Origin of the sequence: Lactobacillus sp. UBA5813, assembly GCF_002417895.1 — a bacterium.
Lineage (GTDB): Bacteria > Bacillota > Bacilli > Lactobacillales > Lactobacillaceae > Lactobacillus > Lactobacillus amylolyticus.
In genome coordinates this window covers 1-115,343 of sequence record NZ_DICZ01000017.1, presented here as the reverse complement: position 1 = coordinate 115,343, position 115,343 = coordinate 1, and the positions used below count along the sequence as shown (strand labels likewise).

Sequence of the window (115,343 nt, the reverse complement as noted above, 5' to 3'; positions counted from 1 at the left end):
CAGCTCGCTTTGGCAATGACCATCCAATTGAGATTGAAGTGGGGTCTGGCAAAGGTCACTTTATTACGACCCTTGCTGAAAAACATCCTGAGAAAAACTATGTTGCGTTAGAATTGCAAACAACAGCTGCGGGCATTATTTTGCGGACCAAGCTTGAAAAGGGTTTGGATAATCTGCAGATTTTGCGCGGGGATGCAGCAAATATTGATCTGTTTTTTGCAGAGAACACAACAGACGTGATTTACTTGAATTTCAGTGATCCATGGCCAAAGACGCGTCATGAAAAGCGGAGATTGACTTATAAGAGCTTTTTAGCAAAATATAAACAAGTGCTGAAAACCGATGGGCAAATTCAATTCAAGACAGATAATGCTGGGTTATTTGCATATTCTGTTCAAAGCATGAATAATTTTGGAATGCATTTTGATTTTGTTTCCGTTGATTTGCACCACGAGAAGCCCGAAATTTTAGAAAAGAACATTGAAACTGAATATGAGCATAAGTTTGCTGCCAAAGGCAATCCAATTTATTCATTATGGGCAAATTTCTTGTCAGAATAGATCTCTTTAAGTAAAATACTTATAAATAGTAAGTTGACTGATGAGGTATGAAAATGGAAGAAATTAAAGAATTAAATCAAACAAAATTAGATGAGATTACTAAATCTGGTAGAGTAGTTTTAGAATTTTCAGCAACTTGGTGCCCAGATTGTCGCTTCTTGGATCCATTTTTACCAGAAATTGAAGAAGATTTTTCAGATAGCAAATTTTACAAGATTGACCGCGATGGCTCAATTGATGTCGCAAAAAATTTAAATATTATGGGAATTCCTTCATTTGTTGTCTACCAAGATGGACAAGAAATTGGTAGACTAGTAAATAAGGACCGTAAAACAAAACAGCAAGTTGAAGATTTCTTGCGGTCACTTGACTAAATAGAGGAGATTTAATAAATGATCACTAGTATTAACAAAGAAGCTTATCCAAATACTTTGATCGTTATCTTGGGTCAAGACAACGGCAGAAGTGAATTTGAAGAAAAAGATGACGTAACCCGTGTTAAGGATAAAGACGGCAATGTTATCGGCTTTAACTTCTTCAATGTTGATAAGTTAATTGATTATGATAAGTTGCCAAACGGCAAGGTTGAATTAAATGACGATGAACTTGCAGCCTTGAACAAGAAGCTTGCTGAAGCTGGCTTTGATGAAAAATTAGCATATGGCAAACCAACTTTGGTTTATGGTTATGTTAAGACTTGTGAAAAGCACCCAGATTCAGACCACCTTCACGTAACAACAGTTGATGTCGGTGGTGAAGAATATCAAATCGTTTGTGGTGCGCCTAACATTGCACAAGGTCAAAAAGTTGTTGTTGCCCTTCCAGGTACTTTAATGCCAAATGGTGCACAAATTTGGCCAGGTGAACTTCGTGGCGTTGATTCATACGGTATGATTTGCTCAGCTAGAGAGCTTGGCTTGCCACATGCTCCACAAAAGCGTGGCATCATGGTTGTTCCAGACGATTTCCAAGTTGGTGCAGCATTTGAACCAACTAAATGCGATGAATTGATCGCTAGCGGTCAGATCACTTTATAGTTTTATAGCAAATAAGCATCAGATTTTTATCTGGTGCATTTTTTGTATCAATATTAGGAGAAAAACAAATGCCATGTACAACAATTTTAGCCGGTAAAAAGGCTACGGCAGATGGTTCAACCTTAGTCGCAAGAAATGAAGACTTTGGTCACGCTTTTAACCCGAAGCGTTTTATCGTTGTAACGCCAGATAAGCAGCCAAAAAACTATCAATCAGTAACAACTAAATGCAAGGTTGACTTGCCAGAAAATCCATTGCGTTATACTGCCATGCCAGAACTTGAAGAAACAATTAAGAAGACTGGCTGGTGGGGTGAAGCAGGAATCAACGCAGCTAACGTAGCGATGTCGGCAACTGAGACCAGTACCACCAATTCTCGCATTTTGGGAATTGACCCCATGAATAAAAAGGGCATTGGCGAGGAAGACTTTGTCACCATCGTCTTGCCTTATATTCATTCTGCTCGTGAAGGCGTGCAATTATTGGGTAAATATTTAGAAAAGTATGGTACTTATGAATCAAACGGTGTCGCCTTTTCTGATAGTGACGAGGTTTGGTATATGGAAACAATTGGCGGTCATCACTGGGCTGCCAAAAGAGTACCAGATGATTGTTATGTAGCTGCTCCGAACTGGTTTAATATTACTAGTTTTGATTTTAACAGCGACGATACAATGGCCTCAGCTGACTTGGAAGAAATGATCCAAAACTATCATCTTGACCTTGATCAAACTGGCAATCCTTATAACTTGCGGCATATTTTTGGCAGTCATGCCGATTCAGACTACGAATACAACATCCCTCGTCAGTGGTATATTCAAAAACTTTTCAATCCAAGTGAGGAAAAGAAGCCAAATGATCCTGAATTGCCATTTGCTAAAAAGCCAGAACACTTGCTGACGATTGAAGACTTTAAATATGCTTTGTCGTCACGGTATCAAAACACGGTTTATGATCCTTATGGCAAAGAAGGAACTGAGCAGGATCACCAAGCATTTCGGCCAATTGGTTTCCAACGCAATCAAGAATTATCAATTTTGCAAATCAGAAATGATGTTCCTAAAGATATTGCCGGAGTTCAATGGTTGGCTTTAGGGCCAAACGCTTTTAATGGCATCGCACCATACTACGTAAATATTCTCGATACTCCAGCCGTATACCGTGATACCAAAGAGCATTTCGATATTCATAATATGTACTGGCTAACTCATGCCATTGCCACCGTAGTTGATGAACATCCTTTCCGCTATCAGGCAGATATTGAAGCAATGAAGCAGGAGACGTTGGCTAATGGCCGTCATCTTTTGCTTGAAACTGACAACAAAGTTAAGAATTTGTCAGGAAAAGAATTGCAAAATGCTTTGCAAAAAGCAAATGAACAAATTGCTAAGCAAAGCTATGATACGGCAATGAAATGTTTTGGCTCTTGCATTGAAAATGGGGCACTTCAAATTAAATTGAATTATTAATTAATAAGATAGTCGTCAGATGACGACTATTTTTTTCTAAAAATGGTAAAATTAATAGCGAATATTTGAACAATTAATTTTGGAGAAGACAAAATATGTTAGATAAAGCAAAACAAATTTGGTTCATTGGTATTAAGGGTACAGGGATGGCATCCCTTGCCTTGGTTTTACATGATTTGGGCTATCAAGTTGCCGGCAGCGACATTGAAAAATATACTTTTACCCAAGTGCCACTTGAAAAGGCTGGCATTGAAGTAAAGAACTTTGACCCAAGCAATATCAAGAGCAATGATGAGCAAGTAATTGTTAAAGGCAATGCGTTTAAAGAAAACAACCCAGAAGTTAAAGCTTGTCTTGATAAAAATGTTAAGTGGCAATCTTACCCAGATACAGTTGAAGAAATTGTCCAAATGCATACGAGTATCGGTGTATCAGGTACTCACGGCAAGACTTCGACTACTAGTTTGTTGTCACATGTTTTAGGCGAAGTTGCTCCAACCTCATACTTAATTGGGGATGGTCGCGGCAAAGGCGTTGCTGATTCACGTTTCTTCGTTTATGAAGCTGACGAATACCGTCGTCACTTCTTGGCATATCATCCAGATTATCAAATTATGACCAATATCGACTTTGATCACCCTGATTACTTCAAGGATCAAGCCGATTACACCAGCGCTTTCCAATCAGCCGCTGATCAAACTAAAAAGGCTCTCTTTGTATGGGGCGATGATAAGCGTCTGCAAAGCTTAAAGACCTCGATTCCAAAATATACATATGGCTTCAGTGATAGTGATGATTTCCAAGCAGTTAATGTTGAAAAATCAACTACTGGTTCTAAATTTAACGTGCTTGCACATGGTGAAGATCTTGGAAAATTTGAAATTCACTTGTTTGGTGACCACAGCATTTTGAACTCAACTGCTGTAATTGCCGTTGCTTATACTGAAAAGGTACCAATGGAAGATATTAAGAAGGGCTTGTTGACCTTCAAGGGTGCCAAGAGAAGATTCAGTGAAAAGGACTTTAATGATATTGCCGTCATTGATGACTATGCTCACCACCCAACAGAAATGCGGGCAACTATCCAAGCTGCTCGTCAAAAGTTCCCAGACAAGAAGTTAGTTGTTGTCTTCCAACCACATACTTTCTCAAGAACTAAGAAATACCAAAAGGACTTTGAAGAAATCTTACGTGGTGTAGATAAGGCTTATGTAACCCCAATTTATGCTTCAGCTCGTGAAGCTAATGGTGATATTTCAAGTGAAGACTTGGTTAAGAATATCCCAGGTTCAGAAGTTATTGACTTAGACAATATTGCTGACTTAACTAAGAATAGAAATTCAGTGATTGTCTTCATGGGTGCTGGTGATATTCCTAAATATGAAGATGCATTTGAAAAATTGCTTTAATTGAAAGATAATATCAAACGGACTGCTCTTTTAAATAAAGAGCAGTTTTTTGATAATGGAATCATAAGCAAGATATGAAAAATATAGGTGAATTTGGCAAGAATTGTCCTTACATTGCTAGTCTTTTTAAAAGTGTAATTATAAAATAAAGAAAATTATTTTTTAAGATATGGTCCTACTTAGATGAGCAGTATATTATAATATTGTTTATAAAAGTAGGGCTTTTTGTATATTTTAGTAATCAATAGCAAATTAGATTTGAGGAAAATATAAATGTTGTTTAATCAATTACAAAATGAAACTAATTTGACTAATTCAGAGAAAGAAATTGCGGAAAATGGTAACACCACGCTTGAAACAAGAGCAAAACTAGCAGCTAAGGTGTTTAGAGCAACTGCCGCTTATGACGCCATTATTGCAAATTACCTAACCAAGCAAGTTGGCCTTGAAGATCCTGAAAAGTTGACTTTGACTTATGATCTGAAAGAAAAGATGCGCTACGGTGAAAACTCCCACCAAAAAGCATGGCTTTACGAAGATGCAATTCCAAAGAGCTTTTCAATTTTGCAAGCACATCAATTGCATGGCAAGAAGCTTTCTTACAACAACATCAAGGATGATGATGAAGCACTCCGCTGCATTCGTGAATTCCAAGATGAACCAACTGTTGTTGCAATGAAGCACATGAACCCATGTGGCATCGGCCGCGGTGACTGTCTTGAAGAAGCTTGGGACCGTGCATATGAAGCCGATTCAGTTTCAATTTTTGGTGGGGTGATCGCTTTAAAAAGAAAAGTTGATTTGGCTACTGCCGAAAAGATGCACAAGATTTTCTTAGAAATCATTATTGCACCAGGCTTTGACGACGATGCACTTGCAGTTTTGGAAAAGAAAAAGAATGTCAGATTGCTTGAATTAGACTTCGATAAGGAAAATGAGCCGACTCGCCCAGAAGTAGTATCCGTTATGGGTGGTATTTTGCAGCAAGAACAAGATACTTTAGTTGAAAATACTGACGACTGGAAGGTTGTAACTAAGGCTCAACCTACTGAAGCACAACTTAAGACCATGATGTTTGCCTTGAAAGCAGTAAAACATACTAAATCTAATGCGATTGTGGTTGCTAACGATGAAAGAACTCTTGGCGTAGGTGCTGGTCAACCTAACAGAATCGATTCCGCTAAGATTGCGATTAAACATGCTGGGGATGCCATTGATGACCGCGCAGTCCTTGCATCAGATGCCTTCTTCCCATTCAATGATTGTGTGGAATATGCGGCAAAGCATGGCATCAAGGCGATCGTTCAACCAGGTGGTTCTATCCGTGATAAAGACTCAATTGAAATGGCCGATAAATACGGCGTCGCAATGGTATTTACAGGTTACCGTCACTTTAGACACTAATTGGTGAGAACTATGAAAGATGATTTAGTTTTATTGGTTGTTGGTTCGGGTGGACGCGAGTTTGCCGTGGCGAAAAAGCTGAAGGAGAGCCCACATATTAAGACTGTGTATTGTGCACCGGGCAATGTGGGGATGCAGACGATCGGTGTTAAAACCGTGCCAATTGAAGAAACTGATCTTGATGGTCTGCTGGATTTTGCCAAAAGTAAGCATGTTGATTGGACTTTTGTTGGACCAGAAAATGTCCTTTGTGCTGGCATTACCGATAAATTTGAAAAGGTAGGACAAAAGATTTTTGGTCCTAACCAAAGAGCAGCCCAACTAGAAGGCTCAAAGGATTACGCTCTGCGCTTTATGAACAAATATGATGTTCCAACTGCTCGCCATGAAACTTTCACCAGCGCTGAAACCTGTATTGCCGGGTTAAAGGATTTTGCATATGCGGTGGTGATCAAGGAAGATGGTTTGGCTGGTGGTAAAGGCGTAACCGTTGCTCAAAATGAGGCTGTTGCTCAAGAAACGATTAAGGAAATGTTTGCTGGTGGTCAAACTGCTGTGGTCCTTGAAGAATGTCTAGTTGGTCCCGAATATTCAATGTTTGTGGTTGTTTCTGAAGATCAGTTCACCATTTTGCCAATGGCGCAAGATCATAAGCGAGTTGGCGATGGCGACAAGGGTCCAAACACTGGTGGCATGGGATCATATTCTCCTTTGCCACAGCTGAAAAAAGAGGATCGTCAAAGAATGATCGACGAGATCGTGAAGCCAACGATGAATGGATTGGTTCAAGGAAACTATCATTATTGCGGTGTTTTATACATCGGTTTGATGATGACAGAAAATGGTCCAAGGGTCATTGAATATAACGTCCGCTTGGGCGATCCGGAAACTCAAGTTGTTTTGCCTCGGATTAAAAACGACTTTGCGGAAGTGATTGACGCAGCGGTAAATCATGAAAAGCTGCCTGAAATTGAAGAAAATGATCGTTCAGTGTTAGGCGTAGTTGTCTGCAGCAAAGGCTATCCAACGCATCCGGCACCTAATGTGAAGATCGGCAAGTTGCCTCACGGCACTAATACTTATATCGATTATGCCAACGTGAAAGGTAATTTGGATAATCTGATAGGTGATGGTGGCCGCCTGTTCATGGTAATTTCGGAAGCCGACAATTTGGTTCAGGCGCAGGATAATGTGTATTCTTATTTGAGTAAGCTTGATCTGCCAGATTGCTTCTACCGCCATGATATTGGCAATCGTGCTTTGAGAGATTAGATGTGTGAAGAAAGTCCCGTTTGGGGCTTTTTTGTTGTGAGTGAGATTTAGAATTGATTGATAAAAAATACGCTGGTATAATTAATAATATATAAAATATAAAGTGAATAAATTTTAGCTTTTAATTAATTCAAAATGGCTTTATGACGGGATTTTTTAAGTGTTTTCTCCACGTATGTGGAGGTGATCCCAAGTAAAATTCATCATCTCGGGGGTCCTTTGAGGTTTTCTCCACGTATGTGGAGGTGATCCTGATGCTTTCTCGACGGTTTAATCGATCGATACGTTTTCTCCACGTATGTGGAGGTGATCCTAGTCATTACCAACAGCTACAAAGGGCTGCACGGTTTTCTCCACGTATGTGGAGGTGATCCTAAAGGGCTTGCCTTAATTGGTGAGCCTTTTTGGTTTTCTCCACGTATGTGGAGGTGATCCCCATTAGGATAATCGCTATTTTTGCCATTTTTAGTTTTCTCCACGTATGTGGAGGTGATCCTAACTAAGGGGGCATCCCTTTTTTATTTAATATGTTTTCTCCACGTATGTGGAGGTGATCCCAAGTTGGTGGGAATCCGTTGCAACAATATTTCGTTTTCTCCACGTATGTGGAGGTGATCCTGGCTCAGTAAAATCAGCTACTAAATTAATTTTGTTTTCTCCACGTATGTGGAGGTGATCCTACTTACATTATTAATACAGATGACTATACCGCGTTTTCTCCACGTATGTGGAGGTGATCCTACATTATTAAACCTAACAAGTTGGTGGGAGTCTGTTTTCTCCACGTATGTGGAGGTGATCCTGAGGATATGGTTGAAAAGGCTGACCTCAGTTAGTTTTCTCCACGTATGTGGAGGTGATCCTATGCTAAACACTGAAAGTATGACAAAATTAGAGTTTTCTCCACGTATGTGGAGGTGATCCCAGCGTGTCGATGCCTGCCACCGGCGTTGATACGTTTTCTCCACGTATGTGGAGGTGATCCTGAAGGAGAGTATTACGATGGATCAAAAATTTTGTTTTCTCCACGTATGTGGAGGTGATCCTATTATTAGATTGATTATTTTGCTATTTATTGCGTTTTCTCCACGTATGTGGAGGTGATCCTCGCAGGTATTAACTACAAGATCGGTCACGGAGGTTTTCTCCACGTATGTGGAGGTGATCCTAGGCAGTTAACATTTTCTACATAAATATCACAGTTTTCTCCACGTATGTGGAGGTGATCCCATTAAAAAAGCTACCTTTTATGGCTTCAATCGGTTTTCTCCACGTATGTGGAGGTGATCCTAGCATAGCCGGCAATTTGAAGCCAATCATTAGGTTTTCTCCACGTATGTGGAGGTGATCCTGACTATTATTCATTCAACATTGTAGATATAAGGTTTTCTCCACGTATGTGGAGGTGATCCTATCGTTGTCAGTTACCGTGCATCTGAAATCTAGTTTTCTCCACGTATGTGGAGGTGATCCTCAGCTACTTTGCAATAATCAAAGATTTTTCCGGTTTTCTCCACGTATGTGGAGGTGATTTTTTATAACCTTCCTTGTTAAATAATTACTTAGTGTTTTCTCCACGTATGTGGAGGTGATCCTGGACTATTTAATTAACCTATTAAGTAAATATAGTTTTCTCCACGTATGTGGAGGTGATCCTAGTCAATAACGTCGTCCAAATCTAGCTTTCTAGTTTTCTCCACGTATGTGGAGGTGATCCTAATTACATTGTTAAAGGTGACGTTATCCAACTGTTTTCTCCACGTATGTGGAGGTGATCCTACTTTGTAAATTAATATCTCTATTAAGTCCAGGTTTTCTCCACGTATGTGGAGGTGATCCTGTCGATGATGCTACAGTGCAATACATCAAGCAGTTTTCTCCACGTATGTGGAGGTGATCCCAAGATACTCTCCGTCTGTTTGAATCTTGATATGTTTTCTCCACGTATGTGGAGGTGATCCTGCTTGAAACTACCGTCAAAATCCTCGGGAAGAGTTTTCTCCACGTATGTGGAGGTGATCCCGATGCAATTAATGCAGTCCTAGACAGCTACAGGTTTTCTCCACGTATGTGGAGGTGATCCCAGTATCGTCTACACAATTTTGAAAATCAATTAGTTTTCTCCACGTATGTGGAGGTGATCCTGAGTGTTACACCCAAAAGAGCATGTTGTGGGTGGTTTTCTCCACGTAAGTGGAGGTTAATTTATATTTCATCGAATAAATATTATATGTTGATATTTTTATATTAGACATAAAAGCGCTTTCTTTATAAAATGTATAAAGATCGATCTAATAAAAGGATAAGTTGAAAGAGGTGGTATAAATAGTAGAGAAAGTTACTAAATTATCAAATGATGTTCTGTCACTTTGGGGTAAGAAAAGTAATGATGATGGTCAAGAATTATGGCTGCCATTAGTTACACACTTGATTGACACCAGACATGTAATAAACTTTCTTTTTAATAATTGGCTAAGCAATGGTCAAAGACAAATTCTGTATGAAACTCTGTCGGAAGAAGAGACGTTACGTTTAGTAAGATTTTTGGGTCAATTCCATGATATTGCTAAAGCTATACCAGCCTTTCAAAGAGAAAAATCCTTTAATAGAAATGAGGATTTGGATAATGAAATCTTAGAAAAGCTCTTAAGAAATGGTTTTGAACAAATCGATGAAGCCAATTTACCATCCCCACATGCTAGCCACCATACCATTGCTGGAGAAGCACTTTTAGAAAGTAAAGGTCTCAATGAATCTGTAGGTGCAATTATCGGTGGTCACCATGGTAAGCCACAGTCTAAATTCTTTACACCAGATGATCAATTAGACGTTTACCCGGAAAACTTTTATCAGGATATTAATAATCTTGAAATAGAAGATCACTGGAAGAAAGTTCAAGATGAACTAATTCAGTTTGGATTGGAAGAAGTAGGTTATAAAAGTCTGTCAGAAGTTCCTAAAGTTACACAGCCACAAGCTATTCTTCTTGAAGGACTCTTGATAATGGCAGATTGGCTTGCGTCATGCCAGAGCCTGAATGGTCAACCTATGTTTTCTTTGATTCCTTTGGATAAAGGATTTTATGATATTGACGAACAATCAAGATTTCAAAATGCAATTTTGACTTGGAAAGCTACTGATAAATGGGTTGCAGAGAATGTTAATGACATAACTGCCTACTATAAAAAGTATTGGGGCTTTACACCTAGACCTGTGCAACTGAAAATGTCTACAGAAATAGGAAAGATTATTGATCCAGGAATAATAATTGTTGAAGCGCAAACTGGAATTGGTAAATCTGAAATCAGTATGTTGGCGGCACAACAAACTGCTAACACAGCGGGGGAAAATGGATTATTTTTCGGTTTGCCCACTCAGGCTACATCTAATGCGATGTTTGATCGAGTAGATTCATGGTTAGGTGTTGTAGCTAAAAAACAAAAATCAAAACTAGACCTAATGTTGATGCACGCTAAGGCTCAATTTAACCATACTTATCGTAATTTGCCTGAAGCTGAATCAATTTGTGATTCGGATGCTGGCGATGTAACAGTTAACTCATGGTTCTCTGGTAAAAAGTCAATTTTAGCTGATTTCACGGTAGGAACGATTGACCAATTACTCTTAATGTCACTAAAGCAAAAACACTTATTTCTAAAGCATTTAGGTTTTAGTGGGAAAGTCGTGATTATTGATGAAGTTCATGCATATGACACATATATGTCTTCCTACCTAAGTAAATCACTTGAATGGCTTGGAGCTTATCACGTGCCAGTAATTGCATTATCTGCCACTTTGCCAAAAGAAAAACGAAAAGAACTAATTGAAAGTTACGCAAGAGGTAAATATGGTAAAGATTTTTGCTTAAAATCAGAAAATGATTGGCAGAATAACGAAGCGTATCCACTGTTAACATATCTTGATGGACCAAGATTAGTTCAATTTGATAAATTTGAAAAAGCAAAAAAAGATAAAAAAGTCGATATTGTTCGCTTTAATGCGGACGATCAAACCACAGTTAATAAAATTGTGTCTGAGATTAAAGATGGTGGAATAGCTGGTGTTGTTGTCAATACTGTTAAACGAGCACAAGCTCTTAAAAAGCTAATTCCTGATGATATTCCGTCAATGATTTTGCATTCATCTTTTCTGGCAGAAGACAGAGCTAAATTGGAAACCGAATTAGAAAGGAAAGTCGGCAAAGGAGCTAAAAGACCAGAAAAAATGATTGTAATTGGTACGCAGGTTTTGGAACAATCATTAGATATAGATTTTGATGTTCTTTTTACTGATATTGCGCCAATAGATTTAATTTTCCAAAGAATAGGTCGTCTGCATCGTCATGATATTTCACGCCCCCGAGCTTTAACTCAATCCAAAGTTTATGTTATGGGAATTAATGGACCAGATGATTATGGTGAAGGCAATGAGTCTATTTATGAAAAATATATCTTAAAACTAACAGATCATTACTTACCAAATATAATTTCCATTCCTACTGATATCTCAAAATTAGTGCAAAGAGTTTACGACGAGGTTTCCAAAAATTTAATGAAATATTCTTTAACGGGAACTTCTCGTAGGAGACGTTCACGTGTCAGTTCAGCATCATTAGATTCAAAACCAGATCTTAAAAAAATTATTAAACATACTCAAAATGAAAAGATTAAGGCTTCTACTTTTCAAATTGATGAACCTGCTTTTAATAAAACTATTCATGGCTGGTTAGATAGTAGTGGAAAAGAATTGACGGAAAATGAAATTACAGCGTCTGTAAGAGATATAAAGGAAACTATTGAAGTTGTTTTGCTTAAAAAGGTAAAAAATGACTATTGTTTGATTAATGGTCAGAGGTTAAATAGTGAAACTGTAACTAGTGAGATTATTGCTCAACAATTAATCAGATTACCATCAGCAATCACCCCTAATATTAATGACACAATTAGTTTCCTAGAGCAGAATACAATACGTTCATTTCCTAATTGGCAAAAAGATAAGTGGTTAAAACAAAGTATTGCGCTAGTTTTAGATGAAAATAATGAAGCTGAATTAAATCAATATCATTTAAAGTATTCATCTAAAATGGGATTAAGTTATGAGAAGGTGATGGAAAATGGTTGAACAACATTTTAATTTGATTACTCAACCGTGGATTAAAGTAATAAATAAGAAGAATAAAGAACAAGAAGTATCTTTAGAAGAATTATTTAAAAACATAGCTAATTATCGTCAATTAGCCGGTGAAATGAAAACACAAGATTTAGCGATTATGCGTTTCTTACTAGCAATCTTGACATCGGTATATTCACGATGTGATTTTGATGGAAATTTTTATGATGGGTTAGAAGTAGACAGCAATACTTTTGAAGTGTTAGGTGTAATTCAAAATCCAAGAGAAGCTGAATTAAAAACTTGGAAGACTTTGTATCAAAAGGGACATTTTTCTCCAGTAGTAATTGATTATTTAAAGGCTTATTCAAATGAATTTGATTTATTTGACGAAGAAACACCATTTTATCAAGTTACTCGAGAAGAATATGACAAACTGGTTCCAGCAACTAAAGCAGTTAGCAAGGGAAAAGGTACTGTAGCTGTTAAACAAATGAGGCGCACAGTTTCAGAAAGTAATAATAGTAGAGCAATATTTTCTCCAATTTCTTCTGAAGAAATGGATCATGTCAGCTTAGGCGAATTAGTGAGATGGTTAATTACATACCAAAACTTCACAGGTGTAACGGATAAAACTAAAATCAATTCAAAAGAAAAGTTTTCGGCTTCCAAAGGCTGGCTGTACAGTATTAATCCAGTTTTCGCACAAGGCAAAGACTTGTTCGATACCTTAATGTTAAATTCGATTTTAGGTGATGAAAATCAATACGTAGATCAAATTCCGGTATGGGAATTTGACAGAGATACATATATTGAAGATCGGTTAAATGGTACTATTCCTAATAATCGTGCTGAAATATACACAAATTGGTCGAGAGTTCTTCATATTGAATGGAAAGATAATCAACCTGTGATCTTTACGGCAGCTTTACCAGGTTTTGAATTAAGTGGTAATAATATCGAGAATATTGAGCCAATGACCACTTGGAAATTTGATAAGAAGACTAATACTTATCGTCCTGAATCACAATATTTAGGTTCACTAAATAAAGCAATGTGGAGAAATTTTGGACATTACATTAAGATGGAATCTCAAATAAAAAGTGATCAAAAGATTCCTGGTATTGTAACGTGGCTACAATTTTTGAAGAAAGAAAAAATCCTATCTAAGGATCGCTACATCAGTTTGATTAGTGTAGCGATGGTAAGCGATGGAAATCCAACTTCACAATCTCCGGCAGCAGAGTTTATTGATGGAATAAGAATAAATGCCGCGGTTTTGTTTGATGATGATAAAACCAGAGCTTGGCCTGTTCGTATTGAAGATATGGTAGATTTAACTCAAAAAGTGGGTAGTTATTACTACAGATTCGCTCAAAATGTAGCAACTTTTAGAAATCTGTCAAGTAAAAATGAATTTACCAATGAGCAAAGCGCAATCTTTTATGAAAGACTGAATCGTCCATTTTTAGATTGGCTTGCAAGTTTGGATATAAAACAGTTGCAAACTGAAAAGCTAAATGAGTGGAAAAATGAAGTAAGTTCGATTGCTAGAGATGTAGCTAATGGATTATTACAAGATTCATCTCCTCACGATTTTCAACTCAAAAAAATACAAGTAGGTAAAAATAATGAAGATAAAGAGAATATTTTTACTTATTATCAACGTTTTATTTTGCAAACCAAACATATATTGGCAAGTTAGTTAAAAAGGAAGGTGATTTGAGAATGGTAAAAGGTGATTGGAAAATAGCCAGGATAACCAACAATATTATAGAAACCAAACTTTATGATAATGGAAATTTTAATAGAGGAGCTTTGGCTAGCCTGAGAGGTTCCAACTCTTTATTGAGCAAGAAAGCAACAGCTGTAATGCCAATAATGCTTTCAGAACTTCCAAAAAATGATTTGAGTATTGACGGAACTCCAACGTATGCTGAAAATGCAGTTTTTACGGCACTTCGCTGTTATGCAATTTACCAACAAGGAAATAATCATTATGTTAATGAATCCTCAGATTCAAGTAAAAGTATTTTTGAAGCACTAGCTCAACTAAGTCAAAGCGACGAACTGCGGGATGCATTAGATAGACGAATGAGTTTTTTACTTGGAAGTACAAACTTTAGCAGTGTTTCGAATTCAATTATCCATTTGCTTCAAATTTTAAAGAGCCATGATCGTAATCAGACTTTAAACTTTGCAGCGTTAGCTCGAGATCTGTATGATTTTCAGTTTAGTTTTGAAAATGCACGGAAAGTTTGCTTAAGATGGGGCAGACAATACTACTGGCATGACAATAGAAATGAACAAAATAAAAAAGGAGATAAATAATGAGCAATTTATATTTAGACGTCAATGTATTACAAAGCGTACCTTCTTCAAATATTAATCGTGATGATACTGGTGCACCTAAAACTGCAATTTATGGTGGTGTTACACGGTCAAGAGTTTCTTCACAAAGCTGGAAGCGTGCAGTAAGAATTGCATTTAAAGAGGAGACGGATAATGCTGATTGGCTTAAAGGCTATAGAACTCTTGATGCACCAAAAATGATAGCTAAAAAAATGATGGATTTAGATTCTGATTTAGGCTTAGAAGATGCAACAAAAAGGGCATTGGAAATTTTTAAGGATGCAAAGATTAAGACCGATAAGGATAATCAGACTAAAGCTTTACTATTAATTAGCAAAGGACAAATTGACAAGTTAGCAAAGTATGCCCTTGATAATGAGAAAATGGATGTTAAAGAAGTAAAAAAGGCTTTGTCTGGTGACAACTCATTGGATTTGGCATTATTTGGTCGAATGGTAGCAGATGATCCATCCTTAAATGTTGATGCTTCTTGCCAAGTAGCACATGCTGTTTCTACTCATGAAATTGTCCCTGAGTATGACTACTTTACTGCTGTTGATGATCAAAAACCTGAAGATACTGCAGGTTCAGCAATGCTCGGTACAATTGAATACAATTCTTCTACTTTATATAGATACGCTAATGTAAATGTAAAAGAGTTAATTAAAAACTTGGGCAATAAAAATTTGGCAGTTAAGGGAATCGAGTTGTTTATTAAAGACTTTTTGATGACAATGCCTACAGGAAAAGAAAGCACTTTTGCCAATAAGACGGTCCCACAATATGCAATGATTACTTTACGTAAAGATACACCTGTAAATCTAGTTTCCGCTTTTGAAGAACCGGTAAGATCTCGAGATGGTTATGTGCAGAAATCAATTGATAGATTAGAGAAAGAATATAGCGATACGCAAAAATTTGTTGAAAGACCACTTGCAACATTTATCTTAACTAATAAGGATTCTGGACTAGAAGATAAAGTGGATAATATTTCAGATTTAATTAATCAAGTTTCCGAAACTGTTAGTGCAAAGGTAGACGATGAATAATGAAAACTCTAGTTATCAGATTAACTGCACCTTTACAGTCATATGGTAATGAAGCAACTTTTAATAGAAGAACAAGTAATTATTATCCATCTAAGAGTGCAGTTATTGGTATGATTGCGGCAGCTTTGGGTTATCGTAGAGATGACAGCAGAATAAATGATCTGAATAATTTGAAATTAGCTGTCAGGATAGATCAGCCAGGTAAATTTATGACAGATTTTCAGGTTGTAGAGTATCAAAAAACCTCATCATCTAAGACTAAAAAAGTTACATATAGATCATATCTGCAAGATGCTGTATTCACTGTAGCAATAGGTTCAGATGATGAAAAAATTGCTCGTATAAAAACTGCATTAGAGCATCCTAAGTTTCAACTGTTTTTGGGTAGAAGATCTAATCCACCTGCAGGACCATTAATAATGAAAGCGTATGATGATGATCCAATGACAGTTTTAAAACAGCTTCCTTGGAAAGCTCAAAAATGGTATCAGAAGAGGTTGAAATCTAATCCATACTATTTTGCAGAAATTATTGCTGATGCAGATTTAGTTCCTGATCAACCTAATTTTTTAGTGAAAGACAAAGTAACCAGTTTTGATCAAAAAAATCGTAGCCATGGGTATCGTGCGATTGTTAGAGAACGTCAGAAGATATTAAATCCTTACGCTGATAGCACTGAACATGATGCATTTAAAGTGGTAAAGGAGGAAAGCTGATGTATTTATCAAGAGTTGAAATTGATGATAGTAATCGCCGTAAGCATAAGGATTTGACAAATCTAGCTGCATATCATGGCTGGGTTGAAGAAAGCTTTCCTGATGAGGAAAAATCACAATTTAGACACTTATGGCGGATAGATCAATTAAGAAATAGAAGATATTTGTTATTGGTAAGTCCTAAAAAGCCGTTAGTAAAGAATCTAGAAAAATATGGTGTACCTGGTTCTGCGCAAATTATTAATTATGATCACTATGTTAATTCTTTAAAAGAAGGTCAAATTATGCGCTTTCGTTTAACTGCTAATCCGGTGGTGAGACATGGCGGTAAAGTGATTAAAGCAGTAATGCCTGAAGATAAGAAAAATGGCGAGAATATGAGAGATCGTTTGAAAGATTGGCTATTTAATCGGATGACAACAAATGGTTTTGAAATTATAAAAAATAATCTTGGTATGTACAACATAGATATAGTTTCTCAAAAAGAAGCGGCTTTATATCACAAGGGCTGTAAACCCATAAATTTAAAGCAGGTTACCTATGAGGGTATTCTTAAGATCACTAATTTAGATAAATTTAAAGAAGCACTTAAGCAAGGAATTGGTAGAGAGAAAGCGTACGGCATGGGGCTAATAACCGTCATACCGATAAATTAAAATGAAAAAAGGCATGGGTGCAAAAAAGCCTGAATTAACTGAACTTGCTAGGGTAGAAGATAGGATAACCTTTCTGTATATTGAACATGCTGATTTAAATAAACAAGATAGCGCAGTAACTGTGACTGATAGTAAGGGTACGGTTTTTGTCCCGGCAGCTTTAATTAGTGTTTTAATGTTAGGTCCAGGAGTAAATGTTACTCATCGTGCTATGGAATTAATAGGTGATTCAGCAATGTCAGTTGTTTGGGTAGGGGAGTGTGGAGTCCGTCAGTATGCGCATGGACGTGCTCTTAATCACTCTTCCCGCTTTATTGAATCGCAAGCTAAATTAGTTTCTAATACCAGATCCCGGCTCTCCGTGGTGCGTAAGATGTATGAGATGCGTTTCCCTGATGAAAATTTTTCCAATTTAACCATGGAACAACTTCGTGGCAAAGAAGGGGCAAGAATTCGTAAAGTTTATCGAGATGAATCTAAACGAACGGGTGTAGCTTGGAAAAAGCGGCAATATAGAGTTGATGATTTTAATTCTGCTACACCTATTAATAAGGCTTTAACCGAAGCACATCAAGCGCTATATGGACTTTGTTATAGCGTAATCGTAGCCTTAGGAGCTTCTCCAGCACTTGGCTTTATCCATACAGGTCATGATTTATCTTTTGTATATGATTTTGCCGATTTGTATAAAGCCAAATATTCAATCCCTATAGCTTTTGATATGGTTGCTAAATATGGAGATGATGATATCGCAGATAGAACAAGAAGAGCTATGAGGGATGCATTTCATCAAGGAAAATTGATTAAGCAAATGGTAAAAGATTTGAAAGATCTGTTAAGAATTGCTGATGATTATGACAGCATTCATGTGGTTATGGGACTTTGGGATGATAGAGAAGGACTTCAAAAATATGGAGTTCAATATCGTGAATTTGATGGTAAATAATGATAGTAATTACTTTAAGTAAAGTTCCAGCGTCTTTAAGAGGAGATTTAACTAAGTGGTGTCAAAAGGTTCAAACTGGCGTTTACGTAGGAAATTTCAACTCTAAAATTCGTGATTTGTTATGGGATAAAATTGTAAAAAATTGTGGTTCCGGTGAGGCAACATTAATTTATAGTACAAATAATGAACTAGGTTATGATTTTAGGACAACAGGATCGGACATAGAAGTCATTGATTGTGATGGTATTCCTTTAGTTAAAGCTGTAACAGATAATCGGATATCAGAAAAATACGGTTTTAGTAAAGCTGCAAAAATTCATAAAGCTAAGATAATGAAAAAGAAACTTTCTGATGCGAAGACTCCTAAGATGATAGTTTCACTTGATTTAGAAACTACGGGTCTTGATGTTAATAAAGATAAAATTATTTCTATTGGAGCCGTGAAAGAAAGTATTGATGGAAAACGTGAAAATTTTGGTCGATTGATAAAATGTAAATCTAAGATACCTAAGAAAGTCGCAGCTTTAACTGGTATAAGTGATAATGTACTTGTTAGAAATGGTACTGAAGTTTCCGTAGCTTTGAGAGAATTGAAGGATTTTATCGGTAACTCATTGATAATTGGATATAATATTTCATTTGATATTGATTTTTTGAATCATGCGTTAGATGAGATTGGTGAAGATCATATTTCTAATTCGGTTAAAGATATAATGCCTGTTGCTAAGAAAGCAAATATGTTTTTGAATGATTACAGACTTGAGACAGTTTTAAATTATTTTAAGATCGAAAATGAACATCCGCATAACGCTTTAAGTGATGCTATTGCGACTTTAGATTTAGCTAAAAAATTGATATAGTTTAGTTTTGAGGAAATTATATTTATTGATTACTAAATAAAAGTGATAAAAAACGATGTGTTTATAATTAATAAATAGCGCTATATCAAGGATTTTTTAGTTTTCTCCACGTATGTGGAGGTAATCCTAAATCGGGCTGCCTTTGAAGAAAAGAAAAGACGTTTTCTCCACGTATGTGGAGGTAATCCCAATGCTTTCGATCACTTCCTCTAAATTCGAGCAGTTTTCTCCACGTATGTGGAGGTAATCCTGTTCTTTTTTTATTATTGTGGTGCTAGGGGAAGTTTTCTCCACGTATGTGGAGGTAATCCCAAATGTATCTCTTCTTAGAAATATTCAAATGCGTTTTCTCCACGTATGTGGAGGTGATTTCTTGTAGACAATTGAGTCTGTGCCGTAATCAGCGTTTTCTCCACGTATGTGGAGGTGATCCTAATGCTTTAAATCAAATATCCCGCGTTAATAGGTTTTCTCCACGTAAGTGGAGGTGATCCTGTATCTGCTATTTTCAATACTCTCAAACTGTGGTTTTCTCCACGTAAGTGGAGGTACATTGATACAGTGAAAGAAGGATTCACCAAAAGCTCCAATTGGAGCTTTTTTCTTTTCCCTCAAACAACATGCTGAAATACTACTGCCGAAACTGGTAAAATAGATAAGTAAGTATAGAGAACAATTTTTATAAAAGGAGAATAAAATGGCAGATAAAAAATTACTTCTAATCGATGGTAACTCTGTAGCTTTCAGAGCCTTTTACGCTCTTTATCGTCAACTAGAATCTTTCAAGAGTCCAGACGGCCTGCATACCAATGCCATTTACGCTTTTAAGAACATGCTCGATGTCCTTTTAAAAGACGTTGATCCGACCCACGTATTGGTAGCTTTTGATGCAGGAAAAGTCACTTTTAGAACAAAAATGTACGGCGAATACAAAGGCGGACGTGCGAAAACTCCAGAAGAGCTTCTCGAGCAAATGCCTTATATTCAAGAAATGCTTCATGACTTGGGTATTAAAACTTATGAATTGAAGAATTACGAAGCAGATGACATTATTGGTACTTTTGTCGATAAAGGTGAGAAGAACGGCTTTACTACTACTGTCGTGACTGGTGACCGTGACTTGACTCAACTAGCTTCTCCAAGCACTACTGTTGAAGTAACCAAATCAGGAGTTTCTCAACTTGAAGCCTACACACCTGAACATATGAAGGAAGTTAACGGCGTCACTCCAACTGAATTCATTGATATGAAGGCTTTGATGGGGGATAATTCCGATAACTATCCTGGTGTTACAAAAGTTGGCCCTAAAACTGCTTCACGTTTGATTCAAGAATATGGCTCCGTTGAAGGTATTTACGATCATATCGACGAAATGAAGAAGTCCAAGTTAAAGGAAAATTTGATCAACGATAAAGACAAGGCCTTTTTAGCTAAGAAACTTGCCACGATTGACCGTGATTCACCGGTAACTCTGGATATTGATGATATAAAACGTCAGCCAGTTGATTATGAAAAGCTGCGTCAATTCTACGAAAAGATTAACTTCCGCAAGTTCTTAGCTGACCTAAATGCTTCAGGTGCTGGTCAAGATAGTACTGAAGTTGAAAAAGTAGAATACATCGTTTTAAACGACGACAACGTTAAAGATGTTAAAGCTACTGAAGCTGATACCATTGAATTTTACTTAGAAATGCTTGGTGCCAACTATCACCTAGCTCCTTTTGTTGGCTTCAGTTTGAAGATCAATGACAAGATCTACGTTTCAAGAGACGTGGAATTGCTTGAAGAAGATAATATCAAGCACATCTTAGAAGACGAAAAGATTAAGAAGAATGTCTTTGACCTGAAGAGAACAATGGTTGCTGCACATCGTTTGGGCATTCACACTCACGGCCTTGATTACGACATGCTTTTGGCATCCTACTTGATCAATAATGAAAATAACTCTAACGACCTTGGTGAAATTGCCCATCTTTATGGTGATTACTCTGTTAAGACCGACCTCGAAGTTTATGGCAAAGGTAAGAGTGAGCACATCCCTGATGACGATGATGAATTATTCAACCACTTAGCTTCTAAGATCAATGCTATCGAATCACTTAAGAAGCCACTGCTTGAAAAGCTCAAGGATCATGAACAAGACGACCTATTTGAAACAATCGAAATTCCAACTGCGTGCGTTTTAGCCAGAATGGAAATGAACGGGATGAAGGTTGAAGCCAGCACCTTGATTCAACTGCAAAATGAATTTGCCGTTCAATTGAAGGAACTCGAAGACAAGATTTATAGCCAAGCTGGTGAAAAGTTCAACTTGAATTCACCTAAGCAACTAGGTCACATTTTGTTCGAAAAGCTTGGTTTGCCAGTCATCAAAAAGACCAAAACTGGTTACTCAACTTCAGTTGAAGTCTTGGATCAATTAAAGACGCAAAGTCCAATCGTTAGTGAAATTTTGGATTACCGTCAAATTGCCAAGATTCAATCTACCTATGTAAAGGGTCTGCTTGATGTTATCCAACCAGATGGCCGCGTGCACACACGTTACTTGCAGACTTTGACTGTAACTGGTCGACTTTCTAGTGTGGATCCTAACTTGCAAAATATCCCTACCCGCACCGAAGAAGGAAAGCAAATCAGAAAGGCCTTCGTGCCAAGTGAACCAGACGGCTACATCTTCTCTTGCGACTATTCACAAGTTGAGCTTCGTGTCTTGGCCCACGTTTCTGGCGATCAAAACATGCAAGAGGCCTTCAAGACCGGATACGATATTCACTCGCATACGGCCATGAAGATTTTCCACTTGGATTCACCTGATCAGGTAACGCCACTGATGCGTCGTCATGCCAAGGCAGTTAATTTCGGAATTGTTTATGGAATTTCCGATTACGGTTTGTCCAAGAACTTAGGCATTTCTAGAAAACGTGCTCAAGAATTTATCGACAACTACTTCGAACAATATCCTCAAATCAAGGATTACATGGATAAAGCAGTTCAAGAAGCACGTGACAAAGGCTATGCTGAAACCATCATGCACCGCCGTCGCTATTTGCCTGATATCCATGCTAAGAACTTCAATGTCAGAAATTTTGCGGAAAGAACAGCAATTAATTCACCAATTCAAGGTTCAGCTGCAGATATCATCAAGATTGCGATGATTAATATGCAAAAGAAGCTTGAAGAAATGCACTTGAAGGCCAAGATGGTGTTGCAGGTTCACGATGAATTGATTTTTGATGTTCCTAAAGATGAATTAGAGACAATGAAGAAAATCGTGCCAGAAGTTATGCAATCTGCCGTCAGACTTGATGTGCCACTAATTGCTGACTCTGGTTGGGGTCATAACTGGTACGATGCAAAGTAGGTGATTTAATTGCCAGAAATGCCGGAAGTTGAAACAGTTAGACGAACTTTGATTCCTTTAGTTAAAGGAAAAACAATCAAAAAAGTGACCCTTTGGTATCCCAAAATAGTCGCTACCGATCACCAACAGTTTATTGATGAGCTGCCAAGCAAAAAGATTTTAGATATTGATCGTTATGCCAAATATCTTTTGATCAGATTGAGTGATAATTTGACGATTGTATCGCATCTGCGTATGGAAGGAAAATATCATTTAACTACGCCTGATGCGCCTAAAGATAAGCATGACCACGTGCAATTTGAATTTACGGATGGCACGGCGCTTCGCTACAACGACGTCCGCAAATTTGGCCGCATGCAGCTGATTTTAACCGGGACAGAACGGCAAACGACAGGGATTGGCAAATTAGGGTATGAGCCTAATTCTAAAGAATTTACGGAAGCCTATTTTATTGCCAAGTTAAAGCGCAAGCATAAAAATATAAAAAATACTTTGCTTGATCAATCAATCGTTGCTGGTTTAGGCAATATTTATGTTGATGAAGTTTTATGGCAGAGCAAAATTCACCCGCTAAGCATTGCTTCAAAAATTCCAGAAGATAAAGTAAAAGAACTGCACACGAAGATCAATCATGAAATTTCCATTGCTATTAAAATGCGCGGGACTACAGTCCATACTTATCTGGATGCTAACGGTAATGCAGGCGGATTTCAAAAAATGCTGCAGGTTTATGGTCATGTCGGCGAGGCTTGCCCAAACTGCGGCAATAAATTTGAAAAAATCAAAGTTAATGGCCGTGGAACCACATTTTGTCCACATTGTCAGGTGAACTATCAATGACTTTAGTTTTAGGTTTAACCGGTGGAATTGCGACAGGTAAAAGCACCGCGGATAATTTCTTTAAAAAACATCATATTCCAATCGTTGATTCCGATAAAATTGCGCATCATATTTATGATCCAGGCAAACAGGGATATAACGAAGTTGTGACAGAGTTCTCGTCTGCAATTCTGGATTCAGACAAAAAGATTAATCGCAAAAGGCTCGGAGAAATTGTTTTTCATAATCCGCAAAAAATGCAGCGGTTGGATGAAATAACACATCCCCTGATTTATCAAGAAGTAGTAAATAAGCTAAACAAGTATCGCGAACAGGCAGAAAAGATTGTCGTTTTTGATGCGCCTTTACTATATGAAACAGGGGGCCAAAGGCTGTGTGACTTCGTATTAGTGATTAGTTTGCCTGAAAGTTTACAGCTAAAGCGATTGATGGAACGCAATAATTTAACTGAAAGTCAAGCGCAAGCCAGAATTGACAGTCAAATGCCATTAGCAAAAAAGATTGCCAAGGCGGACTTTGTAGTGGATAATACTGGTACAATAGATGAATTAGAAGAGAAATTAAAAGAAATCTTATTGAAAGTTGAAGCAGAGGGATAATTATGGAATGTCCAAATTGTCATCATAATTCTTCACGTGTGATTGACTCGCGTCCAAGTGATGAAAATCGTGCAATTAGACGTCGGCGCGAGTGTGAAAATTGCGGTTTTCGTTTTACTACCTTTGAGAGAGTTGAAACCGCACCATTATTAGTTATCAAGAATGATGGTACCCGTGAGCCATTTAACCGGGAAAAGATTTTGCATGGTGTAATGGCGGCAGGACAAAAACGTCCGATTTCCAGTGAACAATTCGAACACTTGGCGGACGATGTTGAAAATAAAATCAGAAAGCAAGGCGTAAGCGAAATTTCATCCAAGAAGATTGGCCAGTTCGTGATGGATGATTTGGCTAATATTGACGATGTTGCATACATTCGTTTTGCCTCGATTTACCGTGAATTTAAAGATATGTCTAGTTTCATGAAAACAATGGAAGACATGATGGCCAAACGAGAGAAGGATAATAATTAATGTTTGAGACAGCTGATCCCAAGCAGCCCTTTTATGTGCTGAATCAAATTGATCTTTTTCCAGATGATGAGCAAATTCTGATTAAACTTTATCAACCCTTGGTTGGTTCGACAGCAATTGCTTTATATCAAACCTTGATTCAAAATTTTAATCCATATTCCATTTTGTCAGATGCTCAGGGAATCTATTCTTTACAAGAGCAGCTGGACTGCAATTTAAAGTTGCTTTTCCGCTCTTTGCACAAGTTGGAAGCTGTCGGATTAGTTCAGACTTACTTAGTTGATAATGTTGTTAATCAGGTTTTGGCCTTTAAATTGTTAAAAGTTCCTAGCTCACAAGAATTTTTTTCTACGCAGCTATTGGCTAGTCTGCTGAAAGAAAAGGTTGGCAACACGGCTTTTCACAGTTTAAGTCATTATTTTGCCAAGAAAACCAGAAGTCGACAAAAAAAAGTCAAAAATGCTCGCGATATTTCGGCTTCATTTATTGAAGTCTTTCGTCTGCCGGGGGATGAAGCAATTAATCCGTCAACAGAAGTAATCCAAGCAGCTCAAGAAAATACGGCGCCAAAGGTAAAAACCGCAGAAGTTAATCAAAACGATCATGTTGACTGGGGCTTTATGAAGGATCAATTTGCCCGTTACAGCATTCCAAGTTCTGAAATTGATCATAAGAAGGCGCAGATCTTGGGCGTAATGCAGACCTATGGCTTAGACGAACAAGAATTTATTGATGAAAGCCTGCCTAGTTTGCACGGTCAACAGGAATTGGACTTGCGGAAAATAGAGAATTTGATCGCCGAAAATTACCGCAGCTCCCATACCCGTAAACAGGTTAATCATGAATTAACACAGGATAGCAATCAGGCAAGACCAGTCAAAGTATCAACTGATAAGCAAAAACTGCTGCAAGACGCAACTCAGATGTCACCGGCTGAATTTCTGTATCAAATTAAAGCTGATAAGGGCGGTTTTGCAAGTCCAGGCGAAAAACGGACTCTGAATGTTTTGCGCAGCCAATATGGCCTGCCAAGCGATTTGATCAACATTTTGGTCTATGCCTGCTTAACTTACGATTCAATGGTATCGCCCAATTTGGCATATCGGATTGCCAATGATTGGCTGCAGCATGGTATTGCATCGGCACCGCAGGCGTTGCAATATCTGGAGAAAAGACAGGAAAAGCGGAGCAAAAAGCCGCAACGCTATGGCTATAATCAACCTAAGCACGTTGAAAAGGGAACTGATTGGAGCAAGAAAAAAGCCAAGACAGATTCCAATGTCGATTCAGAAGATTTAAAGAATTTCTTCAAGAACTTAGAAGATCAGAATGGATCAAAGTAGGTGAGTAATAATGCAACCGATTGGTGATGTGATCAATAAAATCGTGAAAAAACGCAATTTGGGCGATCAAGGCGAGTTGCAAACAGAGATTCTGCATAATCCTGTAGTACGAGATTTTTTAATTAAAAATAAGAATAAAATTGATAAAAACATGGTCAAAACTTCCATGCCGAATTTATTCGAATTTTATTCACAGCTGCAGGATCCCAATAAGGTGATGGCGGGTTATGAGCCCGAACTCTTCTTAAATGGCAAGGTGATCGACGTTCGCTACCGGCCAACTGCTGAAAAAATTGAAGCAGATAAGGAAAAAAACACCAAAGCGCATTTACAGCTAATCGATTTGCCTGAACGGTTGCATGATGTCCGTCTGAGTGAGGTTGAGATTGATAAGGGACGAAAAGAAGTTCTAACCCAGATTGGTGAGTTCTTGAAAAAATATAGCAAGAATCCTCATCAGCAAGGCCTGTATCTCTCTGGCGATTTTGGCCGAGGAAAGACCTATATTTTGGCTGGACTGGCAAATCAAGTTGCCAAAAGCGGCAAAAACGTAATCTTTTTGCATGTACCGACTTTTATTGCAGGCTTATCAAGGCACTTTGAAGATAATAGTTTGCAAGCTGAGATTAAACGCGTTGCGGAATGCGATCTTTTGATTTTAGATGATATTGGAGCAGAAACATTAAGTCCATGGTCTAGAGATGATGTTTTAGGCGTAATTTTGCAGGCAAGAATGGACAATGTTTTGCCTACTTTCTTCTCTTCCAATCTTGATATGGAGACTTTAGAAGAGCATTTTGCCGAAACAAAAAATAGTTTAGATAAGGTTAAAGCTGCGAGAATTATGCAGCGGATTCGCTTTTTGGCTAGAGAAGTTATTGTTTCTGGTCCAAATCGCAGAAAAATTTAAAATTAGGACTTGATTAGAAAATGGGAGCGCGTATAATATCAGTTGATGAAAGAGATATGACGACTTTCGTCTCAGAGAGAAGAACCTAGTTCTGGAAGTTCTTCATTAGAAAGTCGTCCCGACTCTTTCGCTCCCAAAATACAATAAAATGGGTGAGCTCCTTTATCAGTTCATACGAGAGGCTAGACGTACGCTAGTCTGAATTTTGGGTGGAACCACGCTAATTAACGTCCCAGTGCTGTATGGCACTGGGACTTTTTTATTTTTCTGGAGGAAAATAATGAGTTTTTCAATTACTTTGCCAGATGGCTCAAAGAAAGATTTTGATGAAAACTTGTCAATCGCTGATTTAGCACATAAGATTGCTACTTCACTTGGAAAAGCTGCTGTAGCAGGTAAGGTTAATGGTCAAATTGAACCACTTGACTACGAACTTGATAGTGATGCTGAAGTTGCAATCATCACTGATAAGGATGAAGAAGGCTTAGATGTTTTGCGTGCTACTGCCGCATTCCTTTTTGAAGCAGTTGCTAAAGCTAAATATCCAAAGCTTCACTTAGGTGAACATGTTGCCGATGAAGATGGCTTCTATGTTGATACTGACAAGGATGACCAAATTAAGATTGGTGAATTGCCAGAACTTGAAAAAGCTATGGAAAAGGCTATTAAGAACGGTGAAAAGATTGAACATGTTCGCGTAAGCAAGTCAGATCTTGAAGATGAATATAAAGACGATCCATACAAGAGTGCACTTCTTGCTAAGATTGACGATGATGTTGTTGATGCATACAAGCTTGGCGACTTTGTTGACTTTGGCTTTGACGCACTTCTTCCAAACACTGGCAAGATCAAGCACTTCAAGCTTTTGTCAGTAGCTGGTGCTTACTGGTGGGGCAAATCGTCAAATCCAATGCTTCAAAGAATCTTTGGTACTGCCTTCTTCAAGGAAGCTGACTTAAAGGCTGATCTTAAGCGTCGTCAAGAAATCAAGGAACGTGACCACAGAACTATTGGTCGTGACCTTGACCTCTTCTTCGTTGATCCAAAGGTTGGTGCAGGTCTTCCTTACTGGATGCCAAAGGGTGCTACCATTCGTCGTGTCGTTGAACGTTACATCATCGACCGTGAAGTAGCTGACGGTTACCAACACGTATATACTCCAGTTTTGATGAACCTTGATGCTTATAAGACTTCAGGTCACTGGGCACACTACCGTGACGATATGTTCCCACCAATGGACATGGGTGATGGCGAAATGCTTGAACTTCGTCCAATGAACTGTCCTTCACATATTCAAATCTTTAAGCACCACATTCGTTCATACCGTGACTTGCCACTTCGTGTTGCTGAACTGGGTATGATGCACAGATATGAAAAGTCCGGTGCTTTGTCAGGTCTTCAACGTGTACGTGAAATGACTTTGAACGATGGTCACACCTTTGTTGCCTTGTATCAAGTTCAAGATGAATTTGCTAAGATTTTGAAGTTGATCATGGATGTTTACAAAGACTTTGACATTACTGACTACTACTTCAGACTTTCATACCGTGATCCAAAGAACACTCAAAAGTACTTTGCCAACGATGAAATGTGGGAAAGAAGTCAAAAGATGCTTAAAGGTGCTATGGATGACCTTGGCCTTGACTATGTTGAAGCTGAAGGTGAAGCTGCCTTCTACGGCCCAAAGCTTGATATTCAAACTAAGACTGCTTTAGGTAATGATGAAACCATGTCAACTATTCAACTTGACTTCATGCTTCCAGATCGTTTCGGTTTGACTTATGTTGGTAAAGATGGTGAAGAACACCGTCCAGTTATGATTCACCGTGGTATCGTAGGTACTATGGAAAGATTCATCGCTTACTTGACTGAAATTTACAAGGGTGCCTTCCCAACTTGGCTTGCACCAATTCAAGCTGAAATCATTCCGGTTAACAATGACGCTCACGGCGAATACGCTGAAAAGGTTCGTCAAGAACTTGCTAAGCGCGGCTTCAGAGCAGAAGTTGACAACCGTAATGAAAAGCTTGGCTACAAGATTCGTGAATCACAAACCCAAAAGGTACCATACACTTTGGTATTAGGTGATGAAGAAATGAAGTCAAATAGCGTAAACGTTCGTCGTTACGGTACTGATGAAGAAATCTCAAAGAGTCTTGACGAATTCATTAACGAAATTGATGCTGACGTCAAGTCATACTCACGTAAAAACTAAAATCTCTTGTTGACTGATAAGAGTTAAACGAGTATACTATTTCTAGTTGAGAACAAGAAGAAGCTCCCGCTTCTCGCCTAAGTTAATAAACCTCTGGGCTGATCGATAATTTCTGTTGATTAAAGGTGGGTGTTACTTATCCCACCTTTTTCTTGTCCTCAAATTAACACGGAGGTGAAGAGTCATACCAAGGAATTTAATCTTAAACGATCGAATTCGTGCACGCGAGGTTCGTTTAATCGATGCAGATGGTAAACAATTAGGCGTTGTTTCAAAGAGTGAAGCCATGCGTCAAGCTAGTGACGCTGGACTTGATTTAGCTTTGATTTCGCCTAATGCTAAGCCACCAGTTGCTCGAATCATGGACTATGGTAAGTACCGTTTCCAACAACAAAAGAAGTTGAAGGAATCTCGTAAGAAGTCCAAGATGGTTAGTGTCAAGGAAATTCGTTTAAGTCCAACAATTGAAGGAAACGACTTTGATACTAAGTTGAAGCATGTTAAGAAGTTCCTTACTAAAGAAGGAGCCAAGGTTCGTGTTTCTATTCGTTTCAGAGGCCGAGCAATCACTCACAAGGAATTAGGTCAACAAGTACTTGAAAAGATGGCTGAAGCTACTTCAGATATTGCAACAGTTATCAGCAGACCTAAAATGGAAGGTCGTTCAATGTTCTTGATGCTTGCACCTAAGAGTGAAAAAGACAAAAATAATAACTAATTAATTGGAGGAATTTAACAATGCCAAAAATGAAAACAAACCGCGCTTCTGCTAAGCGTTTTAAGAGAACTGCTAATGGTGGTTTAAAGCGTCATCACGCATTTACTGGTCACCGTTTCCACGGTAAGACTAAGAAGCAACGTCGTCATTTGAGAAAAGCTGCTATGGTTTCACGCAGTGATATGAAGCGCATCAAACAGATGCTTTCCCAAATGCGTTAATTATTATTAAGTACGATATAACGATATTAGGAGGAATTTCTGATGCCAAGAGTTAAAGGTGGAACTGTAACACGTAAACGTCGTAAGAAGATTATGAAGCTTGCCAAGGGTTACCGTGGCGCAAAGCATATGCAATTTAAGGCTGCAAGCACTCAATTGTTTGTTTCCTACAAGTACGCATTCCGTGACCGTAGAAAGCGTAAGAGCGAATACAGAAAGTTATGGATCGCTCGTATTAACGCAGCTGCAAGACAAAACGATATTTCATATTCTAAGTTAATGCACGGCTTGAAGTTGGCCGGTATTGACATGAACCGTAAGATGCTTGCTGACATTGCTTACAACGATGCAGAAACTTTTGCTAAGTTAGCAGATACTGCTAAAAAAGCTTTAAACTAAAAGAGTTAAAGAAAGCTGGGAATTTCCCAGTTTTTTTTATACCTAAATTTATCAAATCGGGTCCTTTTCTGATAATATTAGAATAGTACATTAATGAAGGGAATTTAGAGAATGTTATTTCGCCCGAAATACACAATTGATACAATTTATCATTTAAAAACAGAAAAACTTCAAGATATGGGAATCAAGGCGGTTTTCTCAGATTTGGATAATACGCTTTTAGCTTGGAACAAATTTGAAACTGCCAAAGAAATGGATAAGTTAAATCAACGCTTGCAAAAAGCTGGCATCAAGCTGGTTGTCATTTCAAATAATAATGCCGAAAGAGTAGGCAAAGTTTTAAATCTATATCACATTGCCTTTGTTGCTAAATCTAAAAAGCCATTGCCTTTTGCGATTAGCAAAGAGAGAGAAGAATTAGGTTTAAATAAAAAGCAAGTAATGATGGTCGGTGACCAATTAATCACCGATATGCAGGCTGGCAATTTGGCCGGCGTCCAAACAGTATTAGTCAAGCCACTGGTTGAAACTGACAAGTGGAATACGCGAATCAATCGCTTTTTCGAAAAAATTATTTTCTTCTTTTTAGCCTTGTCACATCGAGTAACCTTTAAGGAGACATTGAAAAATGGATGATGAAATTATTTGTATTGGTTGTGGTGCTGTTTTGCAATCAGACGACCCCCAAAAGGCCGGCTATTTGCCAGCTGCCGCTTTAAAGAAGGCGGCAGCAGGAGAAACGGAAAACGTTTATTGTCAACGCTGTTTTCGTTTGCGTCATTATAATGAAATCATGCCTGTTGATCTGAATAATGATGATTTCTTGGCACTGCTGAATTCACTGGCAACTAAGAAGGCTTTAGTAGTGAATGTAGTTGATTTGTTTGACTTTTCTAACTCATTGCTAGCCTCGCTTAAACGTTTTGTCGGCGATAAAGAATTTATCCTAGTCGGTAATAAGTTTGATCTTTTTCCTTTAAATTCTCGTCAAAGTCGAATTAAAGACTGGATGCGTCAAGAAGCAAATCGCATGGGATTGTATCCCTCAAAAATATTTTTAATTTCAGCTGCTCGCCAAAAGAACTTGGATGAGCTGATTGAGTATTTAGATCAAGCTTCACAAGACCGTGATATTTACTTTGTTGGAATGACCAATGTCGGCAAGTCTACTTTAATTAATGCCATTATTGATAAAATGGGCGATATAAAGGACGTAATTACTACGTCTCGTTTTCCAGGAACTACGCTTGATCGCATTGAAATTCCACTTGAAAATGGCCACCACCTGATTGATACGCCGGGAATTATGAGTACGAATCAGTTGGCCACTCGTCTTAACGCTGCCGATCTTGAAGTAGTCTCACCTAAAAAACCGATTAAACCTGCTACCTTTCAGTTGCTGCCTGGAAATACCATCTTTTTGGGTGGTTTAGGCCGAATCGACTATCTTAAAGGTCAATCTACCAGCTTTACGGTTTATGCTGCACGAGGCGTTAAACTGCATCGTACTAAGACTGTAAATGCGGATGATTTTTATCAAAAACACGTGGGCGAGTTATTGACTCCGCCAACCGGTGAAAATTATTTGCCGGCGCTCAAAGGACAGGAGTATCACACTGATTACAAGAGTGATTTGCTCTTTGGTGGTGTCGGTTTCGTTACTGTTCCAAAAGACTGTGTTGTGAAGACCTATACACCTGATAAAATAGGATTAGGTATTCGTAGAGCTTTAATTTAGAGGTTTTAATCATGGCAAATGCAAAATGTGTTGAAAAAAAGCCCGTCACAAAAGTAGAACCTAAAATAGATGAAGATAAGCGTGGCCGTCAAATTGGAATAATGGGCGGAACATTCGATCCTGTTCATATTGCTCACTTAGTTGCAGCTGAGCAGGCAATGACGAAGTTGCGCCTTGATGAGGTTTGGTTTATTCCGGACAATATCCCGCCGCATAAAAATGCGCCGCTGACTTCTGCAAAGGATCGGGCTACTATGCTTGATTTGGCAACGCAAGACAATCCAAAGTTTCGAGTAAAACTGTTGGAATTGTTCCGCGGCGGCGTATCTTATACGATTGATACGATGCGCTATCTTAAGGAAAAAGCACCGCAGAATAATTACTACTTAATTATGGGCAGTGATCAGGTTAACAGTTTCCACACCTGGAAAGAAGCGCCAGAATTGGCAAAATTGGTTACGCTAGTAGGTATTCGTCGTCCAGGCTATCCGCAAGATCCGCAGTATCCAATGATTTGGATTGATGCACCAGACATTCGTTTGTCTTCGACTGCAATTCGTCGTTCAGTTGCTACTGGTACTTCAATTCGGTATTTGGTACCGGAAAGCGTTCGGCAATATATTGAAGAAAATGGGCTTTACCGTGACTGATTTGTTTTTTAAGGAAACCTATTCACCGCTTTCTAGTGATGAAATAATTGCTAAAGAAAAAGCAAATATGGATAATAAACGCTTCCAGCACTGTGTTAGAGTAAGCGAGACTTCACGCAAATTAGCTAAATTAAATGATTATGATGAAGATAAGGCTGCTCTGGCAGGATTTGTTCATGACTATGCCAAGCAAGTGCCAGTTGAAGAGTATCGCAAAGTAATCAAAAATGAAGGCTTTGATCAAGACTTGCTTAACTGGAATCGTGCAATTTGGCATGGGATTGTCGGAATATATTTTATCAAGCGTGATTTAAAGATTACTGATCCTGAAATTTTAAAAGCTGTTTGGCGCCATACTACTGCTGATAAGGAAATGACTACTTTGGACAAGATTGTCTTTATGGCTGATTTTATTGAACCAGGTCGTGATTTTCCCGGAGTAGAAGAGGCACGCAAAATAACTTATGCCAATTTAGATGCAGGCGTTGGTTATCAATTGGCACATACGCTAGAATTTTTGATTGAACAAAGAAATAAAATTTATCCCCGCACCTTAGAAGCTTATAACGTGTGGAGTGTTAACAAATAAATAAGGAGAAAGATTTGAAGAATACTGAAGTTTTAGATTTTGTTTTAAAAGCAATTAGTGACCGTCATGGGGAAGATACTGAGGCTTACGATATGCGCGGCATTAGTATTTTATCCGACTTTTTCGTTGTTACCAGTGCCGGCTCAAACAGACAATTGCATGCGATTGCTAACTCAATTGTCGATGAAGCTCACGAAAATAATTACACTGACTATCGAATTGAAGGTACTAGAGATTCAAATTGGCTTTTGCTTGATTTAGGTGACGTCGTAGTCAATATCTTTACTAGAGAAGCTCGTGAATTTTATAACCTTGAAAAATTATGGGCAGATGGTAAAAAGTTAGAGATAAAGGAAGACTAAATTCATGAGTGTAGTTGGGATCATTGCTGAATATAATCCTTTTCATAGCGGTCATGAATTTTTGCTCAATCAGGCACGTTTGGTGGCTGGTAAAGATCCAATTATTGTTTTGATGTCAGGCAATTACGTTCAGCGCGGCGAAATGGCAATTATGAATAAGTGGTCGCGTGCTAGAACCGCCCTGCAGTCAGGTGCAGATCTGGTTTTTGAAATGCCTTTTTCCACTTCGGTTGAACCAGCTGATCTTTTTGCTTTGGGCAGCATCGAAGCTTTAGCAAAATTAGGGGTCAAGACATTAGTTTTCGGTGTAGAAGATGCCAACTTGAATTTTGCCTATTTGGGTTCAAAAATTGCTGAAATTCCACCAAATTCGATGAATTTTAAGGATTATAGTCAAACCTATTCTACGCAATATAATCAAATGGTTGCTCGTGAAGTAGGCTACGAGGTTAATGCTCCAAACGCAATTCTTGGGTTAGCTTATGCCGTTGCCAATCATAATTTGGACTCTCCAATGCAGCTGCATCCAATTAATCGGATTGGGGTTAATCACGATGATATTTTGCAAAGAAATGGCGTTGTTCAAAGCGCAAGTGCGATTCGCAACTTGCTTCTGCACGATGAGGATAAAAGTCAGTTAAAGACTTGGCTGCCTAAGGCAGAAGCAATTGAACTTGCTAAACAGAAAGTATATCCAAACTGGAACTTAATGTTTCCATTTTTAAAATATCGCATCGAATCATCTTCTATTTCTGAATTGCAAAGTATTTATCAGATGAGTGAAGGCCTAGAATACAAGATGAAGGCAGAAATTCATCTGGCTAGGGACTTTACTGAATTTTTGCGGCGAATAAAATCCAAGCGCTATACATATTCTCGCTTGCGTCGTCTGTGTCTATATACGCTTTTGAATGTAACGCAAGATGATATGATTGATAGCTTTAATGATGAAAGCTTGACCCTTTTGGGATTCAGCAAGCTAGGTCGGCGCTACTTAAAGGATATTCGCAAAGAAAATTTGAATATTGTATCCAAAGTTGATAAACGCAATTCTAAAAATGGCTCACTCAAACTGCAGGTGCGAGTGGATCGGTTATTTGAACAAATAATGCATGTTGATCAGAACTTTGGTCAACGTCCAATCGAGGTATAGAATGCTTTCAATTAATTTTTCAAAAGTTAAAAACAATGCTGCGCCGATGGTTCATATCGAGCGTGAAGTTGAAGTTCGTCCAGAATTTTTGAAGCGCAGTCAAAAACTCTTGTATCAAGCAAAAAATATCAAAGTCAGTGGCGACTTGTTTTATGATGAGCCATACGTCACTGGAAATTTTAAAGTCAGTGCGGATTTAGTGGTTCCATCCAGCAGAAGTCTAGCACCTGTAGATGATCATGAAGAGTTTACTTTTACAGAGAACTACAGCCAAGATGAGCCAACTAAGGATGAGCTGGATGAAAATCAGGATCCAATTGTCACGATAAACAATGATGCGATCGACTTGCAAACTGCTGTCGAAGATAATATTTTGTTAAATATTCCTACCACTATTTTGACAGAGAAAGAAAAAGACGAGCACATTTATCCAGAGGGCAAGGGTTGGGAAGTTGTTTCCGAAAAGGCCTTTGATGAAGGAAAAAAGAATAAAATTAATCCTGCTTTTGCAAAATTAAAGGGCTTATTTGATGATCAAAATAAAAATAAGAAATAAATAAATATTTGTTAGAGTAATCAATTATTTTTTAAGATCGGTTGCTTTTTTTCTTGTTTTTGGATGTTTTTTAAAGTATCCTTTAGTTATGAAACCTTTATTAACAGTTTTGTTAAAGTAAAGTTAATTATGGACAGGAACTGAGTAAAATCATGGCAAAAATTCTGATTATTGAAGATGAAAAAAATTTAGCTCGTTTTGTACAATTGGAATTACAACACGAGAACTATGAAACAGTAGTTGAAAATAATGGTCGTAAAGGCTTGGATCAAGCTTTAAATGAAAATTTTGACGCTATTCTGCTCGACTTAATGTTGCCGGATTTAAACGGCTTGGAAATAGCACGTCGGGTTCGTCAATCTAAGACTACGCCTATTATTATGATGACTGCTAGAGATTCAGTTATCGACCGTGTTTCTGGTTTGGACCACGGTGCAGACGATTATATTGTTAAACCATTCGCAATTGAGGAATTATTAGCTCGATTACGTGCTGTTTTACGCCGTGTAAAGATTGAGAAAGAAGATCAAAACGTAACTGTAGCCAAGCAGCAAATTGTAAAATTTAAAGATTTAACAATTGAAACAGCCAACAGAATTGTTCACCGCGGCGATGGCAAGGCAATTGATCTTACAAAACGTGAATACAACTTGTTAATGACTTTGATTCACAACAAGAACAATGTTGTTAGTCGTGACCAACTTCTTAATAAGATTTGGGGTCCAGAATCAAATATTGAAACCAACGTTGTTGAAGTATACGTTCGTTACTTGCGTAACAAGATTGATGTCCCAGGTCGCCCTTCTTACATTAAAACTGTGCGTGGCACGGGTTATATGGTAAGAGATGAAGATGATGACAAAGAATAAGAAGAGAAATAAGAAAATAAAAGAGACCCAACACTCATCGCTTATTGTTAGATGGGTAAGTATCGTTTCATTGACGATCATGGTCTCTTTTCTTATTTTTTCAATGGTAATTTATTCGACTGTCAGCCAGCAGTCAATGAAGCAGCAGGAATCAGTTTCCAACAGAGTGGTTGCCACTTTGAACTCATCGCTGGTTTCTATTCCGAAAGAACTGCAGATTTCAAATGTTATTCCCGCACTTTCACCCAGCACGCAAAGAATTTTAAACGGTGGACCAACGATTAATCATGATTCTTCCTCAAATTCTAGTGCTTTCAGCGATGCACTGATTTCTTCGATTTCCAATCCAGATATTAGTGTTGCTGTGTACAATCTTCATAATGAAGTTGTCTTCGCAAATGGTGAAGATACGCCGAAATTGCACAAATTTAAGGGCAGCAGCTCCTGGCAAAAAGTTATACGAAGAAACAATAAGTCAACCTTAATTACTTCTCAAAAAATTGTCTCTAATCAGACTGGTAAAGTAACAGGCTATGTTGTTGTTTCGAACAAAATGACTTATTACAATCACTTAATGAACAATTTGCTGCACTGGATGATTTTTATTTCATTAGTGGCAATTGTCTTGTTTAGTGGGATTGCTTTCTTCATTGTGCGCGATGTTGTTAAGCCGATTAAAGAAATGGCTGGTGTTGCACAAAAAGTTAATGATGATCCAAACAGTGACGTCAGAATAAAAGACTTGAATCGAAATGATGAACTGGAAGATTTGGTTAAATCATTCAATAAAATGCTTGACCGAATGCAGCGCTATATTGATCAACAAAAGCAGTTTGTCAGTGATGTTTCGCATGAATTGCGAACTCCGGTTGCCGTTATTGAGGGACATTTGAATATGTTGGAGCGTTGGGGAAAAGATGATCCGGAAATTCTGGATGAATCTATCAAAGCATCCCTGCAAGAGGCAGATCGAATGAAGCATTTGATTCAGGGAATGCTTGATTTGACAAGGGCTGAACAAATTGATGTTCAATATCCTAATGCTTATACAAACGTAAATGAGGTCCTAAGTCGTGTAGTTGATGATCTGGCTCTAGTCCACCAGGACTTTAATTTGCAGCTGGATGTAGACGATTTGCCTGCAAATACGTATATTAAAATGTATCACGGCCACTTAGAACAAATTTTGGTTATTTTGATTGATAATGGCATAAAATATTCAACCGATCGCAAGCAGATTAATGTTTCGGCCGGTGTAACTCCGAATAATGTTCGAATTGTTGTTCAGGACTTCGGTGAAGGAATTCCCAAGGCTGATCAAAGCAAGATCTTTAACCGCTTCTATCGAGTTGATAAGGCTAGAACGCGTGAAAAGGGTGGCAATGGCTTAGGTCTTTCGATCGCTCAGAAGCTTGTAGAAAGCTATAATGGCAAGATTAGCGTTGAATCAGTCGAAGGTCAAGGAAGTCAATTTAAGATCGACTTTCCAATTCTAACGCCACAAAAATTAGACAAGCTTAAAAAGATTGAAGCGGAAAAAGAAAAGACTGAAGAGCCAAAAAAGCCAGAAGGAATCTTATAAAAAAAGACAGGATTTTAAATCCTGTCTTTTTTCGTATTCAATGATCTTTATTTACGTTTTTGTTGTTTGCCTTGATTGCGTTTACGCAAATCCTGATGCAATTCTTTTGTTTCGCTAGAAGCATCTGTTGCAGCACCATTAAATAGATCATTAACGTTCTTCTTAGTAACGACGGTTTGAATAGGGTGATCTTTAATTTCAGCTGCAACGCGTTTCTTTTCGCGTGGCGTAATAACAAAGGTTACCAGTATCTGTTGAATAATTGTTACAAAGTTGCCGGCTGCCCAGTACAAAGCCAAAGCACCAGAGAAGGATAAACTGAAGAACAAGGTCATAATTGGGTTCATGAACATCATGGACTGCATTGTCTTCTTTTGTTCCTTAGGGATGCCGATTAATGAAATGTAGCCTTGAATAACTGCAAAAACAGTCGCAATAATTGCTAAAACAAGAGACTTGCTGTTCAAGGAAATTCCAAAGAATGAAGCTTCTCTCAAAACTGATGAATAAGCAACGGCTGAGTAAATTCCCATCATGATTGGCATTTGAATCAATAATGGCAGACAGCCGATTCCACCAGTTAAAGAAACGTTATTCTTTTGGTATAATTCACGCTGCCATTTGGACAACTGCATTTGCTGCTCAGGAGTCATCGGCTTGTGTTTCATGCCTTCTTGAATCAGCTTCATTTGTGGCTGCAAGCGAGCCATCTTTTCTTGCTGGGTGACGCTCTTCTTTTGTTGGGCTAGCATTAATGGCAAAAGGATTGTTCTTACGACTAAGGTAATAATGACAATGGCCCAGCCTGCGCCATTCGCACCTTTGATTGCATTAGCCGTTTTAAGCATTACGTTTTGCAGTGGAATTCCAATCCATGTGTAGACCCAGCCATAAATTCCACCATGTGGCGGAATGCCTTTTTGCGGGTTCCCGCCAGAGGAACAGCCGGTGACGATCACGGCTACTAATAAGACCAAAACTAAGAGACCTAAATATTTACGATATTTTTTCATTCAATTCACCTGATTTGTTTTCTTTCTGACCTTAATATAATACATGAAAGTTATGTATCTTTTCCTCCCCTGGCAGCTCTTCTGCCTGAATATTTTTGATTTTGGCAAAAGGTGAGATATGTTTGGGCAAATTTTGAATAAAGGAATTGACTGTTTGCTTGTCAGCTTGCAGAGTGATCGTGACAGTGGAATCAGCATTATTTTTAACAGTCCCATTGATTCCTAAGCTTTGAGCATAGTTTAGAACACTCCAGCGAAAGCCTACGCCTTGAACGAGACCGGAGACAACTAATTTCCAAGTTTCCATATGATAATATCTCCTTTATAAAATCAACTATCTTTAATTCTAACATGTTAATTTTAATAAATGTCATTTAAAATAGGGAGATAGAAAAGAGGACAAACATGAAACAAATCAGTTCAGTAAACAATAAGCTTGTCAAAGAATTAGAAAAACTCAATAAAAAGAAATATCGTGAAGAAACCGGTCTTTACTTAATTGAAGGCTTCCATTTGTTTGAAGAAGCATTAAAGGCCAACCGCAAATTTATTTATCTGCTTGGTACCGATGAAGCACTAAATAAGGCGGAAGAAGCTGGGGTTAGTTTAGACGCTAAAAACGTTATCTTGATTAATAAAGCAATTGCGCGGCATTTGAGTTCAACCAAGAATTCGCAAGAAATTTTCGCCGTGTTAAAAATTGCTCAACCAAAAGATTTCTCTTTTAATTATGGCAAATGGGTTTTGCTTGATAATTTAGCCGATCCTGGCAATGTGGGTACGATTATTAGAACTGCAGATGCGGCTGGCTTTAATGGGGTTGTTTTGTCACCAGAGAGTGTTGATTTATATAATCCTAAAACTCAGCGCGCAATGCAGGGAAGTCAATTTCATATCGATATCATCATTAAAGATTTGACTGATGTCATTACCCAATTGGAGGCTAGCGATATTCCAGTTTATGCCAGCATGCTGGATAAAACTGCAAAAAAATTGCCTGATTTTGAAAAAGTAGCACAACTTGGTCTAGTTATTGGCAACGAGGCTCATGGAGTAAGTGATTTTATTACCAACTTAAGCGATACTAAACTGTATATTCCAATTTTTGGTCAGGCCGAATCACTCAATGCGGCCGTTGCTGCCGGTATTATGATTTATCATTTTGCGTAAGACGTTTTGCTTGTTTTTAGTAAGTAGCTTATTTATAATAAAATCAAAGCTAAAAATAACAATTATATTTGCAGGAGGTATTACTTATGGCTCAAGGAGTAAAAGAAAAGAGCGTAAAAGATTGTGGCTGTAAAAACCCAGCTGATTACGAATTATGCCAGCATTTTATCCATGCTTTTGAAATTATTGGCAAAAAGTGGAATGGCTTGATTATTAGTTCACTATGCGACACAAAAATGATGCGTTTTAAGGATTTGGCTCGTTGCGTAACTGCTTGTTCAGACAGAATTTTGGTTGAAAGACTCAAGGAGCTTGAAAAGGATGGCATCGTTAAAAGAACTGTCGATAAGGACACTGGTATTATTTCTTATGGCTTAACAGCTAAAGGAGCAGCTTTGAAGCCAGTGTTTGATTCAGTTCACACTTGGGCAGATAAATGGGCTTAAAGGCTTGCAAATTAAAACTTAATGAATTATCCTAATAATTAATTACTGAGAACAAGACTAGTAGCAATAAGAACTTGATTAGAGAGGTCTTTTTATTAGCTGAAAGAAAGGCTGAAGTTTAAGTTGTGAATTTCATCTTGCGAGTAGGATCTAATCAATTCCGGTATTTCACCGTTATCGAAAGCAAAAGTGTAGGCATAATCTGCTATGTCTAAACTAGGGTGGTACCGCGAAGCTTCGTCCCTTTTGAGGGATGAAGCTTTTTTATCCGAAAGGAAAAATTAAATGGACTTATTTGATAAGTTAAAAGAGCTCCGTGAAAAAGGACTCGAGGAAATCAAAAAAGCCTCTGATGAAAAGAAGCTTGATGAAGTACGGGTGCAATTGGTTGGCCGTAAGGGTGAATTGACCAAAATTTTACACTCATTAAGAGAAGTGGCGCCAGAAGATCGGCGCGAAGTTGGTCAAAGAGTGAATGAACTGCGTGATTTGTTCAACAAGCAATTAGATGATTCGAAGAAGGCTCTTTTAGCAGCATTGATTGCTAAAAAGATGGAAGATGAACGCGTAGACGTTACCCTTCCAGGCAGAAGAAGCCATGTGGGGTCAAAGCACCCAATCAACATTATTTTGGATGATCTTGAAAAATATTTCATCGGAATGGGCTACACCGTTGTTCAAGGTCCAGAAATTGAAACTGACCACTACTGTTTTGAAATGATGAATTTGCCAAAAGATCACCCAGCTCGTGACATGCAAGCTACTTTCTATATTGATTACGAAAACTTGCTTCGGTCACAGACTTCAGGTGACCAAGCCCGTGTCCTTGAAAAGCATGACTTTTCAAAGGGTCCGTTAAAGATGGTAGGACCTGGTAAGGTTTACCGTCGTGACGATGACGACGCAATGCACTCACACCAATTCATGCAAATGGAAGGTTTGGTTGTTGATAAGCATGTCACTATGAGTGACTTAAAGGGCACGCTTGAAATGACCGCTAAGCATGTCTTTGGTCAGGATCGTGAAACTCGTCTTCGCCCAAGCTACTTTCCATTCACTGAACCTTCAGTTGAAATGGATGTTTCTTGCTTCAATTGTAATGGTAAGGGATGCCCAATTTGTAAATACACTGGTTGGATCGAAGTTTTGGGTGCTGGTATGGTTCAACCTAACGTTTTGGAAAATGCTGGCGTTGATTCAACTGTTTATGGTGGTTTTGCCTTTGGTGTTGGTCTTGATCGTTTTGCTATTTTGAAATACGGCATTGATGATATTCGTGATTTCTACACCAATGATAAACGTTTCTTGGAACAATTCCGTAAGGAGGAAGACTAATGCTAGTTTCATACAATTGGTTACAAGATTTTCTTAATTTAGATCAAGATCCAAAGGATTTAGCAGAAAAAATTACTAGAACAGGCGTTGAAATTGCTTCTGTTAATCACCCTCAAGAAGGCCTGAAAAAGATCGTTGTTGGTCACGTTTCAGATTGTAAGGCTGTTGAAGGCACCCACCTTCATTTAACTCACGTTGATGTCGGTGAAGATGAGCCATTGCAAATCGTTTGTGGTGCTCCAAACGTTGCCGCAGGTGAAAATGTAATTGTTGCTCTTCATGGCGCCAGAATTGCTGGCAATGAAAAGATCAAGAAGGGCAAAATCCGGGGCATGGAAAGCTACGGAATGCTCTGTGCTTTGCAAGAAATTGGCTTCAGTGACAGCACTGTTCCTGAGAAATACGTTAACGGTATTTATGTCTTCCCTGAAGATGCTGAAGTTAAGCCAGGCGATGATGTTTATCAAGCACTTGGCATGGACGACTACATTTTAGACTTTGATATTACGCCTAACCGTGCTGATACTTTATCAATGGAAGGTGCAGCCTACGAAGTTGGGGCAATTGTCAATGAAAAGCCTCAAATTGAAAATGTCGTGTTAAAAGAAGATGGCCCAGATTGGACATCAGAATTGGATGCTGAAGTTGACGAAAAGCTTGCTCCTAAGTATTACTTAAGAAAAGTTTCTGGCGTTAAAATTGGCGATTCACCATTATGGATGCAAAGACGTCTTTGGAATGCTGGCATTCGTCCAATCAACAATGTCGTTGATGTTACTAATTACGTTATGCTTTTGACTGGTCAACCAATGCATGCTTATGATGCTAAGACATTCAAGAGTGGCAAATTGGTTGTCAGAAAAGCCGAAAAGGGAGAAAAGCTGACTTTGCTCAATGACAAAGAGATTGAACTTGATCCAAACGATATTATTATTACCGACGGTGACAAACCAGTTATGATGGCTGGCGTCATGGGCGGCAAAAATTCAGAAGTAGAAAATGATACTACTGATGTTATTTTGGAATCAGCCGTCTTTGATGGAACTTTGGTTCGAAAGGCAGCTCTTCGTCATGCTAACAGAACTGAAGCTTCAAGTCGTTTTGAAAAGGGCATCAACTGGGATAATACCCAAAAAGCAATTGACATGGCAGCTCTTCTTCTTAGAAATGATGCTAGCGCAACTGTTAACGCTGGTGAAATCAAAGCTACTGACCAAACAAGAAAGCCGGCAGTAGTCAAGACCACTGTTTCTTATATTAATAATGTTCTTGGTATTGAATTATCAAGAGATGAAATGGTTAAAATTCTTGATCGTCTTTGCTTTGAAACTCAAGTTGATGGTGATCAATTAACTGTCACTGTTCCTAATAGAAGATGGGATATTGCTATTCCAGCTGATTTGGTTGAAGAAGTTGGCCGAATTTATGGTTATGATAATTTGAAGTCAACGCAACCTTTATTAGCTGAAACACATGGTGGATATTCTGAGGCCGAAACTAAGTTGCGTCGCGTAAAGAAAGTGGTTGAAGGTCAAGGTTTGATGGAAGCTATTTCTTACTCTTTGACTTCACCAGAAAAAGCAATTCGCTTCACTATGAATCCTAAGCCATTAGTTGAAGTCGAAATGCCATTAAACTCAGCTCGTTCAGCAATGAGACAAAACCTGATGACTGGTTTGGTAGATGCTGCTAGCTACAACTTTGCTCGTAAGGAAAATGACTTGCACTTCTTTGAACAAGGTCGTGTTTATGATCATGACAATGATACTTTCAATGAACATGAACACCTTGCAACTTTGTATTCTGGCAGTACTTTTGAAGACAACTGGCAACACAAGAATGAAAAGGTTGATTTCTTCTATGTAAAGGGTCAATTAGAGGACTTGTTTGAAGCAATTGGCCTTGATGAAAACAAGATTGAGTACAAGGCTGCAGAAATTAACGGCATGCACCCAACCAGAACGGCTGCAATTTACCTTGATGGTCAATATATTGGAATGATCGGTATGATTGCTCATGCTGTAACGATGGCTGATAAGGCTTTAAGAGGTAGCGAACTTTATGGCTATGAATTAGACCTTGATGCCATTGATGCAACTTTAAATAAGGGCATGACTTCTAAGCCAGCACCTAAGTTCCCAGCAATTGAACGTGATCTTTCAATTTTGGTCAAGAAGGATGTAACCAATAGCGAAATTGAAAATGTCATTCTTGCTAATGCCGGCAAGTACTTGAAGAACCTTAAAGTAATTGATGTTTATGAAGGAAGTCATATTGAGCCAAGCAAGAAGAGTTTAGCTTACAATTTGACATTCTTGAATGAACACGATACTTTGACAGATGAAGTTGTTACTAAGGCAATGAACAAGATTACCGAAGCTTTAATGAATGACCTTGAAGTTAAGATTCGTTAAAGGTTGACTTTATGGGGATAAATTAATATCATTGATCAGTGCATAAGAGATTTATTTCGTCAAAATAAGGAGTATTATGTTCAATGGCAGAAAAATCATTTCCAATGACTGCTGAAGGTAAAGAAAAGCTTGAAGCAGAATTAAGAGACTTAAAATTAGTAAAACGTCCAGAAGTTATTAAAAGAATAAAGGTTGCTCGTTCTTACGGTGACTTGTCTGAAAACTCAGAATATGATGCCGCAAAAGATGAGCAAAGTCATGTAGAAGACAGAATTGAACAAGTAGAAGAAATGCTTAAATATGCACAAGTTGTTGATGCAGATTCTGTTGATCCTAATGAAGTAGCTGTTGGTAAGACTGTTACTTATACTGAAGTTGGTGAAGACGATCCTGAAACCTACACCATCGTAGGTAGTGATGAATCAGATCCACTTAACGGCAAGATTTCTAACGATTCACCAATTGCCCAAGCTTTAATTGGCAAGAAGAAGGGCGAAACAGTATCAATTACCACTCCTGGTGGTAAATTTGACGTTGTTATTAACAAAGTTGAAGCTTAATGAAAAGGAATCAGGAGTGAAGCCTGGTCCGTTTTTGCTAGAAAGGCTTTTAAAATGAGAAAAATTGGAATTATCGGAATGGGTCACGTTGGTGCTACTGTAGCTTATACTCTTTTTACCCATGGAATTGCTGATGAATTAATTTTAATCGACAAAAATGAAAAGAAGGCTTCAGCTGAATATAATGACTTGCATGATACTTTGGCACGCAACAACTATTATGTTGATGTCAAAATGCAAGATTGGGATGGCTTGAAGGATGCCGACATTATTGTTACCTCTTTTGGTGATATTGATGCTTCCGTTAAGACTGGCGATCGTTTTGGCGAATTTAACTTGAACGCAGCCAATGCCAAAGAAGTTGGTGAGAAGATTAAGAAGACCGGCTTCAAAGGTATTATTATTAATATTTCAAACCCTTGTGATGCCGTTTCTCAAATCTTGCAAGAAACCACTGGCTTGAAGAAGAATAGAGTATTTGGTACAGGTACTTTTCTTGATACTGCCAGAATGCAAAGAATTGTTGGTGAAAAGTTGGGGCAAGATCCAAGAAATGTTGAAGGCTTCGTTTTGGGCGAACATGGTTCTTCACAATTTACTGCTTGGTCAACGGTCCGTGTAAACAATAAGATTGCTTTGCAATTATTCAGCGAAGAAGATCAAGATAAGATCAGTGCTCAATCAAATAAGAACTCATTCAAAGTTGCTTTTGGCAAGGGCTATACTTCATATGCGATTGCAACTTGTGCAGTTAGATTGGTTCAAGCAATTTTCTCAGATGCTAGATTGTTTGCACCAGTTTCAACTTATGACCCAGAATTCAAGACTTATATTGGCTATCCTGCAATTATTGGTCGTGATGGGATCGAAGAATTAATTCAATTGAAGCTTACTGATGAAGAACATACCAAATTAACCGAATCTGCCAACAAGATTAAGGAACATTTGGCAAGCCTTAAGAAATAATAATTTTGAATAAAAGAAAACGGCTAGGACGTTTGTCCTAGCCGTTTTTTTATTGATTTCTGTTGATTATCTGTCTTCGTGGTTGGTGAAGTAACGGTAATCCTCACTCTTGTCGAAGATAACGCCACGAGCATTTTCACCGTTTGAAACTGAGAAGATTGCGTCAGGATACTTGGTCTTGACTTCATCTTCAATCAAACCACGCATCATTTCGTTGTTAGCCAAAACTGAACCAGTTAAAGCGATTTTCATTGGCTTTGGATCTTCATAACGATCAAGACCGATGATAATATCGCGAGCTAATAAATGAGCTTGATCCTTAATAACGCTGGTTGCATCTTTGTCACCACTGTCAGCAAGCTTAGCAACGTGGACAGCCATGCCGGCTACTTCAGGGTTAGCCATCCGGTAGAATTTAGCGTTGCAATCGTCCATATGTTCAACACCGAATAATTTAGTGAACATTGGAATTAAAGCGTTGTCTTCACGTTTATCCCAGCTGAGAAGGGCTGACTTCATAGCTGTAACTGCGATTGCATAACCGGATCCTTCGTCACCTAAAATATTGCCGTAACCGCCGACAGAGATCAAGTGACCATCTTGCAAACCGTTGAATACTGAACCGGTACCGGCAATAACCACGGCACCATCATCACCTTCAAGTCCATTGTAGAGGGCTAAAAGTGAGTCAGTGATTGCACGAGTTGGCAAGTTGTTGATCTTTGATGAAATTGTTGCTGCGACTTCTGGAGCGTTGCCAACAACTGATAAACCAGCAATTCCGGCTAAAACGCGCATGCAGTCGCCATCAATCTTGTTCATTAAATCATTAACAGCATCGGCGATATTGTTAATACCGCCTTCGTAGTCAGCGTTAATTTGGCCTGGGCCGCCTTCTGCATGGCCAAGTTCTTTACCATCCATGTCATAAGCGATAGCTGTAGAGTGGGTACCACCAGCGTCTACACCAATTTGGTATTTGAGAGCCATAATTCACTCTTCTTTCTATTTAAAATGTTACCGCATTCATTTTATTACAAAAGGTAAAGGTTAGTCTAGTGGAAAAACAATTTTAAACAAATTAATGCCAAAATACTCAATAAAATTCCAACTAAAAGCAGCCATGGCACATAGATAAATGTCAGATGATGCTTGCCTTTATTTAATTCAACCTGCATGAAGGCACTAGCAAATTGACTGCTTTTTAGTCGTTTGCCGTTGTCAAAAACAAGCCAATTTTTGCTTGCAGGAATTGTTGTTAACAGTCTTTGCTTTTTCGTGCTGGTGAAAGTTGAAGTTGTTAGCTTTAAACCATTTTGATAAACGCTTGGTGCGTTCAGCTTCAATTTTTTGATAGCATTATTTAGCTTTGTAGTGTTCAATTCGAATAGTTTAATTTGACTCAGATCCAAATCCATTTGATTCATGACCATCGTTACAATTAATTTCGTTCCTTTTTGATTGTGAGCCAAACTAATGAGGTGGCTTTGCTCATCACGAACAGTTAAATCAACTTCTTGATTATTCACGTAAAGCGACATTTGCGTGTTGTCTAAACCTGAAGGCAGCTGCAGATAATAAGCGTCATTATTTTTAAGCGGAATGCTGAAAGTGATCTTGCTCTGTTTTGCATTCTTTTTCTTAGTATATTGCCGTGAAATTTTGGAATAGACTGAGCCGCTTAATGTAGGCTTAGGGAATGGAATCTGTTGGAAGAAAATTGTCTTCTTGCCAATGATATTTTGAAGGAGTTTTTGTTGATTGTAGGCAGGTTCATCACCGTTGAAAGTCAGCTTTTGGTTATTCATTGGCGCCATGAATATGAGGGGCAGTGCGGTTGAATTTCTTGACACCAGTAGCTGCTTGAACTCTTTTTTAACGGCATAAGAATCAATATCAACCCGATGATTGTCATTGTCAAAAGCCATTTTGGCTTGTGAAGAAACATGGTCGCTAGCATAGTTGGATTGGATGTAATACTTAATGCCAAAGATATCGTCGGTAATCAAACTACCGCCGTTATTGGTGTAAGAATTGCTGTTATGCAAAAAGCCCAAGTTTGCCAATAATTTTAAGACTCGTTGATCTGTGACGGAGTTGAAGCTGGACAGTCCATTGTAATTAGCTGTAAAAGGATCCTCATCTGAACGAGAGAAGGTTTTCTCAGTTCGATAGAGGGTCGGATCAATTTTTTGCAAATAAGAACTTGCTTGCAATGAATTTTGCGCAAATTTTTGATAAGCGGAATTTTTTTGAAAGGAAAGATTATTCAGTGACAAAACTAGACTTGCAATGGCTTCAATTCCGACGACAGCTGCAAAAAAAGGTTTATCAAGATGGTATTGTGCAAAGATAAAGAAAAAGAATAGCAAGCCCAGCACGATAAAGGTCGTTGATGTGATCAGATTGGTCTGGGTAAAGAAGGTAAAGCTGTTTTGTGCAAAGTACCAATAACTCACTAAGGCAATGGCGATTACGCCAACGGTAATTCGCTGCCACAATTTAGGATTTTGTTCAGTGTGCAAATAAGCTAATGCCAAATTCAAGCAGAAGAAGATCAGTACAAAGCTGAAGCGACCGGGATACCAAACTGGAAACTGTCCGAGATGCCAGAATAAGACCAATGGCGTAAATGATAATGAGAGCAGCAAGAAGAGCAGCAGCAATCCGTTAGCAAGCTTCTTTTTCCAGCTGAATCGGCGACTCAAAAAGTAGAGGATAGTTGCTAACAAAAAGGGCATGGTATAGAAAAGATTAGGCATGCCGCTTTCCATTTCATGAAAGCTGTAGCTGCCGTCAGCTAATTTTCCAAGTTCTAAAACGGGGTTGAATTGCCAGGAGAAGGTCCAATTTACCTTGGTTGAAGCTTTGTTTGCGAGCAGCTCAAAGAAGCTGGGAAGCAGGGCAAAAGCTGCTAAGAACGAAGCGACAATGCTTCGTGTGAGATATGTCCAAAAACGTGATAGTCTTTCTGATTTTTTTAACCAAAAGATCTGGGTAAGCAAATAGAGCAGGCCAAAGAATAGCGTCATCACGCCTGTGTAAAAGTTGGTGAACCATAATAAAAAGGTGATTAGAACCAAATGTTTTTTTCCCCCACGCAATACGCGATCAATACTTGCAATTAATAGTGGCAAAAGAATTACTGAATCCAGCCACATCAAGTTGAAGTAGTTGGCGACCATGTAGCCTGATAGCGCATATGCCCAGCTTGCCGCTAAGCTGTAAAAGAAACCGATGCCTTTTTCGCGATGCCAATAATAAAATGAGGCAAGTCCGCTGGCACCGAATTTTAAACTAATGATAGTTAAAATTGCAATTGGCAATTGGCTTTTAGGAAAAAGAAACAGCACAAGGTTGAAAGGACTAAGCAGGTAATAGGCATCTGTCGCGATCATCGAACCGCCAAGCCCATTTTGAAAACTGTATATCAGTTTAGTGGGATGCGTAAATAAATTGCTGCGCAAAAAGGCAAGCAAATCGACATATTGTTGTCCAAGATCAACTGTTAAAACGTTATAATGATTAACAGCGAAATAAATAAATAAGGTTAGACAGGGAACAATAAAACTGAAAAAGTATCCTGCAGATTTACGATTTAAAAATTTTTTGAATGACATTTTAAAATTTATCTAAGCTCCATTAGAATATTAGAATTACAGCGAACTTTTTGTTAAAATAATTGCAGTTTTAGTAAGGGACGATCAACGTGGATTATTTTAGAAAAAATAGTGGGACGGGCTCTAAAAAACAAGCCTCAACCCCAATCAGAATGAAAATCATTCTTGGGATTATTTTTATCCTTTTTGCGCTTTTGATTGGTCAATTAGCCTATTTGCAATTGGCTTATGGATCGCGCTTTAAGTCTGAAGTAGCTCAGAATGACTCAACCGTTGTTTCCAATCAGGTGCCTCGTGGAGTTATGTATGACTCCAAAGGCCGAGTATTGGTAGGTAATAAAGCAAATAACGCGATTACCTATACCAAGGGTGAATCAACTTCTTCCAAGCAGATCTATCAGATTTCCACTGCCTTGAGTGCTTACATCAGCATTACTGATGAAAAGCCAACGCAAGAGCAATTGGCTGAATATTATCTTGCGGATACTGCTAATTCTACTAAAATCGAAGCAAAATTGCCAAAATCTGAAAAAGGCAACAATGTATCCTCAACAGAACTTACCCAGAATTTGATTAAAGAAGTTAAAAAAGAAAAGATCAAATTTACCAAACGGCAAAAAACAGCAGCTTTGATCTTTAACAAGATCTCTGGTGCCTATACTTTATCAACCATTTATATTAAGAATAAGGGCTTAACTGATAAAGAATTGGCCCAAGTGGGTGAACACCTTTCAGATTTGCCTGGTGTTGGTATCGGAACCGACTGGGAACGTTCATATCCAAACGGCTCATCAATTCAAAGTATTATTGGTTCTGTTTCTACCGAAAAATCCGGATTGCCAAGTGACAACTTGCAGTACTACTTGGCGCAAGGTTACTCACGTAACGACCGGGTCGGTACTTCATATCTTGAAAAAGAATATGAAGCTTTGTTAAAAGGAACCAAGTCTCAAAGTGAAGTTGAAACTAAAGGCAATGGCGATATTCAGCAAACCAAGACGGTTTATAAAGGTCAAGCCGGAGCAAGCTTGATGCTGACGATTGATGCCAAGTATCAGAAGCAAGTTCAAGCAGCCTTGAAGAAGGTTTATGCTTCCGCACTTTCAGCTGGAGCTGCTAAATATTCTTCTGGTGCTTATGCAGTAGCGATGAATCCAAAGACTGGGGCACTTTTTGCAATTGCGGGATTAAGCCATAACGTAAAAACAAACAAAGTTACTGATAATGCCCTTGGCGTAATCAACCAGTCCTTCGTTATGGGTTCTGCTGTTAAGGGTGCAACGGTTGCCGGCGGTTTGCTTAATAATGTAATTACGCCAACAAGCAATACCCTTCCTGATACGCCAATTTATTTGCCAGGATCACCTGTGAAGAAATCCGTTTATCCTGTTGGTACTTTCAGCTCCTTGGATGCTGAAACTGCTCTGGAAGTTTCAAGTAACATTTACATGATGCACTTGGCACTTAAGTGGGTAAAGGCCAAATATGTACCTAAGACTTATATTTCAATGCCGAATGATGCCTTCAATGTTTTGCGGAAGAACTTCGCAATGTTTGGCTTAGGCCAAAAGACCGGTGTTGACCTTCCTGGCGAAGTTTCCGGAATTGAAGGTCAGAGTTTTGACAGTCAGGGCAGAATCCTTTCAGGTTCACTTCTTGACTTGGCCTATGGTAACTATGATGCATATACGCCAATTCAAATGGTGCAATATGTATCAACGATTGCCAATGGTGGCTACCGGATGCAGCCATATATCGTTCAAGGAATTGGTAAAACCAGTTCCAATGGTAAGAAGATCTATATCAACTACAACAAGAAGCCGGTTGTCCAACAGCAAATTCCTTGGAGCAAGGCGGAGCTGAACATCATTCAAACTGGTTTTTACAGAGTTGTTCATGGTACCAATGCCTGGGGTACTGCTCACCCATTGAAGAATGTTAAGCCTTCAATTTCTGGTAAGACTGGTACTGCTCAGACCTTCTACTACGACCCTGATCATCCAAACAAGAAGAATCAACCAGAATTGATTAATGCTACTTTTGTTGGTTATGCACCATCGAAGAATCCTAAACTTGCGATTGCGGTTATTTTCCCAGGACTTGATCCAAGCATGGAAGGAACTTACACTTTGCAAGTTGCCAAAGCAATGGTTAAAGACTACTTCGCTGCAAACAAATAAAAAGTACTGGTCAAAGTGGCTAAAAAATGCTATTCTAATACAGTCAGAATAAAAAATTTGTAGGTGGTGAAAAAAATGGCAGATAACATCATTTTGGAATGCACCGAATGTGGCGATAGAAGTTACTTATCTAAGAAGAACAAGCGTAAGCATCCGGAACGTTTATCCTTAAAGAAGTATTGCCCAGTTGAAAGACGAGTAACACTTCACCGTGAAACTAAGTAATTAAACCAAAATAGCAGGTTATTTACCTGCTATTTTTTGTTATCACCGGGGAGTAGAATGAAAAAAGAAGAATTAAGGGAAAAGCAAAAACAAATTTTAACCGAGTTTGCAACGAACCCGAAGAAAAAAGAAGAAGATCAAAGGATTCTTAAGAATTTAAGCCAGGTTGATTTAATTCATCAAGCGCAAACGATTGGAATTACGGCTTCCTTGCCAATAGAAATTGATACTTCTAAGATTATTGCCCACTTGTGGGATCTGGGTAAGGATGTGTATTTGGCCAAGGTAGTCCCTGGTCCAGAGCACAAAATGAATTTTGTTCATTATACTTATCGTAGCCCATTAAAAAAGTCAGCCTTCGGAGTAGAAGAGGTTTCTGATCCAGATGCTGAAATCAACAATGAGTTGAATTTAATTCTCGTGCCTGGTTTAGCATTTGCTGAGGATAGCAAGCAACGTTTGGGCTTTGGCGGCGGTTATTATGACCGTTTTATCGCAAGCCATCCAGAAGTAAGAACAATTGCTTTAGCAAATTCTAAAATGCTCTTTAAGACAGCAACCTGGCCAATTGAGGATCACGATCTTCCTGTAGAAAAAATTATTACTGCTGATTAAAAATTTAGAAAAGAGGCTATTATGGTAAGAAAACGACAAATTCCACCAGCTTTTTGTACCTTTGTTTTGGTATTTATTTGTATTGCGATGTTTTTAGTCGAAACTTTTATGGGTGGCTCAGAAAACACCGCGACCTTGGTTAAATTAGGTGCAATGAACAATTATGCCGTAGTAGCAGGTCATCAATGGTGGCGTCTTATTACAGCTCAGTTCTTGCATATTGGCATCTGGCACTTGGTTTCCAATATTGTCATGATTTACTACATGGGCTTGATTATTGAACCAATCCTGGGGCATTGGCGCTTCTTGTTGATATACTTGCTGTCTGGTGTTGGCGGCAATTTGTTAAGCCTAGCTTTTGGCTCCGATAAAAGCATCGGCGCTGGTGCCTCAACTGCTTTGTTCGGTTTATTTGGTGCCGTTTTTGCTTTGGGTATTCGTCACCGTTCTAGTCCAGCAGTAGCTTATGTTGGTCGTCAAGCATTAGTATTGGCTGTTTTGAACTTGATTATTGATATTTTCTTGCCAAACATTGATATTTACGGTCATATCGGTGGCTTGATTTCTGGATTTTTACTGGCAATGATGAGCGGAGATCGTTTAGGCAAAGGCTACAATACCAAGTTGCGGGTTATCGCTGCAGCTATTGCTATCATTTATATTGTATTAACAGTTAGACAAGGAATGGTGATTTCTTTCTGATGATGAAAAACTTATACGATGTTCAACAGCTGCTTGAAAAATATGGCGTTTTGGTCCATGTTGGCAAGCGAATTTGGGATATTGAACTGATGGCCATTGAATTAGATAATATTTACCATACGAATTTGCTGGATCAGCACGACTATCTAATTGCTAAAATGATTCTGCAGCGTGAACATGAATATGAAGAACGCAAAGAGCGAGATGCAAAAGGCAAAAAGTGATAGCAAAGCAAGCGCTTTAGCGTTATCATGAAATATATAAGATTTTTTAGAGGGACGATTTAACTGATGTCGAATTTTTTAATTATTTTAGATGTTATTTTAATCGCAATCATTTTAGTCTTTGTAATTGTTTGGGCTTGGAACAAGTTTCAAGCTAAGAGCATCGGTGGCGAGTTAAATAATGATGAATTTAAGGCCGGGATGCGTAAGGCACAGATTGTTGATTTAAGAGAAAAAGCAGCCTTTAAGCGGAAGCATATTGATGGTGCGCTCAACTTGCCTTATACCATGCTTAAGTATCAATATGAAGAACTTCGTCCTGATTTGCCGGTATATTTGTATTCAGATTCATTGTCGATCACTTTGCGTGCCGCTAGATTATTAAAGAAAAAGAAGTTTTCATCAATTCACTGGCTTAAAGATGGCTTTGAACAATGGGATGGCAGAACCAAGAGTTCAAAATATTAATTCAAAAGACTTGAGATAGTGATTCTCAAGCCTTTTTTGCTATTAGGAGAAAATATGAAAAAGGTATTGGCGATCGTTGGTCCAACCGCAATTGGCAAAACAGATCTGGCAATTAAATTGGCTAAAAAATTGAACGCTCAAATCGTCTCTGGCGATTCAATGCAGATATATCAAGAAGTCGCAATTGGTACGGCCAAAGCAACAGAAGATGAACAAGCAGCAGTTAAACACTATTTAGTCGATACTCGTTCCGTTTTTGAAGATTATTCGGTTAAAGATTTTGTTGATCAGGCAACCGCAGCTATTAACGAAATTGCTGCTCAGCATTGTTTACCAATGGTCGTTGGCGGCACAGGTTTTTATGTCAACGCGTTGCTGAATAAGATGCAGCTGGGTGAAAAAACAGCAGAAGAAAGCAGCGTAACTAAAAAGTGGGAGGATTATTTAGCTCGCAATGGTCCGGAAAAGCTGTGGCAGCTGCTGGAGCAAAAAGATCCAGTGGCCGCAGCCAAAATTCCGGTGGCAAATGCCAGACGTACTTTGCGTGCTTTAACGGTTATTGAGCGAATGGGCAAGAAGTTTTCAGAACAACAGACTAGTATTCCGCCGCGATATGACTATTTGATTATTGGTTTAAATTCCAATCGCAGCGAAATTTACGCGCGCATCAACCACCGTGTAGATAAAATGATGGATGCTGGAATTTTGGATGAAGCTAAATTCATTTATGATCATCGGGATAAGGAATATCAAGTATTGCAGGCCATTGCTTATAAGGAGTTTTTCCCGTATTTTGAGCATAAGCAAACGCTTGAAGAATGCATTGACCAGTTGAAGACTTCATCACGGCGCTACGCTAAGCGGCAGCTGACGTATTTTAGAAATAAATTGCCTGTTCAGTGGTTCGATCCTTTAAACGATCCCGATTGTGATAAGAAGATTTTAAAAAAAGTGGAGGAATGGTTGAATGTTTGATCTACCAGAAAAATTGCAAAAATTAGTGAATGAAGTTGACAAACAAATTACGCCTAAGCTGGCAGAAATTGATGAGCAAATTGTTTATAACCAGGCCAAGGTGCTTAAAGCTTTTCAGGATCAAGAAGTGGCAGAGGCTGATTTAAACGGGACTACAGGCTACGGCGATGATGATACCGGCAGAGACAAGCTGGATCGAATCTATGCCGAAGTATTTCAAACTGAAGACGCTGTTGTCCGTCCGCAATTTGTTTCCGGTACCCATACTTTGTTTACAGCATTGAACGGAAACCTGAATGCCGGCGAAACGCTGACTTATTTGACCGGGATGCCTTACGATACCATGCAGGAAGTAATTGGTTTAACGCCAAAAAAGCGGGGCACTTTAATGGAACGTGGGGTCAAGTTTTCCTACGTTCCGCTTACTTCGGAAGGCCTGATTGATTATGAGCAAGCAGAAAAAATTTTAACGCGCGATCAGCCTAAAATCGTCGCTATTCAGCGTTCACGTGGCTACGCTACAAGAAAGACCTTCACTGTTGCCCAAATCAAGGAAATGATTGCTTTCGTCAAAAAGGTATCACCAAAGAGTTTGATTTTCATCGATAACTGCTATGGCGAGTTTTCTGAAAAACATGAACCAACGGAATATGGTGCTGATTTCATGGCTGGTTCTTTGATTAAGAATGCTGGTGGTGGCCTCGCAAAAACAGGTGGCTATATTGTCGGCAAAAAGGATTTGATTGCCAATACCAAAATCGCATTGACTGCACCAGGCTGCACGGATGAAGGAGCTACGCTCGATAATTTGCATGACTTTTATGAAGGCTTCTTTATTTCACCTAATGTCACTGGCATGGCGGAGAAAGGCATGATTTTCGCAGCTGCTTTGTTTGAAAAAATGGGGATGGAGGTTACGCCAAAATGGAATGAAACCCGCAGCGACATAATTGAAACCATTATTTTTGGTGATCCAAAGAAGATGCAGCAATTCGTTCAGGAGGTTCAGAAGAATTCACCTGTCGATTCTTTTGTAAAACCGGAAGCTTACCACATGCCAGGTTATGAAGACAAAGTTATTATGGCAGCCGGCAATTTCGTTTCTGGTTCAACAATTGAGTTTTCTGCCGATGGTCCGGTCCGTCCGCCTTATGCCGTATATATGCAAGGCGGTCTAACCTATGCCCATGATAAAATTGCGGTCATCAATGCTGTTAAAGATACTTTATTTAATAATTAATGAGAATCAGCAAAGCCGATGAGACTAACATTTAGTTAGTCTCATTTTTATTTTATTAAGCTTTTATAAAGATCCAAATTTTTTATTAGACCAATTTGACTTTTCAAAATTGGTCTGCTATTCTTTTATACAGTTCTAATACGAGAAAGGGAATCGATAATAGGACTGTACAAATTGATAGTTTTTTATATTTTTTAGGTGGAAAAAATGAGTAAAACAGTTACTGCAGATGATATTAGGAAAAGCGTAAAGGAAAACAACGTTCACTTTTTGAGATTATCCTTTACTGATATTAACGGTACTTTAAAGGCTGTTGAAGTTCCAATCAGCCAATTGGACGAAGTCTTAACTAACGATATTCGTTTTGATGGTTCTTCAATTGACGGTTTCGTAAGAATTGAAGAAAGCGACATGGTTTTGTACCCAGACTTTTCAAGCTGGATGGTATTGCCATGGACTGATAAAACTGGCAGCAAGATTGGTCGTTTAACTTGCTCAGTTCACAAGACTAATGGTGAACCATTTGAAGGTGACCCAAGAAACAACTTAAAGCGTGTTCTTAAGCAAATGCACGAAATGGGCTTCTCAGACTTCGATATTGGTTTTGAAGCTGAATTTCACTTGTTTAAGTTAGGTGAAGATGGCAACTGGACTACTCAAGTTCCAGATCATGCTTCATACTTTGACATGACTTCCAGCGATGAAGGTGCTGAATGCCGTCGTGATATTGTTGAAACTTTGGAAAGCATTGGCTTTGAAGTTGAAGCTGCTCACCACGAAGTAGGTGCTGGTCAACAAGAAATCGACTTCAGATTCGATGATGCTTTAACTACTGCTGACCGTGTTCAAACCTTCAAGATGGTTGTAAGACAAGTTGCTAGAAAGCACGGTTTGTTCGCAACCTTCATGGCTAAGCCAATTGAAGGTGAAGCTGGTAACGGAATGCACACCAACATGTCACTCTTTAAAGATGGCAAGAATGCATTCTACTCCAAGGATGGCGAATACCACCTTTCAAACACTGCTTTATACTTCTTGAATGGTATTTTGGAACATGCTCGCGCAATCACTGCTATTGCCAACCCAACTGTTAACTCATACAAGAGATTGATTCCTGGTTTTGAGGCTCCTGTTTACATTTCATGGGCTACTAAGAACCGTTCACCACTTGTTCGTATTCCAGATGCTGAAGAAATCAACACCCGTTTGGAAATGCGTTCAGCTGACCCAACTGCTAACCCATATCTTCTTCTTGCAGCTTGCCTTACTGCTGGTTTGCAAGGAATCAAGGAACAAAAGATGCCAATGAAGCCTGTAACTTCTAACGTCTTTGAAATGACTGAAGAAGAAAGAGCTAAGCGTAGCATCAAGCCATTACCATCAACTTTGCACAATGCTATTAAGGCATTCAAGGCTGATAAGTTGATAGAAGATGCCTTAGGTGAACACTTAACTAAGAGCTTCATTGAATCTAAAGAACTTGAATGGTCAAAATACACTCAATCAGTTTCTGATTGGGAAAGAAACCGTTACATGGGTTACTAATTCTTAATTAATATAAGAAAAACTTACTTATATATCCTCTAGATTAAAGTCGTCCTTTGTGGACGGCTTTTTCTTTAATAAAAACAACAATGCAAATGGTCAAGCTACTGGCAAGACTTACTACAAGATTGCAGGTAAGAACCTTTGGATTCCAGCAAGCAAATTGAACTTAAGATAATAATTCTTGAATGAAAAAAGAGTTGCACATGAAGTGAGTGTGCAACTCTATTTTTATGCATAAATCCGCTATAATAATCTTGATTAGATTTTGGAGGATAATTTATGACAATTGGGCAAACTTTAAAAACTTACCACCTGCACGCTGGTATGACACAAAAAGAGATGGCCGGAGGAATCGTAACGCAATCATTTAATTCAAAAGTAGAAAATGATAAGCGTAGCATCGACGCCGACCTATTAATTAAGCTGCTCACTGTCCATCATTTTGATGTAGTTAGTTTCTTCAGCCGTCTCAGCAATCAAAGCAAAAATCAATACAATTCCTATTATGAGATTGAATCAGAAATTACTTTTGCTAAAAATACTAAAAACCTTGCCAAGTTAAAGGAAATTGAAACCAAATTAAATCAAAAAGATAATGATTTACCATCCTGGCTTAAATTTAGATTAGAATTAGCCTACGCCTGGGTAACTCATTCCAATGACCATATTTCTACCGAATTGAAGGCAAAAGTAAAGTCACTAATTGTCGGCGAAGACTGGGACCGCATGTCATTTTACTTTTTAAGTCAAGCAGTTGTCTTGATGGACATTGAAACTTCCTATGAATTGGTTAAATCAGCCTTCTCGGCCTTTAAAAAACATCCGGTGTCAGATCCCTTCACGCTGCAGTTTGTTTCTTGGATTGCCGTAAATTTCTTGAATTGCTGCTACCATGAGAAGGCGGATGAATCCTACACGCGGCTCCCAATTAAGTTTTTAAGAGAATTGCCAGTCACTCCAGAGATTGGTTTTAGCGATTTGCTAGCAACATATTATGAATCGTTATTTAAGCATGATGATGAAACGAAAAATGAAATAATTCATATTTTGAAGAAGGGCAATTATTACCCGTTAATTAAGGACACAGTAGCTTAAAGAGGCATCGACCGAAAAAAGTCGATGCTTTTTTATGCAAATATGAATATTTTAGGACTTTATACAGAAAAGAACATATTATTAATCTGAAACTTCGAATAGGGAAAAGAAATAGAGATAGATATGAGAATAGCACAACAATTAAAGAGAACCAGAATTCTCCTTGGTCTGACGCAAGCTGAAATGATTGATAATATTATGACAATTTCTTTTTATTCTAGGGTTGAGCATGAAAAGCATGATATTACAATCAATGATCTAATAGATATTTTAAATGATCATCACATGTCTTTATACGATTTCTTCTCAGGGATAACCGAATTAAGAACCGAAGATCAAATTATTCAAGATCAGCTGAAATTGGCTTTTTATGAAGAAAAAGTTGATGAATTAAAAGCGTTAAAGCCGAAAATTCGCAATTATCAATTGGAACTGGAAAGAAAGCTGATGCTTGCAATTTTGCAAGAAAACGTCGACCAATTATCTCCAAAATTAAAACAAGAAATGAAGTACCGTATTATCAAAATAGGTGCTTGGAATAGCCGCAGTCTTTGGGAATTCATAATCTTAATGTCACTCTATGATTATGAAGAGGTCAAAATACTAATGAAGATAGTCGACGAAAAAATAAGTGCGTTGTCTTTAGTCGATTCACGGCAAATGATTGCGTTGGCTAATTTAAAACTGGCTTTTGCTCTTCGCTGTCTGCATGAAAATGACCGCATCAATGCTGTTAGAGTTTTAAACGAAATTGACCAGTTGCCTTTCTTGGCAATTACTTTCACGCCTAAAATTCTGGCTCAATATTATCAAGCTGTCATCGCTCATGATCAAGAAAAAAAGCAGCTAATCATGAATGCGTTAAAAGACTTTGGCTATCAATTTAGTTTAGAAGGATTTTATTTATGCAAATTGGTGACAGATTAAAGCAGATGCGCCTGTTCCTTGGACTTGATAAGAAGAAAATGGCTGCTGGCATCATTGATCAATCTTTTTATTCAAGGGTTGAAAACAACCAGAATGAAATCAGAGTAGAGACCCTGCTTGCCTTGCTAAAGGCGCACAATATTTCTCTGCTTGATTTTCTAAAAGACAGTGGTGATACAAAGCCAAAAAATCTTCCTTATCAAGAAATAATTGAAGCAGCTTATTCCGAAAAGAATGCGGCCAGTCTGATAGCAATTTTGAATGACCCGAACTTTACAAATCAAAAGTACAAGCAGGTGATTTCATTACTCCTAACAGATTTGGGCGATACCCAATATCGCAGCCAGGTATGCGCGGTTTTGTTACCAGGATAATCAGCGTGACGAATTCGAAAAAGCGCTCAATTATTTGAACCGCTTGCCTGATTCAAAGCTGATTTTGCTGCAAAAAGTAACGGTCAAGTATTATCAAGCTCGACTAAAGCATCAATCTGAAAAAGCAGAACAAATTAAATATCTTCTGGGAATCTCTGGTTACCAGTTAAATTAATTTTAACCCAAAATAGGCTATAATAAGTTGTTAACTATTTTGAGATTGGGGTAAATTATGGGACTACCATTTAAAGCAATTGCTGTCGATATGGATGGCACCTTTTTAAATGAAAAACACGACTTTGACCATGAAAAATTTCGTGAAATTTTGACTGAACTGCATCAGCGTCAAGTTAAGTTTATTATTTCATCTGGAAGACCATATGTCCGCTTGCGCAAAGACTTCGCCGACTTTTATTCAGAATTGTCTTTTGTGACTTCTAATGGTGCGCGTTTAATCGAGAATGATCAGGAAGTGGTTCTTCAGCAATTGGCAAGAAAAGATGCAATCGGCGTGATTGATTTTGTTAATCAAAGATATGCTGATGCAACCACTTTGGTTTTCCATACCAAACAATCCTACATTAACAGGGATGCCCCCAAGGATGTAAAAGAATTCTTGGAATACTTTGCCGGCTCCTGCATTGAAGTTTCAGATTGGTCTGTCTTGCCGGAAAATGGTATTTTGGGAGTAACTTTCCATGTGCCTGATAGCAGTATTGCTAAAGAAATTGAAGCTGCGTATAACCAAGAATTTGGGCAAAAGATTTCCGCCTTTGCTTCAGCTAAAAATGCGGTCGATGTTAATGCTTACGGCGTCAATAAAGGTGAGGGCCTGAAACTGCTGCTTGAAAAGATGGACTTAACCGGCGATGATTTAATGGCCTTTGGCGATGGCGGCAATGACGTTGAAATGCTGCAGTTTGCCAAATATTCCTACGCGATGAAAAATGGCAGTCAGGAAGCAAGAGACGCGGCTAAATATTTGGCTCCAGCTAATACCGAAGATGGCGTTTTTAAGGTGATTAAAAATTATCTCAGCAATAATTAGAAAAGGCAGTGGCTTTTGAAGTCACTGCTTTTTGTATTACAATTATATTAGCTAAATTTATTAAGAGACGAGGAAATAATAATGGCAGACGAAATTACTGTTAACTTTGAAGCACGTAATCCAAGCGGAATCAAATTATTGAGCCGTTTGTACAACGAACACCTGGTTTTAAATGATATCGGCGTGCGGCTTGACGATCAATTGACTAAGGGTGAAGAAATCACTGTTCCTAACCAAGAAGATATGAAAAATTTGGACGATGTTTTTAAGAAAAATGTTGAAATCTTCACTGAAATTGGAGAAAAGTACGAAAATACTAAGAAATTTGCCAACAACTTTTCTGGCAGTACCAAGGAATTTGCTGAAAAGCTGATGATTGAATTGGCCGACTTTAATGATGGTGTAGCTGACATCGCTGATACTGAAGGCGGCATGGCAGCTTATGATGATGACAAGCTTAATGATTGGATCAATAAGATAATGGGCGAAATTGTCGAAACCAACGAGGCTTTCAGTAAATTAACCCAAGAATAACTTTAGAATAAAAAAGGCGTCTGGCAGTTGCCAGGCGCTTTTTTCGTGAGAATTTAATTTAGATTTTTTAAACAAAATAATTTAACTTCAGAAATATTTTTTACTTGTCTTCGTAACCCTTTGGGTGACTCTTATGCCAATTCCAAGCAGTTCTGATGACGTCATCAACGTTTTCATGCTTTGGTGACCAGCCCAAAATAGTTCTTGCTTTGGTTGAATCGGCAACCAAGCTGTCTGGATCGCCGCCACGACGTGGACCCATTGTGTAAGGAATGTCGATGCCGGTAACTTTTTTAGCAGATTCCAAAATTTCAATGTTGGAATAGCCATGAGCAGTACCCAAATTAAAGACATCTGACTTGTTGGTCTTCATTAAGTGCTTAAGAGCCAAGATGTGAGCATCGATTAAGTCTTCAACCTGAACGTAGTCACGGACGTTGGTGCCGTCCTTGGTGTTGTAATCATCACCAAAGATAGTGAACTTGCCATCGCCTGAAATTGCACTCTTTAAAATATTTGGAATAAGGTGAGTTTCTGGGGCGTGGTCTTCACCGATCGTTCCATCTTCAGCTGCACCAGCAACGTTGAAGTAACGAAGGGCAGTGTACTTAATACCGTCAGCTTTGTCAGCCCAAGCCATAATCTTTTCCATCATCATCTTGGTTTCGCCATATGGGTTGATTGGATCAAGCGGCGTATCTTCAGTGATAGGCAGTTTCTTAGGAACGCCATAAGTTGCGGCACTGGATGAGAAGATCAAATGTTTGGTACCAGCATCATTCATTGCATTTAATAGTGAAATCATGCCAGTAACATTGTTGTCGTAATACTTAAGCGGCTTTTTAACTGATTCTGGAACCAGTGAATAAGCAGCAAAGTGCATGACAGCATCAATTTTTTCATCACGCAAGATCTTGCTTACCAAAAAGGTATCCTCAATATCGCCTTGATAAAACTTGGCCTTTGGGTCAACAGCTTTTCTGTGGCCGGTGTATAAAGCATCAAGGACGACGACATCGTCGCTTTCAGCAACCAACTTCTTAACGGCATGCGAGCCAATATAGCCTGCACCACCAATAACTAAAACACGCATTTTCGTGCTCCTTTTTTAATTGTGAAGTCTATTATCTATCTTTTTCAAAACACCTTAAGTATAACATTTATCAATCTGATCGTAGAATTTTCTGGCGTGCTAAAATAATGGTAGTTAAACTTTCTAAGAGGTAATTGCTTTGAAAAAGAAAAAATCAATTTATACCAAAGACGTCATCTTGGTAATGGCGGCGTCATTCTTCTTTATGTTCGGGACGATGTTTATCAATCCGTTGATTAATGGTTATGCAAAAAGCTTGGGTGCTTCTTCGGCTTTTGCAGGCTTAATCGTTGGTATTATGAGTATCGCAGCGATGTTTTTAAGACCGGTTGCGGGAAATTTGACCGATCGTTTTTCAAAATATCGTTTGTCTTTAATCGGGGGGATTCTGATTTTTATCGGAATTCTCGGTTATATTTTGACGCCGACGAGTCAGTGGCTGCTTTTGTTTAGATTAATTAATGGTGCCGGCTATGTTCTTTGCACAGTCTGCATGACTACCTGGCTGGCATTTCTAGTGCCGCGGGAGCACGTTGGCGAAGCGATGGGCTTTTATGGCTTAATGAATGCTTTGGCAATGGCGGTCGCACCAGCTATTTCGATTAATCTCTATCAAAAAATCGGCTATCGGCATTCAATTTATCTAGCTTCTGCTTCAGCCTTGTTAATGATTTTTGCCATTCAGTTTGTTGGCGATCATGCTTTGCCTAAAAAGAATGCTGCTAAAAAGAAAAAAGGCTTCAAGATTATTCAAGGCAATGTATTGCCTGTCGCCATTCTGACTACTTTGTTTGCTTTGCCGTATTTCACAACGCAGGCAGATATCGTAACTTATGTTGAGCAGCGGCATATCAATGTTGCCGTTGGTTCATACTTTATGATCTATGCTGTAATTTTGCTGGTTATCAGAATCGGGCTTAAGACTTATTTTGATACCGTGCGTTTTGGCATTTGGTTCTGGATCAGCACAGTTGCTACCGCGGCTTATATTCTGTTGTTGGGCTTTATGAATAATAACTGGGAAATGGCACTGGCTGCCGCTGGAATGGCAGTGGGTTATGGCGTCATTTATTCGGTTCTGCAGTCAACGGCTTTACTACTGGCTCCAATTAGCGAGCAAGGCTTGGCCAGTTCAACATTTTATCTTGGACTTGATATCGGGATGTCGCTTGGCCCGATCCTGAGTGGAATTGTTGACAGTCTTTTGCCGATCGAATGGTTTTATCCAGTTGAATTAGTTATCATTCCAATTGCTGTTATTGTTTACTTTAGCTATCGCAAACGGCTCAATGGTGCAATTGACGACCACTAATAGAAAAATGAGGCAAGAAAATGAGCAAATATCAGGTAAAAACACGCTTAGGCGATAAAGAGTGGCAAATCTTCAATCATGTCCGCGATCATGAATTTATTTGTGATACGGTTGATAACGATGCTGGTCCGAATCCGGTTGAATATTTGTGTGGCGCAGTTAACTCTTGTATTACCATGTCAGCTGGGATGATTATCAAAGCCCATAAGATAGCAGTCAGCAATTTTAAATTAACGACAACGGCTGAAACAGAAGATTTAGGCCATGGCAAGAGCGATGTATCTGCAATGGAGATTCTGGTTAGTTTTGATAGTCAGATGAATGATGAAGAGAAGCAAAAGTTCCTTGATCATGTATTGCATGTTTCAACAGTTTACCAAACGGTTAAAAAAGCAGCAAAAATCACCGTCAAATTGGCATAAAAAAGTCTGGGTTTTTCCCAGACTTTTTTCTTTTCTAATATTCATCTTGAATTCTTTGCTCTTCGTAAAGAGAACGTCCGCCCAAAAGGTCAAGAATGTAGTAGGCGATGAAGGTTGTTAAAATCATTGGCAAGACCTGTTGCACGGTCCCGACCATTTCTGTCAGTAAAATAACCGCGGTTAAAGGAGCCTTGGCAATTGCTCCGAAGTAGACTGCCATTGAAATGATAATGATGTGTGGGTAATAGACGCTGTTTAAGAAGTTGTTGTGAACCAAAATATTGGCGAAGATAACCCCTAATAATGCTCCCAATACCAGAAATCGGCATAAAGGTACCGCCAGGTACGGATGTCCCATAGGAAAGCATGGAGTAAATAAACCGAATCAAAAACAGGATCATCGCTAGCCAGATAAAGGTCATTGAACCTTTACTCAAACTGGATTCAAATTCATGCTTAAACAAACTGGTGATCAGTAAATGCGAACCGCCCAGCAGGTGAGCATTGTACAAACCAACTGGAATCACAAGAAGCAGCGGGATAATGCTGTGATATTTTCTTGGGATCAGTGTGATTTTGCTGAAAATCGGTTTTAAACTAAGCAAGCAGTAGTGATAAACATAAGCCCCAGTACGATGCCGATTAAAGGCAAAGCCCAGTATGCATGAAGCGGCATCGTATTCTTGACTGGCAAATATAAGCAAGGCTTGGTGCCAAGGCAGATGATTACCATTAAGAAAATATAGGGGATTAAAAGCGGATGGTGCGTAGCCATGATTGGATATAAATGATAAATTGCACGCATCCCTTGATCGATAACCCATCTAAAAATACTGACAACCAGTCCCGTGATCACGCCAACGGAAATTCCGCGGCCGAATACGAAGGACAAATGAGGGATCAAAGGACGATTTAAAATTTCACTTGGTTTTTTAATCATTCTTTTTGCTTCCGGCAATAATATAGTTATATCCTATCATTTTTTGACAAAAAAAAGACAGCTTACGCGGCTGTCTTTCATTTCTTTATCTATTTTTGCCCCATGCCCATGGATCTTCGTGCCAATGACGCAAAACCTCGTATTGTTCACTTGTAATATGGGATGAATCTTTTTCTTTCTTCAGCAGTTCAGGGTAGGAAAGAAGCGGAGCATATTTAACATCGGCTTTTGCAAAGTTCTTTTTAGCATCTGGAAGATAGTAGGTAAAAATGGAGCTGACGCCGATGACATGACCGCCATCTTTTTCAGTCGCATTAACAGCATTTAAAACGGAGCCACCCGTTGTAATCAAATCATCGATTAAGACAATTTTGTCGTCTTTAGTGAAACGACCTTCGATTTGCTTGCCCTTGCCGTGATCCTTTGGCTTTGGCCGTACATAAATCATTGGCAGTTGCAATTTTTCTGCAACCCAAGCTGCGTGTGGAATTCCGGCAGTTGCGACACCACCAATAATCGTGACATCAGGGAATTCTTTTTTGATTAAGTCCGCTAAGTCACTGGCAATCCTGTCGCGGAGATCTGGGTAAGAGACAGTCAACCGCAAGTCTGTGTATATTGGTGAAAGCATGCCGCTGGCATAAGTACAAGGCTTATCTGGTGAAATTGTAATGATTTTTTCTTCGATTAACTTAGAAATAATTTGATCTTGATGCATTTTAACTAAACTCCTTCTTAATTGCTTCATATGCTGCTTGCGGATCACTGGCTAAAGTGATTGGTCGGCCGACAACGATTGCGCTGGAGCCGAATTCTTTTGCTTGACTTGGAGTTGCTGTCCGGGCTTGGTCATCGTTGCCGTTTGCCTTTGGCCGTATGCCAGGAGTAACGTATAAAAAGTCATCGCCGACTTCTTGGTGCAAGCTTTTAACTTCAAGTGGTGAACAAATTACGCCGTCTGCGCCGGCTTTTTTTGCCATCTTCGCTAAAGCGATAACTTGCTTTTTCATTGGCAAATCGCAGTGCTGTTCGTTTTTAAGCACGTCGTCTGAGATTGAAGTAAGTTCGGTAACAGCGAGCAATTTAGGTACGCTCTTGCCAGCTGGGGTTCCTTGGATCAGGCCTTGTTTGGCTGCAGAAATCATTTTGCTGCCGCCTAAAGCATGAACAGTAGTATATTTAATGCCTAATTGAGCCAACTGCTTGGCTGCACTGTAGACGGTATTGGGAATATCGTGCAATTTTAAATCCAAAAAGATTTGGTAGCCTTGATTAGCTAACTCTTTAACGATTGCCGGACCTTCATGATAAAAAAGCTCCATGCCAACTTTGATCGTTGTTTCTTCTGGCTTGCCTAGGTTTGACAAAATATCTTTTAATTTTTCTTGATTATCAACGTCAAGTGCAACAATTACTGGTCTTGCCATATTTCCTCCACATAGAAAAAAGCCTATACTGGCGCAGAGAAAACGCACAAGTATAGACTTGTCCTAGTGAAATTTGAGTCAAATTTTCAACTTGCGGTCTCTCTGTACCGTTTAAAGTTTTACTTGAAGTGAGTGTACCACCTCGCTTGAAAAAAGACAAATTAATTTTTAACTTTGAAAAATAATCAAATACGTGTAAAATCTACTCCAAATGTAAGTCAAAAAATAAGCGAATGTCGGTGAGCATTCATTTTTGGAGGAAAATTATGACAAAAATCAGCGTCAAATTACCAGGTTTAAACTTAAAGAATCCAGTTATGCCAGCCAGCGGTACTTTTGGTTTTGGCGATGTTCCTGCAGCTAATAAATTTGATTTGAACAAATTAGGGGCAATGGTCATCAAAACCACGACTCCACAAGCAACAACAGGAAATCCGCAGCCACAAATCGCTGTTTTGGACGATGGCGTTTTGAATTCAGTTGGTTTGACCAATCCTGGAGTAGATGCAGTTATTAGTGACAAATTGACCAAATTCAGGAAGAAATATCCAGAATTGCCAATCATGGCAAGTGTCGGTGGCGACGATGAAGCAGGCTATGTCGAAGTTGCACGCAAATTATCTGCTTCTGGCTTAGTCAATGCTTTGGAAATCAACGTTTCTTGCCCTAATGTAGCAAGAGGCGGCATGAGTTTTGGCGTTCACCCTGATGTGATTGAAGATTTAACCAAAAAAATTAAGGATGTAGTGAATATCCCAATCTATGTGAAATTGACGCCTAATGTAACGGATATTGTTGAAATTGCTAAAGCCGCCCAAGCTGGTGGTGCAGATGGTATTTCAATGATTAATACTGTTTTAGGGATGGAAATCGATCTTAAAAGCAGAAAACCGGTCTTAGGCCACAATATGGGTGGTTTTTCTGGTCATGCAATTAAGCCAATCGCTATTCGCATGATTGCTCAAGTTCATCAAGCAGTTGATTTGCCAATCATTGGGATGGGCGGCATTGAAACTGCTGAGGATGTGGTTGAATTCTTCTTAGCTGGTGCTAGCGCTGTCGCAGTTGGTACTGCCCACTTTAAGGATGCTTTAGCTTGTCCGCGTATTGCTGAAGCCTTGCCAGAAGTGCTGGATAAAATGAACGTTGATGATATCAGCGATCTGGTCGGTCAGGTTCGTTTTAATTAAAAGAAATCTTAAAGGCGGTTGACAAATAAGCTGTTGACAAGTATATTTAAATCAATCAATGTCCTTTTAAATTAGTCCCGTGAGGCTAGCAAAGTGGCTCAATTAAAGTTTAGAAATAACTTTACTAAGATGCTCCTAGTCTAACTAGACTGGGAGCTTTTTTCATGGGCAGAATCAGGAGGAAAGATAATGGCAAAGCAAATTTGGGATGAACTTGCTATGAAGCGAGCTTTGACCAGAATTACTTATGAAATCATTGAACGCAATAAGGGAACTGAAAATTTGGTTCTAGTTGGAATTAAAACTCGCGGCGTTTATTTATCTAAAAGAATTCACGATCGAATTCAAAAACTAGAAGGCGTTGACGTTCCTTTAGGTCAGCTTGATATTACACTTTATCGTGATGACCGCCATGATGCTTCGCTCAAGCAGGATCCAGTAGTTAACGACAGTCATGTCGGCGTTGATATCAATGACAAAAACGTAGTTTTAATCGATGATGTAATTTATACGGGACGCACAATTAGAGCTGCCATGGATGCTTTGATGGATCAAGGTCGTCCTAGCTCAATTGCCGTAGCGGTTCTTGTTGATCGCGGTCACCGTGAATTGCCAATTTGTGCTGATTTTGTCGGTAAAAATATTCCTACTTCTAATGATGAGCACGTCGCAGTCATGGTGAAGGAAATTGATAAACAAGATGAAGTGGTGCTGAAGGCATTGCCTCACTCATAAGAAAATTAATCAACCATTTAATTGACTCCAGAGAGGGCCAAAACGGTTGTGCATTTTTGATGTACACGAAAGACCGTAGCCTGGAGTTCAATTGAACTTCAGGCTTTTTTATACAAAGGTGGAAAAATGGAAAATCTAAATCTTGTTAGTTTGCCAAATTTTGTAAGTGTTGAAAATCTTAAAAAAGAAGAAGTTACGAGTTTAATCAAACGCGCTGAATACTTTAAAAAAGGCGGTGCGGTTCTTGATTTAACCAAACCGGTTTATGTTACCAACATGTTCTTTGAAGATTCCAGCCGGACTCATACCAGTTTTGAAATGGCTGAAAGAAAATTAGGATTGACAGTGATCCCGTTTGATCCAGCTCATTCATCAGTTAATAAAGGTGAAACTCTATATGATACTTCATTAATTATGAATGCTTTGGGTGTCAACTTAGAAGTCATTCGTCATTCACAAAACGAATACTATGAAGATTTGATTCATCCAAAATCCTATCAACATTTGAACATCGGCGTTGTTAACGCAGGTGACGGCAGCGGTCAGCACCCATCTCAATGCATGCTTGATATGATGACGATTCATGAACATTTCGGCCATATTAAAGGACTTAAGGTTGCTATCGTCGGTGATATCACTAATTCTAGAGTTGCCAAAAGCAATATGGAACTTTTGACCAGACTTGGTGCCAAGGTTTACTTCTCAGGCCCAGATTACTGGTATGACCACGCTAATGACAAGTACGGTGAATTCAAGCCACTCGATGAATTGGTCCCTGAAATGGACGTCATGATGTTGCTTAGAGTACAACATGAACGCCACGCTGGTGATCCAAACGAAAAGACTTTTAGTGCAGAAAGCTATCATGAAAAGTATGGCATCAATCAAAAGCGTTATGACGAATTGAAACCAGACACAATCATCATGCACCCAGGTCCAATCAACCATGGTGTTGAGCTTGATGGCAAATTAGTTGAAGCGCCTAAGTGCATGTTCTTCAGACAAATGCAAAATGGCGTCTTCATGAGAATGGCAATGCTTGAAGCGGTAATTCGCGGCCGCAAGTTAGGAGGACTCGAATAAATGACGACAGTAATCAAGAACGGAACGGTTTATCAAAATGGCCGTTTGCTTCAAGCAGATGTTTTAATTGAAAAAAACAAAGTTAAAGCAATCGGGCAAGATTTAACCGGTGACCATGTAATCGATGCTTCAGGCAAACTAGTGAGTCCAGGTCTCGTCGATGTTCACGTTCATTACCGTGATCCTGGTCAAACCTATAAAGAAGATATTCATACCGGTAGTTTAGCTGCTGCTCATGGCGGTTTTACTACTGTTGGGGCCATGCCAAACGTTACACCGGTTCCTAACACTCCCAGTCTGATCAAAAAGATGATCGCCGAAAATAAGAAAAAAGGCGTTGTGCATATTTTGCAGTATGCGCCGGTAACCGTTGATCAAACTAGTGATGAAATTCCTGATTATGCAGCATTAAAAAAGGCTGGTGCTTTTGCCTTAAGCAATGACGGTCATGGCATTCAAAGCGCGCAGACAATGTATCTGGCAATGCAGAAGGCTAAAGAAAACAATTTGATCATCGCAAGTCACTGCCAAGATAATGCTTTATATCAAAAGGGCGTCATTAATGAAGGCGAAAAAGCCAAAGAATTGAATTTGCCGCCAATTACGGAATTGGCTGAAACTACGCAAATTGCGCGTGATTTGCTTTTAGCACAAAAAACAGGCTGCCACTATCACATCTGCCACGTTTCAACAGCAACTAGCGTTGATTTGGTTCGCATTGCCAAAGCACGCGGAATCAATGTTACTTGTGAAGCTGCACCGCACTACTTGCTGTTAACGGACAGCGATATTCCAAGCGACAACCCATACTTTAAGATGAATCCGCCATTACGATCCAAAGAGGATCAAGCAGCCTTAGTAGTTGGTCTGCTGGATGGTACGATTGACTTTATTGCCACTGATCATGCCCCACATGCTAAAAGCGAAAAAGAAGGTAGCTTCCGCAACTCTGCTTTTGGTATCACCGGCAGCGAAACAGCATTTTCAACTTTATACACTAAGTATGTTAAGACAGGCATTATTAAGTTGGAAAAATTGCTAAGTTTAATGAGCGATGTGCCAGCTGATAAATTTGGTCTCAAGAATTGTGGTCATTTGGAGGCTGGAGCTGAAGCTGATATTGCAATTTTTGACTTAAAGCATGAAGCAGAAATCAAGGAAGAAGATTACTTGTCCAAAGGCGTCAATTCACCATTTACCGGCGAAAAAATCTATGGTCAAACAGTCATGACAATCGTCAGCGGTAAGGTAGTTTACGAGCGGGGTGAAGAAAATGAGTAAGAAATACTTAATTTTAGAAGATGGCTCAATTTATGAAGGCAAAAGTTTCGGTGCTAATACAGAAACAGTCGGTGAAGTTGTTTTCACAACTGGTATGACCGGCTATCAAGAAGCAATTACCGATCAATCATATGCTGATCAAATTTTGGTATTTACTAATCCATTGATCGGCAACTACGGTATTACTTTAGCCGACTATGAGTCACTTGAACCTGGCATTAAAGGCGTAATCTGTCACCAAGTTGCGCGGCATCCTACCAACTGGAGAATGCAAACAACTTTGCCGAAGTTCTTGGAGCATTTGAATATTCCAGGCATTCAAGGAATTGATACGCGGGAATTGGTTAAAAAGCTGCGGGTCCACGGAACTTTGCGCGGCAAGATCGCCGCTTCTAAAGATGATGCTGAAAAAATTGCAGCAGACTTAAAGCAAAAGCAGGTTACCAAAGGCGTTATCAGTCGGGTTTCAACCAAAACGCCATATCCTGTTCCCGGTTCTAAGCGCAATATTGTGGTAATTGATTTTGGAATCAAGCACAGTATTTTAAGAGAGTTGGCTAAGCGCGACTGCAACTGTATCGTCTTCCCGTATACGGCAACGGCCAAGCAGGTTTTAGGTCTTCATCCAGATGGCGTGCTTTTATCTAACGGTCCTGGTGACCCAGAAGAAATGATTGAGGCCACTAAGATGGTTCGGGAAATAGAAAAGCATGTTCCACTGATGGGAATTTGTATGGGTCACCAAGTATTTGCCTTGGCTAACGGTGCTAAAACATACAAGATGAAATTCGGCCACCGTGGTTTTAACCATCCGGTAAGAGAAATTGCAACAAGCAATATTGGTTTTACTTCGCAAAACCATGGTTATGCAGTAGCCGCTGATTCAGTTGATAAAGACAATTTAATGATTACCCACGTTGAAGTAAACGATGGAACAGTTGAGGGATTGCGTCACAAGAAATATCCTGCATTTTCAGTTCAATTCCACCCAGACGCCACGCCTGGTCCTCACGATGAAGATTCATTGTTTGATGACTTTATGTCAATGATTGATCAAAGAAAGGAAGAAAAGCGTCATGCCTAAGAGAAAAGATATTCATAAAATTATGGTGATCGGTTCTGGCCCAATCATTATTGGTCAAGCCGCTGAATTTGACTATTCAGGTACTCAGGCATGTTTAGCCTTGCGTGAAGAAGGTTATGAAGTAGTTTTGGTAAACTCTAATCCAGCTACAATCATGACTGATACAACCATTGCCGATAAAGTTTATATCGAACCACTGACAGTTGAATTTGTTTCTAGAATTATTTGCCAAGAATATCCAGATGCAATTTTGCCAACTCTTGGTGGCCAAGTTGGATTAAACATGGCTTTGGCTCTTTCAAAAACTGGCATCTTGGATGAGTTGCATATTGAACTTTTGGGAACAAAGCTTGATTCAATTGAACAAGCCGAAGATCGTGAAAAGTTCAAGGAATTGTGTAAGAGTTTAGGCGAACCAGTTCCACCATCATTGACTGTTCACCATGTTCAAGAAGCTTTGAATTTTGCCGATAAGATCGGTTATCCGATTATCGTTCGTCCAGCCTTTACGATGGGTGGTACCGGTGGTGGTATCTGTAAGAATAGAGAAGAATTGGCTCGTATTTGTAAAAATGGGTTGGAACTTTCACCAGTTACTGAATGTTTGATTGAACAATCAATTGCTGGTTATAAAGAAGTCGAGTTCGAAGTAATGCGCGACAGTCACGATAATGCAATGATTGTCTGCTGTATGGAAAACTTTGATCCGGTTGGTATTCACACGGGGGATTCAATTGTCTTCTCACCGTCACAAACTTTATCTGATAAGGAATACCAAATGCTCAGAGACTGTTCATTGCGTTTAATCAGAGCGCTTAAGATCGAAGGTGGCTGCAACGTTCAGCTTGCCTTGGATCCTAACAGTTTCAATTACGACGTAATTGAAGTTAACCCAAGAGTTTCTCGTTCTTCAGCCTTGGCTTCAAAGGCAACTGGTTATCCAATTGCTAAGATGGCAGCTAAGATCGCTGTTGGGATGACTTTGGATGAAATCAAGAATCCAGTTACGGGCACAACTTATGCAGAATTTGAACCAGCTTTGGACTATGTTGTCTGCAAGATTCCACGCTGGCCATTTGATAAATTCCCAAAGGCAGATCGTGTATTGGGTACGCAAATGAAGGCCACTGGTGAAGTAATGGCTATCGGTCGTACTGCTGAAGAAGCCTTTCAAAAGGCAGTCAGATCGCTTGAAATTGATGAAAAAGATTTGTATTCACCTGAAGCACATGCTGCAAGCGATGATCAGCTGGAAACCAAGCTGGTTAAGGCGCAAGATAATCGACTTTTCTACTTGGCTGAAGCATTCAGAAGAGGCTACAGTCTTGAAGATGTTCACGAACTAACTAAGATCAACTGCTACTTCTTGGATATCGTTAAGCACATGGTCGAGATGGAAAAGACCTTGAAACATCATGAAGATGATGTTGAAGTTTTGAGAACCGCTAAGAAGTATGGCTTTTCTGATCAGACAATTGCCAATTTATGGGATGAAGATGTCGATGATATCAGAAATTTGCGGAAAGCAAATGGCATTATTCCGGTTTATAAGATGGTTGATACCTGTGCTGCCGAATTTGAATCAAAGACGCCATATTTCTACTCAACTTATGATGGTGAAAATGAAAGTCATAAGACAGGCAAAAAGTCAGTTTTGGTTATTGGTTCGGGCCCAATCAGAATTGGTCAGGGTGTTGAATTTGATTACGCCACTGTTCACTGTGTTAAGGCTTTGCAAAAGATGGGCTATGAAGCAATTGTTATTAACTCTAACCCCGAAACGGTTTCTACTGACTTCTCAATTTCTGATAAGCTTTACTTTGAACCATTAATTCTTGAAGATGTATTGAACGTTTGCGACTTGGAAAAGCCAGGAGGCGTAATTGTTCAATTCGGTGGTCAAACTTCAATAAACTTGGCTGCCAGTCTTGAAAAACACGGCATTAAGATTTTGGGTACCAAGGTTAAAGATGTTAACCGTGCTGAAGACCGTGAATTATTCGATGAAATCATTAAGGATCTTCATTTGAATCAACCAAAAGGCCTTACTGCAACAACGCATGAAGGCGTACTTGAAGCAGCAGATCGCTTAGGCTACCCAGTTTTGGTTCGTCCATCCTATGTTTTAGGTGGGAAGGCAATGGAAATTGTCTACAGCAAGGACGAACTTGAAGAATACTTGCATGACCACGTTGATATCGCAGCCGACCACCCAATTTTGGTTGACGATTATCTTGATGGTCGCGAATGTGATGTTGATGCCATCTGTGACGGCAAGACGGTTCTTTTGCCAGGAATTATGGAACATATTGAACATGCCGGCGTTCACTCAGGTGACTCAATGGCCGTTTACCCACCACAAACCTTTACTGATGAAGTGAAAGAAAAGATTACCGATGTCACTAGAAAGTTGGCTTTGAAACTCAACTGTATCGGTATTATGAATATTCAGTTTATCGTGCGTGACGGTCAAGTTTATGTCATCGAAGTTAACCCAAGAGCTTCAAGAACGGTACCATTCTTAAGCAAGATTACGGGGATTGAAATGGCCCAAGTTGCTACACGCGTAATTATGGGTGAAAATTTGACCGAGCAAGGCTATAAAGATGGTTTGGCACCGGAGCCTGAAATGATCAGTGTTAAGGCCCCAGTCTTCAGCTTCAGCAAATTAGCCGATATTGATTCTTACCTTGGACCTGAAATGAAATCTACTGGTGAAGTTATGGGTTCTGACCATACCTTTGCGAAAGCTTTGTTCAAGGCCTTTGCAGGAGCTAAAATGAAATTGCCTGAAAATGGCAACGTGCTTTTAACCATTGAAGATCGTGACAAACAAGCTATTTTGCCTATTGCTAAGAGATTTGCTCGAATCGGCTATCGAATTTTCGCAACCAAAGGTACGGCAGAATTCTTACGTGACAAAGGTTTGCATGTGGAATTAGTTTCTAAGGTTCATGAAAATTGCGATAACAACATTTTGAGCGAACTCAAGCAAGAGAAGATTGATTTGGTGATCAACACGATGGGCCATGATTTGGAAAAGAATTCTGATGGTTTCATCATTCGGCAAACTGCAATTCAACAAAACATTCCATTGCTGACGGCATTGGATACTGCTGATGCGCTTTTGACAGCACTTGAAAATCGTTCATTTGCGACTGAAAGTTTGGATTAATAATTAAATATTTGAAATAAAAAAGTGTTAGTCATAAACTAACACTTTTTGCTTTTATTCTAAAAGAAACCCAAAGAGAAAATTCTAGTTATTTCTGATAAAACTTAATCTCAGTACCGGCCAAATCAACCGTATAGGTTTCTTCTTCAAGTGGTCGCTTGGTCATTCCTTCGTCTGTAGAGTAAATGATCAAAGCAACTTTGGCGCCAATCGGAAGTTGGTAATAAGTTGGCTGCAGCTTGAAATCAAGGTCAACAAATTGACCAGCTTCAATCTTCCTTGGCTTCTTCATATCCTTGTAATTTTGCAAGTTCATATGAGCTTTAGTAATCAATTTAGCATGCGTTAATTTATCAGGAACAAATTCTTGCAGCGTATCTGTACCAAAACGGTAGCCGAGTTCTTGTCCACCATGCATTAAGAACTTTGGCGTAGGAGTCAAACGTTTGCGATCGCCAAGTTCAACAAGAGCTACTGAAAGCTGCCCTTTAGGCAATGAGCCGCTTACTCTGACTTTAACTTCTGGTCGACCAACGATTGTTACTGGATGGATAAATTCATCTGTCACAAAACGCAGGCTGCGTTTAGCCCATTTTTCATCACCACAAATAAATTTGTATTGCCATTCGCTTTCTGAAATTTTAGCTTCTTTGAAGTCTTTACCGCCCACATCGACAAAACTCTTCTTCTCTTTGCCATTGCCGTCTTTATGAAGCTCACCATCATCAGTTGGGTAGTAGGTAGCTGCTTGACCAATTTCATTAGACCAGTCATCTTCTTCATGCCAGGTATCTGCATGAAGATTGTCCTGAATCATGACCGTTGACCATTGCTTGTAGGCATTGTTTTCGATGCCAAGAAGCTCATGACAGAACCAAAGGTTCATTAGGTCGGTGAAATCGATCGAAACGAAATTGTTCATATTGTAGTGCGGACCTTGGTGCAAGAACAAGTGGTGTTTCATTGGCATCTTTTTAACCAGTTGCCAAATCTTGTAAACATTCTTTGGCTTAACGTTCCAGTCATTCAAGCCATGGACGCTGATCCATGAACATTTAATGCCATCAGCGTTGTGGCGGTAGTTTCTAGCTTCCCAGAAGTCTGAGTATTGACCAGTAGTGCGATCTTCACGACTCAGCAAATGCCTTTGCATTGCGTCATATTTTGGCTTGATCTTTAAATATGAACCGGCATCCCACAAATTTGATTGACATGTTTCTGCCAACAAGTCCAAATCTTCGCCTTGGCAAGCTTCAGGAGCGATTACTAAACCATGTTCACGATAATAATCATACCAGGATGAAATCGCAGCTTCGGAAACAACAGTCTTAAGACCAGCAACACCAGTAGTAGCAACAGCAATTTGCAAAGTACCAAGGTAAGAACGGCCAGTCATTCCGATATTGCCATTGCACCAGGAAGCCTTGATTTCATGCTTTTTAGTGCGATCAGTATAGGCGATGCGGTCGCCATGCAGCCATTCAATTACTTCTTTAGCTGATTCGGTTTCTTCAGGAGCACCAGTAATACGCAGGCCATCGCTGCCGCGCGTGCCGATTCCACCAGCAAAGACACTGGCAAATCCGCGTGCCAGCAAGTATTCGTTCAGTGGGTAAGAAGACTTGTGAACGGCTTCTTCGGTTGCCACATGATCTTCACTGCCAGGCTTGTTTGCTTCAACTGTTGGAGTTGCTTCATATTTAGGATCTTGCCATTCAGTTGCATCAGACAAGTTTTCATCGACATTGTGATTGCGTTTTTCATTTTCAATAATGCCGCCAAAATATGGACTAGCAGTGTATAAAGCTGGTACTTTCAAACCGCTGTTTGACTCGTTGGGACGAAAGATTGTTACTTGAATCAAATCGCTTTTGCCATCGCGGTCAGTATCAAGATCAGTTTCAACATAGACAACTTCACGGATAACCTTGTCAGTATTAAAGACAGGAAGTGATTTGCCATTGAAGTACATGAACTTGTTTTGTCCCCAGAATTGGGTGAAGTAGCCTCGTCCAGCCATCACATCGATAAGGAGCTGACCGTTTTTGGCACGGGTATTAAGCAAACGATAAAAAGCAGTCACCAACTTGGAAATAGAATCGATATCTTGAACGATAGGCAAGGCTTGCTTTTGCATAAAACCGGTCGGATCTGACAATTGGTAGTCGTAATGAACGTGGTAGCCTAGCAGCTGCAAAGCGACGTTGTAGAATTGATTGGTGCCGATTTCTTCAGGCTTTTGCTTTAAAAAGTTGGCGAAAGTCTGCGTTTCGGAGACTGCGAATTCATTTAGCTTTGCTTCTTTGGCCTCGTCGCTTTTTGCTTCAGCGATGCTCATCTTAACTAATTTGGCAATCAGATCGCTGAAGGACCAGTTTTGAAAATTCTTGGGCAAAAAGTTGATCGCCGTTAATTCTTTGACTTGTTCTTCATATGGCGTTTGAACGTAAGCATATTGATTATATTTCATAAGAACACTCCTTTAATTGTGGTGAAATTTGTTATGTCTAGTTTACTATTTTTGAAGCCAAGTTTCCTTGTAAATATCTTCTTTAAAGCCACAAGTTAAGTGCTTTTCATCAACAACTAGGGGACGCTTGATTAATTTGCCGTCGTTTGCCATCAATTCGGCGGCTTGAGCGATGGTCATCGTTGGAATTTTTTCTTTTAGATTTTGAGCACGGTAATGTTGACCGCTGGTGTTGAAAAAGTAGCGTAAGCCGCGATTTTGGTAGGCAGTCAGCCATTTTATCAGGTCTTCTTTTTTAGGCGGGACAGCAACCAGGTCTTGAAATTCATACTTAATGTGATGGTCGTCAAACCATTTTTGTGCTTTTCTTGATGTTGAACAACGTTTATAGCCGTAAAATTTGATCATTTTGAGAATCCTCCTTAATTTCTATTTTAGAATGAACTGATAATTTTTAAAATAAGGCTTGAATTTTAAAGCAGATTTCCATATAATAGTTTGTGTTCTGTTGAGGACATACAAACATACATGGTCTGGTAGCTCAGCTGGATAGAGCAACAGTCTTCTAAACTGTGGGTCGTGGGTTCGAATCTCACCCAGATCATTAATATAGCAACGCTGAGAGGCGTTGTTTTTTTTGTCTCGAGGGAAAACATATGCATTATTTCATTTCAACACGAGAAGATTATAATACATCAGCAATTGAACTGGCACAGGTAAAGAGGATGCAGATCTTTGATGCCCTTGACGTGCCTTGCAAAATTGTCGAGTTGCAAAAAAATGACTTTATTCAGGAATGTCGAAATAAACTGAAAACAAGTGGCAGAGTGATCAATATTTTTCAGTATTTTCAACAACTGCCCGATACTCAACAAGTAAATACTGAAAAAGCCCTTGACCAGATTCTTAATCAGCTTGGTTTAATCAGAAAAGAAAATAACGCTTATCTGAACGAGCGCGCGGTTATTCAAGCTCACCTTTATGGCTCGCGGATCTATTACGTCGATCATCTGGACCAATATGGCTTCACAGTTAAACGGGAATTCTATCGCTATAATCACTTGGATTATACTGAATTCTTTGATGATAAGGCTCAGCTTAAAATGCGCGAATTCGTGGATCAAAATAACAATCCGCTTATCCGTGAATATTTCTGTCAAAGCAACCAGAACAAGCCGATGCTCACGCTGATTGAAATAAAAAAGGGCTTTAAAACAGTGCGGTTTGAAAAGGAAGCTTCCTTTCAGGCCTATTTCCTTGACTGCTTAGCAGAAAGGAATGTGCAAGCCGTCTTCTACTGCGATCGCTGTACGCAGGTTCTGCCCGCTTTTGAAAAAATGAAGCACATCGTTCCCAGCTACGTCATTTTCCATTCAGCTTTAACCCCCTCAGGCTACTTGAATGATCAAGTATATTCAGTATTTAAACCGGTGACCGAGCTAGCAAAAGCAGGCAAAATTCGCGGCTTAATTTCTTCAACCAAACGTGAGGCTAAAGATGCAACGGAAGTATTGCAGGTTTCGCATTCATATGGCATACCTGTTACCTTTACCACTAGCGAAGACAAAATTCCATTTTCTTCTCGCACACCATGGAAAATTATTGCCGTAGCTCGAATTGATGTCATTAAGCAATTGAGCCATCTGATTCAAGCCGTGATAGATCTGCATATCAAATATCCGCAAATTGCTTTATCGATCTACGGCAACAATACGGATGAAGCGGAAAATAAACGCTTAACAACTTTAGTCTCAGAAAATCACGCAGCTTCTTATATTAACTTTTGCGGCTTTGCACAAAATTTGGATCAAGTATACAACTCAGCCCAGCTAGAAGTGTTAACCAGTAAAAATGAGGGCTTTGCCATGGCACTTCTTGAAGCACAGGCTCACGGCTGTCCTGCCGTTTCTTATAATATTAATTATGGCCCAGCTGAAATAATCGAAGATGGTATTAGCGGAAAGCTGGTTCCGATGAATAATCAGGCTGTTTTAAAGCAAACCATCGAGGCTTTGCTCACCAACCCAAATTTGATGACGCAATATTCTGCTTGTGCCTATCAGTCGGCTAAGCGCTTTGATTTTTCGCACTTGAAGGCTAAATGGTTCAACTTTTTGAAAGAAGAGGGGCTTTGCTAAAAATTATCTTTTAGGTAAAATAAGTAATTATTTAACAAGGAAAAGGGACAGATGAGAAAAACAGAAACAACGCGTTTAACAATCACCGCTATTTTTGTTGCCATTTTATTATTGCAAACTTTGGTACCAAATATTGGCTATATCCGACTTTTACCGGCACTGCCGACAATTACGACGATCCCATTGACTGTAGCCTTATACAGCTGCCTAATGGGATCAAAAGCAGGAGTTGGCTTTGGCATTTTCTGGGGCTTGACTCGCTTGTTTGTTGCTTACACGCAACCAGGCGATATGGTAAGTCTTATACTCTTTCAAAATCCGATAATTTCACTGGTACCAAGCATAATTGCCGGTTGGCTTCCCGGTTTAATCGTCAAACTGATGAAGGGTGAAAAAATAAGCTTCCTGGTTGCCGGAGTGACTGCTTCTTTGACCAATACCTTTTTGGTAATTGGCCTAAGCAGCCTGCTTTTTATGAATCATGCTGCTAGTTTGATGAAGTATCTCGGCAATACCAGCAACAGTCAATCGCTTTTTTTAGTGCTAGTTGCGGCTTTGGGAATGAATGGAGTCGTTGAAGCCAGCTTTACCGGTTTGTTTACCCCGGTGATTGGCTTACCGCTTGAGAAAGTTTTCCGCAAATATAAGCTTTAAACGTGGTATATTTTATTTGAATATTACTTATCAAAATTAATAAAGGAGAAAAACAATGCCATTTGTACATATTGAATTAATTAAGGGCAGAACCGACGAGCAATTGACTAATTTGATGAAGGACGTAACCGAAGCCGTCCATAAAGATACCGGTGCACCGAAGGAACATATTCATGTGATTATCGATGAATTAGGCAAACATTCTTATGGCAATAACGGCGAATGGCGTGCTTAAACGATTTGACTTCTAGCGATCCTAGAAGTCTTTTTTTATTGGTATTGATAAGCAAATAAATTTTAATTATTAAAAGTAAGCAAGATATAATAAAATAGTTCAAGTAAGAAAGCAGGTGAAGAATTTGTTAGATTATCGCAATCATCTTAAGCGAATTCTGCAAAAAACAAGTGGAGATGACCAAAGTCTAAAAAATGGCTTAACTGCAATCAAAGCTATTATTCAAATGGCAGATGATGGTCAAGAGTCGACTCCTATCAAAACAAAAAAGCCGAGCATTTCAGATCAAAATGCGCAAAATAAGGATATAAAACGTTTATTGACGGGAATCACACAGCTGATTAAGACGCCTGGCGATCCTGCCGCTAAAAAGCAAGCACTGACGGCTCTGCATAAATTAACTTTTGTTCCTGGAGTGGGCAAAAATTTTGGCACTGAAATTGGAGCATTGGATCAAGCTATTCAGCGTTCGATTCAAACTGAAGAAGCAGTCAATGCCAAAGTTTTTGAAGAGGCAATGAAACCAAAAGAAAAGCCGAAGCGCGATTATCGCAAAGGACAACGCTACACCGTTATTCGGCTGTTATCGGGAGCAGATTTGATCAATGATAATGGTCAAACCGTTTATACGGTTAAAGAATCTCAGGTACATCCGCTTACTTTGAAAACCGGCGATATCGTTGAGGCACTGGAAGATAAGACCAATCCCAACTATGAAGCTGAAATACTGCGCGTTGTTGGTTTTCAAAAACTGCGCAAACGTGATTATGATCAGATCGAGGACTTTAAGTATGCGGTCGTTCAGGGTCGGCAAGGACACCTGGCAATTTCCCACAATATTCATGGTGAGAAGCTGAGAATTCGAGGCAAAGAAGTCGTAATTCCCGTAGATTCAAGCTATTATCAGGGCGACAATATTTCTCTTGAAGATGGTTCAATTGTTGATTTGGCCTGGTATGCGGGGGATGTCCGCTTGAAGAAGAATCCCGCAGATGCAGTTCAGATCAGATGGATTTATCAAGTAGATCAGCCTGAACATTCAGCTCCTGCTAAAAAGGAGAAAAAGAAGAGCAGCAATAGCGAACAAGTTGCCAAGCTGGACTTGGATCTGCACTACCAGCGAGTAGGGATTGCAGTTGGCGACAATCAAAATGAAGCTATTTTGGACAGTATCGTTTCGCGCTATAATGGGATTCCGATTCCAATTGATGCCTTTGAAGGAAAGAAAAAAGTTATCGAAAATCAGATAAAGGATTTAGATATCGTAATTTTGGTTACGGCATTTGCGGCTCATGATTCTACTTGGAATATTCGTGAATTTGCCAGCAAATATGGCGTCAAGTTTGCCGTCAGCTCCAGCAAGGGATATCAGTCTTTTGAACGTGCGCTTTATCGAGCCGCTAATGGCCTTCCAGCCTATGAGGGAAACCAAACAATTGAATATAAAGAAAAAGATAAATAATTTCTTATATTTGGGTAATTTTCTTGTCATAATCATGCTTTTTTATGTAAAATTATATTACTAACTAAAAGAAAGGATGCCTGTATGACAAAAAATTAACTAATCACAAGTGGATGTGTTGGGTAGTTTTCCTAATCGGATTGGAAATTGTTGCGATCTCGATTAACTTTTTTTATGGCCCAATTAACGTTGCAGCTGGTGGGACGACAGGTATTTCTATTTTGGTCGAAGCCGTATGGGGCATTAATTGACCAATTACAGTATTTGCTTTTAACGTACTGATGCTAATTATTGCTTGGATTTTCTTAGGTAAGACAACCACGCGCAATATTACGCTGGGAAGCCTGATCCTGCCTCTTTTAATGGAAATTACTCCTAGTTTTAAAGTAGTAAACAGTGATTTATTAGCCGTAATCTACGGTGGTGCCCTGATGGGATTGGGCGTTTCGCTTCTTTACCGTGTAAATGCCGCCAGTGGTGGTACGACTGTTTTTCCAATGATCTTTAAAAAATACTTCTATATCGACCCAGCAATTGGCTTGCTTGCGGTTGATATGATCGTTATTTTCATGAATATTTTCGTTGATGGCTGGAATGCCTTCTTCTTAGCTGCATTTTCTCAAGTAGTTACAGCAGTGACGATGAATTACGCCGAAACTGGTTTTGACAAAAAATACCAGGTACGGGTAATGAGCAATGATCATCTTGAAGAAATTCGCGATCTGCTGCAAAAAGAATACCAGGGTCTGACGATTTACAATGTTGTCGGTGGCTACAGCGAAGACAAGAAGCAGCAGCTTTTAATCGTAGTGGATTGTAATGAATATGGTTTATTGATCAGCAAGATTCATGAAATCGATCCAAATGCGTTCCTAATTACTTCAAGCGTAGCTAAAGTTCACGGTGGACGCTGGGGCTTTTAATTTTTTATTGCAGAATAAACAGTCTGGTAGTAGAATATAATAGTTGTATTTGTGGAGACCTCCACATCTGCAACCGCACGTCTTGGGTTAGAAGTTCTTGAAGACAAGACACCTAAGTTCGGCGAGTCTAAGTATTTTTTTCGGAGGTGTACAAATGTACGCAATTATTAAGACCGGTGGTAAGCAATACAAAGTTGCTGAAGGCGATAGTGTATTTGTAGAAAAGCTTGATGCAGAAGAAGGTAAGGAAGTTACCTTTGACGAAGTTATTCTTGTTGCTGATGGCAAGGATGTTAAAGTTGGTGCTCCATTAGTTAAGGGTGCTAAGGTTACTGCTAAAGTTGAAAAGCAAGGCAAGGAAAAGAAAGTTGTAACTTTCAAGTACAAGCCAAAGAAGCACTCACACAGCAAGTACGGTCATCGTCAACCTTACACTAAGGTTACTGTTGAAAAGATTGAAGCTTAATTTTCAGAGGTGAAAAGATAATGAATATTTTAGGTTTGAAATTATTTGCCCACCACAAGGGTGGCGGTTCTACTGCCAACGGTCGTAACTCAGCTGGTCGTCGTTTAGGCGCTAAGGTCGGCGATGGTCAAGAAATCCACGCAGGTTCAATTATTTACCGTCAACGTGGTACTAAGATTCACCCAGGCAAGAACGTAGGTCAAGGTGGAGACGACACTTTATTTGCATTAGTAAACGGTGTTGTTAAATTTGAACGTCTTGGCAAGTTCAAGAAGCAAGTTTCAGTTATTCCAGCTGAAGAAGTTAAGTAATTTAGTAAAAAACGAAGGCGAGAAGCAACCTGCTTCGCGTCTTTTTTGTATAATAAACTAAATCAACTAGCGAAAAGAGAAAATACACATGGATAAACGAGAAGAATTATTAAGCTTGCTCAATCAAAGAATTAGTAAAGTAACTGATTTGATAAAAGAAAAAGATGCTGATGCGATGATTATCATCAGTCAAGCAAATTATCGCTACTTAACCAATTTTACCGGTGAAGAAGCAGAATTGATTTTGGGTAAGGATGGTTCACGCATTCTTCTGTCTGATTCGCGTTTTGCAGATCAAATTAAAGCACAAGCTCCTGGACAAATGGATGTCATTATGCAGCAATCCAGTGATGTTGCCGGCGAATTGACGAAAGCATTGAAGAAAACTAATTACCGTAAAGTATTAGTTGAAGCTGACGTCATGACTGCTGCTGTTTTTGATCAGCTAAAACGACAAAATCCGGATATTTCCTTTGAGTTCTCAGAACAACTTGTTGAACGAGTTCGCAACGTTAAAGATGAATTAGAGATTGCAACTTTGCGTAAAGCAATTGAAATCTCAATGACTAGTTTTAAACAAATTTTGCCGTTAATTAAGCCTGGCGTTACCGAAAGATCCGTTGCCGCAAAACTCGATTATTACTTTAAAGAAAATGGCGGCGATGGTCCTGACTTTGATACGATCGTTGCTTCAGGTGTTCGGTCTGCTTGGGCTCACGGCGTTGCAAGCAATAAAAAGATGGAAAATGGCGATATGATCGTGATTGACTTTGGAAGTTTCTACAATGGCTATGCTGCTGACATTACACGGACAGTCTGCTTGGGCAAAGTTGATCCCGAATTAGAAAAAATCTATCAAATCGTTCATGAAGCTCAAAGAAGAGGAATCGAAGCTGCAACTGTTGGTCACACTGGTCGCGATGTTGATAGAGCAGCACGTGACTATATTACTGAGCAAGGTTATGGTCAATACTTTGGCCATGGGATTGGTCACGGAATTGGGCTAGAAATTCATGAATTGTGTCAACCTGCTTTGCCCTTTGGCAAGCAAAAGTTGGTCAACAACATGGTTCATACGCTTGAACCAGGAATTTATTTGCCTGAAAAAGGCGGCGTTAGAATTGAAGATGACATTTTGATTAATGGTCAAAATCCAGAAACTTTATCCAACTTGCCAAAAGATGAGCTCCTTTCTCTTTAAAAAGATAGCCAAATCGCTTGCAAATTGGTAACATATATATGTAGAAATGAGGAATTTATTATGACAATGATATCAGTTAACGAATTCAAGAACGGTTTAACTATCCAATATAATAATGATTTATGGAGAATCGTTGAATTCCAACACGTAAAACCAGGTAAAGGTAGTGCCTTCGTTCGTTCAAAGCTTAAGAGCTTGAGAACCGGCGCTGTTCAGGAATATACTTTCCGTTCAACTGCTAAAGTTGAAACAGCTGATATTCAAACCAAGTCTATGCAATATTTGTACAATGATGGCTCAAGCTATGTATTTATGGATACTACTACCTATGATCAATTAGCCATTCCAAACGAACAAATTCAAGATGAAAGCAAGTACTTGCTTGAAAACATGACTGTTAACGTAATTATGCACGATGGTGAAACTTTAGGTATTCAATTGCCTAACACCGTTGATTTGAAGGTTGCTAAGACTGAACCTAACATCAAGGGTGATACTTCATCAGGTGGTGGTAAACCAGCTACTATGGAAACTGGTTTGGTAGTTAACGTTCCATTCTTTATTAACGAAGGCGACGTTTTGACTATCAACACTGCTGATGGTACTTACGTATCACGTGCTAACAAGTAGTTTTTTTGAGGTAAGAAAATGGCAGATAGTTCAAAAATTCTCTTAAGTGGTGAAGAAAACGGTGAGCAAATTAAGATTGATCCTAGTGTACTTGAAGTCATTTTAGGAATTGCTGCTGAAAAAGTTGATGGCATTGTAGGCATGCGTGGCAACTTGAAATCAGGCATTAAGCATGCTTTAGGCCGTGAAGACCGCGGAAAAGGCGTCAGCGTTAGCGTTGATCAAGCTGGCAAGTTGAGTGCAGATGTTTATGTTTACCTTGAGGGCGGCGTAAATGTTCCTTCAGTTGCCATCAAATTACAAAAGATTTTGAAGCAACAATTGATCCAAATGACGGATTTGAAACTTAAAGAGATCAATATTCACGTTGTTGGTCTGGTATTCACAGAAGATGAAGAAAATAAGGCTACTGAGAACACAACGACCGAACTGTTTCCGGAGGACAATCAAGAGTAAATGAATCAACATGAAAGTCGTAAGGTTGCAATGCAAGCAATCTTTTTGGCCAACCAAGATCCTGAGTTGACCACAGCAGAAGTTGAAGTAAAAACCGTGGAAATGCTTGATCTTGAGCAGCTTTCTGCCTATTCAAAAACTTTAATTGAAGGCGTAATGTTAAAGCGCGATGAATTAAAAGAAGCAATTGCTGCACACCTGAAAAAGGGCTGGCGGATTGAGCGTGTTAATCCAATTACTATTGCAATTCTTGAAATCGCTTTGTACGAAATCAAAGATAGCGCCGAGATTGAGCCAAAAGCAGCAGTGAATGAAGCATTGAATTTGTGTGATGATTTCACCGATCCAGATGCAAAACCATTCATTAATGGTATTTTGGCTAACTTCGTCAAATAATATCAATAGCCGGCTTATGCCGGCTATTTTTATAGAAAAGGAATGACTTTATGGGGCAAATTCTTGACGGTAAAGCATTTGCAAACTTAAAGGCAGATAAACTTAAAGAAAAGGTTAAGAAATTAAAAGCTGACGGAATTCAGCCTCTTTTTTGCGTAATTAATATTGGGGACAATTCAGCCAGCAAAATCTACGTCCGCACTAAAAAGCGGCGCGCTAAAAAGATCGGTATTGAGCAAAAAATATATCAGTTGCCTGCAAATGAGCAAGAATCTGATGTCATAAAGTTAATTGACCAGTTAAATGTGGATCCGAAAGTTAATGGCATCATGGTTCAATTGCCAGTGCCTGATCAGATTGATGAGAATCACCTGCTTAGCAGAATTGATCCAGAAAAGGACATTGATGGCTTAACGCCGGCTAGTGCAGGCCGCTTGTGGCAGGGAACGCACTTTGTAGAACCAGCTACGGCTGCTGGAATTATTGGCTTACTCGAGCATTATCAGATTGATTTAGATGGTAAAAATATGGTGATAATTGGCCGGTCTAACATTGTTGGCAAGCCGCTAGCCGCTCTAGCACTTGAAAAAAATGCTACTGTGTCTCTGCTTCATCACCACACGCAAAGCTTAAAGGAATACACGCAAAAAGCAGATATCGTTGTCTCAGCGGCAGGCCAGGCTAATCTGATTACTGCCGATATGATTAAACCTGGTGCAGTTGTCATCGATGTTGGCATTAATCACGTCAATGGTCACTTGGTAGGCGATGTTGCTTTTGATGAAGTAAAAGACAAAGCAAGCTGGATTACTCCGGTACCAGGTGGCGTAGGGCCGCTAACTGTAGAATATTTAATGGAACAAGTCGTTAAATTGACAAGGAGAGCAAATGGCAGACAATAAATATCTAACAGTCACGGATCTGAATTACTATATTACGCAAAAGTTTAAGAATGATCCTTATTTGCATAAAGTTTTTTTACAAGGGGAATTATCTAACTTTCGTTATCGTCGCAATTCTCACCAGTATTTTTCATTAAAAGATGAAAAATCCAAGATCAATGTGGTCATGTTTCGTTCCTACTTCGATAAGGTTAAATTTAAACCGGAAGAGGGAATGAAAGTTTATGTTACTGGATATGTAAGTGTTTATGGACCGCAGGGTTCTTATCAATTTTATGCCGAGTCAATGGAGCCAGCTGGTCTGGGCGCTTTATACGAGCAGCTAAAGCAGCTCCAAGCAAAATTGGCAAAAGAAGGTTTATTCAATCCAGAGCATAAAAAGCAGTTGCCCCATTTTCCGGATAAAATTGCGGTTGTAACCAGTGCTTCGGGTGCTGTTATCCATGATATTATGGTTACGGCAAATCGGCGCTTCCCTCATGCCGAGATTGATTTATTCCCAGCTCAAGTGCAAGGCGATACGGCGGCTGATTCATTGGTTGTTGCTATGCAACAGATTTTGCAGCATGCCGATGATTATGATGTCATGATTATTGGTCGTGGTGGTGGTTCGCTTGAAGATTTGTGGCCTTTTAATGAAGAAAAAGTCGTTAGACAGGTTTATGCAATGCCGATGCCGGTTATTTCTTCTGTAGGGCATGAGACTGATACAACTTTGTGTGATCTTGTAGCCGATGTGAGAGCAGCAACGCCAACTGCTGCTGCGGAGTATGCAACGCCTAATTTAACTGATGAAATTGCCAATATTCATCAATTGCAGGGTAGACTTTTAGCTAGCGTTCAAGCAATTATCCGAGAAAAAAGAGATATTTTGCAACGCATCAATAATTCTGTAATCATGCGTGAGCCAACGCGTTTATATGATCAGCAAATTCAAACTGTTGATATGCTAAAGCAGCGCTTGGCAAACAGTATGAATAATAAGCTGGAACGTGCTCGGCAGCAATTTAATTTAGCCGCACAAAGATTACAGTCCAATAGCCCTGATAAGCAAATCATTCAAATGCAGCAGCAACGTATTTTTTTGGCTAAACGGTTGATTGACAATATGAAGAAGCAGCTTTTATTAAAACGCGATGCTTTCAAGCAAACGGTGCAGCAATTAAATGATTACAGTCCATTGAAGACGCTGGAACGGGGTTTTACTTATACAACAAATGAAAGTGGTCAAACCGTTAGTTCTGTTGATCAAATTCGAAACAATGATCATTTAAAATTGCACTTTAAAGATGGAATAGCGGAAGCAATCGTGACTGCGATTAGAGGAGATAAAGATGGCAACTAAAAAGAATAATTTTGAAGAACAATTAAATAGCTTACAAGAGATTGTTACCAATCTGGAAAATGGCAATGTACCTTTGGATGATGCATTAAAGCAATTCCAAGAAGGGGTCAAAATCAGCCGTGATCTTGATAAAAAGTTAACGCAGGCTGAAGAAACTGTTGCTAAATTAATTGATAGCGACGGCACGGAACATAAATTGGATCCAACAAACGCATCAGCACCCGAGGAATAAAAATGACAGCTTTTAAATATTTTCAAAAACAATGGACTCCGGTAATTAATGAATATTTGAACAAGCATTTAGCCAATGAAGTCGATGATCAAAAAATCAGTCAAATTATGGCCTACTCTGTAATGGCAGGCGGCAAGCGTCTTAGACCACTGCTTTTTTTAGCAACTCTTAATACATTGGGAAAAGAAATTACAGAGGATGAAATTCGAATTGCTTGTGGTATTGAGCTAATTCATACATATTCTTTAATTCATGACGATTTGCCAGCAATGGATAACGATGATTATCGTCGCGGCAAATTAACCAGCCATAAAAAATGGGGCGAAGCAGAATCAATTTTAGCTGGCGATGCCTTGCTGCCAATGGGGATTCAATGGATTGCTGAAGGCAGCAAATCGGCTGAACTGGTTCAGATCATTACGCAGGCGGTTGGCCCTAATGGAATGGTTGGCGGACAATATTTGGATATTGATTCAACTAATAACCAATCTGTTGCTGGCGATGCTAAGTTTATTAATCGCATGGAATGGCTAAAGACTGGCTGTCTAATCGAAGCCAGCGTTAAAATGGCGGCTGTTTTGGTCGGTGCCAGTCAAATTGAAGAAGTCAAATTGGTTGATTTTGCCAAAGTATTTGGCCGCTCTTACCAAATTTATGATGATTTGGTTGATGTTGTTGAAAGCAGTCAAGAAGCTGGAAAAGCAACGCATAAGGATCAAAAAGAAGGTAAGAATAATACTTTGACCCTTTTTGGCATCGATAAGAGTCGCAAAGAATTGACTGATTTGATCAAGCAAGCTAAAGACGATTTAAAAGGATTAAATGGCGAAGTATTAGCAGGCTTTTTGGATCTGTATCAAAAGGTGCTTTAAATGGCAAAAAAAAGAGCAGATGTTTTATTAGCAGAACAAGGAATTTTTCATTCACGCAGTCAAGCACAACGTGCAATTATGGCTGGCTTGGTTTCTGACCACAATCATCAACGAATTGATAAAAGCGGAACCAAGTTTCCTGATGGTGAAAAATTTTATGTCAAAGATGATGGCAAAAAATACGTATCAAGAGGCGGTTTTAAGCTGGAAAAAGCTTTAAAGGTTTTTAATATCGACTTGCAAGACAAAATTTGCTTGGATATTGGTGCCTCTACTGGCGGTTTTACGGATGTTGCACTGCAAAATGGGGCTAAGATGGTCTATGCCTTAGATGTTGGCTACAATCAACTGGCTTGGCAGCTGCGTGATGATCCTCGAGTAGTAGTAATGGAAAAGCAAAACTTCCGCTACAGCAAACCTGCTGATTTTGATCAAGGATTGCCAGATTTTGCAATGACAGATGTTTCCTTCATTTCATTAGATTTAATCATGCCACCGATGTATCAAATTTTAAAAGATAATTGTGATGCCGTGTGCCTGATTAAGCCGCAGTTTGAAGCCGGCCCAGAGAATGTGGGAAAACATGGCATAGTTCATGATCACGAAGTTCATCGGCAAGTAATTCAGCATACCATGGACGAAGCGATGAAGATTGGCTTCAATGTTTTAGGAGTTGACTATTCGCCTATTAAAGGTGGAAAGGGCAATATTGAATTTTTAATTCATTTGCAGAAACAGTCGGAGAACGGTGGACAAAATCTTTGGTCAGGTACACCAGCAGAGTTGGTTGAACGTGCTGTAAACGAATTATAGAGGTAGTTTATGTTAGTTGAACTTGATATTAAAAACTTTGCAATTATAAAAGCTTTGAAAGTTCGCTTTCAAGAACATATGACTGTTTTGATTGGAGAAACAGGAGCCGGGAAATCAATCTTAATTGATGCGGTTTCACTTTTAATGGGTGGCCGCGGTCAAAAAGAAATGATTCGTACGGGCGAAAAAAGGGCTGTTGTTACTGGCTTATTTGAATTAGATGATCAAAAAGAAAAAATAGCCGCTTTATGCGATCAGTATGGTTTGCCGCATGATGATGATCAATTGGTAATTAGTCGAGAATTGGCAACTAAGGGTCGCAATGTAGTCAGAATCAACGGTCAATTAACGACCATCAATGTTTTACGCGAAATCGGCAACTATTTAGTTGATATTCATGGTCAAAATGATCAGCAAATTTTGATGGATCAAGATCGTCAGATTGATCTTGTCGATAATTATGCTTCTAAGGAATTTCATGAAAAATTAGCACAGTATCAAACTAATTTTCATGAATGGCAAAAATTGAGCAGTCAGTTGCGGCATTTGCGGCAGGATGCACAAGAACTAGCCCAGAAGCAAGATATATTGCAGTTCCAGCATGATGAGCTCGAAGCAGCTAATCTGGAAGATCCGAAAGAAGATGAGAAGCTCGAAGAAGAATTCAACGAGTTGAATAATTATCAAAAGATCGCTGACACGGCCAATTACTTCATGCAGCTTTATGATGATGACGAACATGGAATTGCTACGCTGTTAGGGGATGCGCAAAACGCGGCAACTGATTTAACAGAATTTGGCAATAAGTTTAAGGATTTTGCCAAAACGGTTGATGATGGCGTTTATGCCTTAAATGATGCGCGCAGCGAACTATCAAATTTAATGGATGCCATGGACTTTGATGAGGAAAGATTCCAATATGTTACTAACCGCTTGGATACTTTAAATTCACTTAAGAAAAAATATGGTCCTACTTTGGCTGATGTTTTCAAATTCTATCAAAAAGTTGACCAAGAGTTGGGTCAATTTGAAACGGGTGGTCTGGATGAGAAAAAGCTTCAAAATAAGGTCACTGCAATTGAAGAAAAGCTGAGTCAGCAGGCACGTGAAATGCATCAAATGCGTGAAAAAGTGGCACAAAATTTGGAAGCTAAAATCAAACAGGAACTAGCTGACTTATACATGGAAAAGGCTCGGTTTTCTATCAATTTTGATGAAACCAATACTTTTACAGCTAAAGGAACGGATGATGTAGTTTTCTTAATTGCGCCAAATCCAGGTGAAGATTTGATGCCATTGGTTAAAATCGTTTCTGGCGGTGAACAATCAAGATTGATTTTGGCTCTAAAAGCTATTTTTAGTCAGGTTGAGCCAGTTGGCACGATGATCTTTGATGAAATCGATACAGGGGTTTCCGGTCGAGTATCAGCTGCTATTGGACGCAAAATGCATTCAATTGGTCAGAAAAAACAGGTTATTGCTATCACACACTCACCCCAAGTTGCTGCTGCCGGCGATCAACGCTATCTTGTAGCTAAACAGGTAAAGGATGGTGCTACCTTTACTCAAGTTGGTCCATTAACTAAAGAAGAAACCATCACTGCCATTGCACAAATGATGGCGGGCAGTGATGTAACCGATGCGGCTAAGCAAAATGCTGTTGATTTGATGAAATCATTTAAAGAAGATAAAAGATAGGAGTTTGGAGAGAATCAAAATCCTTTTTTTATGCTAAATCAACTCGAAAAATATCATCTAGGTCAACAATTTTGAGGATCTTATTATCACTGCAGCGAAAGACAAAACGACCAACTGAAAGGCGACGACTTATCTGTCCGATATCGGTATGACCGTCATAATAGGTAATCATGACAAATGCATGATGCAGAATAGCATAGCTGAGATAAGCCAAAATTTTGCCGGTGATTTGTCCGTCAATGCTCATGCGATCAAAGTCGTATTCAAATAAGTAATGGTAAGCTCGTTTAATTGGGCTCTTTATTTTAGCAACTAAGTTATTCATATTTTTCACTCTATCTAAAAACCCGAACAGCTGTTTGCATAAATGATTATACAAACACTTGTTTCCAAAAACAAGTGTTTGGGTAAAATAATTTGCTGGAAAGGAATACTTGAAAATAAGAGCTTCTTAGTGCAAAATAAACTTAGTAAGTTTTGCAAAAGGAAGTTTGGCATGGCACACAAAGGTTTATTACTTGTTCTTTCTGGCCCTTCTGGAGTAGGCAAAGGGACTGTTAAAAATGCAATTGTTAAAAATAAAGTATTTCCATTTGAATATTCCGTTTCAATGACTACTCGTAAGCCTCGCCCCGGCGAAGTTGATGGTAAAGACTATTTCTTTGTGAGTGAGCGGCGTTTTCAAGAAGCTATTAACCAAGGCGAACTTCTGGAATATAATGAATACATTGGACATCATTATGGAACGCCTGTTGGTCCTGTAAAGAAAATGCTGGCAGAAGGCAAAGATGTTTTAATAGAAACCGATGTAAATGGTGCTCGCAAGATTCGTGAAAAGATGCCGGACGGTGTTTTCATCTTTCTGACGCCACCAGATTTGCATACTTTGCATCTGCGCCTAGAGCATCGTGGTACAGAATCTGAAGATGTAATTATGGGTCGAATTCGTCAGGCTCGAAAAGAAATTTTAGTCATGCAAGATTACGATTATGCTGTTGTCAATGATACGGTTGCTAATGCTGTTGATCACATCAAGGCAATCGTGGATGCAGAACACGTTAGTGTTAAGCGGGTAATTGATGACTACCGTAAAATGGTCACGGAGGAATAATCATGAGAATTACATATCCATCAATTGATAAGTTGCTTTCACGCGTTGATTCACGCTACTCTTTATCAGTTTTGGCTGCAAAGAGAGCACATGAACTTGAAGCTGGTGATCCACCAACATTAAAGAGTTTTAAATGTGATAAGGCAGTTGGCAAGGCACTTGAGGAAATCGCAGCTGGCAAGGTTACAGTTGATCCTGCTCATGCAGAAGTAAACCTTGAAGATTAATTAATTGACCTCCATCTCAAGATGGGGGTCTTTTTTTGTAAGGTGATAGAATGATAGCCCAAGTAATTGTAGATATAGCTGCAAAGCAGACAGATCACATTTTTGAATATCATGTACCAGATCAGCTAAAAGATGTTGAAATTGGTTCTCGCGTGTTTGTACCCTTCGGGCCCCGCAAGTTGCAAGGCTTTGTCGTGGGCTTAAGTGAAAAAAGCGAGTATCAAGGCAAATTGAAGGATCTGCTTCTTGTTGTAGATGAGATGCCGCCATTGACGCCAGAACTTGTTTCTTTATCAGCGGCATTGGCTAATAAAGTCTTTTCGTATCGAATTACTATTTTAAAAGCAATGCTGCCGAGAGTAATGCGGGCTAATTACCGCAAACTTTTGACGCCAATTTCTGCTGACGCAAAAAAACTGCCGCTCTTTCAAGGCGATCCAGTTGATTTAAACGAGATGACAGATGTTAAACAGATTGCTTTAGCGCGTAATTTATTGCGAAATAATGAAGCGAAAATTGAATATGTAGTTGAGAATAGGGCAAAGAAAAAGACGGAGAATCAGTATTCTTTAACTTTAGCAGCTGCAGAATACCAAAAGATTTACGATTCTTTGCGCTCAAACGCTGTTAATCAGAGAAAACTAATTCAAGATTTGCTTCAACATGCAGAAGATTATCCCAAAAAGCAGTCTGTTTTAGAAAAGAAATTAACGATTTCAACAGCAACGCTTAACGCAGCAGTAAAAAAGGGCTGGCTTAAGAAAAGCAGCATTGAAGTTTATCGTAATCCATTGGCTGGTTTTGATGAAAAAAGCAGCAAAAAAATTATTTTAAACGATGAACAGGAAAAGTCTTTAGCGCAAATTTCTTCCTCGATTGATAAAAAAGAGGCCAAAACATTTTTGCTTGAAGGTATTACTGGCAGCGGGAAAACCGAAGTTTATTTGTATGCTATCAGTAAGGCTTTAGCAAAAGGCAGAAACGCATTGATGCTGGTGCCGGAAATTTCTTTGACCCCGCAGATGGTGCGGCAGGTTAAAACGCGTTTTGGCGAAAAAATTGCCGTTTTGCATAGTGGTTTATCTAATGGCGAACTTTATGATGAATGGCGCAAAATTCGGCGTGGTGAAGTAAGAGTCGTTGTTGGTGCCAGAAGTGCCGTTTTTGCACCTTTGAAAAATATCGGTTTGATCGTAATCGATGAAGAGCATGAGGCTACTTATAAACAAGAGGATAAAAATCCGCGGTATCAAGCCAGAGATGTGGCTATTTGTCGCAGTCAGTTCAATAATTGTCCTTTAGTTTTGGGTAGTGCGACACCATCTCTATATAGTCGTGCTCGAGCACAAAAAGGCGTCTATCAATTGCTTAGACTTACTAAAAGAGCAAATCAAAAGAAACTGCCAAAAGTTAATTTAATTGATCTAAAGCATGTTGAATTTGCTGGAGGACAGTTTGACTTATCGGTTGAATTAGTAGACGCGATAAAAAAGAGATTAGAAAACAAAGAGCAAATTATTCTTATGCTTAACAGGCGTGGTTTTGCCAATTTCATGCTTTGCCGAGAATGTGGTTATGTCATGAAATGTCCTAATTGTGATTTATCTTTGACTATGCATAAAGATACCGGTATGATGCAGTGCCACTACTGCGGCTATACAGAAAAAATTCCGCAACGTTGCCCCAACTGTCAAAGTTCACAAATTCGTTTTTTAGGAACAGGCACACAAAAAGTTCAGGAAGAATTGCCAGAATTGTTGCCAGGTGCGCGAATTTTGCGAATGGATGTTGATACCACTAGACGCAAGGGTAGTTATAAGCGTATTTTGGATGCCTTTGGCGATCATGAAGCTGATATTTTGTTGGGAACACAGATGATTGCAAAGGGACTGGATTTTCCAAATGTTACTCTTGTTGGCGTCATCAATGCTGATACAGGGCTTTGGCTGCCGGACTATAATGCTTCGGAAAGGACGTTTGAATTATTGACGCAAGTAGCGGGGCGTGCTGGTCGAGCAGAGAAAAGCGGAGAAGTAATTATTCAGACCTATAATCCGGATCATTATGCAATCAAGCTTGCACAAACTCAGGACTATGAACGTTTTTATGCTTATGAAATGCGCGTGCGTCATGCCGGAAATTATCCGCCATATTTCTATACCGTTTTAATTTCAGTAGCTTCAAAAAAGGAGCAAAATGCGGCTAGAGAAGCTTTTAATATAAAACGTCAATTGCAAGGACGACTTCATCCAGAAACAATTATCTTGGGACCAACACCAAGCGCAATTTCTCGTCTAAAAAATCAATATTATTATCAAATACTGGTAAAATATAAAAAAGAAACAGAACTTAATGCGATATTGCACCATATTCAGGATTCCGCACAAGAAGTTAAAAAGTATGGTTTGAATGTATATATTGATAACGAACCAGAACGAATTATTTAAGGAGGATGCAAATGCAGTCAATTATTTTCATGGGCACACCCCAATTTTCAGTTCCTGTGTTAGAAGGGTTAATTAATAAAGGCTATGAGATTAAAGCGGTAGTGACTCAACCTGATAAGAAGGTAGGCCGTAAGCAAAAGATTACTAAGACACCAGCCAAAATTGCCGCTGAAGCTCACGATGTTCCTGTTTATCAACCAATTAAGCTTTCCGGCTCACCAGAGATGGCAGAATTAATTGACATGCATGCTGACTTCATCATAACGGCTGCTTATGGTCAGTTTTTACCAACAAAATTTTTGAATTCTGTAAAGATTGCGGCTGTTAACGTTCATGGCTCTTTATTGCCAAAATATCGCGGTGGTGCACCAATTCAATATGCGCTATTAAATGGCGATAAAGAAACAGGCATTACAATCATGGAAATGGTTAAAAAGATGGATGCCGGCGATATATATGCGCAAAAGGCTATTAAGATTGAACCTGATGATAATGCGGGTACTGTTTTTGAAAAATTATCCTATTTAGGACGCGATTTATTGCTGGAAACTTTGCCAAAAATTGCTGATGGTACGGTAGTAAAGACGCCACAAGATCCTGAAAAAGTAGTTTTTTCACCGAATATTAAGAAAGAGCAAGAAAAAATTACTAACGAAATGACAGCTTCAGAGGCCAACAACCTTATTCGTGCCCTTAATCCAGATCCTGGTGCTTATTTGATGGTCGAAGGAAAAAGATTAAAGGTCTGGAAGGCTGAAGTAGCAGAAGATTCCAGCAGTTTAGAAGCAGGCTGCGTTGTTGACAATAAAAAGCGGTTTGCACTTAGTTTTGCTGACAATTCCGTTTTGAATTTATTGGAATTGCAGCCAGCTGGCAAGAAGAAAATGGAAGTTAAGAATTTCTTGAACGGTCAAGGAAAAAAGTATGCTCCGGGAGAAAAAATTGTCGACGACTAAGAGTGCACGTGCTATTGCATTAGAAACTTTAATTCGAGTTTTAGAGAATGGTTCGTATTCGAATATTAGTTTGAACAATAATTTAAAACACAGCAATCTGTCTGTAGCTGATCAGAATCTTGTAACCAAGATAGTTTATGGAACAATTCAATATAAAATCTATCTTGAGTATCAGCTTCATGATTTGATTAAAAGCAAAATTACAGAAAAATATTTAAAACCTTTGCTTTTAATGTCGGCATACCAAATTCTTTTTTTGGATAAAGTGCCAAATCGTGCAGTTCTGGATGAAGCTAATAAGTTGGCGAAGCAATTTGGCAAAAAACATTCATCCGGTTTTCGTCTAGTCAACGGAATTTTGCGTTCTCTGACACGTCGCGGAACAATTCTGCCTGATAAAAACGACCTGGTTAATCATTTGAGCGTTAAGGAGAGTTTTCCTCGTTGGCTTGTCGAATATTTTATTTCACTCTGGGGAGAAGCACGAACAGAGAAAATTCTAGTAAGCTATAATGAAACGGCTAAAAATAGCGTTCGCTTATCTATTCTGCAAGATGAAGAAAAAACTGTAGCTGCTTTAAAACAGGCAGGCTATGAACCAACGCCTTCTAAATTAGCAGCTAATGTTGCAATCCTGGCTCATGGTGGAATTGCATCTTCTTCTTTGTTCAAACAAGGAAAGTTGACCATCCAGGATGAAGCGGCTAGTCTTGTAGTAGACGCATTTGATTTTAAGGGCAATGAGAAAGTTTTGGATGCTTGCAGCGCTCCAGGAGGAAAAACAGTACAGATTGCGGAACACCTTCAAACGGGCGAAGTGACTGCCTTAGATATCCATGATAAAAAATTGCGCTTAGTGCAGCAGAATACTAAAAGAATGAATGTTGCCGATAAAGTAAAAACTGTGGCAATTGACGCACGAAAGGCTGATGATTACTTTTCTAAGCAGCAATTTGCTAAAATATTAGTAGATGCACCCTGTTCAGGTTTAGGGTTATTGCGCCGCAAACCTGAGATTAGGTATACTAAGAGTAAAAATGATTTATTTAGTTTAGCCAAAATTCAGTTGGCGATTCTTAATCATGTAAGTTGTCTTCTTGAGAATGACGGAGAGCTGATTTATTCAACCTGCACGATTTCTAAAGAAGAAGATGAGGATGTAATACGCAAGTTCTTGGCAGCGCATCCTGATTTTGCGTTACAGCCTTTTAAGTTAGAAAAAATTAGCAGTAAAACAGGAATGCTGAAAATTCTGCCTGATGAATATGGCAGTGATGGTTTCTTTATTGCTAAGTTAAAATTACGAGGTTAGATTTTGATTCAGACAGCTTATGCTTCAAGTATTGGTAGAATACGAAAAAGCAATCAAGATTTTGTACGAGTTTTTAAGAATAAAAGTTATATTACTTTAGCGATCGTTTGCGATGGCATGGGTGGTCATCAAGGCGGGGATGTAGCCTCAACGATGGCCGTTAGTCATTTGGGACATAATTTTCAGATGACTGATTTTACTACGCCCGCAATCGCTCATAAATGGCTTGAAGTTCAATTAAATTCAGAAAATGAAACGATTTTAAAGACCGCTGATCGTTTTCCAGATTTGAATGGGATGGGTACTACTATTGTTTTGGCTTTTGCGTTTGCTGATAGTGCTTTAATCGCTCACTTGGGTGATTCACGGGCATACAGCTATGCTGATGGCAAGTTTATTCAATTGACCGAAGATCATTCCTTGGTCAACGAACTCGTTAAAATGGGTCAAATTACGAAGGAACAAGCTAAGCATCATCCGCAAAAGAATATTATTACTCAGGCTTTAGGCGTATCCAGCACGATTGATCCAGAATTTGATACGATTGAGCTGAATGAAAACGACACAATTTTGCTTTGCACGGATGGCTTGACCAATTCGTTGAGTGACCCTCAAATTCAGCAAATTTTGGCTACTAAGGATCTTTCTCTTAAAGATCGCTGCAATAAATTAGTCAATGAAGCAAATCGATTAGGCGGTGGTGACAATATCACTGTCTGTCTGGTCTGCAACAAGGAGGATGATAGTAAATGATCGATAAAGGTTATTTGCTAGGTGAACGTTACCGGATCATCGATACTCTTGGCGAAGGCGGAATGGCTAATGTATATCTAGCCAAAGATATTATTTTGCAACGCAAGGTCGCCGTTAAAGTTTTGCGTTTGGATTTGCAAAAAGAACCACAAACTGAAGCACGTTTTCAACGTGAAGCTTTAGCCACTAGTGAATTAAGCCATCCAAATATTGTATCTGTTCTCGATGTTGGCAATGATCAGGGTTTGCCATACATGGTCATGGAATATGTCAACGGCCCTGATTTAAAAGAATACATTCAAAAAAATTCCCCGCTGGATCTGCATGAAGTTATTAGAATCATGGATCAGATTTTGAGTGCAGTTGCTTTGGCTCACAAGCATAATGTCATTCACCGTGATTTAAAGCCGCAAAATATCTTGATGGATAAACGCGGCAACGTGAAAATCGCAGACTTCGGAATTGCTGTAGCTTTGAATCAAAGTTCAGTTACTCAAACCAATTCGGTGATGGGATCAGTTCATTACACGTCTCCAGAGCAAACGCGCGGTGGATTGGTTACCAAGCAGTCAGATATTTATTCTTTAGGAATTATTTTATATGAATTAATTACCGGACATGTGCCGTTTAATGGTGATACGCCGGTTGCGGTGGCGTTAAAGCATGCACAAGAACCGATTCCATCAATCAGAAAAAAGAATCCGGCTGTGCCGCAAGCCTTAGAAAATGTTGTCTTAAAAGCATCTGCAAAAGATCCACGCGACCGTTATGCATCTGCTCAAGAAATGAAAGCTGATCTTGATACAAGTTTAGACTTCAGTCGTAAAGACGAACCAATCTTTGTCCCTAATCATGGGATGAGCGATGATAAAACGATTATCCTTCCTGGCTTTAAGCCTCAAATTGACAAACAGCAGGATGAGGATAAAAAGACCGATGACCAAAAGCAAAAGGCAGAAACAAAACCTGGCTTTTTGCAAACGGTCAAAAAACACAAATGGTGGTTTATTTTTATTGGAATCGCCGCCTTTTTAATTATTTTTATCATGATTTTTGCACTTAGTGGCAAGAATGCTCAACAAAAAATTTATGTGCCTGATGTGACAAATGTCCCTGAAGGCAAAGCAAAAATCAAAATTGAAAATGCTGGCCTAAGCGTTGGAACAGTGAAGAGACAACATTCTGACAGCATTGATGCTGGTAAAGTGATTGAAACAACCCCATCAGCAGGTGATTCAGTTGCAAAAGGCAAGAGCATCGACTTAATTGTTTCTAGTGGTGCAGGGATGGTCAAAGTACCTAATGTTGTAAATATGGATTACGACAAGGCTGCACAAAAACTAGAAAAATTGGGCTTTGATGTGATTCGAAAAAATCAATACTCTTCTGACGTAGCCAGCGGCAATGTGATTTCGCAGAGTGTTGCTGCAGGAGTTCAAGTAAAGCCAAAACAAACAACAATTACTTTATTTGTTTCTCAAGGAAAACTGCAAAAGCCGAAGAGCACGATGATTACGCTTAAGAATTTAAAGAACTATTCATTAAGAAGTGCTCAGGATTATGCAAAGGATAATGGTCTTACCCTGCAAATAAATGAAGAATACTCCAATACTATTGATAAGGGCATGGTTATTTCTACGCAACCTGCTGCTGGAACTAAGGTGGAACGTGGTTCAACAGTCACAATCAAAGTATCAAAGGGTGCCAAAGAAAGTGAAGAAAAGACCGTAAATATTACTAAGAACTTCACGGTTGACTATGTTGCTCCGCAATCAAGCGATAGCAAAATTCAAGAAAGCGAAGGCAACCATGTCCAGATTTATATCAAAGATGATGATCATTCGCTAGGCAATATTTATCGTGATCTTTACATTAAACATGATATGAGCTTTTCAATTCCATTCTCACTTAAAGATGGTTCAGGCCAATTAAAAGTAATTCGGGATGGTAAAACAATTTTGAACGAAAAGGTGACTAAATGACACGATTAGCTAAAGGAACTGTAATTGGGCTAATTGCCGGTTATTACGACGTTGAAACAGATGAGGGCCTTATTAGAACACGTGCTCGTGGCGTTTTTCGTCAAAAAAAGCAAAAGCCCGCAGTAGGCGATCACGTTGAAATTCAAATAGATGATCAAGGTACCAGCTATTTGGTGAAAATTTTTCCAAGAATGAATCGAATTGGTCGCCCTGCAGTTGCCAATGTTAGTCACGTCTTGCTGGTTATTTCTGCTGTTCAACCAGATTTTTCCTTGCAGCTTTTAGATCGTTTTCTGACATTTTTTGCATGGCAAAAAGTTGCGGTTACGGTCTATTTGTCAAAGGCCGATTTATTAAAAAATAGTGCAAAATTAGATCAAATTAAACAGGATTTAGCTTATTATCAAAAGATAGGCTATCCTGTCTATTTTGATGCGGAAACTTTGGCGAAAGAATTAAATCAAAAAATTGGCACAGATCAAATTTGGACTTTGGCCGGTCAGTCCGGTGCAGGTAAGTCAACGCTGCTTAACAAATTAAAAAAGGATGCCAATCAAGAGACAGGCCAAATTTCGATGGTTTTAAATCGCGGAAAGCATACGACAAGAAAAGTACAATTGTTTAAGCTGGGCAAAGGCTTTTTAGCTGATACGCCTGGCTTTTCGTCAATTGATTTAACGCCTATTAAGTTGGATCAACTAAAAGACTATTTTTTGGAATTTAAAAAGGCTAGTGCTCATTGCAAATTCAGAGGTTGTCTGCACTTAAAAGAGCCAAAATGCGAAGTTAAACGTCTGTTGGCCGAAAGTGAGATCAGTCAAAGCCGTTATGACGATTATTTGGCAATGAGAAATGAAATTGAAGAAGGAAGAATACCAGAGTATTTGAAGTAAAGGGAGATAAGATGTTGATTGCACCGTCAATTCTGAATGCAAATAATTTAACGCTAAAAGATGAAATCGAAAGAGCGACGAATGCAGGGATTACCCGTTTTCATATTGATATCATGGATGGTCATTTTGTCCCGAATCTGTCTTTTGGCCCGCAATTAGTTAGTGATTTTAAAACTGAATTTCCGATTACTGAAGCTGAAATTCACTTGATGAGTAATAACCCAAAGGTCTTGATCCCAGCTTTAGTAAAGGCCGGTGCAGATCTGCTTGAGTTTCATTATGAAGCAATGCAGCCAAATGAAGTGAAGTATTGGCTGGATTATCTCAAATCAAATGGGGTTAAAGCTGGTTTAGTTTTGAATCCTGATACGCCAGTTTCAGTTGTAGAACAATTTAAGAATCAAATTGATCAGCTTTTGTTAATGACGGTTCATCCTGGCTTTGGCGGACAGAAGTTTTTGGAAAATTCAGCTTCCCGTATTAAAGAGGCAAGAGAATTGGTGGGCAAGGACATTGCAATTGAAGTCGATGGTGGCATTAATCAGCAAACTGCTAGAATTGCCAAGGACGCTGGTGCCAATGTCTTTGTAGCGGGCTCTTATCTTTTTGAAAAAGGCGATATTGCCAGTCAGATTGCCAAATTAACGCAAAGTCTATCATGAGAGCATACGCACTTTTAGGTGGCCCTGAAAATGTATGGCCTGCTGATATTCAAAAGCGATTAAATAAAGAAAAAAAGGTAGGCTCTTTGCTCATCGGTGTTGATCGGGGCAGTTTGCTGCTGGAAGAGATGGGATTGGTTCCAGATTTGGCAATCGGTGATTTTGACTCTTTAAGACCCGAAGAATTATCAAAAATTGAAGCAAACGTACATGATATTCGCTATTCAAATCCTGTAAAAGATTTGACAGATTCAGAATTGATGATCAGGGCGGCTTTTATTGATTATCACGTCGATCAGTTGACAATTTTAGGAGCAACGGGAGGCCGCATTGATCATTTCTTGGTCAATTTATTTATGCTGCTCAACCCAGCAGTCAGGTGTTATGCTGAAAAAATTTCTCTAGTTGATTATCAGAACAAAATTATCTTTCTGGATCATGGTCAGCATCTTGTTCAGCAGCAAGGTGAGTACCCATATTTTGGCGTCGCTTGTTTAGAAAAAACAGAAAATTTGAATATTTTGGATGCTCGTTATGAATTGCATGGATTTTCGACAGCATATCCCCGCATTTTTGCCTCAAACGAATTTAAAAAAGGAAACAATCGGTTTCACCTAAATTTATCTTCTGGAATGGCTGCAGTAATTTTTTCAAAAGATATTAATCGATTTCATAACATTTATGACGAGAACGTGTAAAATATAGCTAACTACTATTTTCTAATTCAAGAAAGGATTATTAGGTTATGAAATACACTGATTTTGAAAAGCAAGTAGCAAGTTTTAAAAAATGACCGTTACGAAGCTCGTCTTGACCGTGCAAAGAGAAATGTTGAAGATTACATGCACAAGAATTGTGTTCACATTTTCGATAAAAAGAAAAAGAAGGATGTTGCAGCAGTGCACGGTAGTGCAAGAGGGGTTGTTTTCCAAGATTTGGGATTGCCAACCAAATTAAGTGAAATGATCAATGCCTATGCTTACACTCCACTTGATGAAAGAATGGCTAATGAAATTCCTGACGATGACAAGCATCACAATATTGCTCGTTAATGAAAAAAGAGATGCATAAAAATGCATCTCTTTTTAATTTGCTTCAAGATAAAAAAATAAGCTTATCAGATCACTGATCCAATAGGCTTGAATGGTTATTAGGCACGAGTTACTTTACCAGACTTCAAAGTCTTAGTTGAAACCCAAACGCGCTTTGGCTTACCGTCAACAAGAATACGAACTCTTTGAAGGTTTGGCTTCCATGCACGACGAGCTGATCTCTTTGAGTGGGAACGTTTGTTACCAAAAGTAGTCTTCTTACCTGTTACAAAATCTTTTGCCATTTGCTAAACCTCCTTTAGCTATGTTTTCATACTTAAATAAGATAGCATATTGTGAGCGTCAATTCAACTCCGAAAGTATTTTTTAATAAATTGATTTACTAAGCGTTTAACATTTTACTATGATAAAATAAATACGTATATTAAGACAATAATAAAGATGGAGGAAGAAAATGGCTGTTAAGATCAAAACAAAAGATGGTTTGATTGATATTTCAAACGGAGTGATTGCAACTGTTGTTGGTAGTGCAGCTACCTCTAATTACGGCGTTGTAGGAATGGCTTCAAAGAACGCCATTCGTGACGGCTTTGACGGTATTCTTAATCGGGCTAACTATAAACGCGGTGTTGTTGTCAAGTCAGAAGATAATGAAATCACCGTTGATGTTTACATCATTGTTGGCTATGGCTTGAAGATTTCAGAAGTTAGTCGCAATGTTCAAGATAGTGTTAAATATAATTTGAAGAATCAACTTGGTTTTGACACTAAAGCAGTTAATGTCATCGTGCAAAGCGTTAAGGTACTTGACGAGTAACGCAAGCGGAGGTTATGAATTTTGGTTTTAAAAGAAATAGATAGTACACAATTTAGAGATATGGTTCGCGTGGCCACTCATCGACTGGGTAAAAATGCGGAATTTGTTAACTCATTGAACGTATTCCCAGTTCCAGATGGTGACACGGGTACCAACATGAATTTGACTATTGAAAGTGGAGCAAAAGCTGTCAGCGAAAATCCAAGTACCAATGTTAGTGATTTAACCGAAAGCTTAGCCAAGGGGATGCTGATGGGAGCTCGTGGCAATAGTGGAGTTATTACTTCACAACTATTTAGAGGCTTCTATAAAGCTACTCAAGGCATGAAAACTCTTAATGCACAAGAATTATCCAATGCTTTCACCAATGGTGTTACAACCGCTTATAAAGCAGTTATGAAGCCAGTGGAAGGTACTATTTTGACAGTTGCTCGCGTAGCAGCAGAAGAAGGTGCTACTAAGGCTAACGATACCGATGATGTTGAAGAAGTAATGAAGGCTGTTGTAGAAGGTGCTAAAAAGGCATTAAAGACTACCCCAGATTTGCTTCCAATTTTGAAACAAGTTGGCGTTGTCGATTCAGGTGGTCAAGGGTTGCTCTTTATTTATGAAGGATTCCTTGAAGGAATTTTGGGCGAAAACTTTGCTGACCAATATCAACCAGATGCAGGCGAAATGGACGAAATGATTAACGCCATGCACCATCGATCTGTTCAAAGTCAATTGGCTACGCAAGATATCAAGAACGGCTATTGTACAGAAATCATGGTTGATTTAACTGCTGATGTTCCTAATAAGAAGCCATTTGACTTAGACGAATTCAGAAAGCATTTATCAGGTATTGGTGATTCCTTGCTAGCTGTTTCTGATGGTGACGTTGCCAAGGTTCACGTTCATACTGAACATCCAGGTGAAGTTTTCCAATATGGAAGTCAATTCGGTCAACTCGGCAAAATCAAGATTGATAACATGAGAATTCAACATGAAACCATTGTTGAAGGCGATGAAGATAAGCAAGAAAGCGTAGACTTTGCTGTTATTGCCGTAGCTTCTGGTAATGGTATTCGCAAGCTCTTTGAAAGTGAAGGCGTTAACCGGATTATCTCTGGTGGACAAACAATGAATCCATCAACAGCTGATATTATCGATGCCATTAAGAAATCCGGCGCTAAGCAAGCAATTGTTCTGCCAAACAACGGCAATATTATTATGGCTGCTAAGCAAGCTGCAGAAGTTAGCGATATTCCAGTTGGCATTGTTCCAACTAAAACGATTTCACAAGGTTTAACTGCCATGCTTTCATTTGATCCTGATGCTTCAGTTGATGATAATGTTGAAGCAATGACTGAAAATTTGGATACAGTTGTTTCCGGTGAAGTAACCCAAGCAAACCGTGATACTACTATTAATGATGTAGAAATTCATAAGAATGATTACTTAGGTATCGTTGATGGCGACATTAAGATCGATAATGCTGATTTAATCAAGGCAACTACTGAAACGGTCGAAAAGATGCTTGATGACGACACTGAAATTATCACAATTATGTACGGTCGTGATGCTAACAAGGAACAAGCTGAAAAAGTAGTATCAGCTTTGAAGGCCGAACATGATGATCTTGAATTTGAAATTCACGATGGTGGTCAACCAGTTTATAATTTCTTGATTTCAGCTGAATAATTAATATGAATGAAAATGCATTATTTGCTCCAGTAACAGATATAAAGGGTGTTGGAACAAAGACTGCAGCAAATTTAGGGAGCTTAGGTATCTATAGCATTTATGATTTGCTATTTTACTTTCCTTTTCGTTATGACGAATTGCAGACTTTACCGCTTGATCAAATCATGGATGGTCAGAAGGTATTGTTAAAAGGAATTGTAGCAACTGAGCCTTTTTTGAGCCGCTTTGGCTACAAAAAGAGCCGTCTAAGCTTCAAATTAAGGATTGACCATGATATTGTCATGGTCAATTTTTTTAACCAGCCATGGCTTAAAAACAAGGTCGAGATTGGCAAAGAAGTTGCTGTATATGGCAAATATAATGTTGCTCGGCAGTCTTTATCAGCTTTCAAGTTTGTTGCTGAAAAGGAAAATGATAGTGGAATGGCGCCGATTTATCCGGTAAATAAGCATGTCCGTCAAAAGAAGCTGGTGGATTTAATCAATTTGGCGATTGATAATTTTCTTGATCAGGTTGAAAATGTAGTGCCAAAAAGGATTCGGCAGAAATATCGTTTGCTCAGTGATCAAGAAATTATTCAAAAGATGCACCATCCTAAAAATGGCAATGAGGTACAACTTGCTAAACGTAGTGCGATTTTCCGTGAATTCTTTATTTTTCAGATGCAGCTGGCACTTTTGACCAGCCAAAGCAACGAACATAATACCGGTGAAGCCAAGAAGTATGATTTAAAGGCAATTGCCAAGTTAACGGCTTCCTTGCCATTTGAGTTGTCGGCTGATCAAAAGCAGGCCGTGAATGAAATCTATGCTGATCTGTTTCAAAAACGTCAGATGCGGCGTCTTTTGCAAGGGGATGTTGGCTCGGGCAAAACGGTCGTCGCTGTTTATGCTATTTTTGCCGCAATTACGGCTGGTTATCAGGCAGCATTGATGGTACCGACTGAAATTTTAGCAACGCAGCACTTTAATAAAATCGATCAGCTGCTCAGACCATTAGGCGTAAGAGTTGCACTTTTAACGGGCAACACTAAAACATTGGAGCGACGTGAAATTTACCGTGAACTGACTGATGGCACAATTAACGTTGTCATTGGTACTCACGCCTTAATTCAGAAAAACGTCATTTTTAAGAATTTAGGGTTAGTCATTATCGACGAACAGCACCGCTTTGGCGTTGGGCAGCGGCAAGCTTTGATTAACAAAGGCGAATGTCCTGATATTTTGGCAATGACGGCAACGCCAATTCCGCGCACGCTTGCTCTAACTGTTTATGGGGAAATGTCCGTTTCCGAAATACGTCACTTGCCAGCTGGGCGGAAACCAATAATCTCTAGTTGGCAAACAAGCAGTCAAATGGATAGCGTTTATCGCTTGATGCGCGAGCAATTAGCGGCCGGTTTTCAAATTTATGCAGTAACGCCGCTGATCTCTGAATCTGAGACCTTGGATTTAAAAAATGCTGAAGAATTGCACCAAAAGCTCAGTCATGATTTTCCAGATCAAAACGTCGTCTTACTGCATGGTCAGATGCCAGGACCAAAAAAAAATAAAATTATGGCTGACTTTGTTGCGGGTGAAATTGATATTCTTGTTACAACTAGTGTCATTGAAGTTGGTGTCGATGTGGCTAATGCCAATATGATGGTAATTTATAATGCCGATCGTTTCGGCTTAAGTCAGCTTCACCAATTAAGAGGCCGAATTGGCCGTGGTCAGACGCAGAGCTATTGCGTTTTTGTGGCAGATCCAAAGACTGATTCTGGCAAAGCTAGAATGAAAATCATTGCTTCAACTAATGATGGCTTTAAACTAGCTGAAGAAGACCTTAAAATGCGCGGCGAAGGAGATCTGTTTGGCAAGGCTCAATCTGGTTTGCCTGAATTTAGAGTCGGCAATGTTGTTAATAACTACCAAACTTTAGTCGTCGCGCAAAAAGAAGCTAAAGCGCTAGTTCAAGCAGATCCAAAATTGACGGCCGCAGATCATCAAACATTAAAAGAAATTTTGCATTATAAAGACTTAGAACAAAATCGAGTTTAGGAAAGACGTGATTAATTAATGAAGAGAATTGCAATCGATGCTATGGGTGGCGAGAATGCGCCTAAGGCGATTATTGATGCCATTATTAAAGTTAGACCTGAAATGCCTGATACTAAATTTATTTTATTTGGCGATAAGGAAAAGATTCGGCAGACTCTGCCAGCTGATCAAATTAATGATCAATTAGAAGTTGTGCCGACTAGTCAAATGATTAACGATGAAGATGAACCAGTTAAGGCCATCCGTACCAAAAAAGACTCTTCAATGGTTGTCGCTGCTAGATATGTTAAAGAAGGAAAAGCTGATGCATTGTTCTCAATGGGCAACACTGGTGCGCTTTTAGCTTGCGGCATCTTTATCATTGGCCGAATTAAAGGTATTGCTCGTCCAGGTCTTATGCCAACCTTGCCAGTACAAAATTCTGATAAGGGCTATAACTTAATCGATATTGGTGCCAATGCCCAAACTAAGCCTGAATATATTTTGCAATGGGCTGAAATGGCAGCTTTTTATGCTGAAAAAATTCGTGGCATTGTACATCCTCGCGTTGCTTTGCTCAATAATGGTGCTGAAAGCGATAAGGGCGATAGCGTCCACCAAGAGGCCTATAAGTTGCTGCAGGATAGTGATTTGAACTTCATTGGCAATATTGAAGGCAACGAATTAATGACCGGCAAGACGGACGTTGCCGCGATGGATGGCTTTTCCGGCAATATTGCTTTAAAGAGTATTGAAGGCATGGCAAGCGTTCTGCTTCATTCATTAAAGGATAGTTTGCTAAATAATGGCTTAGTCACTAAGCTCGGTGCTTTAATGATTAAAAATGCCGTTTATGATTTAAAGAATAAATATGATACGGCGCGCTACGGTGGAGCAGTTTTGATGGGCGTAAACGCTCCAGTAGTCAAAACGCATGGTCGGTCAAATGAGCGTCCCATCTATTATACTTTGAAGCAAATTGGTAAGATATTAGATGAAAATTTAATTGGCGAAATTAAAGAAAAGTTTAGTCAAAAATAATTGTAAAAAATAAGCAAAAAATTAGAAAGCGTGTTAAAAATGACAGAAGAAGAAATTTTTAATAAGATTAAAGACTTAATTACCGACAATTTTGAAATTGATCCGGCTAAGATCACGAAAAATACTAGTTTTACTGAAGATTTAGACGCCGACTCAATTGATTTGGTTGAATTTATCTTGCAGCTTGAAGATGAATTTGGCTCTGAAATTCCTGATGAAGATGCAGAAAAGATTAAAACTGTGGGTGACGCTGTAGCCTACATAAAAGCGCATCAAGCTTAATATTTTGAAAATATTTTTTGAAAAAAAGCCGTTCTGGATTTGCATCAGAATGGCTTTGCGTTTATAATTAAAAAATAAATCAAAGAATTTAAGTACCTTTTAATAAAAGTACCGATTGAGATGGAGGAATGACCTTTGGAGAAGCAGAGCGATCTCTTATTAGATATTCAGCACCTGCACACGGCATACCGTCTGCAAGGTAAGTTTTATGATGCGGCTGACGATATCAACTTAACTTTAAAACGTAATGAAATTTTGGCCATTGTTGGTGAATCAGGCTGCGGTAAAAGCACAATTGCTTCAAGTATTATTGGCTTGTATGACCATAAGAATACACGAGTAACCGGGGACATTCTTTATAATGAATTAAACTTGGTTGGCTTGAACGAGCAGCTTTTTAATAAAATTCGTGGTGACAATATCGGTATTATCTTCCAGGACCCATTAGCCAGTTTGAATCCGTTAATGCGTGTTGGTGACCAAGTTGCTGAAACTCTTTACTACCACACTGATATGAATCAAAAAGCTCGTCATGCACGGGTTATTGAATTGTTTAATCAAGTAGGAATGCCAAAACCTGAAGAAATGTACACAATGTACCCACATGAATTATCAGGTGGTTTGCGTCAGCGTGTAGTTATTGCGATGGCAATTGCATGTAAGCCAGAAATCATTATTGCAGATGAACCAACTACTGCTTTGGATGTTACTATTCAGGCTCAAATTTTGGACTTGCTTGAAGATATTCAAAAGCAATCTGAATCTGGAATTATTTTGATTACGCACGACTTGGGCGTTGTTGCAGAAACTGCTGATGAAGTTGCAGTTATGTACGCTGGTCAAATCGTTGAAAAAGCGGATGTTAAGACTATTTTTGAACACCCGCTTCACCCATATACCCGTTCACTTTTGAATTCAATGCCACAAAATGACGATGAATCAAAAGATTTACAGGTAATTCACGGAACTGTTCCATCATTAAAGAACATGCCGCGTGAAGGTGACCGTTTTGCAGCAAGAATTCCTTGGATTTCGGCCAGTGCTCATGAACAAAATCCACAAGTTCATGAAGTAGAACCAGGGCACTGGGTAAGATGTACCTGCTGGAAGACATTCCACTTCGAAAATGAAAATACAAAGCAGGTAAGTGGGGAGTAACATATGGCAAAAGAAATAATTTCAATTAATGATTTAAAAGTTTACTACCCAATTCGTTCTGGGTTCTGGAACAGAATTACCGATTACGTTCGTGCCGTTGATGGAATTAACTTTTCAATCAATGAAGGTGAAACTTATGGTTTGATCGGTGAATCTGGTTCAGGTAAGTCAACAACTGGTAAAGCAATCGTTGGGGTTGAAAAAGTCACATCTGGTTCCATTATGTATAAGGGTATGGATGTTACTAAAGCCCGCAACAGAAAGAAATTGGATTACAACAAGGATGTTCAAATGATTTTCCAGGATTCAATGTCAAGTTTGAACCCAAGAAAGAGAATCGAAGATATCATTGCTGAACCGATCAGAAACTTTGAAAATTTGACCACTGATCAAGAACGTGATCGTGTTCAAGAATTGCTTGATATCGTTGGGATGCCAAGTGATGCGATTTATAAATATCCACACGAATTCTCTGGTGGTCAGCGTCAGAGAATTGGGGTTGCCCGTGCGGTAGCAACTAATCCAAAATTGATTGTAGCCGATGAACCAACTTCAGCTTTGGACTTGTCAGTTCAAGCTCAGGTTTTGAACTTCATGAAGCATATTCAACAACAATATAATATTGCTTACCTCTTCATTTCTCACGACTTGGGTGTTGTTAAGCACATGTCAGAAAACTTGGCTATTATGCACCGTGGTCGTTTAGTTGAAATTGGTAGTAGAGAAGAAATCTACAAGCACCCAGTTCATATTTATACTAAGCGTCTTCTTTCAGCTATTCCTCAAGTAGATGTTGAACACCGTGAAGAACACAAGAAGCACCGCGAAGAAGTTGAAAAAGAATTCCAAGAAGACCAAAGCAAATGGTACGACAAAGGTGGTCGGGTATTCCCATTACAGAAAATTGCTCCTGATCACTGGGTTGCACTTCCAGAAGATGAAGCTGTACAAGCTAAAATTAAAGAGCAACAAGAAAAGGAGAGTGATTAAGCATGTGGAAGACCATTTTACGTCGTTTACTGATCATGATTCCACAGGTAATCATCTTGAGTATGATGGTATTCCTTTTAGCTAAGATGATGCCAGGTGACCCATTTACCGGTTCAATTAACCCTAACACTGACCCAAAGCAAATTTGGGCTTTGAAGAAAGCTGCTGGTTTATTTGATCCATGGTATGTTCAATACGGAAGATGGGTTGGCAACTTATTCCACGGCAATTTAGGTACAAGTTATATTCAACACGTTCCGGTAACTTCATTAATTGCTGACCGTGCCGTGAATACTTTCTGGTTATCACTTTTAACCACGATTTTGACTTATGCAATTGCTATTCCTATGGGTATTACCGCTGGTCGTCACCAAGATGAATGGCAAGATACTGCAGTTCAAATCTTTAACTACATTACGTTTGCGATCCCTGGATTCGTATTCTACATCTTAGGTTTATGGTTATTCGGCTTCACTTTGGGCTGGTTCCCAATTTCTGGTTCTGTTTCTGCTAGTGCCTCTGGTTTCTGGGGTGTACTTGGTAGTCGTCTTTACCACATGATTTTGCCGGCAATTTTATATGCCTTGATTACTACGACTGGCACTGTTCAATACTTGAGAACTGGTATTGTTGATAACAAGGTTGAAGATTACGTAAGGACTGCTCGTAGTAAGGGTGTTCCTGAAAATGTTGTTTTCCATAAGCACATTTTGAGAAACTCACTCCTTCCAATTGCTGCCTTCTTAGGTAACACTATTACTGGACTTCTTAGTGGTTCAATGATTATTGAATCTGTCTTCAGTTATCCTGGTATGGGTAAATTGTTCCTTGATTCAATTTCACAACGTGACTACACGACTTTAACTGCCTTGATTCTTATCTTTGGTATTTTAACTTTAACTGGTAACTTGCTTTCGGATATCATCATGAGCATTATTGACCCACGTATCAGAATTCAATAAAAGGGAAGGAGAGTATTATGGCTAATAAAAAAGAAAATAAGAAGAATACTGTTAAAAACGATAAGCCAAAGGCCTCTCTTCCACCATCTGGTATGAAGGTCATTTTCCGCGAAATTGTTAAAGACAAGACAGCTTTAGTAGCCGCCATTATTATCATTTTGATTTTGTTGTTCACATTTGGTGGCTCATTATTCTTGAACAAAGAACAAGTAACTGAAATTAATATTGCTGATGCTTACTATGGTTGGGGCGAAGCAGGACACTTGCTTGGTACTGACGATGGTGGACGTGATATTCTTAAGTTATTGATCATGGGTGGTCGTAACTCCATCATGATTGGTCTTTCAGTTACCGTTATTACTGAAATTGTTGGTTTAATTGTTGGGTTGGTTTCTGGTTACTATGGTGGAGCAATCGACTTAATAATCATGAGAATCGTTGACTTCGTTCAGATTTTGCCACAATTGCCAATTATCATTGTTTTGACTACTGTTATTCCAAATTACAACGCCGTAACTCTGGTTTGGTTGATCGCAATGTTCGGCTGGACAACAACGGCACGTTATTACCGGTCATTCATTCTTTCACAACGTGAAAGAGATTATGTTTTGGCCTCAAAGACATCTGGTTCTTCCAACCTGCAAATTATGTTCAGAGAAGTTTTGCCAAACATTACTTCAATGATCATCATCGATGTTGTTTTAACTGTTGCTGGTAACATTGGTATTGAAACATCACTTTCCTTCTTAGGTTATGGTTTGCCAACAACTACTCCATCACTTGGTACTTTGATTGGATTTGCTGATGACCCAGTTAACGTTACTACACGTCCATGGCTATGGCTTCCAGCCACTGTCTTGCTTTTGGTAATTTCCTTGAGCATCAACTATGTTGGTCGTGCTTTGCAACGTGCGGGTGACGCAAGACAACGTGAAGATTAAGATTAATAATAAAAAGATTAAAAAGCCTTTATCCCTTGAGATATGTAGTGACCCCCGAAATTCGGACACGGATTTCGGGGGTTTTTCTACGTAAAGTCAAGTATCATTAGGTACTTGGCTTTTTTTTTACCTTGATTTTTATCTTTTAGTATTTGAGGGGCAATTTATTTAAGAATTAAATCTATGACAAATAAGCCTATTAATTATGCTTTTCTTTAATAGGCTGGAGTATAATGTCTCTAGATCAATTAATTACGGCAAAAGTCTTTTTGGTTATGTGTGGCTACGCTGTAATCATATAATTGGTCGTTTTGGATCAGGGCATATATGGTTCTGATCAGTTTATGAATTGAAGCAATAGCGATTTTCTTGAATCCTTTGGTTTGAGAAGATCGCTTTTTGCTTTCATAATAGTCGGCAATATGGCATGGGTTGGTTTTAGCTGCATTGTCTATCTGTCCAATGGCCCGATAGAGAATCTTTCTGGCTACGGCATTGCCATGCTTAGTAATACTTAAGCTTGAATCCATTTCACCTGACTGGTATCTTCCCGGATCAATACCGATAAACGCATTAATCTTATTGGGATTACTGAATCTGCGCATATCGCCTAACTCTGCTAACACTCTGACTGCAGTAGTTTGAGCAAATCCAGGAATGCTTTCAAGTATTTCAAGATCTCTATTTGGCAGCTTTTTAGCTAAAGCTGTCATTTGATCGATTATCCTTTCCCTCTGACTGCTTAATACGAGCAGACGATCTGCATAATACTTAGCTTGGGTTGTTTCAACGCTACCATTTTCGACAACAGGATAGCTTTTATGAGCCAATTCTAAAAGTTTCTTGGCAGTTTTTTGTGCGTGCTTGTTGCCAAAGCCTTTTAACGTAAGCAGCCAGCGAACAATCTGCTCCTTGTCAGATTCAAGAATACTTTCGCAATGTGGATATTGCTTAATTATCTGCCAATAATTATTGCCTTTAGAATTACTAAATAAAGTCTCAATTTCAGGAAAAGTCGACTGCAGTGCCTGGTGAAGACGATTCTTAGCCATTATCAAATCTGAGGTTAATTGATCATAGAACCTGCTTAAAGCATTGAGCTGATGATATTCTTCAGCCTGCAATTGATTAACTGGATGATGATAAAGTTTTTGAATTAGTGCTAAGTGATAAGCATCATTGCGGTCAGTCTTGTTGTGGCGTAATCCCTGATCCATTTCTTTCTTGGCCTTTAACGGATTAAGAATGATATAATCGTAGCCATAATCTTCAAGAAAGGTCTGTAGTCTGCGCGAATAAACGCCGGTTGCTTCAAAGATAATTTGTGGATGAATGGCAAATACATGCAATTCTTTTAATAGCTGCAAGAAGCCTGGCCGATCATTGGTAATCTCAAACTCATTCTTGCTTTCACCGATTAATTCACACACTGTTGAAGCAGACTTGCTTACATCAATACCGAATACAACTTTCATCATTAGCCTCCCAATCCAGCAGTAAAAAATTTTTGCTTAAGAACTCGGATCTAATTTTCTAAACTCGACATCTAGGTGCCCACATTCTTCGAAGAGATTGCCAAATTCCTATGCAAAACTGCCAGTTTATTATACGACATCACGTGTCTAAACCCCCGAAGGCATATTGTTTTACTGCTATCTCAATTCTACAAGAGAATAAAAATAGTGAATCAATTATCCCGTCGGATAATCAATTCACTATTTAGCTTAGAATGTTTACTATGTATAAATTATCTAAACAAGATAAAATTCATATTTTTAAAGAATGGACTTTAGAAGAGAAACGCGGAACCTATTTAGGTAAAAAATATGGAGTAAGAAAAGAAATTATAAACTATTTGGTAAAAAATATGGAGTAAGAAAAGAAATTATAAACTATTTGGTAAAACTGATTAAAATTCATGGCTTTTCCATTCTTGATAAGCCTCATACTTATTACTCCAAGGAATATAAAGAACGTGCAATCAAAAGAGTTCTTTTCGGAGACGAAGCAA

General features: G+C 39.0%; 110 protein-coding genes, 1 tRNA gene, 3 pseudogenes, 1 CRISPR repeat array and 3 other annotated features (1 of these 118 running past the window's edge). Of the genes and pseudogenes, 101 read left to right on the top strand and 13 right to left on the bottom strand.

All coding sequences use genetic code 11. The features are described 5' to 3' along the window. The 34 genes and pseudogenes from trmB to B2008_RS03470 all read left to right on the top strand — a co-directional run. A protein-coding gene (trmB, locus tag B2008_RS03635; RefSeq protein ID WP_281829617.1) for a tRNA (guanosine(46)-N7)-methyltransferase TrmB crosses the window boundary here: on the top strand, nt 1–560 show its 3' portion. Its footprint begins 97 nt before the window's first position; only the last 560 of its 657 coding nucleotides appear in the window; the start codon falls outside the window, past its left edge; the stop codon is at nt 558–560. Between the two features lie 53 nt (nt 561–613). Beyond that, nucleotides 614–934 carry a thioredoxin family protein gene (locus B2008_RS03630; protein ID WP_281829620.1) on the top strand — a complete coding sequence of 107 codons (321 nt, stop codon included), beginning with the start codon at nt 614–616 and terminating at the stop codon, nt 932–934. An 18-nt stretch (nt 935–952) separates the two neighbouring features. Then, entirely contained in the window at nt 953–1,597 is a 645-nt protein-coding gene (gene ytpR, locus B2008_RS03625; protein ID WP_281829623.1) for a YtpR family tRNA-binding protein, read from the top strand. A 68-nt stretch (nt 1,598–1,665) separates the two neighbouring features. Then, nucleotides 1,666–3,066 carry a C69 family dipeptidase gene (locus B2008_RS03620; protein ID WP_281829625.1) on the top strand — a complete coding sequence of 467 codons (1,401 nt, stop codon included), beginning with the start codon at nt 1,666–1,668 and terminating at the stop codon, nt 3,064–3,066. Between the two features lie 95 nt (nt 3,067–3,161). Then, nucleotides 3,162–4,475, top strand: a complete 1,314-nt coding sequence (gene murC / locus B2008_RS03615) for a UDP-N-acetylmuramate--L-alanine ligase (protein ID WP_281829627.1) — start codon at nt 3,162–3,164, stop codon at nt 4,473–4,475. A 321-nt stretch (nt 4,476–4,796) separates the two neighbouring features. After that, nucleotides 4,797–5,879 (top strand): annotated as a pseudogene (gene purH, locus B2008_RS03610) (bifunctional phosphoribosylaminoimidazolecarboxamide formyltransferase/IMP cyclohydrolase); the annotation flags it as partial. A 12-nt stretch (nt 5,880–5,891) separates the two neighbouring features. Continuing rightward, nucleotides 5,892–7,151, top strand: coding sequence for a phosphoribosylamine--glycine ligase (gene purD, locus B2008_RS03605; protein ID WP_281829629.1), 1,260 nt, complete (start codon nt 5,892–5,894; stop codon nt 7,149–7,151). A gap of 162 nt (nt 7,152–7,313) precedes the next feature. Then, a CRISPR array of direct repeats spans nt 7,314–9,357; the repeat unit is 28 nt; unit sequence GTTTTCTCCACGTATGTGGAGGTGATCC. A 119-nt stretch (nt 9,358–9,476) separates the two neighbouring features. Continuing rightward, nucleotides 9,477–12,272 (top strand): CRISPR-associated helicase Cas3', encoded by a 2,796-nt coding sequence (gene cas3 / locus B2008_RS03600; protein WP_281829802.1) that lies wholly within the window; start codon nt 9,477–9,479, stop codon nt 12,270–12,272. Further along, nucleotides 12,265–13,965 carry a type I-E CRISPR-associated protein Cse1/CasA gene (locus tag B2008_RS03595; RefSeq protein WP_281829631.1) on the top strand — a complete coding sequence of 567 codons (1,701 nt, stop codon included), beginning with the start codon at nt 12,265–12,267 and terminating at the stop codon, nt 13,963–13,965. Before cas3 ends, B2008_RS03595 begins: the two co-directional genes overlap by 8 nt. Before the next feature lie 23 nt (nt 13,966–13,988). Then, nucleotides 13,989–14,591, top strand: a complete 603-nt coding sequence (casB, locus tag B2008_RS03590) for a type I-E CRISPR-associated protein Cse2/CasB (protein ID WP_281829633.1) — start codon at nt 13,989–13,991, stop codon at nt 14,589–14,591. Further along, nucleotides 14,591–15,661 (top strand): type I-E CRISPR-associated protein Cas7/Cse4/CasC, encoded by a 1,071-nt coding sequence (cas7e, locus tag B2008_RS03585; RefSeq protein ID WP_281829635.1) that lies wholly within the window; start codon nt 14,591–14,593, stop codon nt 15,659–15,661. The genes casB and cas7e overlap by 1 nt, the downstream gene beginning before the upstream one ends. Continuing rightward, the gene (cas5e, locus tag B2008_RS03580) at nt 15,661–16,377 is read left to right on the top strand and encodes a type I-E CRISPR-associated protein Cas5/CasD (RefSeq protein WP_281829637.1); all 717 of its coding nucleotides are present in this window, start codon (nt 15,661–15,663) and stop codon (nt 16,375–16,377) included. The genes cas7e and cas5e overlap by 1 nt, the downstream gene beginning before the upstream one ends. Then, nucleotides 16,377–17,033, top strand: coding sequence for a type I-E CRISPR-associated protein Cas6/Cse3/CasE (cas6e, locus tag B2008_RS03575; protein ID WP_281829639.1), 657 nt, complete (start codon nt 16,377–16,379; stop codon nt 17,031–17,033). Before cas5e ends, cas6e begins: the two co-directional genes overlap by 1 nt. Nucleotide 17,034: 1 nt before the next feature. Beyond that, complete coding sequence (gene cas1e, locus B2008_RS03570) at nt 17,035–17,979, top strand: type I-E CRISPR-associated endonuclease Cas1e (RefSeq protein WP_281829641.1); 945 nt, start codon at nt 17,035–17,037, stop codon at nt 17,977–17,979. Continuing rightward, a complete protein-coding gene (gene cas2e, locus B2008_RS03565; RefSeq protein WP_281829643.1) occupies nt 17,979–18,839 on the top strand; it encodes a type I-E CRISPR-associated endoribonuclease Cas2e in 861 nt (286 codons plus the stop codon). The genes cas1e and cas2e overlap by 1 nt, the downstream gene beginning before the upstream one ends. A gap of 697 nt (nt 18,840–19,536) precedes the next feature. Beyond that, a complete protein-coding gene (gene polA, locus B2008_RS03560) occupies nt 19,537–22,200 on the top strand; it encodes a DNA polymerase I (RefSeq protein ID WP_281829645.1) in 2,664 nt (887 codons plus the stop codon). A gap of 9 nt (nt 22,201–22,209) precedes the next feature. Further along, the gene (gene mutM, locus B2008_RS03555) at nt 22,210–23,040 is read left to right on the top strand and encodes a DNA-formamidopyrimidine glycosylase (RefSeq protein ID WP_281829647.1); all 831 of its coding nucleotides are present in this window, start codon (nt 22,210–22,212) and stop codon (nt 23,038–23,040) included. Continuing rightward, a complete protein-coding gene (gene coaE, locus B2008_RS03550) occupies nt 23,037–23,639 on the top strand; it encodes a dephospho-CoA kinase (RefSeq protein WP_006351605.1) in 603 nt (200 codons plus the stop codon). The genes mutM and coaE overlap by 4 nt, the downstream gene beginning before the upstream one ends. Nucleotides 23,640–23,641: 2 nt before the next feature. After that, complete coding sequence (gene nrdR / locus B2008_RS03545; protein WP_281829649.1) at nt 23,642–24,112, top strand: transcriptional regulator NrdR; 471 nt, start codon at nt 23,642–23,644, stop codon at nt 24,110–24,112. Beyond that, on the top strand, nt 24,112–25,455 hold the full coding sequence (locus B2008_RS03540; RefSeq protein ID WP_281829650.1) for a DnaD domain protein: 1,344 nt from the start codon (nt 24,112–24,114) through the stop codon (nt 25,453–25,455). Before nrdR ends, B2008_RS03540 begins: the two co-directional genes overlap by 1 nt. 10 nt (nt 25,456–25,465) lie before the next feature. Beyond that, nucleotides 25,466–26,365, top strand: a complete 900-nt coding sequence (dnaI, locus tag B2008_RS03535) for a primosomal protein DnaI (protein WP_281829652.1) — start codon at nt 25,466–25,468, stop codon at nt 26,363–26,365. A 280-nt stretch (nt 26,366–26,645) separates the two neighbouring features. Beyond that, complete coding sequence (thrS, locus tag B2008_RS03530; protein WP_281829653.1) at nt 26,646–28,580, top strand: threonine--tRNA ligase; 1,935 nt, start codon at nt 26,646–26,648, stop codon at nt 28,578–28,580. A 48-nt stretch (nt 28,581–28,628) separates the two neighbouring features. After that, nucleotides 28,629–28,739, top strand: a sequence feature (ribosomal protein L20 leader region). 25 nt (nt 28,740–28,764) lie between these two features. After that, nucleotides 28,765–29,298, top strand: coding sequence for a translation initiation factor IF-3 (gene infC, locus B2008_RS03525; RefSeq protein WP_281829803.1), 534 nt, complete (start codon nt 28,765–28,767; stop codon nt 29,296–29,298). A gap of 20 nt (nt 29,299–29,318) precedes the next feature. Next, nucleotides 29,319–29,519 (top strand): 50S ribosomal protein L35, encoded by a 201-nt coding sequence (rpmI, locus tag B2008_RS03520; protein ID WP_281829654.1) that lies wholly within the window; start codon nt 29,319–29,321, stop codon nt 29,517–29,519. 42 nt (nt 29,520–29,561) lie between these two features. Further along, entirely contained in the window at nt 29,562–29,918 is a 357-nt protein-coding gene (rplT, locus tag B2008_RS03515; RefSeq protein WP_281829655.1) for a 50S ribosomal protein L20, read from the top strand. Nucleotides 29,919–30,029: 111 nt separating this feature from the next. Then, nucleotides 30,030–30,554 (top strand): YqeG family HAD IIIA-type phosphatase, encoded by a 525-nt coding sequence (locus B2008_RS03510; RefSeq protein WP_281829656.1) that lies wholly within the window; start codon nt 30,030–30,032, stop codon nt 30,552–30,554. Further along, nucleotides 30,547–31,656, top strand: a complete 1,110-nt coding sequence (yqeH, locus tag B2008_RS03505; RefSeq protein WP_281829658.1) for a ribosome biogenesis GTPase YqeH — start codon at nt 30,547–30,549, stop codon at nt 31,654–31,656. The genes B2008_RS03510 and yqeH overlap by 8 nt, the downstream gene beginning before the upstream one ends. 11 nt (nt 31,657–31,667) lie before the next feature. Further along, the gene (locus B2008_RS03500) at nt 31,668–32,306 is read left to right on the top strand and encodes a nicotinate-nucleotide adenylyltransferase (protein ID WP_281829661.1); all 639 of its coding nucleotides are present in this window, start codon (nt 31,668–31,670) and stop codon (nt 32,304–32,306) included. Further along, on the top strand, nt 32,299–32,895 hold the full coding sequence (gene yqeK / locus B2008_RS03495) for a bis(5'-nucleosyl)-tetraphosphatase (symmetrical) YqeK (RefSeq protein ID WP_281829664.1): 597 nt from the start codon (nt 32,299–32,301) through the stop codon (nt 32,893–32,895). The genes B2008_RS03500 and yqeK overlap by 8 nt, the downstream gene beginning before the upstream one ends. Before the next feature lie 14 nt (nt 32,896–32,909). Then, nucleotides 32,910–33,257 carry a ribosome silencing factor gene (gene rsfS, locus B2008_RS03490; protein ID WP_006351593.1) on the top strand — a complete coding sequence of 116 codons (348 nt, stop codon included), beginning with the start codon at nt 32,910–32,912 and terminating at the stop codon, nt 33,255–33,257. Nucleotides 33,258–33,261: 4 nt separating this feature from the next. Next, on the top strand, nt 33,262–34,410 hold the full coding sequence (locus tag B2008_RS03485) for a nucleotidyltransferase (RefSeq protein WP_281829666.1): 1,149 nt from the start codon (nt 33,262–33,264) through the stop codon (nt 34,408–34,410). A gap of 1 nt (nt 34,411) precedes the next feature. Further along, the gene (locus tag B2008_RS03480; RefSeq protein ID WP_281829669.1) at nt 34,412–34,966 is read left to right on the top strand and encodes a YceD family protein; all 555 of its coding nucleotides are present in this window, start codon (nt 34,412–34,414) and stop codon (nt 34,964–34,966) included. 152 nt (nt 34,967–35,118) lie between these two features. Next, nucleotides 35,119–35,835 carry a response regulator transcription factor gene (locus tag B2008_RS03475; protein WP_281829671.1) on the top strand — a complete coding sequence of 239 codons (717 nt, stop codon included), beginning with the start codon at nt 35,119–35,121 and terminating at the stop codon, nt 35,833–35,835. Beyond that, on the top strand, nt 35,813–37,417 hold the full coding sequence (locus B2008_RS03470) for a HAMP domain-containing sensor histidine kinase (protein ID WP_281829674.1): 1,605 nt from the start codon (nt 35,813–35,815) through the stop codon (nt 37,415–37,417). The genes B2008_RS03475 and B2008_RS03470 overlap by 23 nt, the downstream gene beginning before the upstream one ends. A gap of 47 nt (nt 37,418–37,464) precedes the next feature. Here B2008_RS03470 and yidC read toward each other — a convergent pair whose 3' ends face one another. After that, nucleotides 37,465–38,430, bottom strand: a complete 966-nt coding sequence (gene yidC, locus B2008_RS03465) for a membrane protein insertase YidC (protein ID WP_281829676.1) — start codon at nt 38,428–38,430, stop codon at nt 37,465–37,467. A gap of 31 nt (nt 38,431–38,461) precedes the next feature. Continuing rightward, nucleotides 38,462–38,737, bottom strand: coding sequence for an acylphosphatase (locus B2008_RS03460; protein WP_281829679.1), 276 nt, complete (start codon nt 38,735–38,737; stop codon nt 38,462–38,464). Nucleotides 38,738–38,835: 98 nt separating this feature from the next. Between B2008_RS03460 and B2008_RS03455 the strand changes: the two genes are divergently transcribed. From B2008_RS03455 to B2008_RS03430, 6 genes are all read left to right on the top strand, one after another. Next, complete coding sequence (locus B2008_RS03455) at nt 38,836–39,600, top strand: TrmH family RNA methyltransferase (RefSeq protein ID WP_281829681.1); 765 nt, start codon at nt 38,836–38,838, stop codon at nt 39,598–39,600. An 86-nt stretch (nt 39,601–39,686) separates the two neighbouring features. Further along, nucleotides 39,687–40,046, top strand: a complete 360-nt coding sequence (locus B2008_RS03450) for a winged helix-turn-helix transcriptional regulator (RefSeq protein WP_281829682.1) — start codon at nt 39,687–39,689, stop codon at nt 40,044–40,046. Between the two features lie 38 nt (nt 40,047–40,084). Continuing rightward, nucleotides 40,085–40,294, top strand: a binding site (T-box leader). A gap of 37 nt (nt 40,295–40,331) precedes the next feature. Beyond that, the gene (gene pheS / locus B2008_RS03445) at nt 40,332–41,381 is read left to right on the top strand and encodes a phenylalanine--tRNA ligase subunit alpha (RefSeq protein ID WP_281829683.1); all 1,050 of its coding nucleotides are present in this window, start codon (nt 40,332–40,334) and stop codon (nt 41,379–41,381) included. After that, on the top strand, nt 41,381–43,795 hold the full coding sequence (gene pheT, locus B2008_RS03440; protein WP_281829684.1) for a phenylalanine--tRNA ligase subunit beta: 2,415 nt from the start codon (nt 41,381–41,383) through the stop codon (nt 43,793–43,795). The genes pheS and pheT overlap by 1 nt, the downstream gene beginning before the upstream one ends. 83 nt (nt 43,796–43,878) lie before the next feature. Beyond that, on the top strand, nt 43,879–44,355 hold the full coding sequence (gene greA, locus B2008_RS03435; protein ID WP_281829685.1) for a transcription elongation factor GreA: 477 nt from the start codon (nt 43,879–43,881) through the stop codon (nt 44,353–44,355). A 54-nt stretch (nt 44,356–44,409) separates the two neighbouring features. Next, nucleotides 44,410–45,321 (top strand): L-lactate dehydrogenase, encoded by a 912-nt coding sequence (locus B2008_RS03430; protein WP_281829686.1) that lies wholly within the window; start codon nt 44,410–44,412, stop codon nt 45,319–45,321. 66 nt (nt 45,322–45,387) lie between these two features. Here B2008_RS03430 and B2008_RS03425 read toward each other — a convergent pair whose 3' ends face one another. Together B2008_RS03425 and B2008_RS03420 are read right to left on the bottom strand one after the other, a co-directional pair. After that, complete coding sequence (locus B2008_RS03425; RefSeq protein WP_281829688.1) at nt 45,388–46,311, bottom strand: N-acetylglucosamine kinase; 924 nt, start codon at nt 46,309–46,311, stop codon at nt 45,388–45,390. Nucleotides 46,312–46,376: 65 nt separating this feature from the next. Then, nucleotides 46,377–48,941, bottom strand: a complete 2,565-nt coding sequence (locus B2008_RS03420; protein WP_281829691.1) for a YfhO family protein — start codon at nt 48,939–48,941, stop codon at nt 46,377–46,379. An 89-nt stretch (nt 48,942–49,030) separates the two neighbouring features. On the opposite strand from B2008_RS03420, the gene B2008_RS03415 reads away from it, so the two are divergent. From B2008_RS03415 to B2008_RS03350, 14 genes are all read left to right on the top strand, one after another. Beyond that, complete coding sequence (locus B2008_RS03415) at nt 49,031–51,121, top strand: peptidoglycan D,D-transpeptidase FtsI family protein (RefSeq protein ID WP_281829693.1); 2,091 nt, start codon at nt 49,031–49,033, stop codon at nt 51,119–51,121. 75 nt (nt 51,122–51,196) lie between these two features. Continuing rightward, nucleotides 51,197–51,346 (top strand): 50S ribosomal protein L33, encoded by a 150-nt coding sequence (rpmG, locus tag B2008_RS03410; protein WP_006351577.1) that lies wholly within the window; start codon nt 51,197–51,199, stop codon nt 51,344–51,346. 57 nt (nt 51,347–51,403) lie between these two features. Then, nucleotides 51,404–51,961: a 5-formyltetrahydrofolate cyclo-ligase gene (locus B2008_RS03405; RefSeq protein ID WP_281829697.1), complete on the top strand. Its 558-nt coding sequence runs from the start codon at nt 51,404–51,406 to the stop codon at nt 51,959–51,961. A 21-nt stretch (nt 51,962–51,982) separates the two neighbouring features. Then, nucleotides 51,983–52,663, top strand: coding sequence for a rhomboid family intramembrane serine protease (locus B2008_RS03400; protein ID WP_281829699.1), 681 nt, complete (start codon nt 51,983–51,985; stop codon nt 52,661–52,663). 2 nt (nt 52,664–52,665) lie between these two features. Then, on the top strand, nt 52,666–52,887 hold the full coding sequence (locus tag B2008_RS03395) for a YqgQ family protein (protein ID WP_080881890.1): 222 nt from the start codon (nt 52,666–52,668) through the stop codon (nt 52,885–52,887). 66 nt (nt 52,888–52,953) lie between these two features. Continuing rightward, the gene (locus B2008_RS03390; RefSeq protein ID WP_281829701.1) at nt 52,954–53,355 is read left to right on the top strand and encodes a rhodanese-like domain-containing protein; all 402 of its coding nucleotides are present in this window, start codon (nt 52,954–52,956) and stop codon (nt 53,353–53,355) included. Between the two features lie 54 nt (nt 53,356–53,409). After that, a complete protein-coding gene (gene miaA / locus B2008_RS03385; protein ID WP_281829703.1) occupies nt 53,410–54,330 on the top strand; it encodes a tRNA (adenosine(37)-N6)-dimethylallyltransferase MiaA in 921 nt (306 codons plus the stop codon). After that, nucleotides 54,323–55,570 carry an aminotransferase class I/II-fold pyridoxal phosphate-dependent enzyme gene (locus B2008_RS03380; RefSeq protein WP_281829704.1) on the top strand — a complete coding sequence of 416 codons (1,248 nt, stop codon included), beginning with the start codon at nt 54,323–54,325 and terminating at the stop codon, nt 55,568–55,570. Before miaA ends, B2008_RS03380 begins: the two co-directional genes overlap by 8 nt. A 207-nt stretch (nt 55,571–55,777) precedes the next feature. Then, nucleotides 55,778–57,115, top strand: a complete 1,338-nt coding sequence (locus B2008_RS03375) for a glutamine synthetase family protein (protein WP_281829707.1) — start codon at nt 55,778–55,780, stop codon at nt 57,113–57,115. Between the two features lie 282 nt (nt 57,116–57,397). After that, nucleotides 57,398–58,213 carry a helix-turn-helix domain-containing protein gene (locus tag B2008_RS03370; protein WP_281829710.1) on the top strand — a complete coding sequence of 272 codons (816 nt, stop codon included), beginning with the start codon at nt 57,398–57,400 and terminating at the stop codon, nt 58,211–58,213. A gap of 123 nt (nt 58,214–58,336) precedes the next feature. Next, entirely contained in the window at nt 58,337–59,140 is an 804-nt protein-coding gene (locus tag B2008_RS03365; protein ID WP_281829713.1) for a helix-turn-helix domain-containing protein, read from the top strand. Next, nucleotides 59,119–59,514, top strand: coding sequence for a helix-turn-helix domain-containing protein (locus tag B2008_RS03360; protein WP_281829715.1), 396 nt, complete (start codon nt 59,119–59,121; stop codon nt 59,512–59,514). The genes B2008_RS03365 and B2008_RS03360 overlap by 22 nt, the downstream gene beginning before the upstream one ends. Nucleotides 59,515–59,746: 232 nt before the next feature. Further along, nucleotides 59,747–60,562 carry a Cof-type HAD-IIB family hydrolase gene (locus B2008_RS03355; protein WP_281829716.1) on the top strand — a complete coding sequence of 272 codons (816 nt, stop codon included), beginning with the start codon at nt 59,747–59,749 and terminating at the stop codon, nt 60,560–60,562. Nucleotides 60,563–60,643: 81 nt separating this feature from the next. Further along, nucleotides 60,644–61,096: a hypothetical protein gene (locus B2008_RS03350; protein WP_006351563.1), complete on the top strand. Its 453-nt coding sequence runs from the start codon at nt 60,644–60,646 to the stop codon at nt 61,094–61,096. Between the two features lie 100 nt (nt 61,097–61,196). On the opposite strand, the gene galE is transcribed toward B2008_RS03350, so the two are convergent. Next, nucleotides 61,197–62,189 carry a UDP-glucose 4-epimerase GalE gene (galE, locus tag B2008_RS03345; RefSeq protein WP_281829718.1) on the bottom strand — a complete coding sequence of 331 codons (993 nt, stop codon included), beginning with the start codon at nt 62,187–62,189 and terminating at the stop codon, nt 61,197–61,199. Between the two features lie 139 nt (nt 62,190–62,328). Between galE and B2008_RS03340 the strand changes: the two genes are divergently transcribed. After that, a complete protein-coding gene (locus tag B2008_RS03340; RefSeq protein ID WP_281829721.1) occupies nt 62,329–63,501 on the top strand; it encodes an MFS transporter in 1,173 nt (390 codons plus the stop codon). 20 nt (nt 63,502–63,521) lie between these two features. Continuing rightward, a complete protein-coding gene (locus B2008_RS03335; RefSeq protein WP_281829723.1) occupies nt 63,522–63,923 on the top strand; it encodes an OsmC family protein in 402 nt (133 codons plus the stop codon). A gap of 34 nt (nt 63,924–63,957) precedes the next feature. Here the strand turns inward: B2008_RS03335 and B2008_RS08330 are convergent. The 3 genes and pseudogenes from B2008_RS08330 to pyrF all read right to left on the bottom strand — a co-directional run bounded on the left by B2008_RS08330 (nt 63,958) and on the right by pyrF (nt 66,290). After that, a pseudogene (locus tag B2008_RS08330) lies at nt 63,958–64,863 on the bottom strand (chloride channel protein). 85 nt (nt 64,864–64,948) lie between these two features. Then, nucleotides 64,949–65,581, bottom strand: coding sequence for an orotate phosphoribosyltransferase (gene pyrE / locus B2008_RS03315; protein WP_281829729.1), 633 nt, complete (start codon nt 65,579–65,581; stop codon nt 64,949–64,951). A 1-nt stretch (nt 65,582) separates the two neighbouring features. Next, a complete protein-coding gene (pyrF, locus tag B2008_RS03310; protein WP_281829731.1) occupies nt 65,583–66,290 on the bottom strand; it encodes an orotidine-5'-phosphate decarboxylase in 708 nt (235 codons plus the stop codon). Between the two features lie 266 nt (nt 66,291–66,556). Between pyrF and B2008_RS03305 the strand changes: the two genes are divergently transcribed. From B2008_RS03305 to carB, 6 genes are all read left to right on the top strand, one after another. Then, nucleotides 66,557–67,480 (top strand): dihydroorotate dehydrogenase, encoded by a 924-nt coding sequence (locus B2008_RS03305; RefSeq protein ID WP_281829733.1) that lies wholly within the window; start codon nt 66,557–66,559, stop codon nt 67,478–67,480. A gap of 189 nt (nt 67,481–67,669) precedes the next feature. Beyond that, entirely contained in the window at nt 67,670–68,215 is a 546-nt protein-coding gene (pyrR, locus tag B2008_RS03300; protein WP_281829735.1) for a bifunctional pyr operon transcriptional regulator/uracil phosphoribosyltransferase PyrR, read from the top strand. A 126-nt stretch (nt 68,216–68,341) separates the two neighbouring features. Further along, nucleotides 68,342–69,298, top strand: a complete 957-nt coding sequence (locus B2008_RS03295) for an aspartate carbamoyltransferase catalytic subunit (RefSeq protein WP_281829737.1) — start codon at nt 68,342–68,344, stop codon at nt 69,296–69,298. After that, on the top strand, nt 69,299–70,579 hold the full coding sequence (locus B2008_RS03290; RefSeq protein ID WP_281829739.1) for a dihydroorotase: 1,281 nt from the start codon (nt 69,299–69,301) through the stop codon (nt 70,577–70,579). Continuing rightward, a complete protein-coding gene (locus tag B2008_RS03285; protein WP_281829741.1) occupies nt 70,572–71,663 on the top strand; it encodes a carbamoyl phosphate synthase small subunit in 1,092 nt (363 codons plus the stop codon). Before B2008_RS03290 ends, B2008_RS03285 begins: the two co-directional genes overlap by 8 nt. Beyond that, complete coding sequence (gene carB / locus B2008_RS03280; protein ID WP_281829744.1) at nt 71,656–74,838, top strand: carbamoyl-phosphate synthase large subunit; 3,183 nt, start codon at nt 71,656–71,658, stop codon at nt 74,836–74,838. Before B2008_RS03285 ends, carB begins: the two co-directional genes overlap by 8 nt. An 88-nt stretch (nt 74,839–74,926) precedes the next feature. Here carB and B2008_RS03275 read toward each other — a convergent pair whose 3' ends face one another. Both B2008_RS03275 and B2008_RS03270 read right to left on the bottom strand, forming a co-directional pair. Beyond that, nucleotides 74,927–77,308, bottom strand: a complete 2,382-nt coding sequence (locus B2008_RS03275) for a Xaa-Pro dipeptidyl-peptidase (protein WP_281829747.1) — start codon at nt 77,306–77,308, stop codon at nt 74,927–74,929. 45 nt (nt 77,309–77,353) lie between these two features. Continuing rightward, nucleotides 77,354–77,716 (bottom strand): arsenate reductase family protein, encoded by a 363-nt coding sequence (locus B2008_RS03270; protein WP_006351544.1) that lies wholly within the window; start codon nt 77,714–77,716, stop codon nt 77,354–77,356. Nucleotides 77,717–77,838: 122 nt separating this feature from the next. Here B2008_RS03270 and B2008_RS03265 point away from each other — a divergent pair. The 18 genes and pseudogenes from B2008_RS03265 (at nt 77,839) to recN (ending at nt 92,042) form a co-directional block, all read left to right on the top strand. After that, nucleotides 77,839–77,912, top strand: a tRNA-Arg gene (locus B2008_RS03265). Nucleotides 77,913–77,964: 52 nt separating this feature from the next. Next, complete coding sequence (locus tag B2008_RS03260) at nt 77,965–79,446, top strand: glycosyltransferase (RefSeq protein WP_281829751.1); 1,482 nt, start codon at nt 77,965–77,967, stop codon at nt 79,444–79,446. Nucleotides 79,447–79,497: 51 nt separating this feature from the next. After that, nucleotides 79,498–80,100: an ECF transporter S component gene (locus tag B2008_RS03255; RefSeq protein ID WP_281829753.1), complete on the top strand. Its 603-nt coding sequence runs from the start codon at nt 79,498–79,500 to the stop codon at nt 80,098–80,100. 55 nt (nt 80,101–80,155) lie between these two features. Then, complete coding sequence (locus tag B2008_RS03250) at nt 80,156–80,335, top strand: 2-hydroxymuconate tautomerase (protein ID WP_006351539.1); 180 nt, start codon at nt 80,156–80,158, stop codon at nt 80,333–80,335. Between the two features lie 124 nt (nt 80,336–80,459). Then, nucleotides 80,460–81,797 carry a DUF2325 domain-containing protein gene (locus tag B2008_RS03245; protein WP_281829756.1) on the top strand — a complete coding sequence of 446 codons (1,338 nt, stop codon included), beginning with the start codon at nt 80,460–80,462 and terminating at the stop codon, nt 81,795–81,797. Nucleotides 81,798–81,910: 113 nt separating this feature from the next. Beyond that, nucleotides 81,911–82,720 (top strand): annotated as a pseudogene (locus tag B2008_RS03240) (YitT family protein). Nucleotides 82,721–82,781: 61 nt separating this feature from the next. Then, nucleotides 82,782–82,859 (top strand) — a sequence feature (ribosomal protein L21 leader region). A gap of 15 nt (nt 82,860–82,874) precedes the next feature. After that, nucleotides 82,875–83,186, top strand: a complete 312-nt coding sequence (rplU, locus tag B2008_RS03235; RefSeq protein ID WP_006351536.1) for a 50S ribosomal protein L21 — start codon at nt 82,875–82,877, stop codon at nt 83,184–83,186. Nucleotides 83,187–83,206: 20 nt separating this feature from the next. Continuing rightward, nucleotides 83,207–83,497, top strand: coding sequence for a 50S ribosomal protein L27 (rpmA, locus tag B2008_RS03230; RefSeq protein WP_281829758.1), 291 nt, complete (start codon nt 83,207–83,209; stop codon nt 83,495–83,497). Between the two features lie 88 nt (nt 83,498–83,585). Continuing rightward, complete coding sequence (locus tag B2008_RS03225; protein ID WP_281829760.1) at nt 83,586–84,698, top strand: aminopeptidase P family protein; 1,113 nt, start codon at nt 83,586–83,588, stop codon at nt 84,696–84,698. Between the two features lie 60 nt (nt 84,699–84,758). Further along, nucleotides 84,759–85,328 carry an elongation factor P gene (gene efp / locus B2008_RS03220; protein ID WP_006351533.1) on the top strand — a complete coding sequence of 190 codons (570 nt, stop codon included), beginning with the start codon at nt 84,759–84,761 and terminating at the stop codon, nt 85,326–85,328. Between the two features lie 18 nt (nt 85,329–85,346). Continuing rightward, nucleotides 85,347–85,784, top strand: coding sequence for an Asp23/Gls24 family envelope stress response protein (locus B2008_RS03215; protein WP_281829763.1), 438 nt, complete (start codon nt 85,347–85,349; stop codon nt 85,782–85,784). After that, nucleotides 85,785–86,180: a transcription antitermination factor NusB gene (nusB, locus tag B2008_RS03210; protein ID WP_006351531.1), complete on the top strand. Its 396-nt coding sequence runs from the start codon at nt 85,785–85,787 to the stop codon at nt 86,178–86,180. A gap of 50 nt (nt 86,181–86,230) precedes the next feature. Further along, on the top strand, nt 86,231–87,082 hold the full coding sequence (locus B2008_RS03205; RefSeq protein WP_281829766.1) for a tetrahydrofolate dehydrogenase/cyclohydrolase catalytic domain-containing protein: 852 nt from the start codon (nt 86,231–86,233) through the stop codon (nt 87,080–87,082). Further along, the gene (gene xseA, locus B2008_RS03200; RefSeq protein WP_006351529.1) at nt 87,069–88,427 is read left to right on the top strand and encodes an exodeoxyribonuclease VII large subunit; all 1,359 of its coding nucleotides are present in this window, start codon (nt 87,069–87,071) and stop codon (nt 88,425–88,427) included. Before B2008_RS03205 ends, xseA begins: the two co-directional genes overlap by 14 nt. Next, nucleotides 88,417–88,659, top strand: a complete 243-nt coding sequence (locus tag B2008_RS03195) for an exodeoxyribonuclease VII small subunit (protein ID WP_006351528.1) — start codon at nt 88,417–88,419, stop codon at nt 88,657–88,659. The genes xseA and B2008_RS03195 overlap by 11 nt, the downstream gene beginning before the upstream one ends. A 2-nt stretch (nt 88,660–88,661) precedes the next feature. Continuing rightward, on the top strand, nt 88,662–89,531 hold the full coding sequence (locus B2008_RS03190; protein WP_281829769.1) for a polyprenyl synthetase family protein: 870 nt from the start codon (nt 88,662–88,664) through the stop codon (nt 89,529–89,531). Beyond that, complete coding sequence (locus tag B2008_RS03185) at nt 89,532–90,344, top strand: TlyA family RNA methyltransferase (protein ID WP_281829770.1); 813 nt, start codon at nt 89,532–89,534, stop codon at nt 90,342–90,344. Nucleotides 90,345–90,353: 9 nt separating this feature from the next. Continuing rightward, entirely contained in the window at nt 90,354–92,042 is a 1,689-nt protein-coding gene (gene recN / locus B2008_RS03180; RefSeq protein ID WP_281829772.1) for a DNA repair protein RecN, read from the top strand. Between the two features lie 28 nt (nt 92,043–92,070). Here the strand turns inward: recN and B2008_RS03175 are convergent, their stop codons facing one another. Further along, a complete protein-coding gene (locus B2008_RS03175; protein WP_281829775.1) occupies nt 92,071–92,367 on the bottom strand; it encodes a hypothetical protein in 297 nt (98 codons plus the stop codon). A 171-nt stretch (nt 92,368–92,538) separates the two neighbouring features. Between B2008_RS03175 and gmk the strand changes: the two genes are divergently transcribed. The 11 genes from gmk (at nt 92,539) to B2008_RS03120 (ending at nt 103,437) form a co-directional block, all read left to right on the top strand. Next, the gene (gmk, locus tag B2008_RS03170; RefSeq protein WP_281829777.1) at nt 92,539–93,153 is read left to right on the top strand and encodes a guanylate kinase; all 615 of its coding nucleotides are present in this window, start codon (nt 92,539–92,541) and stop codon (nt 93,151–93,153) included. A gap of 2 nt (nt 93,154–93,155) precedes the next feature. Further along, the gene (gene rpoZ, locus B2008_RS03165) at nt 93,156–93,380 is read left to right on the top strand and encodes a DNA-directed RNA polymerase subunit omega (protein WP_281829778.1); all 225 of its coding nucleotides are present in this window, start codon (nt 93,156–93,158) and stop codon (nt 93,378–93,380) included. 50 nt (nt 93,381–93,430) lie between these two features. Continuing rightward, entirely contained in the window at nt 93,431–95,827 is a 2,397-nt protein-coding gene (priA, locus tag B2008_RS03160) for a primosomal protein N' (protein WP_281829780.1), read from the top strand. A gap of 11 nt (nt 95,828–95,838) precedes the next feature. After that, entirely contained in the window at nt 95,839–96,783 is a 945-nt protein-coding gene (gene fmt / locus B2008_RS03155; RefSeq protein WP_281829783.1) for a methionyl-tRNA formyltransferase, read from the top strand. Beyond that, nucleotides 96,752–98,095 (top strand): 16S rRNA (cytosine(967)-C(5))-methyltransferase RsmB, encoded by a 1,344-nt coding sequence (rsmB, locus tag B2008_RS03150; protein WP_281829785.1) that lies wholly within the window; start codon nt 96,752–96,754, stop codon nt 98,093–98,095. The genes fmt and rsmB overlap by 32 nt, the downstream gene beginning before the upstream one ends. 3 nt (nt 98,096–98,098) lie before the next feature. Beyond that, nucleotides 98,099–98,848, top strand: a complete 750-nt coding sequence (locus B2008_RS03145) for a Stp1/IreP family PP2C-type Ser/Thr phosphatase (RefSeq protein ID WP_281829787.1) — start codon at nt 98,099–98,101, stop codon at nt 98,846–98,848. Further along, nucleotides 98,845–100,830, top strand: coding sequence for a Stk1 family PASTA domain-containing Ser/Thr kinase (pknB, locus tag B2008_RS03140; RefSeq protein ID WP_281829789.1), 1,986 nt, complete (start codon nt 98,845–98,847; stop codon nt 100,828–100,830). Before B2008_RS03145 ends, pknB begins: the two co-directional genes overlap by 4 nt. Next, entirely contained in the window at nt 100,827–101,723 is an 897-nt protein-coding gene (gene rsgA / locus B2008_RS03135) for a ribosome small subunit-dependent GTPase A (RefSeq protein WP_281829790.1), read from the top strand. The genes pknB and rsgA overlap by 4 nt, the downstream gene beginning before the upstream one ends. An 11-nt stretch (nt 101,724–101,734) precedes the next feature. After that, entirely contained in the window at nt 101,735–102,385 is a 651-nt protein-coding gene (gene rpe / locus B2008_RS03130) for a ribulose-phosphate 3-epimerase (protein ID WP_281829791.1), read from the top strand. After that, a complete protein-coding gene (locus B2008_RS03125) occupies nt 102,382–103,083 on the top strand; it encodes a thiamine diphosphokinase (protein WP_281829792.1) in 702 nt (233 codons plus the stop codon). Before rpe ends, B2008_RS03125 begins: the two co-directional genes overlap by 4 nt. Before the next feature lie 144 nt (nt 103,084–103,227). Next, complete coding sequence (locus B2008_RS03120; RefSeq protein WP_281829793.1) at nt 103,228–103,437, top strand: hypothetical protein; 210 nt, start codon at nt 103,228–103,230, stop codon at nt 103,435–103,437. 98 nt (nt 103,438–103,535) lie between these two features. On the opposite strand, the gene rpmB is transcribed toward B2008_RS03120, so the two are convergent. Beyond that, complete coding sequence (gene rpmB, locus B2008_RS03115) at nt 103,536–103,721, bottom strand: 50S ribosomal protein L28 (protein ID WP_006351512.1); 186 nt, start codon at nt 103,719–103,721, stop codon at nt 103,536–103,538. A 170-nt stretch (nt 103,722–103,891) separates the two neighbouring features. Between rpmB and B2008_RS03110 the strand changes: the two genes are divergently transcribed. From B2008_RS03110 to B2008_RS03070, 9 genes are all read left to right on the top strand, one after another. Then, a complete protein-coding gene (locus B2008_RS03110) occupies nt 103,892–104,254 on the top strand; it encodes an Asp23/Gls24 family envelope stress response protein (protein WP_080881286.1) in 363 nt (120 codons plus the stop codon). 21 nt (nt 104,255–104,275) lie between these two features. Further along, nucleotides 104,276–105,934, top strand: a complete 1,659-nt coding sequence (locus B2008_RS03105) for a DAK2 domain-containing protein (RefSeq protein WP_281829794.1) — start codon at nt 104,276–104,278, stop codon at nt 105,932–105,934. A 5-nt stretch (nt 105,935–105,939) separates the two neighbouring features. Continuing rightward, nucleotides 105,940–107,979, top strand: a complete 2,040-nt coding sequence (recG, locus tag B2008_RS03100; RefSeq protein WP_281829795.1) for an ATP-dependent DNA helicase RecG — start codon at nt 105,940–105,942, stop codon at nt 107,977–107,979. Between the two features lie 18 nt (nt 107,980–107,997). Further along, nucleotides 107,998–108,999 (top strand): phosphate acyltransferase PlsX, encoded by a 1,002-nt coding sequence (gene plsX, locus B2008_RS03095; protein ID WP_281829796.1) that lies wholly within the window; start codon nt 107,998–108,000, stop codon nt 108,997–108,999. 39 nt (nt 109,000–109,038) lie between these two features. After that, nucleotides 109,039–109,281, top strand: coding sequence for an acyl carrier protein (gene acpP, locus B2008_RS03090; RefSeq protein ID WP_040456874.1), 243 nt, complete (start codon nt 109,039–109,041; stop codon nt 109,279–109,281). Nucleotides 109,282–109,416: 135 nt separating this feature from the next. Next, the gene (locus B2008_RS03085; RefSeq protein WP_281829797.1) at nt 109,417–110,439 is read left to right on the top strand and encodes an ABC transporter ATP-binding protein; all 1,023 of its coding nucleotides are present in this window, start codon (nt 109,417–109,419) and stop codon (nt 110,437–110,439) included. 3 nt (nt 110,440–110,442) lie between these two features. After that, nucleotides 110,443–111,429, top strand: coding sequence for an ATP-binding cassette domain-containing protein (locus B2008_RS03080; RefSeq protein ID WP_281829798.1), 987 nt, complete (start codon nt 110,443–110,445; stop codon nt 111,427–111,429). Between the two features lie 2 nt (nt 111,430–111,431). Continuing rightward, the gene (gene opp4B / locus B2008_RS03075) at nt 111,432–112,391 is read left to right on the top strand and encodes an oligopeptide ABC transporter permease (RefSeq protein WP_281829799.1); all 960 of its coding nucleotides are present in this window, start codon (nt 111,432–111,434) and stop codon (nt 112,389–112,391) included. 17 nt (nt 112,392–112,408) lie between these two features. Next, the gene (locus B2008_RS03070; RefSeq protein ID WP_281829800.1) at nt 112,409–113,332 is read left to right on the top strand and encodes an ABC transporter permease; all 924 of its coding nucleotides are present in this window, start codon (nt 112,409–112,411) and stop codon (nt 113,330–113,332) included. Between the two features lie 248 nt (nt 113,333–113,580). On the opposite strand, the gene B2008_RS03065 is transcribed toward B2008_RS03070, so the two are convergent. After that, nucleotides 113,581–114,810: an IS110 family transposase gene (locus tag B2008_RS03065; RefSeq protein WP_281829801.1), complete on the bottom strand. Its 1,230-nt coding sequence runs from the start codon at nt 114,808–114,810 to the stop codon at nt 113,581–113,583. 260 nt (nt 114,811–115,070) lie between these two features. On the opposite strand from B2008_RS03065, the gene B2008_RS03060 reads away from it, so the two are divergent. After that, entirely contained in the window at nt 115,071–115,208 is a 138-nt protein-coding gene (locus B2008_RS03060; protein WP_286822291.1) for a hypothetical protein, read from the top strand. The last annotated feature ends 135 nt before the right edge of the window (nt 115,209–115,343 follow it).

Excerpts from the sequence above, each read along its gene's own strand:
- B2008_RS03630 (WP_281829620.1), top strand. The coding sequence starts at position 614 with ATGGAAGAAATTAAAGAATTAAATCAAACAAAATTAGATGAGATTACT.
- ytpR (WP_281829623.1), top strand. The coding sequence starts at position 953 with ATGATCACTAGTATTAACAAAGAAGCTTATCCAAATACTTTGATCGTT.
- B2008_RS03620 (WP_281829625.1), top strand. The coding sequence starts at position 1,666 with ATGCCATGTACAACAATTTTAGCCGGTAAAAAGGCTACGGCAGATGGT.
- murC (WP_281829627.1), top strand. The coding sequence starts at position 3,162 with ATGTTAGATAAAGCAAAACAAATTTGGTTCATTGGTATTAAGGGTACA.
- purD (WP_281829629.1), top strand. The coding sequence starts at position 5,892 with ATGAAAGATGATTTAGTTTTATTGGTTGTTGGTTCGGGTGGACGCGAG.
- B2008_RS03595 (WP_281829631.1), top strand. The coding sequence starts at position 12,265 with ATGGTTGAACAACATTTTAATTTGATTACTCAACCGTGGATTAAAGTA.
- casB (WP_281829633.1), top strand. The coding sequence starts at position 13,989 with ATGGTAAAAGGTGATTGGAAAATAGCCAGGATAACCAACAATATTATA.
- cas7e (WP_281829635.1), top strand. The coding sequence starts at position 14,591 with ATGAGCAATTTATATTTAGACGTCAATGTATTACAAAGCGTACCTTCT.
- cas5e (WP_281829637.1), top strand. The coding sequence starts at position 15,661 with ATGAAAACTCTAGTTATCAGATTAACTGCACCTTTACAGTCATATGGT.
- cas6e (WP_281829639.1), top strand. The coding sequence starts at position 16,377 with ATGTATTTATCAAGAGTTGAAATTGATGATAGTAATCGCCGTAAGCAT.
- cas1e (WP_281829641.1), top strand. The coding sequence starts at position 17,035 with ATGAAAAAAGGCATGGGTGCAAAAAAGCCTGAATTAACTGAACTTGCT.
- cas2e (WP_281829643.1), top strand. The coding sequence starts at position 17,979 with ATGATAGTAATTACTTTAAGTAAAGTTCCAGCGTCTTTAAGAGGAGAT.
- polA (WP_281829645.1), top strand. The coding sequence starts at position 19,537 with ATGGCAGATAAAAAATTACTTCTAATCGATGGTAACTCTGTAGCTTTC.
- coaE (WP_006351605.1), top strand. The coding sequence starts at position 23,037 with ATGACTTTAGTTTTAGGTTTAACCGGTGGAATTGCGACAGGTAAAAGC.
- nrdR (WP_281829649.1), top strand. The coding sequence starts at position 23,642 with ATGGAATGTCCAAATTGTCATCATAATTCTTCACGTGTGATTGACTCG.
- B2008_RS03540 (WP_281829650.1), top strand. The coding sequence starts at position 24,112 with ATGTTTGAGACAGCTGATCCCAAGCAGCCCTTTTATGTGCTGAATCAA.
- dnaI (WP_281829652.1), top strand. The coding sequence starts at position 25,466 with ATGCAACCGATTGGTGATGTGATCAATAAAATCGTGAAAAAACGCAAT.
- thrS (WP_281829653.1), top strand. The coding sequence starts at position 26,646 with ATGAGTTTTTCAATTACTTTGCCAGATGGCTCAAAGAAAGATTTTGAT.
- rpmI (WP_281829654.1), top strand. The coding sequence starts at position 29,319 with ATGCCAAAAATGAAAACAAACCGCGCTTCTGCTAAGCGTTTTAAGAGA.
- rplT (WP_281829655.1), top strand. The coding sequence starts at position 29,562 with ATGCCAAGAGTTAAAGGTGGAACTGTAACACGTAAACGTCGTAAGAAG.
- B2008_RS03510 (WP_281829656.1), top strand. The coding sequence starts at position 30,030 with ATGTTATTTCGCCCGAAATACACAATTGATACAATTTATCATTTAAAA.
- yqeH (WP_281829658.1), top strand. The coding sequence starts at position 30,547 with ATGGATGATGAAATTATTTGTATTGGTTGTGGTGCTGTTTTGCAATCA.
- B2008_RS03500 (WP_281829661.1), top strand. The coding sequence starts at position 31,668 with ATGGCAAATGCAAAATGTGTTGAAAAAAAGCCCGTCACAAAAGTAGAA.
- B2008_RS03485 (WP_281829666.1), top strand. The coding sequence starts at position 33,262 with ATGAGTGTAGTTGGGATCATTGCTGAATATAATCCTTTTCATAGCGGT.
- B2008_RS03480 (WP_281829669.1), top strand. The coding sequence starts at position 34,412 with ATGCTTTCAATTAATTTTTCAAAAGTTAAAAACAATGCTGCGCCGATG.
- B2008_RS03475 (WP_281829671.1), top strand. The coding sequence starts at position 35,119 with ATGGCAAAAATTCTGATTATTGAAGATGAAAAAAATTTAGCTCGTTTT.
- B2008_RS03470 (WP_281829674.1), top strand. The coding sequence starts at position 35,813 with ATGAAGATGATGACAAAGAATAAGAAGAGAAATAAGAAAATAAAAGAG.
- yidC (WP_281829676.1), bottom strand. The coding sequence starts at position 38,430 with ATGAAAAAATATCGTAAATATTTAGGTCTCTTAGTTTTGGTCTTATTA.
- B2008_RS03460 (WP_281829679.1), bottom strand. The coding sequence starts at position 38,737 with ATGGAAACTTGGAAATTAGTTGTCTCCGGTCTCGTTCAAGGCGTAGGC.
- B2008_RS03455 (WP_281829681.1), top strand. The coding sequence starts at position 38,836 with ATGAAACAAATCAGTTCAGTAAACAATAAGCTTGTCAAAGAATTAGAA.
- B2008_RS03450 (WP_281829682.1), top strand. The coding sequence starts at position 39,687 with ATGGCTCAAGGAGTAAAAGAAAAGAGCGTAAAAGATTGTGGCTGTAAA.
- pheS (WP_281829683.1), top strand. The coding sequence starts at position 40,332 with ATGGACTTATTTGATAAGTTAAAAGAGCTCCGTGAAAAAGGACTCGAG.
- pheT (WP_281829684.1), top strand. The coding sequence starts at position 41,381 with ATGCTAGTTTCATACAATTGGTTACAAGATTTTCTTAATTTAGATCAA.
- greA (WP_281829685.1), top strand. The coding sequence starts at position 43,879 with ATGGCAGAAAAATCATTTCCAATGACTGCTGAAGGTAAAGAAAAGCTT.
- B2008_RS03430 (WP_281829686.1), top strand. The coding sequence starts at position 44,410 with ATGAGAAAAATTGGAATTATCGGAATGGGTCACGTTGGTGCTACTGTA.
- B2008_RS03425 (WP_281829688.1), bottom strand. The coding sequence starts at position 46,311 with ATGGCTCTCAAATACCAAATTGGTGTAGACGCTGGTGGTACCCACTCT.
- B2008_RS03420 (WP_281829691.1), bottom strand. The coding sequence starts at position 48,941 with ATGTCATTCAAAAAATTTTTAAATCGTAAATCTGCAGGATACTTTTTC.
- rpmG (WP_006351577.1), top strand. The coding sequence starts at position 51,197 with ATGGCAGATAACATCATTTTGGAATGCACCGAATGTGGCGATAGAAGT.
- B2008_RS03405 (WP_281829697.1), top strand. The coding sequence starts at position 51,404 with ATGAAAAAAGAAGAATTAAGGGAAAAGCAAAAACAAATTTTAACCGAG.
- B2008_RS03400 (WP_281829699.1), top strand. The coding sequence starts at position 51,983 with ATGGTAAGAAAACGACAAATTCCACCAGCTTTTTGTACCTTTGTTTTG.
- B2008_RS03395 (WP_080881890.1), top strand. The coding sequence starts at position 52,666 with ATGAAAAACTTATACGATGTTCAACAGCTGCTTGAAAAATATGGCGTT.
- B2008_RS03390 (WP_281829701.1), top strand. The coding sequence starts at position 52,954 with ATGTCGAATTTTTTAATTATTTTAGATGTTATTTTAATCGCAATCATT.
- miaA (WP_281829703.1), top strand. The coding sequence starts at position 53,410 with ATGAAAAAGGTATTGGCGATCGTTGGTCCAACCGCAATTGGCAAAACA.
- B2008_RS03380 (WP_281829704.1), top strand. The coding sequence starts at position 54,323 with ATGTTTGATCTACCAGAAAAATTGCAAAAATTAGTGAATGAAGTTGAC.
- B2008_RS03375 (WP_281829707.1), top strand. The coding sequence starts at position 55,778 with ATGAGTAAAACAGTTACTGCAGATGATATTAGGAAAAGCGTAAAGGAA.
- B2008_RS03370 (WP_281829710.1), top strand. The coding sequence starts at position 57,398 with ATGACAATTGGGCAAACTTTAAAAACTTACCACCTGCACGCTGGTATG.
- B2008_RS03365 (WP_281829713.1), top strand. The coding sequence starts at position 58,337 with ATGAGAATAGCACAACAATTAAAGAGAACCAGAATTCTCCTTGGTCTG.
- B2008_RS03360 (WP_281829715.1), top strand. The coding sequence starts at position 59,119 with ATGCAAATTGGTGACAGATTAAAGCAGATGCGCCTGTTCCTTGGACTT.
- B2008_RS03355 (WP_281829716.1), top strand. The coding sequence starts at position 59,747 with ATGGGACTACCATTTAAAGCAATTGCTGTCGATATGGATGGCACCTTT.
- B2008_RS03350 (WP_006351563.1), top strand. The coding sequence starts at position 60,644 with ATGGCAGACGAAATTACTGTTAACTTTGAAGCACGTAATCCAAGCGGA.
- galE (WP_281829718.1), bottom strand. The coding sequence starts at position 62,189 with ATGCGTGTTTTAGTTATTGGTGGTGCAGGCTATATTGGCTCGCATGCC.
- B2008_RS03335 (WP_281829723.1), top strand. The coding sequence starts at position 63,522 with ATGAGCAAATATCAGGTAAAAACACGCTTAGGCGATAAAGAGTGGCAA.
- pyrE (WP_281829729.1), bottom strand. The coding sequence starts at position 65,581 with ATGCATCAAGATCAAATTATTTCTAAGTTAATCGAAGAAAAAATCATT.
- pyrF (WP_281829731.1), bottom strand. The coding sequence starts at position 66,290 with ATGGCAAGACCAGTAATTGTTGCACTTGACGTTGATAATCAAGAAAAA.
- B2008_RS03305 (WP_281829733.1), top strand. The coding sequence starts at position 66,557 with ATGACAAAAATCAGCGTCAAATTACCAGGTTTAAACTTAAAGAATCCA.
- pyrR (WP_281829735.1), top strand. The coding sequence starts at position 67,670 with ATGGCAAAGCAAATTTGGGATGAACTTGCTATGAAGCGAGCTTTGACC.
- B2008_RS03295 (WP_281829737.1), top strand. The coding sequence starts at position 68,342 with ATGGAAAATCTAAATCTTGTTAGTTTGCCAAATTTTGTAAGTGTTGAA.
- B2008_RS03290 (WP_281829739.1), top strand. The coding sequence starts at position 69,299 with ATGACGACAGTAATCAAGAACGGAACGGTTTATCAAAATGGCCGTTTG.
- B2008_RS03285 (WP_281829741.1), top strand. The coding sequence starts at position 70,572 with ATGAGTAAGAAATACTTAATTTTAGAAGATGGCTCAATTTATGAAGGC.
- carB (WP_281829744.1), top strand. The coding sequence starts at position 71,656 with ATGCCTAAGAGAAAAGATATTCATAAAATTATGGTGATCGGTTCTGGC.
- B2008_RS03275 (WP_281829747.1), bottom strand. The coding sequence starts at position 77,308 with ATGAAATATAATCAATATGCTTACGTTCAAACGCCATATGAAGAACAA.
- B2008_RS03270 (WP_006351544.1), bottom strand. The coding sequence starts at position 77,716 with ATGATCAAATTTTACGGCTATAAACGTTGTTCAACATCAAGAAAAGCA.
- B2008_RS03260 (WP_281829751.1), top strand. The coding sequence starts at position 77,965 with ATGCATTATTTCATTTCAACACGAGAAGATTATAATACATCAGCAATT.
- B2008_RS03255 (WP_281829753.1), top strand. The coding sequence starts at position 79,498 with ATGAGAAAAACAGAAACAACGCGTTTAACAATCACCGCTATTTTTGTT.
- B2008_RS03250 (WP_006351539.1), top strand. The coding sequence starts at position 80,156 with ATGCCATTTGTACATATTGAATTAATTAAGGGCAGAACCGACGAGCAA.
- rplU (WP_006351536.1), top strand. The coding sequence starts at position 82,875 with ATGTACGCAATTATTAAGACCGGTGGTAAGCAATACAAAGTTGCTGAA.
- rpmA (WP_281829758.1), top strand. The coding sequence starts at position 83,207 with ATGAATATTTTAGGTTTGAAATTATTTGCCCACCACAAGGGTGGCGGT.
- B2008_RS03225 (WP_281829760.1), top strand. The coding sequence starts at position 83,586 with ATGGATAAACGAGAAGAATTATTAAGCTTGCTCAATCAAAGAATTAGT.
- efp (WP_006351533.1), top strand. The coding sequence starts at position 84,759 with ATGACAATGATATCAGTTAACGAATTCAAGAACGGTTTAACTATCCAA.
- B2008_RS03215 (WP_281829763.1), top strand. The coding sequence starts at position 85,347 with ATGGCAGATAGTTCAAAAATTCTCTTAAGTGGTGAAGAAAACGGTGAG.
- nusB (WP_006351531.1), top strand. The coding sequence starts at position 85,785 with ATGAATCAACATGAAAGTCGTAAGGTTGCAATGCAAGCAATCTTTTTG.
- B2008_RS03205 (WP_281829766.1), top strand. The coding sequence starts at position 86,231 with ATGGGGCAAATTCTTGACGGTAAAGCATTTGCAAACTTAAAGGCAGAT.
- xseA (WP_006351529.1), top strand. The coding sequence starts at position 87,069 with ATGGCAGACAATAAATATCTAACAGTCACGGATCTGAATTACTATATT.
- B2008_RS03195 (WP_006351528.1), top strand. The coding sequence starts at position 88,417 with ATGGCAACTAAAAAGAATAATTTTGAAGAACAATTAAATAGCTTACAA.
- B2008_RS03190 (WP_281829769.1), top strand. The coding sequence starts at position 88,662 with ATGACAGCTTTTAAATATTTTCAAAAACAATGGACTCCGGTAATTAAT.
- B2008_RS03185 (WP_281829770.1), top strand. The coding sequence starts at position 89,532 with ATGGCAAAAAAAAGAGCAGATGTTTTATTAGCAGAACAAGGAATTTTT.
- recN (WP_281829772.1), top strand. The coding sequence starts at position 90,354 with ATGTTAGTTGAACTTGATATTAAAAACTTTGCAATTATAAAAGCTTTG.
- B2008_RS03175 (WP_281829775.1), bottom strand. The coding sequence starts at position 92,367 with ATGAATAACTTAGTTGCTAAAATAAAGAGCCCAATTAAACGAGCTTAC.
- gmk (WP_281829777.1), top strand. The coding sequence starts at position 92,539 with ATGGCACACAAAGGTTTATTACTTGTTCTTTCTGGCCCTTCTGGAGTA.
- rpoZ (WP_281829778.1), top strand. The coding sequence starts at position 93,156 with ATGAGAATTACATATCCATCAATTGATAAGTTGCTTTCACGCGTTGAT.
- priA (WP_281829780.1), top strand. The coding sequence starts at position 93,431 with ATGATAGCCCAAGTAATTGTAGATATAGCTGCAAAGCAGACAGATCAC.
- fmt (WP_281829783.1), top strand. The coding sequence starts at position 95,839 with ATGCAGTCAATTATTTTCATGGGCACACCCCAATTTTCAGTTCCTGTG.
- rsmB (WP_281829785.1), top strand. The coding sequence starts at position 96,752 with ATGCTCCGGGAGAAAAAATTGTCGACGACTAAGAGTGCACGTGCTATT.
- pknB (WP_281829789.1), top strand. The coding sequence starts at position 98,845 with ATGATCGATAAAGGTTATTTGCTAGGTGAACGTTACCGGATCATCGAT.
- rsgA (WP_281829790.1), top strand. The coding sequence starts at position 100,827 with ATGACACGATTAGCTAAAGGAACTGTAATTGGGCTAATTGCCGGTTAT.
- rpe (WP_281829791.1), top strand. The coding sequence starts at position 101,735 with ATGTTGATTGCACCGTCAATTCTGAATGCAAATAATTTAACGCTAAAA.
- B2008_RS03125 (WP_281829792.1), top strand. The coding sequence starts at position 102,382 with ATGAGAGCATACGCACTTTTAGGTGGCCCTGAAAATGTATGGCCTGCT.
- B2008_RS03120 (WP_281829793.1), top strand. The coding sequence starts at position 103,228 with ATGCACAAGAATTGTGTTCACATTTTCGATAAAAAGAAAAAGAAGGAT.
- rpmB (WP_006351512.1), bottom strand. The coding sequence starts at position 103,721 with ATGGCAAAAGATTTTGTAACAGGTAAGAAGACTACTTTTGGTAACAAA.
- B2008_RS03110 (WP_080881286.1), top strand. The coding sequence starts at position 103,892 with ATGGCTGTTAAGATCAAAACAAAAGATGGTTTGATTGATATTTCAAAC.
- recG (WP_281829795.1), top strand. The coding sequence starts at position 105,940 with ATGAATGAAAATGCATTATTTGCTCCAGTAACAGATATAAAGGGTGTT.
- plsX (WP_281829796.1), top strand. The coding sequence starts at position 107,998 with ATGAAGAGAATTGCAATCGATGCTATGGGTGGCGAGAATGCGCCTAAG.
- acpP (WP_040456874.1), top strand. The coding sequence starts at position 109,039 with ATGACAGAAGAAGAAATTTTTAATAAGATTAAAGACTTAATTACCGAC.
- B2008_RS03080 (WP_281829798.1), top strand. The coding sequence starts at position 110,443 with ATGGCAAAAGAAATAATTTCAATTAATGATTTAAAAGTTTACTACCCA.
- opp4B (WP_281829799.1), top strand. The coding sequence starts at position 111,432 with ATGTGGAAGACCATTTTACGTCGTTTACTGATCATGATTCCACAGGTA.
- B2008_RS03070 (WP_281829800.1), top strand. The coding sequence starts at position 112,409 with ATGGCTAATAAAAAAGAAAATAAGAAGAATACTGTTAAAAACGATAAG.
- B2008_RS03065 (WP_281829801.1), bottom strand. The coding sequence starts at position 114,810 with ATGATGAAAGTTGTATTCGGTATTGATGTAAGCAAGTCTGCTTCAACA.
- B2008_RS03060 (WP_286822291.1), top strand. The coding sequence starts at position 115,071 with ATGTATAAATTATCTAAACAAGATAAAATTCATATTTTTAAAGAATGG.